Source organism: Microcoleus sp. N3A4 (genome assembly GCF_036701805.1).
Lineage (GTDB): Bacteria > Cyanobacteriota > Cyanobacteriia > Cyanobacteriales > Microcoleaceae > Microcoleus.
Genome location: NZ_JAUBRJ010000015.1, coordinates 1 through 89,482 on the forward strand (window position 1 = coordinate 1; position 89,482 = coordinate 89,482).

General features: G+C 46.1%; 94 protein-coding genes, 1 tRNA gene and 1 pseudogene. 41 read left to right on the forward strand and 55 right to left on the reverse strand.

Annotation, left to right across the window (positions count from 1 at the left end; genetic code table 11):
- The coding region (locus QUA56_RS11025) for a hypothetical protein (RefSeq protein ID WP_333357094.1) at nt 1–276 on the forward strand (276 nt) is incomplete at its 5' end.
- A gap of 268 nt (nt 277–544) precedes the next feature.
- Here QUA56_RS11025 and nblB read toward each other — a convergent pair.
- Entirely contained in the window at nt 545–1,219 is a 675-nt protein-coding gene (gene nblB, locus QUA56_RS11030) for a phycobilisome degradation protein NblB (RefSeq protein WP_333357096.1), read from the reverse strand.
- 144 nt (nt 1,220–1,363) lie between these two features.
- A complete protein-coding gene (locus QUA56_RS11035; RefSeq protein WP_333357099.1) occupies nt 1,364–1,825 on the reverse strand; it encodes a CBS domain-containing protein in 462 nt (153 codons plus the stop codon).
- Nucleotides 1,826–2,072: 247 nt separating this feature from the next.
- Between QUA56_RS11035 and QUA56_RS11040 the strand changes: the two genes are divergently transcribed.
- The 3 genes from QUA56_RS11040 to QUA56_RS11050 all read left to right on the forward strand — a co-directional run bounded on the left by QUA56_RS11040 (nt 2,073) and on the right by QUA56_RS11050 (nt 5,161).
- Complete coding sequence (locus tag QUA56_RS11040) at nt 2,073–2,399, forward strand: (2Fe-2S) ferredoxin domain-containing protein (protein WP_333357102.1); 327 nt, start codon at nt 2,073–2,075, stop codon at nt 2,397–2,399.
- 175 nt (nt 2,400–2,574) lie between these two features.
- The gene (gene dacB / locus QUA56_RS11045) at nt 2,575–4,047 is read left to right on the forward strand and encodes a D-alanyl-D-alanine carboxypeptidase/D-alanyl-D-alanine endopeptidase (RefSeq protein ID WP_445242899.1); all 1,473 of its coding nucleotides are present in this window, start codon (nt 2,575–2,577) and stop codon (nt 4,045–4,047) included.
- A 217-nt stretch (nt 4,048–4,264) separates the two neighbouring features.
- Complete coding sequence (locus QUA56_RS11050; RefSeq protein WP_333357107.1) at nt 4,265–5,161, forward strand: alpha/beta hydrolase; 897 nt, start codon at nt 4,265–4,267, stop codon at nt 5,159–5,161.
- Nucleotides 5,162–5,583: 422 nt separating this feature from the next.
- Here QUA56_RS11050 and QUA56_RS11055 read toward each other — a convergent pair whose 3' ends face one another.
- Both QUA56_RS11055 and QUA56_RS11060 read right to left on the reverse strand, forming a co-directional pair.
- Complete coding sequence (locus QUA56_RS11055; RefSeq protein ID WP_172191715.1) at nt 5,584–5,808, reverse strand: response regulator transcription factor; 225 nt, start codon at nt 5,806–5,808, stop codon at nt 5,584–5,586.
- A gap of 29 nt (nt 5,809–5,837) precedes the next feature.
- Nucleotides 5,838–6,311 (reverse strand): Coq4 family protein, encoded by a 474-nt coding sequence (locus QUA56_RS11060; protein WP_333357110.1) that lies wholly within the window; start codon nt 6,309–6,311, stop codon nt 5,838–5,840.
- A 178-nt stretch (nt 6,312–6,489) separates the two neighbouring features.
- Between QUA56_RS11060 and QUA56_RS11065 the strand changes: the two genes are divergently transcribed.
- Nucleotides 6,490–6,696, forward strand: a complete 207-nt coding sequence (locus tag QUA56_RS11065; RefSeq protein ID WP_333357113.1) for a hypothetical protein — start codon at nt 6,490–6,492, stop codon at nt 6,694–6,696.
- 447 nt (nt 6,697–7,143) lie between these two features.
- On the opposite strand, the gene QUA56_RS11070 is transcribed toward QUA56_RS11065, so the two are convergent.
- The 3 genes from QUA56_RS11070 to recA all read right to left on the reverse strand — a co-directional run bounded on the left by QUA56_RS11070 (nt 7,144) and on the right by recA (nt 9,108).
- A complete protein-coding gene (locus QUA56_RS11070) occupies nt 7,144–7,410 on the reverse strand; it encodes a Txe/YoeB family addiction module toxin (protein WP_333242316.1) in 267 nt (88 codons plus the stop codon).
- Nucleotides 7,403–7,657: a type II toxin-antitoxin system Phd/YefM family antitoxin gene (locus tag QUA56_RS11075; RefSeq protein WP_242720579.1), complete on the reverse strand. Its 255-nt coding sequence runs from the start codon at nt 7,655–7,657 to the stop codon at nt 7,403–7,405. The genes QUA56_RS11070 and QUA56_RS11075 overlap by 8 nt, the downstream gene beginning before the upstream one ends.
- A 323-nt stretch (nt 7,658–7,980) precedes the next feature.
- Entirely contained in the window at nt 7,981–9,108 is a 1,128-nt protein-coding gene (gene recA / locus QUA56_RS11080) for a recombinase RecA (RefSeq protein ID WP_333357116.1), read from the reverse strand.
- 325 nt (nt 9,109–9,433) lie between these two features.
- Between recA and QUA56_RS11085 the strand changes: the two genes are divergently transcribed.
- Together QUA56_RS11085 and QUA56_RS11090 are read left to right on the forward strand one after the other, a co-directional pair.
- Nucleotides 9,434–11,050, forward strand: coding sequence for a glycosyltransferase family 39 protein (locus QUA56_RS11085; RefSeq protein ID WP_333357119.1), 1,617 nt, complete (start codon nt 9,434–9,436; stop codon nt 11,048–11,050).
- Nucleotides 11,051–11,281: 231 nt separating this feature from the next.
- On the forward strand, nt 11,282–12,817 hold the full coding sequence (locus tag QUA56_RS11090) for a peptide ligase PGM1-related protein (RefSeq protein WP_333357122.1): 1,536 nt from the start codon (nt 11,282–11,284) through the stop codon (nt 12,815–12,817).
- Between the two features lie 388 nt (nt 12,818–13,205).
- Here QUA56_RS11090 and lepB read toward each other — a convergent pair whose 3' ends face one another.
- Nucleotides 13,206–13,814, reverse strand: a complete 609-nt coding sequence (gene lepB / locus QUA56_RS11095; protein WP_333357125.1) for a signal peptidase I — start codon at nt 13,812–13,814, stop codon at nt 13,206–13,208.
- Nucleotides 13,815–14,215: 401 nt separating this feature from the next.
- Between lepB and QUA56_RS11100 the strand changes: the two genes are divergently transcribed.
- The 6 genes from QUA56_RS11100 to QUA56_RS11125 all read left to right on the forward strand — a co-directional run bounded on the left by QUA56_RS11100 (nt 14,216) and on the right by QUA56_RS11125 (nt 17,726).
- Complete coding sequence (locus QUA56_RS11100) at nt 14,216–15,544, forward strand: dihydroorotase (protein WP_333357128.1); 1,329 nt, start codon at nt 14,216–14,218, stop codon at nt 15,542–15,544.
- Between the two features lie 40 nt (nt 15,545–15,584).
- Nucleotides 15,585–16,103, forward strand: coding sequence for a hypothetical protein (locus QUA56_RS11105; protein ID WP_333357130.1), 519 nt, complete (start codon nt 15,585–15,587; stop codon nt 16,101–16,103).
- 65 nt (nt 16,104–16,168) lie between these two features.
- Nucleotides 16,169–16,510: a DUF433 domain-containing protein gene (locus tag QUA56_RS11110; protein ID WP_015174644.1), complete on the forward strand. Its 342-nt coding sequence runs from the start codon at nt 16,169–16,171 to the stop codon at nt 16,508–16,510.
- Nucleotides 16,511–16,513: 3 nt separating this feature from the next.
- Nucleotides 16,514–16,846, forward strand: coding sequence for a DUF5615 family PIN-like protein (locus QUA56_RS11115; RefSeq protein WP_333289036.1), 333 nt, complete (start codon nt 16,514–16,516; stop codon nt 16,844–16,846).
- 211 nt (nt 16,847–17,057) lie between these two features.
- The gene (locus QUA56_RS11120; protein WP_333357396.1) at nt 17,058–17,384 is read left to right on the forward strand and encodes a DUF433 domain-containing protein; all 327 of its coding nucleotides are present in this window, start codon (nt 17,058–17,060) and stop codon (nt 17,382–17,384) included.
- 3 nt (nt 17,385–17,387) lie between these two features.
- A complete protein-coding gene (locus tag QUA56_RS11125; protein ID WP_333357133.1) occupies nt 17,388–17,726 on the forward strand; it encodes a DUF5615 family PIN-like protein in 339 nt (112 codons plus the stop codon).
- Nucleotides 17,727–17,742: 16 nt separating this feature from the next.
- Here the strand turns inward: QUA56_RS11125 and tsaE are convergent, their stop codons facing one another.
- Entirely contained in the window at nt 17,743–18,192 is a 450-nt protein-coding gene (gene tsaE / locus QUA56_RS11130; RefSeq protein WP_333357137.1) for a tRNA (adenosine(37)-N6)-threonylcarbamoyltransferase complex ATPase subunit type 1 TsaE, read from the reverse strand.
- Between the two features lie 129 nt (nt 18,193–18,321).
- Complete coding sequence (locus QUA56_RS11135) at nt 18,322–19,722, reverse strand: gluconeogenesis factor YvcK family protein (protein ID WP_333357139.1); 1,401 nt, start codon at nt 19,720–19,722, stop codon at nt 18,322–18,324.
- A gap of 164 nt (nt 19,723–19,886) precedes the next feature.
- Between QUA56_RS11135 and QUA56_RS11140 the strand changes: the two genes are divergently transcribed.
- The 6 genes from QUA56_RS11140 to QUA56_RS11165 all read left to right on the forward strand — a co-directional run bounded on the left by QUA56_RS11140 (nt 19,887) and on the right by QUA56_RS11165 (nt 24,496).
- Nucleotides 19,887–20,669 (forward strand): ATP-binding cassette domain-containing protein, encoded by a 783-nt coding sequence (locus tag QUA56_RS11140; RefSeq protein ID WP_333357142.1) that lies wholly within the window; start codon nt 19,887–19,889, stop codon nt 20,667–20,669.
- Nucleotides 20,670–20,748: 79 nt separating this feature from the next.
- Complete coding sequence (locus QUA56_RS11145) at nt 20,749–21,123, forward strand: four helix bundle protein (RefSeq protein ID WP_333107743.1); 375 nt, start codon at nt 20,749–20,751, stop codon at nt 21,121–21,123.
- A gap of 146 nt (nt 21,124–21,269) precedes the next feature.
- The gene (locus QUA56_RS11150) at nt 21,270–22,760 is read left to right on the forward strand and encodes an MlaD family protein (RefSeq protein ID WP_333357145.1); all 1,491 of its coding nucleotides are present in this window, start codon (nt 21,270–21,272) and stop codon (nt 22,758–22,760) included.
- Nucleotides 22,761–22,964: 204 nt separating this feature from the next.
- Entirely contained in the window at nt 22,965–23,741 is a 777-nt protein-coding gene (locus tag QUA56_RS11155) for a Uma2 family endonuclease (RefSeq protein WP_333357148.1), read from the forward strand.
- Nucleotides 23,742–23,872: 131 nt separating this feature from the next.
- Nucleotides 23,873–24,193, forward strand: a complete 321-nt coding sequence (locus tag QUA56_RS11160; RefSeq protein WP_333357151.1) for a Uma2 family endonuclease — start codon at nt 23,873–23,875, stop codon at nt 24,191–24,193.
- Between the two features lie 15 nt (nt 24,194–24,208).
- Nucleotides 24,209–24,496 (forward strand): hypothetical protein, encoded by a 288-nt coding sequence (locus tag QUA56_RS11165; protein WP_333357400.1) that lies wholly within the window; start codon nt 24,209–24,211, stop codon nt 24,494–24,496.
- Between the two features lie 419 nt (nt 24,497–24,915).
- Here the strand turns inward: QUA56_RS11165 and QUA56_RS11170 are convergent, their stop codons facing one another.
- Together QUA56_RS11170 and QUA56_RS11175 are read right to left on the reverse strand one after the other, a co-directional pair.
- Nucleotides 24,916–25,350 carry a hypothetical protein gene (locus tag QUA56_RS11170; RefSeq protein ID WP_333357154.1) on the reverse strand — a complete coding sequence of 145 codons (435 nt, stop codon included), beginning with the start codon at nt 25,348–25,350 and terminating at the stop codon, nt 24,916–24,918.
- Entirely contained in the window at nt 25,343–25,570 is a 228-nt protein-coding gene (locus tag QUA56_RS11175; protein ID WP_333357157.1) for a hypothetical protein, read from the reverse strand. Before QUA56_RS11175 ends, QUA56_RS11170 begins: the two co-directional genes overlap by 8 nt.
- Nucleotides 25,571–25,789: 219 nt before the next feature.
- Here QUA56_RS11175 and QUA56_RS11180 point away from each other — a divergent pair, with 219 nt between their 5' ends.
- The 4 genes from QUA56_RS11180 (at nt 25,790) to QUA56_RS11195 (ending at nt 34,272) form a co-directional block, all read left to right on the forward strand.
- Nucleotides 25,790–26,260, forward strand: coding sequence for a tetratricopeptide repeat protein (locus QUA56_RS11180; protein WP_333357160.1), 471 nt, complete (start codon nt 25,790–25,792; stop codon nt 26,258–26,260).
- A 78-nt stretch (nt 26,261–26,338) separates the two neighbouring features.
- Entirely contained in the window at nt 26,339–28,789 is a 2,451-nt protein-coding gene (locus tag QUA56_RS11185) for a glycosyltransferase (protein WP_333357163.1), read from the forward strand.
- Nucleotides 28,790–28,920: 131 nt separating this feature from the next.
- A complete protein-coding gene (locus QUA56_RS11190; RefSeq protein WP_333357166.1) occupies nt 28,921–30,537 on the forward strand; it encodes a glycosyltransferase family 2 protein in 1,617 nt (538 codons plus the stop codon).
- Between the two features lie 42 nt (nt 30,538–30,579).
- A complete protein-coding gene (locus tag QUA56_RS11195; RefSeq protein ID WP_333357168.1) occupies nt 30,580–34,272 on the forward strand; it encodes a tetratricopeptide repeat protein in 3,693 nt (1,230 codons plus the stop codon).
- Nucleotides 34,273–34,410: 138 nt separating this feature from the next.
- Here the strand turns inward: QUA56_RS11195 and QUA56_RS11200 are convergent, their stop codons facing one another.
- The 4 genes from QUA56_RS11200 to QUA56_RS11215 all read right to left on the reverse strand — a co-directional run bounded on the left by QUA56_RS11200 (nt 34,411) and on the right by QUA56_RS11215 (nt 39,489).
- Complete coding sequence (locus QUA56_RS11200) at nt 34,411–36,642, reverse strand: O-linked N-acetylglucosamine transferase family protein (RefSeq protein WP_333357170.1); 2,232 nt, start codon at nt 36,640–36,642, stop codon at nt 34,411–34,413.
- A gap of 103 nt (nt 36,643–36,745) precedes the next feature.
- Complete coding sequence (locus QUA56_RS11205; protein WP_333357173.1) at nt 36,746–37,261, reverse strand: type IV pilin-like G/H family protein; 516 nt, start codon at nt 37,259–37,261, stop codon at nt 36,746–36,748.
- A gap of 113 nt (nt 37,262–37,374) precedes the next feature.
- The gene (locus QUA56_RS11210) at nt 37,375–38,694 is read right to left on the reverse strand and encodes a methyltransferase domain-containing protein (protein ID WP_333357176.1); all 1,320 of its coding nucleotides are present in this window, start codon (nt 38,692–38,694) and stop codon (nt 37,375–37,377) included.
- A 207-nt stretch (nt 38,695–38,901) separates the two neighbouring features.
- Nucleotides 38,902–39,489: a Uma2 family endonuclease gene (locus QUA56_RS11215; RefSeq protein ID WP_333357179.1), complete on the reverse strand. Its 588-nt coding sequence runs from the start codon at nt 39,487–39,489 to the stop codon at nt 38,902–38,904.
- Between the two features lie 141 nt (nt 39,490–39,630).
- On the opposite strand from QUA56_RS11215, the gene QUA56_RS11220 reads away from it, so the two are divergent.
- From QUA56_RS11220 to QUA56_RS11230, 3 genes are all read left to right on the forward strand, one after another.
- The gene (locus QUA56_RS11220; protein WP_333357182.1) at nt 39,631–39,816 is read left to right on the forward strand and encodes a hypothetical protein; all 186 of its coding nucleotides are present in this window, start codon (nt 39,631–39,633) and stop codon (nt 39,814–39,816) included.
- 108 nt (nt 39,817–39,924) lie between these two features.
- A complete protein-coding gene (locus QUA56_RS11225; RefSeq protein ID WP_333357186.1) occupies nt 39,925–40,542 on the forward strand; it encodes a Uma2 family endonuclease in 618 nt (205 codons plus the stop codon).
- A 179-nt stretch (nt 40,543–40,721) separates the two neighbouring features.
- Nucleotides 40,722–41,894 (forward strand): AI-2E family transporter, encoded by a 1,173-nt coding sequence (locus tag QUA56_RS11230; protein ID WP_333357187.1) that lies wholly within the window; start codon nt 40,722–40,724, stop codon nt 41,892–41,894.
- Between the two features lie 97 nt (nt 41,895–41,991).
- Here QUA56_RS11230 and QUA56_RS11235 read toward each other — a convergent pair.
- Nucleotides 41,992–42,747: pseudogene (locus QUA56_RS11235) on the reverse strand (Uma2 family endonuclease).
- Nucleotides 42,748–42,946: 199 nt separating this feature from the next.
- Between QUA56_RS11235 and QUA56_RS11240 the strand changes: the two are divergent.
- Nucleotides 42,947–44,122: a homocysteine biosynthesis protein gene (locus QUA56_RS11240; protein WP_333357190.1), complete on the forward strand. Its 1,176-nt coding sequence runs from the start codon at nt 42,947–42,949 to the stop codon at nt 44,120–44,122.
- Nucleotides 44,123–44,374: 252 nt separating this feature from the next.
- Here the strand turns inward: QUA56_RS11240 and QUA56_RS11245 are convergent, their stop codons facing one another.
- Entirely contained in the window at nt 44,375–45,619 is a 1,245-nt protein-coding gene (locus QUA56_RS11245; RefSeq protein ID WP_333357193.1) for a hypothetical protein, read from the reverse strand.
- Between the two features lie 585 nt (nt 45,620–46,204).
- On the opposite strand from QUA56_RS11245, the gene QUA56_RS11250 reads away from it, so the two are divergent.
- Nucleotides 46,205–47,113, forward strand: coding sequence for a tetratricopeptide repeat protein (locus QUA56_RS11250; RefSeq protein WP_333357195.1), 909 nt, complete (start codon nt 46,205–46,207; stop codon nt 47,111–47,113).
- Between the two features lie 134 nt (nt 47,114–47,247).
- Nucleotides 47,248–48,117, forward strand: coding sequence for a Uma2 family endonuclease (locus QUA56_RS11255; RefSeq protein WP_333357198.1), 870 nt, complete (start codon nt 47,248–47,250; stop codon nt 48,115–48,117).
- A gap of 37 nt (nt 48,118–48,154) precedes the next feature.
- Here the strand turns inward: QUA56_RS11255 and QUA56_RS11260 are convergent, their stop codons facing one another.
- From QUA56_RS11260 to QUA56_RS11280, 5 genes are all read right to left on the reverse strand, one after another.
- Entirely contained in the window at nt 48,155–48,436 is a 282-nt protein-coding gene (locus QUA56_RS11260; RefSeq protein ID WP_333357201.1) for a type II toxin-antitoxin system mRNA interferase toxin, RelE/StbE family, read from the reverse strand.
- Nucleotides 48,433–48,660, reverse strand: a complete 228-nt coding sequence (locus tag QUA56_RS11265) for a hypothetical protein (RefSeq protein ID WP_333357204.1) — start codon at nt 48,658–48,660, stop codon at nt 48,433–48,435. Before QUA56_RS11265 ends, QUA56_RS11260 begins: the two co-directional genes overlap by 4 nt.
- A 220-nt stretch (nt 48,661–48,880) precedes the next feature.
- Nucleotides 48,881–49,069: a hypothetical protein gene (locus QUA56_RS11270; protein ID WP_333357206.1), complete on the reverse strand. Its 189-nt coding sequence runs from the start codon at nt 49,067–49,069 to the stop codon at nt 48,881–48,883.
- 62 nt (nt 49,070–49,131) lie between these two features.
- On the reverse strand, nt 49,132–50,859 hold the full coding sequence (locus QUA56_RS11275; RefSeq protein WP_333357209.1) for a succinate dehydrogenase/fumarate reductase flavoprotein subunit: 1,728 nt from the start codon (nt 50,857–50,859) through the stop codon (nt 49,132–49,134).
- Between the two features lie 129 nt (nt 50,860–50,988).
- A complete protein-coding gene (locus QUA56_RS11280; RefSeq protein WP_333357213.1) occupies nt 50,989–51,303 on the reverse strand; it encodes a hypothetical protein in 315 nt (104 codons plus the stop codon).
- A 417-nt stretch (nt 51,304–51,720) separates the two neighbouring features.
- Between QUA56_RS11280 and QUA56_RS11285 the strand changes: the two genes are divergently transcribed.
- Both QUA56_RS11285 and QUA56_RS11290 read left to right on the forward strand, forming a co-directional pair.
- Nucleotides 51,721–52,446 carry a lysophospholipid acyltransferase family protein gene (locus QUA56_RS11285; protein WP_333357216.1) on the forward strand — a complete coding sequence of 242 codons (726 nt, stop codon included), beginning with the start codon at nt 51,721–51,723 and terminating at the stop codon, nt 52,444–52,446.
- Between the two features lie 107 nt (nt 52,447–52,553).
- Entirely contained in the window at nt 52,554–53,375 is an 822-nt protein-coding gene (locus tag QUA56_RS11290; protein ID WP_333357402.1) for an alpha/beta fold hydrolase, read from the forward strand.
- 237 nt (nt 53,376–53,612) lie between these two features.
- Here QUA56_RS11290 and QUA56_RS11295 read toward each other — a convergent pair whose 3' ends face one another.
- From QUA56_RS11295 to nadA, 8 genes are all read right to left on the reverse strand, one after another.
- Entirely contained in the window at nt 53,613–54,473 is an 861-nt protein-coding gene (locus QUA56_RS11295) for a DUF2996 domain-containing protein (protein WP_333357219.1), read from the reverse strand.
- Nucleotides 54,474–54,652: 179 nt separating this feature from the next.
- Complete coding sequence (locus tag QUA56_RS11300) at nt 54,653–55,540, reverse strand: hypothetical protein (protein WP_333357222.1); 888 nt, start codon at nt 55,538–55,540, stop codon at nt 54,653–54,655.
- 138 nt (nt 55,541–55,678) lie between these two features.
- Nucleotides 55,679–56,233, reverse strand: a complete 555-nt coding sequence (locus QUA56_RS11305) for a hypothetical protein (protein ID WP_333357225.1) — start codon at nt 56,231–56,233, stop codon at nt 55,679–55,681.
- A 339-nt stretch (nt 56,234–56,572) separates the two neighbouring features.
- Nucleotides 56,573–56,689, reverse strand: a complete 117-nt coding sequence (locus tag QUA56_RS11310; protein WP_293148481.1) for a photosystem I reaction center subunit VIII — start codon at nt 56,687–56,689, stop codon at nt 56,573–56,575.
- A 57-nt stretch (nt 56,690–56,746) separates the two neighbouring features.
- On the reverse strand, nt 56,747–57,256 hold the full coding sequence (locus QUA56_RS11315) for a photosystem I reaction center protein subunit XI (RefSeq protein ID WP_333304032.1): 510 nt from the start codon (nt 57,254–57,256) through the stop codon (nt 56,747–56,749).
- 114 nt (nt 57,257–57,370) lie between these two features.
- The gene (locus tag QUA56_RS11320; protein ID WP_333357228.1) at nt 57,371–58,087 is read right to left on the reverse strand and encodes a TIGR04283 family arsenosugar biosynthesis glycosyltransferase; all 717 of its coding nucleotides are present in this window, start codon (nt 58,085–58,087) and stop codon (nt 57,371–57,373) included.
- A gap of 518 nt (nt 58,088–58,605) precedes the next feature.
- Complete coding sequence (locus QUA56_RS11325; protein WP_333357231.1) at nt 58,606–59,223, reverse strand: TIGR04282 family arsenosugar biosynthesis glycosyltransferase; 618 nt, start codon at nt 59,221–59,223, stop codon at nt 58,606–58,608.
- Nucleotides 59,224–59,401: 178 nt separating this feature from the next.
- Nucleotides 59,402–60,370 carry a quinolinate synthase NadA gene (gene nadA, locus QUA56_RS11330; RefSeq protein ID WP_333357234.1) on the reverse strand — a complete coding sequence of 323 codons (969 nt, stop codon included), beginning with the start codon at nt 60,368–60,370 and terminating at the stop codon, nt 59,402–59,404.
- 217 nt (nt 60,371–60,587) lie between these two features.
- On the opposite strand from nadA, the gene QUA56_RS11335 reads away from it, so the two are divergent.
- Nucleotides 60,588–61,505 (forward strand): TIGR04168 family protein, encoded by a 918-nt coding sequence (locus QUA56_RS11335; RefSeq protein WP_333357236.1) that lies wholly within the window; start codon nt 60,588–60,590, stop codon nt 61,503–61,505.
- A 34-nt stretch (nt 61,506–61,539) separates the two neighbouring features.
- A tRNA-Ser gene (locus QUA56_RS11340) sits at nt 61,540–61,624 on the forward strand.
- 20 nt (nt 61,625–61,644) lie between these two features.
- Here QUA56_RS11340 and QUA56_RS11345 read toward each other — a convergent pair.
- The 7 genes from QUA56_RS11345 to QUA56_RS11375 all read right to left on the reverse strand — a co-directional run bounded on the left by QUA56_RS11345 (nt 61,645) and on the right by QUA56_RS11375 (nt 66,407).
- Nucleotides 61,645–61,827, reverse strand: a complete 183-nt coding sequence (locus tag QUA56_RS11345; RefSeq protein WP_333357239.1) for a hypothetical protein — start codon at nt 61,825–61,827, stop codon at nt 61,645–61,647.
- A gap of 62 nt (nt 61,828–61,889) precedes the next feature.
- A complete protein-coding gene (locus tag QUA56_RS11350; protein WP_333357242.1) occupies nt 61,890–62,180 on the reverse strand; it encodes a hypothetical protein in 291 nt (96 codons plus the stop codon).
- Between the two features lie 210 nt (nt 62,181–62,390).
- Complete coding sequence (locus tag QUA56_RS11355; protein ID WP_333357245.1) at nt 62,391–62,795, reverse strand: ChuX/HutX family heme-like substrate-binding protein; 405 nt, start codon at nt 62,793–62,795, stop codon at nt 62,391–62,393.
- Nucleotides 62,796–62,959: 164 nt separating this feature from the next.
- Nucleotides 62,960–63,913: a PhoH family protein gene (locus QUA56_RS11360; protein WP_333357248.1), complete on the reverse strand. Its 954-nt coding sequence runs from the start codon at nt 63,911–63,913 to the stop codon at nt 62,960–62,962.
- A 345-nt stretch (nt 63,914–64,258) separates the two neighbouring features.
- Nucleotides 64,259–64,735, reverse strand: coding sequence for a KH domain-containing protein (locus QUA56_RS11365; RefSeq protein WP_333357251.1), 477 nt, complete (start codon nt 64,733–64,735; stop codon nt 64,259–64,261).
- Complete coding sequence (rpsP, locus tag QUA56_RS11370; RefSeq protein WP_333357253.1) at nt 64,707–64,991, reverse strand: 30S ribosomal protein S16; 285 nt, start codon at nt 64,989–64,991, stop codon at nt 64,707–64,709. Before rpsP ends, QUA56_RS11365 begins: the two co-directional genes overlap by 29 nt.
- Before the next feature lie 81 nt (nt 64,992–65,072).
- A complete protein-coding gene (locus QUA56_RS11375; RefSeq protein WP_333357256.1) occupies nt 65,073–66,407 on the reverse strand; it encodes a D-alanyl-D-alanine carboxypeptidase in 1,335 nt (444 codons plus the stop codon).
- 719 nt (nt 66,408–67,126) lie between these two features.
- On the opposite strand from QUA56_RS11375, the gene plsX reads away from it, so the two are divergent.
- The 6 genes from plsX (at nt 67,127) to QUA56_RS11405 (ending at nt 72,233) form a co-directional block, all read left to right on the forward strand.
- The gene (gene plsX, locus QUA56_RS11380) at nt 67,127–68,176 is read left to right on the forward strand and encodes a phosphate acyltransferase PlsX (protein WP_333240703.1); all 1,050 of its coding nucleotides are present in this window, start codon (nt 67,127–67,129) and stop codon (nt 68,174–68,176) included.
- Between the two features lie 163 nt (nt 68,177–68,339).
- Nucleotides 68,340–69,341, forward strand: a complete 1,002-nt coding sequence (locus QUA56_RS11385) for a beta-ketoacyl-ACP synthase III (protein WP_333357258.1) — start codon at nt 68,340–68,342, stop codon at nt 69,339–69,341.
- A 397-nt stretch (nt 69,342–69,738) separates the two neighbouring features.
- Complete coding sequence (gene fabD / locus QUA56_RS11390) at nt 69,739–70,620, forward strand: ACP S-malonyltransferase (RefSeq protein ID WP_333357261.1); 882 nt, start codon at nt 69,739–69,741, stop codon at nt 70,618–70,620.
- Nucleotides 70,621–70,887: 267 nt separating this feature from the next.
- Nucleotides 70,888–71,091 carry a hypothetical protein gene (locus QUA56_RS11395; RefSeq protein WP_333357264.1) on the forward strand — a complete coding sequence of 68 codons (204 nt, stop codon included), beginning with the start codon at nt 70,888–70,890 and terminating at the stop codon, nt 71,089–71,091.
- 230 nt (nt 71,092–71,321) lie between these two features.
- A complete protein-coding gene (locus tag QUA56_RS11400) occupies nt 71,322–71,960 on the forward strand; it encodes a lysophospholipid acyltransferase family protein (RefSeq protein ID WP_333357267.1) in 639 nt (212 codons plus the stop codon).
- 12 nt (nt 71,961–71,972) lie between these two features.
- On the forward strand, nt 71,973–72,233 hold the full coding sequence (locus QUA56_RS11405; protein ID WP_333357270.1) for a hypothetical protein: 261 nt from the start codon (nt 71,973–71,975) through the stop codon (nt 72,231–72,233).
- Here QUA56_RS11405 and QUA56_RS11410 read toward each other — a convergent pair.
- From QUA56_RS11410 to QUA56_RS11465, 12 genes are all read right to left on the reverse strand, one after another.
- Nucleotides 72,212–72,358 (reverse strand): hypothetical protein, encoded by a 147-nt coding sequence (locus QUA56_RS11410; RefSeq protein ID WP_333357273.1) that lies wholly within the window; start codon nt 72,356–72,358, stop codon nt 72,212–72,214. The two genes, QUA56_RS11405 and QUA56_RS11410, sit on opposite strands and share 22 nt — an antisense overlap.
- Before the next feature lie 84 nt (nt 72,359–72,442).
- On the reverse strand, nt 72,443–72,664 hold the full coding sequence (locus QUA56_RS11415) for a hypothetical protein (RefSeq protein WP_333357275.1): 222 nt from the start codon (nt 72,662–72,664) through the stop codon (nt 72,443–72,445).
- Nucleotides 72,665–72,765: 101 nt separating this feature from the next.
- Nucleotides 72,766–73,356 carry a YdcF family protein gene (locus QUA56_RS11420; RefSeq protein WP_333357278.1) on the reverse strand — a complete coding sequence of 197 codons (591 nt, stop codon included), beginning with the start codon at nt 73,354–73,356 and terminating at the stop codon, nt 72,766–72,768.
- 683 nt (nt 73,357–74,039) lie between these two features.
- Nucleotides 74,040–74,867 carry a GUN4 domain-containing protein gene (locus tag QUA56_RS11425; RefSeq protein WP_333357281.1) on the reverse strand — a complete coding sequence of 276 codons (828 nt, stop codon included), beginning with the start codon at nt 74,865–74,867 and terminating at the stop codon, nt 74,040–74,042.
- 321 nt (nt 74,868–75,188) lie between these two features.
- Nucleotides 75,189–76,331, reverse strand: a complete 1,143-nt coding sequence (locus QUA56_RS11430; RefSeq protein WP_333357284.1) for a hybrid sensor histidine kinase/response regulator — start codon at nt 76,329–76,331, stop codon at nt 75,189–75,191.
- Nucleotides 76,332–76,477: 146 nt separating this feature from the next.
- Entirely contained in the window at nt 76,478–79,144 is a 2,667-nt protein-coding gene (locus QUA56_RS11435) for a GAF domain-containing protein (RefSeq protein ID WP_333357287.1), read from the reverse strand.
- Between the two features lie 708 nt (nt 79,145–79,852).
- On the reverse strand, nt 79,853–80,986 hold the full coding sequence (locus QUA56_RS11440) for a glycosyltransferase (RefSeq protein WP_333357290.1): 1,134 nt from the start codon (nt 80,984–80,986) through the stop codon (nt 79,853–79,855).
- 10 nt (nt 80,987–80,996) lie between these two features.
- Nucleotides 80,997–81,635, reverse strand: coding sequence for a DUF4291 domain-containing protein (locus QUA56_RS11445; protein ID WP_333357293.1), 639 nt, complete (start codon nt 81,633–81,635; stop codon nt 80,997–80,999).
- A gap of 9 nt (nt 81,636–81,644) precedes the next feature.
- Nucleotides 81,645–81,821 (reverse strand): hypothetical protein, encoded by a 177-nt coding sequence (locus tag QUA56_RS11450; protein WP_333357296.1) that lies wholly within the window; start codon nt 81,819–81,821, stop codon nt 81,645–81,647.
- Nucleotides 81,811–81,948: a hypothetical protein gene (locus QUA56_RS11455; protein ID WP_333357299.1), complete on the reverse strand. Its 138-nt coding sequence runs from the start codon at nt 81,946–81,948 to the stop codon at nt 81,811–81,813. The genes QUA56_RS11450 and QUA56_RS11455 overlap by 11 nt, the downstream gene beginning before the upstream one ends.
- A gap of 241 nt (nt 81,949–82,189) precedes the next feature.
- The gene (locus QUA56_RS11460) at nt 82,190–83,338 is read right to left on the reverse strand and encodes an NAD-dependent epimerase/dehydratase family protein (RefSeq protein WP_333048204.1); all 1,149 of its coding nucleotides are present in this window, start codon (nt 83,336–83,338) and stop codon (nt 82,190–82,192) included.
- A gap of 111 nt (nt 83,339–83,449) precedes the next feature.
- A complete protein-coding gene (locus QUA56_RS11465; RefSeq protein WP_333357302.1) occupies nt 83,450–84,040 on the reverse strand; it encodes a chromophore lyase CpcT/CpeT in 591 nt (196 codons plus the stop codon).
- Between QUA56_RS11465 and QUA56_RS11470 the strand changes: the two genes are divergently transcribed.
- On the forward strand, nt 84,032–84,169 hold the full coding sequence (locus QUA56_RS11470; RefSeq protein WP_333357305.1) for a hypothetical protein: 138 nt from the start codon (nt 84,032–84,034) through the stop codon (nt 84,167–84,169). The two genes, QUA56_RS11465 and QUA56_RS11470, sit on opposite strands and share 9 nt — an antisense overlap.
- 26 nt (nt 84,170–84,195) lie before the next feature.
- A complete protein-coding gene (locus tag QUA56_RS11475; protein WP_333357404.1) occupies nt 84,196–84,351 on the forward strand; it encodes a KTSC domain-containing protein in 156 nt (51 codons plus the stop codon).
- Nucleotides 84,352–84,574: 223 nt separating this feature from the next.
- Here the strand turns inward: QUA56_RS11475 and QUA56_RS11480 are convergent, their stop codons facing one another.
- The 5 genes from QUA56_RS11480 to QUA56_RS11500 all read right to left on the reverse strand — a co-directional run.
- Nucleotides 84,575–85,156 (reverse strand): hypothetical protein, encoded by a 582-nt coding sequence (locus QUA56_RS11480; protein WP_333357307.1) that lies wholly within the window; start codon nt 85,154–85,156, stop codon nt 84,575–84,577.
- Nucleotides 85,157–85,316: 160 nt separating this feature from the next.
- On the reverse strand, nt 85,317–85,865 hold the full coding sequence (locus QUA56_RS11485; protein WP_333357309.1) for a hypothetical protein: 549 nt from the start codon (nt 85,863–85,865) through the stop codon (nt 85,317–85,319).
- Nucleotides 85,866–86,023: 158 nt separating this feature from the next.
- The gene (locus QUA56_RS11490; protein ID WP_333357312.1) at nt 86,024–86,851 is read right to left on the reverse strand and encodes an ABC transporter permease; all 828 of its coding nucleotides are present in this window, start codon (nt 86,849–86,851) and stop codon (nt 86,024–86,026) included.
- A 7-nt stretch (nt 86,852–86,858) separates the two neighbouring features.
- Complete coding sequence (locus QUA56_RS11495; protein WP_333357315.1) at nt 86,859–87,773, reverse strand: ABC transporter permease; 915 nt, start codon at nt 87,771–87,773, stop codon at nt 86,859–86,861.
- An 81-nt stretch (nt 87,774–87,854) separates the two neighbouring features.
- Nucleotides 87,855–89,482: iron uptake porin (locus QUA56_RS11500; protein ID WP_333357318.1), on the reverse strand; the 1,628-nt coding region annotated here is incomplete at its 5' end.

Below are 89,482 nucleotides of genomic sequence, written 5' to 3' on the forward strand. Positions count from 1 at the left end.
GACTCGCTAGAGAGTTACCCAAAAGTTCTATCAATGGGTAACTCTGTCCAAGAATTACGTTACAGCTTCCAGCCCCGATCGCTAGCTGGTTGGGTACAATTCAATAATTGTGTTAATCCCTGCCACTGCTTTATCTATTTTGATTATAGCTGTTGTCAAAGTGTGGATGTCAAGAGCCCGGCTCTGGTTGGGAAAGGGAAAAGTGCGATCGACTTTGAGGAGAGTTTACAGGGAATTCGCGTGAAGCGAAGCTATCCCGTAGGGAATCGCCCGTGACATCAATACAATTTTAGATTTTAGATTTTAGATTTTAGATTTTGCCTGATGAGTAAGGTTTACGTTTCTAGCCAGCCAGCCTGCTGGCTGGCTAGAAACCCGGTTTCTACGAGTTTTGCCGACTGTCACGAGAAATATAGGAAGAAACCGGGTTTCTGAATTTTGTGTGCGATCGCGAACGGAGTTGTTACTAGAATCCGCACAAAAAATTCTAAATGAATTCAAAATTCACAACCGCGCAGGCTTGTTCGCGATCGCCAAAGCAATCTCAAGATTTCAAACTATTTTCTTGTGCGACTTTAGCCTCCTGAGCAACTTGTTCAACCTCATCTTTGGCGAGAATTTCCAAAGCCGCCTCTGCTTCTGTACCGCCCAGCCGCCCGAGAGCTTGGGCGACTCGGTAACGGATCTGCCAATCTGCATTGGAAGCGTAGGGAAGCAGCAGCGACAGCGCCCGCCGATCTCCCAATTCACCTAATGCGCTGATGGCAATGGTTTGGATCAATTCGTTGTCAGAAGTCAGGGCATTTTCTAACATCGGAAAGGCTTTCGGATCTCCCATTTCTCCCAAAGCAGCAATGATGCTCAGTTGCACCAGCCATTCTGATGTACTGCTGTAAACTTGCTCCAAATCTTCTAAAGCATCGGTTAATTTCAAGGCGCCCAAAGCATCGGCTGCTGCTGCTTGCACGTCGGGTTCGGGGTCGTTGTGCAGGCTGTGGAGCAGTACCTCTAAAGCATTCGGCAGATTCTGCGTGCCGAGGGTTGATATCTGGCTGACTGCTGCGTAGCGAACGCGGACGTTTTTGTCGCCGATCGCACTTTGAATCAGTTTATAAGCGATCGCGGGTTCTAGTTGCCGCAGTTGGTTGATTGCTCGCAGCCGATCGCCAAAATCCTCGGAATTTAGCAATTGTTCGACAGACTCAGGGGTAATGCTCATCGGATTTTAGATTTTAGATTTTAGATTTTAGATTTGGTAATTGGTAATTGCCAAAAGTGAGCGAGATTGAAAGAGCGATTCCCTACGGGATAGCTTCGCTTCACGACTCATTTTCTGATACAGTCCTGGAACTGCAAAAGTTAATTAAGATTCCGCAGCCATCGATCGGATAATATCTCCCCTAGTGAGGATGCCGATTACTTTGCCCGCAGTATCGACCACCGGCAATCGGTGGATGCTGCGATCGTGCATCAGTTTTGCTGCTTCTTGGACAGATTTGTCGGGCTCGATGGTAACTGGCTCTGTACTCATCGCTTCTCCTACTGTTTGTCCTAAAGCCTTGTGGAGGTCTCGCTCGTAACGAGATGGATTTTCCAAATAAATCACGCTGTCGAGCACCATGATGTAAGCGGGCGGAGTTACGCCGGTTTCGCGCCACATCAAGTCGGTTTCGGAGATGACTCCTACCAACAAGTCATTCTCATCTACGACGGGAAGACCGCTAATGCGTCGATCGGCTAAAATTTTAATCGCTTCGTTCAAGGGCATTTCGGGTCGCGCCAAAATCGGCTCGCGGCTCATTACATCGGCTACTGTTTTTGGCATGATTGGCGGTTGATTGAGTTGTTGCTCCAACTCCGATCATATAGGGAAAGCGCGGCACAGACTGAAGAAAGGCAGCTCTGCTGAAGAGATTCGTTAGAAGGTAGAAGGAAGGAAAAATTTTGAGGGCCAGAATTTTTGCTGTTTTTTTCGATCGCCTGTGTGAAATTCTGCCGTTTGTCGGACTCCGGCGGGCGATCGGCCTGACAAGATTGTTAAGATATATTAAAGAGCCGATAAATCCTTACCAATGCCAGAATCTCCAACCTCAGAACCAGACTCCCAACCAGAAGCTCGCTGTGTATTGGTTTGCCAGTATCAATCTTGCCTGAAAAACGGTTCAGCAGCAGTGCTAGCGGCTTTTGAAGCTCAACAACTTGCAGGGGTAACAGTTGAGGCCAGTAGCTGTCAGGGACAGTGCAACACTGGCCCGACTGTGCGAGTTACCCCAGACGAAATTTGGTATTGTCGAGTTAAACCGAGTGATGTGCCGTTGATTGTGGAAGAACACCTCAAAGAGGGAAAACCTGTAGAGGCGCTGTTCAATCCGAGAATTCATATGCGTTATTATTATTAGTTTTGACTTGATGGAAGTGCCAATTCCCAGCTCTCGCGCATCTAATTTGAATAGTTATTACAGCAGATTGCAAGTTTATGAAGTACACCGAGCGATCCCCGTAGGGACACGGCATTGCCGTGTCCCTACAAGGGTTAATTTGAATAGTTATTGTTGTGGAAATTGCACTTTGAAAATCAAAGGAATTGCGCTTAGTTTGTTAGTCCTAATTCTGGGGCGTCCGTCGGCGGTTGCGGCTCAAACGCCTACTGTTGCTGGGGATATTTGTCCTGGGGAATTGGGGGCACAAGTAGATGCGATCGCCAACCGTCCCGAATTTAGCCGATCGCGCTGGGGCATTTTGATTCAACCTCTATCTTCTACTGCTACTCTCTACAGCCGCGACGCCCAAAAATATTTTATTCCAGCATCAAATGTCAAGCTGCTAACCACAGCCGCTGCTTTGCAGAAACTCGGTGCCGATTTTCGGATTAAGACATCGGTTTACAGCGGCGAAAATGGGAGTTTGTTCGTTGCCGGCAGGGGAGATCCGAGCATTGCTGAGCCTCAGTTGAAATCCTTGGCGCAGCAGTTGAAACAGCGGGGAATCAGTCAAATTAACCAGTTGATTGGCGATGACAGTTATTTTCAAGGCAGTGCAGTCAATCCGAATTGGGAATGGGAAGACGCGCAAGCTGGCTACGGTGCGCCGATTAACAGTTTAATTTTCAATCAAAACGCGATCGAACTTCTCTTGTCCCCGCAGGCGATCGGGCAACCTCTGAAAGTTACTTTTGCCGAACCAAAGCTGGCAAATCAGTGGCAAATTCAGAACAATTCAGTAACAGTCGCCCAAAACGAATCTGAGTTTATTGAAGTTGGCCGGGAGTTCGATCGACCTGCAATTCGAGTTAGCGGACAGTTGAAAGTTGGTGCAGAATCAGAACCAGCTTATGTCGCCGTTGTCAACCCCGCTAATAATTTTTTGCAGCATTTTCAGCAAGTTCTGGCGGCGGAGGGAATTCCTGTTAAACAGGCTTTCGTTGCATCTGCTTCTGGGAATTTTCATCAAGAATTAGCGACTGTTGAATCGCCGGCGATGGCGGAATTGGTGAAAGAAACTAATCGGGAAAGCAACAATCTTTATGCAGAAGTTTTATTGAGGTTGCTGGGAAAAGTTACAGACAAAATGCCCCTGCCGCAAACACTCACAGGCAAGATGCCTGTGCCACAAGAGGATACAGGTGAAATCGGTTTGAAGGAGTTAAAAACAGCTTTAACTCAATTAGGAGTAAATCCAAACAGCTACATCTTAGCCGACGGTTCGGGACTTTCCCGCCACAATTTAATTAGTCCAGAAGCCTTGGTGCAAACTTTGAGGTTTATGGCTAATTCACCTGCTGCATCTATTTACCGCCAGTCACTGCCGATCGCGGGCGAGAGCGGCACTTTGAAAAATCGCTTAAACATTACACCAAACCGCGTAATTTTGCAAGCAAAAACAGGAACTTTGAGCGGAGTTTCGGCGCTGTCGGGATATATCGAAGTTCCGAATTACGAGCCGCTGGTGTTTAGCATTATCGTCAATCAATCTGACCTATCGGCTGCAAAAATGCGTTCGGCAACTGACGAAATTGTGCTATTATTAAACCGCCTGCGCCGCTGTTAAAACAACAGATTTAAGGTGAAAAAGTTAAGATTAGTAATTACACCTAAAAAACAGGACACCGAAAAACCCTACAAGTTTTAAGTTTAATTAGATTGCAGCGGCGGGACTCGAAAAGCAGCTACAATAAAAGCAGAAACATTAAAACCATTGGGCCGTTTCAGCCTGCTACCAGTCGGCGGGTTCTGTACTTCCCCTAAATAAGTCTAACTTTCCAACTATGAATTCTTTCGATTCCGAACAGCAACACATCTTTGTCGAAACCAATGACATCCGGCTGCACTGCGTTTCTCAAGGAGAAGGGGAGCTCGTTCTGCTCCTGCACGGGTTTCCAGAGTTTTGGTACTCTTGGCGCCATCAAATCCCTGCCTTAGCGCGTCATTTCAAGGTTGTGGTGCCGGATTTGCGGGGCTACAACGATTCCGACAAGCCGGCCAGCGGCTACGATTTAGATACGCTGAGCGCCGATATTCGCGGTTTGATCGATCGGCTCGGCTATACAAAAGCTCACGTTGTCGGTCACGATTGCGGAGGTGCGATCGCGTGGAATTTAGCTCAAAAATTCCCCGAAAAGCTCAATCGTTTGGCAATTTTAAACGCTCCGCACCCGCAGCGATTCGTGCAGGAAATGGCGAGCAATTTAGATCAAATCCGCCGCAGTTGGTACGTTTTGGCTTTTCAGGTTCCCGGCATTCCCGAATGGTTGATCCGGCAAAACTTAAAAGATTTTGTGAAAAATGTTTTTCAAGGACAAGCTGTTCGCAAAGGAGCTTTTAGCGCTGAAGAAACTAAGATTTATCAGACCGCTTTAGAAAAGCCGGGAGTGTTAGCGGCGGCGATGAATTATTACCAGCAGATGTTTCACCCGCAGCGGCTTTGGAATTGGGGACAGAAATTAGAACCCGTGACAGTTCCTACTTTGGTGCTTTGGGGAGAAGAAGATGCGTTTTTGAGCCACAAACTTGTAGAAGGTTTAGACCGGTTAATTACGGCTCCGTTTAAGTTGAAATTAGTTCCTAACTGCGGTCACTGGATTCAGCAGGAAGCGCCGCAAACGGTGAATCGAGAATTGCTGAGTTTTCTGAGAACTTCTTCTCCTTCTTTGGCTTTGGCATAGAAAAAAATTAACGCTTGCAAATAAGAACGGGCAAGATTCCCGTTCCACAAGAACATTGAATTTTTGTGGAACGGGCATCTTGCCCGTTCTTAATATCTGACGCACCCTACTTATTTATTAGTTGTAGGGTGCGTCAGATTTGAGATTCTCAATTTGCACAGAAAGTATCTTTCTGACGCACCGATTTTTGCAAGGTGCGTCAGTTGCGAGATTGTTGGTTTGTAACGAAAATAATCCTAGCTGACGCACCCTACTTATACTAATTCTCAAAACTCATGCAACAGTATCTGTATGGTGCGTCGCCACCCTTAAATCTTAAATAATATCCACAATCTTTGAGCGACGCACCTTACACAATATTTCAGCAAACAAACCCACACTCATTATTGTTGCTTTCTGGAGGCGAGAATTGGTATTATTTATTAGTCCCAGAGCAAATTTTCTTGGATCAGCAGTGCAATCATGGCAGTTCTGGAACAAACACCGAGTTTGATAAAAATCCGCCTCACGTAAGTAGCAACCGTCCAGTGACTGATATTTAAATTTTTGGCAATACATTTGTTTGGCAGGCCTTGGGCTACTAATTGCGCGATCGCTCTTTCCCGTGGACTCAGGCTAATTTCCGGTTTGTCACTTGTGCTTTGCATACTTTTGCAATGAGGTAACGAGTTAAAATCTAATCAATTAAGGGTTGAATTCCGAGTTTTTGTCGAACTTCAGATAAAGGAGTTTCCCAATCAGATGCAACATCCCAGTCTATTAGCCGACTGGCTAGTTTTCCGTGTTTTAAGCCTTTGATAATTTGTCCGATCGCGCATTTGCCACCGATCAGTCCAACTAACACTAAAATCGCACAGGAAGGGCGAAATACTTGAGCGCGAGTAAACGCTTGAAGTACAAATTCATCTTCTGTTGAAGCTGAAAGACCGGTCAGCACGTGCCAAACGTCGTGGTTTCGCTGAATCCAGTCTCCCGATGCGATCGGCTCAAAGCCTTGTTCGTCTAGAAATCGCGCCACTTCGCACCCTAATGTTCCTGCTGGCAGTTGGCGCAATTTTGCCAAGTCTATTTCAAAATGTCGATCGCTCTCAATTTGAGGATTAATTGTTTGAGCCATCTTTAATATAACTTCTAATTGACCGTCTGCCATGATTTCTTCTCCCTCCAACAATGATTTAAGTTTCTAGCAAATTTAATTCGTGTTTTTCAAGTTCATTTTTCGCTGAATCAATACGATTTTTTTTACGGACTCAGCTTAGAAATCGTACTTTCTGTCACAGCAATTGGCTTTCAGGAGCTTTTACATTTCTTTACAAACAGCCTCAGAGGTGAAATCTGCCAGTTGCCAAAATCAAAAGAGTGTTAGTTACCGCAACTTGACCCACCGGGAAGTACCCGTAAAATCCACAATATTTAGCGGTGATTGGAACTCCTTTACTTACGTATGTAAATTTATTCTGCTGCTAATTATTAGCACCTGCAATGAGTTACAAGTTGCAGAGTGCAAAAGCGGCGAGGCGGGCGATCGCAACTGAAGAGAATTGAAGGGATCTGAAGTAGGGTGAAGTAAAAGCCGGGTAATACTAAATCCGGGTTAAGATTTGCCCAATAATGAACCTGTTTATAAGTATAAAAAAGACAATACAACTGAGGTTTCATGGGTGGACACTTATCCAGATTATGTGGTTGCGTAGAGTGCTTGATTGAAGAGTTATTGAAGCTAGGAAATCCCAAAGAAGTCCGCGTTATTTTGTGGTTTCACTACTAAACAATCCATCGCTGCATAACAATTGCCATGCAAAGGAGTACCCTCTCATCCCTGTTTATCCTGCAAAACTTACATAGCGTGACAAAAGTTACGCTCGCCCGTTAAATAGAAACTCGCTATCGTCATAAAATTAAAATTAAAGTGCTCAAAGAATCGCCGACTTTCCTGTTAAACAAAAACGTCGCACCATAGCTACAGCCTGCAAAGGAGGATGTCAATCAGAATAGTGGTATCGACAAGAGATAATCGTTAGATACTCGTCATCCACAGCATAAACTAATCGATTCGTATCATCAATTCGCCGCGACCAAAAACCAGCCAGATTCTCCCTCAGTGGTTCTGGCTTTCCGATCCCCTCAAACGGCAATCGGATTGTTGCCTCAATTAGCTTGTTAATTCGTTTTAACGTTTTCTTGTCTTGCCCTTGCCAATATAAATAATCGCCCCAAGCCTCATCCGTCCATGCTAACTTTCTAGTCATCCAACAAATTTCGCTCCACCACTTTCCCCTGCTTAAACTGAGCAATAGAACGCTCCAAATGGGCAGCATTGGCGGGAGATTTGAGTAAATGAACTGTTTCCAGCAAACTATTAAAGAACTCTAGCGACATCACCACGGCATCCTCCGCATCCCGTCTAGTGATGATGGTATAGTCCGTATCTTCCACTACTCTGTCTAAAACAGCCTTGAGGTTATTTCTCGCTTCGCTAAAAGAAACAATATTCATGTACTTCACACTTGTACTACTTACTGTACAAGTATAGCAATCCGCAATATATTCGGCAATCCCGATCTCATATCGTGTCCGGTCAATTTACTGGTTTTATGGCTGTGTTACTGGTTTATATCAATTCCGTTAGCATCGGAATGATATAAACAAACGGAGGACACGGCTTGGCCTTAGTCCCTACAATCGATCGTGGTAGGGACTAAGGCCAAGCCGTGTCCTCTATATCATTCCGGTGCAGCCGGAATTGATATTACTTTCGCAAAGAACGAAAGTAACGAGTAAACAACCAGTAAACGAGTAATAATTGAGGACTAAAAAACTTAGATTTCTTCGTCCAAATCTTCTACCTCATCTACCTCATCTACATCATCTACATCATCTACATCATCTACCTCAATAGGAGCGACAGAATTAGCAGAAACCAGAGCACCAGTCTCAAGTTTCTTTTTAACTAGCTCCTCAATTTCATTTTTGAAATCGATGTTTTTCTCCATGTGCTGGATCACTTTGTCTCGTCCTTGAGCTATGTTCTCTCCGTTGTAGCTATACCAAGAACCTTTTTTCAGAATTACTCCCATTTCGTCTGCCAAGTCAGTCAGACAGCCTAAAGTAGAAATGCCTTTGCCAAATACAATGTCAAATTCGGCAATGCGGAAAGGCGGAGCAACTTTATTTTTAGCAACTTTAACTTTCGTGCGGTTGCCGTATTCTTCTGTACCTTTTTTCAAGCTTTGAATGCGGCGAATATCGAGCCGCACGCTGGCGTAGAATTTGAGTGCGTTGCCGCCGGTTGTGGTTTCGGGGTTGCCGTAAGTTATGCCGATTTTCTGCCGCAGTTGGTTGAGGAAAATGACGGTACAGCCGGATTTGCCGATGTTGCCGGTGATTTTCCGCAAAGCTTGACTCATCAATCGGGCTTGCAAACCCATGTGAGAGTCGCCCATGTCGCCTTCAATTTCGGCGCGGGGGACGAGGGCGGCTACGGAGTCGATGACTACGATATCGACGGCGACGGAACGCACGAGTTGATCGACAATTTCCAGGGCCATTTCGCCGGTATCCGGCTGGGAAACTAAGAGATTTTCAATATCGACGCCTAAAGCTGAGGCGTAGGTGGGATCGAGGGCGTGTTCGGCATCGACGAAGGCTGCGATACCGCCGGATTTTTGGACTTCGGCGATCGCGTGGAGGGCTAGAGTGGTTTTACCGGAACTTTCCGGGCCGTAAATTTCAATAACTCGACCTTTTGGCAAACCGCCGCCCAAAGCAATGTCCAGTGTCAGGGCTCCGGTGGGAATGGTTTCTACCCTCATGCGAGTGGAGTCTCCCAATCGGACGATCGCCCCTTTGCCAAAGCTGCGCTCGATTTGGGAGAGTACGGAAGTTAGAGCTTTTTGCTTTTCTGAGTTTTCAGTGGAAGTTTTTATAGACGCTTCTTTTTTTGCCATTTGCGGTACGCGGGTAGACCCCTTGCGGAGCTTGTTGATTAACTGTACAACACGTATGTTAGCAGTTATTTTTGGGCTCTGGAGGTTCTGGGAGGATCTGGCTGAAGATTCTTGATTTTGGGGTGGTTCAGCCTGCTCCAGGCTTCAGAATGCCCAAGATGTAGAAGGGAGCATCCCAATTTTAACTGGTTCCCAGGCTCTGTCTGGGAACCGATGTCCAGAGGCTCTGCCTCGAAAAGCTTACATTAAAATTGGAGGCAGAGCCTCCGGATCTGTGTTACCAGGCAGAGCCTGGTAACAAGTAATCGCCACAATTAGGACAAGCATGGGATCTACAACACCTCAAGACACATCTGTTAATACCAAAAATTCCCGCTGGCTGATGAGCTTATTGGCGATCGGCATTTTACTAGGTATCGGATTTCGGTTTTTTGAGATCGATCGCAAACTTTACTGGCACGACGAAGCTTACACATCAATCCGCGCCGCTGGTTTCACCCGCCAAGAAATCGACGACGAACTATTCCAAAACCGGATTGTTCCCGCACCCGAATTGCAAAAATATCAGCGGATTAAACCGGGAAGTACAGAAGCAGACACAATTCGTTCTTTAGCACTGGAAGACCCGCAGCATCCGCCTTTATACTTTCTCATGGCTCGTTGGTGGATGCAGCAATTTGGCAGTTCTCTAACAGCATCCCGCACTTTGCCCGCACTATTGAGTTTGCTGTCGCTGCCTTTGATGTACGCTTTAGCTCAGGAACTTTTTGCCTCGAATTTGGCGGCGTTATTAGCAACAGCACTTTTGGCTTTATCTCCCTTTGATATCTTGTTTGCTCAGACAGCAAGGCAGTACAGTTTGCTGACAGCCGCAGTTATTGGCAGCAGTTGGCTGCTGCTGAGAGCTGTGCGGTTGCAGGGTTGGCAAAACTGGGCGTGTTACTCGCTGGCGATCGCCCTTGGTTTCTACACTCACCCTTTCTTCAGTTTAACTCTCATCGGACACGGAGTTTTTATAATTGCTTACTGGTTGTTTGTCAAAAAAAGAGAATTGGAAGGTCACGTCACTAATTCCCAATTTTTTCTAGCAGTAATAGCAGCTTTAATATTGTATTTCCCGTGGATTTACGTGCTGGCAACCAACCTGGAACGAGCATCAGCTACGACTGATTGGACGCGAGTATCTCCTGGTTGGCTGTATCTTGTCAAATTGTGGACGCTCAGCTTTACAGCCTTATTTTTTGACTTGGACTTCGGGTTTGATAATATTGGGAATTATCTGCTGAGATTGCCATTTTTGCTGTTAATTGCGGCAGCTATTTACAAAATCTGCCGCTGGACTAGCAGTTCAACTTGGCTGTTTATTGTAACATCAATTTTTGTACCTTTTTCGATCCTGGCTTTACCGGATCTAATCTTAGGCGGCAAACGTTCGGCCGTCAGCCGCTATCTGATTTCCTGCTTTCCGGGAGTGCAGCTAGCAGTTGCTTATTTGTTAGCAAGTAACGTGAAAACTCAACAGCGGTTTTGGCAAGTCATTTTAGCCTTGGTATTTACAGCAAGTATAGCATCCTGTACGGTCAGCGCTTTTTCTGATACTTGGTGGAGCAAAGACTTGAGCTATTTTAATGCTGAAGTTGCGAAAACTATTAACAAAGAGGCGATAGCTAACCGATCGATTAAAGATACAATTGTCATTAGCGATCGCGGGAACGATTTTACGAACATGGGAGATTTGCTTTCTCTGAGTTATTTGCTCGACAAAGACGTGCGGCTGATCCTGATGAGCCAGTCGCCAGAAATCGAGATGCTGAACAAATATTCGGCTCCCCTGGTGTTTCGCCCTTCGGAAAAATTGCGATCGGCACTCAAGCAAAATCAACGCCGGTTAGAGCCTATATTGGAATATGCCAAACTTTTTCGAGTGCGGCGAGCTTCTTAGAGCAGTTCAGAAAAGTGATACAGATAGATTGTACGCTGTAAGGACACGGCAATGCCGTGTCCGGCGCGGGGATTAGGACACGGCACTGCCGTGTCCCTACTATTTGGACATTTTTGTCAATATTCCCGTTAAGGTGCGTCAGAAAAAAACTGTGTCAGTTGTCTCAAGTATTGGGGCTGACACACCCGACATCATCAGCAATAATTATTTGAATACTTAGGATTAAACGCAATGCAAGAGTTAAATAATTCATCTTCCGAATCCGCACAGCAATTTCGCAATCTTCAGACAGAATTACGCGAACGTTGGGGAGCGATCGAAGAATTCGACAGCGGAGATTGTGACATTATCGTCATTCCTTCTCTCAGCTTAGATCAGCAAGAAATGCTGAAAATTGAGGGGGCTTACCACTATGAAGAGCGGCATTTATTTTCATTGATTCGCCTGCGAAATCCCCGCACGCGCTTAATTTACATTACCTCCGAGCCCTTGCACCCGATGATTGTGGATTATTACCTGCAATTGTTGCCGGGAATTCCGTTTTCTCACGCGCGCGATCGGCTTTTGCTGTTCTGTGCTTACGATGCTTCTGCCAAATCCCTCACCCAGAAAATTTTAGATCGTCCCCGCTTGATGGATCGCATTCGTCAAGCAGCGCGACCGACAAAATCTTATATGGTTTGTTACAACTCGACGCCCTTAGAACGCGAGTTATCTGTTAAATTGGGGATTCCTTTGTGGGCCAGCGATCCCGATCTGTTATACTGGGGAACAAAAAGCGGTAGCAGGCAAATTTTTAAAGAATGTGGCGTGCCTTGTCCTGACGGTTCCGAGTTGGTTTGGAATGCGGAAGATTTAGCAGAATCTGCGGCCGGGCTGTGGGAAAGGCAGCCGCATTTGCAGCGGATGGTAATTAAGTTAAATGAAGGTTTTTCGGGGGAAGGAAATGCAATTTTAGACTTGAAGCCGATCGCAGATAAAGCGCCTCAAGAAAGAGTCAAAGCAATTGGCGATCGCTTCCAGAATTTACGCTTTCAATCCAGAGGCGAAACCTGGGACAATTTTAGCAGCCGCATTCCCGAATTAGGGGCAATTGCCGAAGCATTTATCGAAGGAGAAAAAAAGTTCTCGCCCAGCGTTCAAGGCAGAATTGTCCCCAGCGGCGAAGTAGAAATTCTCTCAACCCACGACCAAATTTTAGGAGGCCCAGACGGTCAAATTTTCTTGGGCTGCCGATTTCCGGCGGACGAATCTTATCGAATAGCGTTGCAGGAATTGGGATGGAAAGTAGGGCAAAACTTAGCTAAAAAAGGTGCTTTAGAGAGATTTGGAGTAGATTTTCTCGCGGTAAAGCAACCCGATGGGAAATGGGATCTTCAAGCAATAGAAATTAACTTACGGAAAGGAGGCACAACTCATCCGTTTATGGCTTTGAAGCTGTTAACAAACGGTCGGTACGAGCGTACTACGGGATTGTTTTACAGTCAGCAGGGCCGTCCGAAATATTATGTTGCTTCCGACAATTTGAAAAAAGAGCGTTATCGGGGATTGTTGCCGAACGATTTGATGGATATTATTGCTGACAATCAACTGCACTTTGACACCGGTACTGAGACGGGGAGTGTGTTTCATTTAATGGGCTGTTTGTCGGAATTTGGCAAATTGGGATTGACGAGTATCGGCAACTCGCAGCAAGAGGCTGAGGAGATGTATAACAAAGTTGTGAAAGTGCTCGATCGCGAAACGTCAGGCGATTTTAGATTTTAGATTTTAGATTTTAGATTTGCTCCAGTCAGTCAGCTTAGATCCCTGGCTTCTTGAAGAAGTCGGGGATCTAATATCCCTCGCGTTTTGTATAGCAACCGGCAAGACGATTAGGATGTTCTTAATCACCCAAATCATTGCTATTATTGAATTGGCCTTCTTGGTTCTTCCTTCTTCCTTCCGTTAGAGCTAATTTTTAGCGGGATAAAGGGGCGTGGGGTCGATCCACAAACCCCGGCGGTTGAAACCGCGTCTACACAAACAAAACCCGCAAGGCAAGGGTTGAAGAATCGATCGCACATTGCTCTCAAATTCCATATTCCTTAGTCCGCTTGGAGTGGACATGGTTTGTGTAGATGCGGTTTCCAACCGCCGATGATTTGAATGGTAGCTAATTTTTAGCGGGATAGAGGGGCGTGGGGTCGATCGAACCTGTGCGGTTGAGCGGCCAAAAACGGACGATCGCCCTACCGATGATATTTTGCTTCGGCACAAAGCCCCAATAATGGCTGTCGCAGCTTGCGTTGCGGTTGTCGCCGAGCACCAAGTAAGAATTTTGAGATACCACTACAGGCCCGTAGGGATACTGCGGAATTTCTTCAATATATTTTTCCTGTAGCGGCTGCTTGTTAATAAAAACTTTTCCCTCTCTCACTTCCACGCTGTCCCCTGGAAGTCCGATCACTCGCTTGATATAGGCATCTTTGATCGGTGGCGGCTGTCCCGTGCACAAACTAGCCGGATCGGGAGGCATAAATACGATAATATCTCCTCGGTGGGGGTCTTGGAATCGATAGCTCACCTTATCTATAATTAATCGATCGTTAATTTGTAAGGTTGGAAGCATTGAGCCGGTGGGAATGTAACGAGCTTCGGCAACCAGGGTGCGGATGCCAAAGGCCAAGAATGCTGCTAAACCGATCGTCTTAATTCCTTCTATCCAAGGATTTTCGGTGTCTTGCGGGGGTTTTTCGTCGGCTGACTTGTCTAGACGAGTCATAAGTATTAGGTGACTGGGCTGGATACAAATTATAAACTTAATTCCGAGTTTTTTCAGGAAATCTGCAAAATCTTCGCCGGCAGGGTGGGTTTTTGCATTGGCCCTGCTAATTGACGAGTGCAAAACCTCGATTTGTGTGGGAACAATCTTTTGAGGAGTGGCTAGGAATGCCCACCCATAAAAAAATATTGGTTGCTTCACAGGCATCTGCCTGTTACCTCAAACGCGCGCCGTAAGAAACCCGGTTTCTTGCATAGATATATCGTCCTCAACCTCTTGTTTTTTGTATAAACCGGGTTGGTGAGCGCAAGTCCCATTCATATTTCTTACTATTAGCAGACCTATTTTGAGGATAAAATTTTTCCAGGCTCACACACACATTACTCATTTAATTATAGCTTATGCCGACCACATCAAGTTTGTTAATCCGCCGCGCTCGCATTTTGTTACCCGACGGGGAGTTTTTGGTAGGGGACGTGCAAATCTGCGATGGCAAAATTGTTCGGGTTGCTCCTGAAATTGCCGCATCGGGCGATCGAGAAATAGATGCGATCGGCTTAACTCTGTTACCCGGAGTCATTGACCCGCAAGTTCACTTCCGGGAACCGGGTTTAGAACACAAGGAAGACTTGTTTACCGCTAGCTGTGCTTGCGCTAAGGGTGGCGTGACTTCATTTTTGGAAATGCCGAATACGCGACCCCTGACAACAACCCAAGCTGCCTTAGATGATAAACTAAGCCGCGCTGCTGAGAAGTGTTTGGTGAATTACGGCTTTTTTATTGGGGCCACAGCCGAGAATTTGCCGGATTTGTTGAATGCGAATCCGACTCCGGGAATTAAGGTGTTTATGGGTTCGATGCACGGGCAGTTGTTGGTCGATGGAGAAGCAACTTTAGAGCAGATTTTTGCCAAGGGCGATCGACTAATTGCCGTGCACGCCGAAGACCAAGCTAGAATCAACCAGAGGCGTCAGGAATTTGCCGGGATTTCCGATGTTGCCGTTCACTCGCAAATTCAAGACAATCAAGCAGCTTTATTAGCAACTCAGCTAGCATTAAAACTTTCTAATAAATATCAGCGCCGACTGCACATTCTGCACCTTTCCACGGGAGATGAAGCTGAGTTGTTGCGGCAAGAAAAACCGAGTTGGGTAACGGCGGAAGTAACGCCGCAACATTTGTTACTCAATACCAGCGCTTATGAAACCATTGGCAGTTTAGCTCAGATGAATCCGCCTTTGCGCGAACCCCGCGATAACGAAATACTTTGGCAAGCTTTATTAGATGGCGTAATTGATTTTATCGCCACCGATCACGCGCCGCACACATTAGCAGAAAAAGCTCAAAATTATCCGAATACGCCGTCTGGAATGCCCGGAGTCGAAACTTCTTTGCCTTTGATGCTGACCCAAGCAGTAGAGGGAAGATGTACAGTGGCGCAAGTTGCTAATTGGATGTCAACGGCAGTTGCTAAGGCTTATAAAATTCCGAACAAAGGGTCGATTACTCCGGGTTTTGATGCGGATTTGGTATTAGTAGATTTGGATAATTATCGACCAGTCGTGCGAGAAGAAATGGTGAGCAAGTGCGGCTGGAGTCCCTTTGAAGGATGGAATTTAACTGGATGGCCAGTTGTGACTGTTGTGGGAGGAAAAGTTGTGTTTGAGAATGGTAAATTGGATACAAATATGAGGGGAGAAGCTTTGAGATTTGACGCGGAGCCAGCTTGAATACAGGTAAAGTGTTAAAATCCGATCGAGGATAACAGTAATGGCAAAGTTGTACCAATATGTAGGCTCGAATGAAATTCGGCTTTCTGTTGCTGACTTTCCTATTGGTACTAGGATTGATTCAGTCAGTCAGCTAGAGAAATGGATTGCTAAAACTAGCCGGAAGCCGAATATTTTTAGTTCGATCGCAGCCACTTTTGTAGTAGATTTAAAAGGCGATCTTTGCATCGCCGATCGCCACTCAGAACATATAGCTTGTGCGGGCGGATTTCCTGTACTCTCGGCGGGAGAAATATTTTTTGGAAGCGGCAATCGCGTCTGGGAAGTGCTAGAAATTACCAATCAATCAACAGGCTTTTGTCCCGAACCCGAGTCTTGGTTTCAAGTAGCGGAATCTCTCGATCGCATACCGATCTATCGCCCCGATAAATTTACAATAGAGTTTGTATTTCGCCGCTGTCCTGCGTGTCGCCAACTGAACATTATCAAAGAAAACCTATTTGTATGTTCGGTCTGCAATACCGACTTGCCCCATCTTTGGAATTGCGACAATTTTTGAGCCTAACTCAAAAATCTTTTGCTAAAATAACTGTATATTCTCCTATTGCAAAGGCGATATTACCCATGCTTCTCCAAGAACTAGAAACACAACTCCTGGCCTTAACTCCGACTGAGAAAGCTGAAGCCATCCGGCTTTTAACCCAAAGTTTAAACAATAGTTGGCCGGGAATTACCAAAACTCCTGACGTGTGTGGCGGCGATGCTTGCATTGCCAAAACTAGACTTCCAGTTTGGCTGTTCGTGAGTTTGCGCCGTCAAGGTTCAAGCGATGCTGAACTTCTACAATTTTATCCCCAGTTGAATGCTGCAAACTTAGTAAATGTCTGGACTTATGCTGAGGCTAACTCCGAAGAAATTGAAACAGCACTCCGAGAAGAAGCAGCAGCAATGATGCAGGAAGTATAATTTATGGCACGTCTCTATGCAGATGAACAGTTCCCGTTTCCTGTTGTGGCTTTGCTGCGAAATTTAGGTCACGATGCCCTGACTATTCAAGAGGCCGGAAATGCCGGAGATGATGACCCCGAAGTATTAGCCTTTGCTGTGAATAACGATCGCGCGGTTATGACGCAAAATCGCCGGCATTTCATTCGCTTGCACGCTCAACAACCCAACCATGCTGGTATTATCGTGTGTACAGACGATAAAAATCTAGAAAGGTTGGCAACACGCATCAATGATGCTATTGCTGGTGAAGAAACTTTGAGAGGCAAATTGATTCGTGTCAACCGTCCGCAGTAAGTTCGATCGCCCGATAAATTTACAATAGAGTTTGTATTTCGCCGCTGTCCTCGTGTCGCCAACTGAACATTATCAAAGAAAACCTATTTGTATGTTCGATCTGCAATACCGACTTGCCCCATCTTTGGAATTGCGACAATTTTTGAGCCTAACTCAAAAAATTTTTGCTAAAATAACTGTATATTCTCCTATTGCAAAGGCGATATTACCCATGCTTCTCAAAGAACTAGAAACACAACTACTGGCCTTAACTCCCAGCGAAAAAGCCGAAGTTCTACGGCTTTTAACTCAAAGTTTGAACAATAGCTGGCCGGGAATTACGAAAACTCCCGACGTGTGTGGCGGCGATGCTTGTATCGCTAAAACTCGCATCCCAGTTTGGCTGCTTGAAAGTTTTCGCCGTGAAGGTTCAAGCGATTCTGAACTTCTACAATTTTATCCCCATCTCAGCGCGGCCGATCTAGTCAATGTTTGGACTTATGCTGATGCACATCTGGAGGAAATCGAAGAAGCAATCTGCAAGAATGAGGAAGCCTGAGTCATGCTGAATTTGTATGCAGACGAACAATTTCCTTTGCCAGTTGTGCAATTGCTGCGCGCTTTTGGTCACAATATCCTGACTGTTCAGGAAGCAGGAAAAGCAGGACTTGGGATTCCAGATCCAGAGGTGCTAGCATTTGCTATAAGCAAAGATAGAGCTGTTTTGACATTAAATCGATTTGATTTCATCGGACTGCACAACCGACAGCCAGACCACGCTGGTATTATTGTTTGTACCAAAGATAGGAACGTAGAAGGGTTGGCAACACGCATCAATGATGCTATTGCTGGTGAGGAAACTTTGAGAGGCAAATTGATTCGTGTCAACCGTCCGCAGTAAGTTCTATCGCCTTTTCTCAAATTTCCAATTGCCAATCCAATAAGTCGCCATTACCAATTACTTCAATTTGCCGCCCGTTATCTAGATAACTCAAAGAAATTTGCAAATAATTCTCGGGTTTATATTGCAATCTTTCCGCCCATTCGATCGCCACAATTCCCAAATCCCTTTCTAATCCGTCCCAATAACTTTCTAAGTGCAAAGCCTCGGCTTCTGCGGGTTCCAGTCGATACAAATCTAGATGATACAGCGGAATTCGCCCTGTAAAATACTCGTTAATCAGGGTGAAAGTAGGACTCTCAATCGAGTCTGAGATTCCTAAACCTTCAGCGATGCCTTGAACCAAGGTAGTTTTGCCCGCACCTAAATCTCCTTGTAATAAGATTACAGTGCCTGGGGAGAGCGATCGACCTAATGACACGCCCAACTTGCGCGTAGCTTCAGAATCTGGAAGCAAAGTTTTCATTTCAATAATTAGTCATGAGTCCTTAGTCATTTGTTATTTGTTATTTGTTACTCGCTTGCGACTGCTAATAACCAATAACCAATAACATTAGTCTGCACCGTCAACAGTCAACAGTCATCAGTCAGCAGCTTAAATGTTCTGGGCGCGGCCGTACCAACGCAGCAACATCCCCGCCAATCTTTGAGAATTGTGGCGAATTAAACCCGTATTTTCATCTTCATCCATGACATTTGCGATGACAACTCGCCGCCCCAATTGCGTTACGGCTTCTCGATCGAGCACAACCGGATAAGAATTCTCCTGAGAATAGCGGATCAAAGCCTTTGCAGAAGGGACTTTTCCTTGAACTACTACAGCATCGAACAGCGGCCGGCCGCAAGCGCGGTCGATCGCCCGAATGTGGTCTGCAACACTGTATCCGTCTGTTTCCCCCGGCTGAGTCATAATATTGCACACATAAATGCGCGGAACTTCGCTGTTGGCGATCGCATCAGCAATTTCCGGCACCAACAAATTCGGAATGACACTCGTATAAAGACTCCCCGGTCCAATAATGATAAAATCCGCTTCCCGAAGTGCTTGGGCCACCTTGGGCAACGCCGGAGGATTAGCAGGAGTGCAGCCAATTTTGATGATTTTTCCGTTAGCTTTTGTAATGCTGGACTCCCCCTCAATCCTCCGGCCGTCAGCCAGTTCGGCCCACAAAGAAACGTCGCTCAGAGTAGCCGGCAGCACCTCTCCCCTCACTGCTAAAACTTTAGAACTCGCGGCGATCGCCTGTTCCAAATCTCCAGCAATATCGCTCATCGCCGTCAAAAACAAATTCCCAAAACTGTGACCCACCAAACCGTCACCGGCCTGAAAGCGATATTGAAATAACTCAGTCAATAACTTTTCCTCATCTGCCAAAGCCGCCAAACAATTGCGAATGTCTCCCGGCGGCAATACCCCAATTTCCCGCCGCAGCCGCCCGGAAGACCCCCCATCATCCGCCACCGTGACAATAGCAGTGATTTTGGCACTGTAATCCTTCAATCCCCTGAGCAAATTAGAAAGACCCGTACCGCCCCCAATTGCCACAATTTTCGGGCCGCGGTGCAAGCGGCGGTGGTTGAGGAGTCGATCGACCAATTCCTCGTTCCCTTCCGGCATCAGCACTTGAGTAATAGAGTTCAAACTGCGAGTTTGCCCCCACAGAATTAACAAAATCCCGCCAGCAATCACGATCGGGCCCGACACGTAATTGGGAACAACTTCTGCAATCCACGCCAAAAAATTTCTCAACAATTGCAATAAGAAGAAAATGGGAGTCATCCCAGTCCAAATCGCTAAACCCAAAGTGGCAAGTACCACGCCGCTGGCACTGATCAGCAGCCACCGTTTCACTAACAGCCCGGGGGCTAACCACTTAAACCACTGGTGAACTCGCCCGTTCCGCAAAGAAGGGGGGTAAGGATTTCTGGAACTGGCAAAAACCTGCTTGGCTTTAGCCAAGACGCGGAGGGCTTTAGGAAGTGAACTAATTGACATGGTTAATTAGTCTTAAGGGTATTGGAACAGCTCGAGCTGACAAATTTACAATACAAGAGAGTTTTGATTCTGGCAGTCAATTTAAGTCATTAGTTATTAGTCATGAGTCATTAGTCATTAGCTAGACTGATGACTGAGGACTGACAACTTATTGATAACATCTTATGGCTGAGCCGCTAATCGAACTCAAAGGGGTAAGTAAGTCCTTCGGCCAGAACCCGATCCTCGATCGAGTCGATCTGAGGATTTATCGGGGAGAAGCCCTGGCAATTATTGGCCCTTCCGGGACGGGGAAATCTACGATTTTGCGGATAATTGCGGGTTTGTTGGCCCCGGATGCCGGGGAGGTTTTCGTTCAGGGACAGCGCAGGGTCGGATGGGTGGACGACGTGGCAGATCCGATCGGGATTGGGATGGTGTTTCAGCAAGCGGCTTTGTTTGATTCGCTGACGGTGGAGGAGAATGTCGGTTTTTTACTGTACCAGCATTCTAAGCTGCCGCGCCGCCGCATTCGGGAATTGGTGGAGGAAAAGTTGGAGATGGTGGGTTTGCCGGCAATTGGCGAACGCTATCCGGCGCAGTTGTCTGGGGGAATGCGGAAGCGAGTAAGTTTTGCCCGCGCCATCATGGCGAATCCCGAAAATGACAGGGATAATCCAGAGGTTTTGCTGTACGACGAACCGACGGCGGGTTTAGATCCGATCGCTTCGACGGTAATTGAAGATTTAATCCGCGAGTTGCAGGCGGCCCAAGGTGTTTGCAGCACTTATGCGATCGTCACTCACCAAGACAGTACCATCCGCCGCACTGCCGATCGCATCGTGTTTCTCTATCAAGGCAAAGTGCAGTGGGAGGGAACTGTCAATGACATTGCATCGACAGATAATTTGTTAATTCAACAATTTTTTAGCGGCAGCGTTACTGGGCCAATTCAAGTGATTGGATAGTCAATTGTTATGAGTCAGTTGGCAGTTGGCAGTTGTCAGTTGGCAGTTGTCAGTTGTTTGTATTGTTGGGAGATAGCATATGTCACAAACAAACTTTCAGAAGTTAGATGTTTATAAATTAGCTGAAAAATTAGCTGATGAAATTTGGAATATTGTTATAAAATGGGACGCACTAGCAAAAGATACGGTCGGCAAGCAAATTATTCGATCTGCTGATAGTATTGGTGCTAATATTGCTGAAGGAGATGGTCGAGGTAGCTATCAGGATCATCGGCGATTTATCAAGATTGCCAGAGGTTCTTTATATGAAACAAAGCACTGGTTGAGACGGGCTTATACTAGGCAACTACTAACAAGTACGCAAGTAGAAACACTCAAGCCAATTATTGACGAACTGTCGCCCAGGCTAAACGCCTATCTAAAATCTATAGGCAACACATCAGACAAAAATTAACAACTATCAACTCCCAACTATCAACTGCCAACTGCCAACTGCCAACTGCCAACTATCAACTGCCAACTGCCAACTATCAACTATCAACTGCCAACTATCAACTGCCAACTATCAACTGCCAACTGCCAACTGCCAAAGGAGGTAATATGCGATCGCGAACTGTAAGAGAAGGTTCTGTCGGGTTCTTAATTTTAGTAGGAATCGGTTTATTTGGCGGCTTAGTGCTCTGGCTGCGGGGCGTGCAGCTAGGGAACCGCAGCTACAAATTCGCCGTAGAATTTGCCAGCGCCCAAGGAATGCAAATAGGCACGCCCATCAGGTATCGCGGGGTTGCAGTCGGTAAAATTACGGCCCTCAAACCGGGTTCCAACGGCGTAGACGTGACGCTGGAGATTGCCCCCGGTACTTTAGTGATTCCCAGGGATGTTACGATCGAAGCGAATAAATCGGGTTTAATTGGCGAATCGTCGATCGACATTACCCCCAACTCGATTTTGCCAGAATCGTTACTTACCGCCAATCCCGTTAGTGCCGACTGTCCCCCTGAAATTATCTGTAAAAATTCGCGCTTAAAAGGTCAAGCTGGAGTCAGTATCGACGAACTAATTCGATCCACAGTCCGCCTAGCTAATTTCTACACTGACCCAGCGCTGTTCAACAATATTAAATCCATTGCAGAGAATACAGCCAACACAGCTCAAGGTGCAGCTAAACTAACTCAAGATTTATCGAGTTTAACTCAAACTGCCAAAGCAGAAATAAAAAATTTAAATCAATCTGTAAGGGGAGACCTTGGCAGCTTAAGTCAATCAGTAAAAACAGACATAGCCAGTTTAAATCAATCGCTAAAGGGGGAAGCCAGCAGTTTGAATCAATCATTAAAAGGAGAAGCAACCAGTTTAAATCAATCGCTCAAAGCGGAAATATCAGGAGTCGCCACTGATGTTTCTAAAGTAGCAGCTACGGCGGACACTTCCACAAAAGCCGTATCGGCCGCTGCGATAAATTCTGCTAATTCAGTAACTCAAGCAGCCAATCAAGTTACATTAACAGCCAACCAACTCAATTCTTTAGTAGCAACCAACCGCGCCAGTTTAGTCTCAACTCTGAATAACATCAATCAAAGCAGTCAGGAACTGCAGGTAGCTGTCAGCAGTTTGAGTCCGACAATTAATCGAATCAACCAAGGACAATTGCTGAACAATTTAGAAGTTTTATCAGCGAATGCTGCCCAAGCTTCTGGTAATTTGCGAGATTTATCCAGCCAGGTAAACAATCCCGCCACTTTGCTATTATTGCAACAAACTCTAGATTCCGCACGAGCTACATTTCAGAACGTGCAGAAAATTACTTCCGACGTAGATGATTTGACGGGAGATCCGGCTTTCCGCAACAACATTCGCAGGTTGTTCAACGGATTGGGAGGCTTGTTGGGTTCGACAGAACAACTGCGACAGCAAGTTAAAGTGACTCAAACATTAGCTCCCCTTTCTGAGAAAGTAAATGCGAGTAAAACTGCCAGAAATCCATCAGTAGAGCCTGGATTTCTTCGCTTGCAAAAACAGCCTAAATTGCCTGTTATACCTTCTCAAACTGCAAGGTCAGCAGAACCAGTTGCTCCAGAAAATACCCCTTAAAACATGGTATCATTGAATAACCGCAATTATTGCAAGATTTGCGAGTTCCTATGTTTCTTAACTCTGCATTCTCTGCGTTAAACAGGGGTAAGGTGCCCAGTCCGCACCTACAGTTAGTAAGGTGCCCAGTCCGCACCCGCGCCTTAAAGTTATTGTCTAAATCCTATTAACAAAAAACTCTTTCAATCTCAACAAGGAAAACCAATGACGCAAACTTTATCGAAACTGACCGAAACCAAAACCCAGTATACTGTAACTTGGGAAAAATTGCCAGATGACTTTAAATTACCCGACGATCCTGTGGAAAATATCGACCAACCACTTTTAGCCGCCGCCCTGCGAGAAGCCTTGGATATCGCAGGATTTATCCTAGCTTCAATGCTAATAGCTTCCAATTTTGGACTGTGTGCCAAAGTCAACGACAAAACAGTAGTAAAAGCCCCTGATTGGGTGTACGTTCCCTCGGTATTGCCAGCAGAACCAGGAGAAGTTCGCCGCAGTTATACGCGCAATGCTGAGGGAGAAGTACCCGCAGTAGTGATGGAATTTTTATTGGATACAGACGGCAGTGAATATTCAAATAAACCGACATATCCTTACGGGAAATGGCGGTTTTACGAGCGAATTTTGCAAGTGCCGATTTATGTAATTTTTGAACCTAAATCGGGAGTATTGGAAGTCTACAGACTCTCGAATTCGGGAGAATACGAACTGCAAGAACCGGATGCTAATCAGCGATTCTGGATAGAATCAATGGGTTTATTTCTGGGGGTTTGGGAAGGTGAAAAATCTCAGAGAACGGGTTATTGGTTGCGCTGGTGGGATGAGAATGGGAATTTGCTGCTGTGGGGTGCCGAACGGGTGGAAGAGGAACGCCAGCGCGCCGAAGAGGAACGCCAGCGCGCCGAAGAGGAACGCCAGAGGGCCGATCGACTAATGGCATACTTGAGAAGCCAGGGCATCGATCCTGATGGCATTTGAGGGTGTGGGAGGTCGATCGATTTTAGATTTTAGATTTTAGATTTTAGATTGAATAATTGGGAATCAAGGAGCCAGAGCGAGCGATTTTAGAGTTGAGATTTTCGATTTTCGATTGGGAATTAAGGAGCGCCATGACTGCAATAACATTAGAAGAGAAATTAGATCGGCCGTTACTATTTCCAGGGTTAACGTGGGAACAATTCAAAACTTTAGAACCGATGCTGGATATTCCAGGAATTCGGCTGTCTTTTTTAGAGGGGATACTTGAGATTCAGAAAATGCCTGGAAGAAAACACGAAACAGCCAAGGGACGTATCGGTGCGTTGGTAGAAACTTACATGATGGCGGCAGGAATCGATTTCACCCCTACGGAGTCTCTGCCTTTAGAAAATGAATCGCGACTGGTGAAGTGTGAAGCAGACAAGTCTTACGAATTGGGTGCTGATAGATAACGTCCAGATTTAGCGATCGAAGTTGTCGTCACTAGCGGCGGAATTGATAAGCTAGAGGCTTACAAACGGCTGCAAATCCTTGAAGTCTGGTTTTGGGAAAACAGCCGACTGTCTCTGTATGCTCTCAGAGAGCAAGGATACGAAGAGATTGCAAGTTCCCAATTGCTCCCAGAACTCGATATTGGTTTACTCGTCAGGTGTGTTAATATGCCGAGTCATGTTGAGGCAATTAAGGAATTCAAAAGGGCGATCGATGGGGATTTGTTGTCAAAAATAGATAATACCAGAACCCCTAATTCTTGAATAAGTCGGGACTCTCAAGCACGAGATAGTTTTACATTTAATTAAATTAACCTACTTAGTTGCCGAAAACAAGTTTATAATAGATATACAACTCACAGGAAGCACGACCATGACAGGCGCGTTATCGAGAGCAGTTTGGAGAATTGTCATAGTAATAGACCTCTTGCAAAAAAAATCTATGTTACAATTAAAGGTTTTGAATTTTAGGCCTGAGAGCTAACTCATAATTGTAAAGTGCTGATATAACCTGCAATCTACTCCACTTAAGCCAAACCCTTAATTATAGCATAAAATTATTTTGCAAGAGGTCTAATATCAATTCCGGTTGCACCGGAATGATATAGAGGACACGGCAGTGCCGTGTCCCTACAATGAATCGGGGTAGGGACACGGCAGTGCCGTTTCCTCTACTGGAACTCCTAAACTTCAGTATATTCTTTGCCTTTTTGAGACTCTAACCAACGTTGATAAGCTTCCTTATCTCCTCTAAAGGAATCGACAGAAACTTGACGTTCTGGCATGGGTTTGAGGGGAGCGTCAATAGGGGAATATTGGCAATAGCAGATTACTACCATATCAAATTCACCGATCGGAATATCGGGAGTATAAGTCTCAACTCGCGCAACTTCCCAATCACCTGTGCGGTAATGAGTGCTGTAACCGTGCCTATCTGGATCGTGTTCTGCTTCTTGTCGAACAAACTCTGGAGGACGATAGCCAACTTCAGGAATTGGGCCGTCAGAAGAATCAAAGTGTTCTGCCAAAATGCGAGTCAATGATTGAGTGTGCTGTAGTTTTCTATCTTTCCACCCAGGAGTTCTCGGTTCGGCTCTGAAAATAATGTATTTATGCATCGTCGTCCTCCCTTTGTGTGTCGTAGAATGATTTAGGAAACTCTGTTTTGCCTCGGAAAACACAATCGACTTCTAGACCATTTATATCAGTCTCCTCAATGTCAATTAGTTTCCAACCATATTTTCTTTGCATCTCATAGCAACAAGCTTCGTCTGCCACTCCATGCCGAGACTTGTCTTCATCTGGATCGTAACGCAACCAGTTTGGATTATTTGGCATAATTGTATTGCTCCCTGTGTTGGGTTGACAACATTGGAGAAGTCGCCCGGACGAAGTATTTGCGGTACTGCGTCCGGGCGCGTCTTTGTAAAATTATAGGATAATTGTTACAAGCTCTGCCCGCTTGTGAACCAGACAATTGGTTGAATTTGCTTGACAAATATCGGTTGATGTGTAAGTAGTTTTAGCGAAAATTTTAAATTGGGAGGGGCGATCGTTTTGCGATCGAACTTGGGCAATCTAGAGATAGGTGCTTTGCGAGTACCGGGAAAACAGCGAGGCCAAGAGTTAGCAATGGAAAGTACACAAAAAAAATCTAGTGCTCGTCCGGTTCATCGGAGCGATCGAATTAAGCAGATTTTTGCGTTAGTATCAATGGTTTCGTTTGGTGGTTCTGCGATTTTTGGTATTTTCAGTCTGTTCAGCAGCGGTTTGAGCAGCCAGCACCAACAAAAGCCGGCGCCTGTGGCTGTTTCTCAGGAGTCTTTGCTGGCGGCGCAGGAACGGGGATATAAAACGGTTTTGCAGCGGGAACCTCAGAATCAGACGGCTCTGGAGGGGTTGGCAAATGTGCGGTTGCAGATGAATAATCAGGTGGGGGCGATCGAGCCTTTGGAGAAGTTGGTGAAGCTATATCCCGGGCGATCGGATTATAAGGAGCTTTTAGGACAAGCGAAGGGGAAGAAGTAGGAGGAGGGCGATCGATGAGGATGAGCGATCCAGTAAAGTTATTATCTAAATAGGCAAAACAAGAAAGGAGTTGAGATTGTGCCTGACAAAAGCCCATTAGTTAGCATTGGTATGCCATTGTACAATGAAGAACGCTACCTACGTCAGGCTTTAGATTCTTTGATATCACAAGATTATGCTAATTTTGAATTAATTATATCAGACAATGCGTCTGTAGATGGCACTTCCGATATCTGCCAAGAATATGTCGCCAAAGATCAGCGGGTTCATTACTACCGGAATGAAACTAATATTGGTGCGGCTGTCAATTTCAAAAGAGTCTTTGAATTAGCACATGGAGATTATTTTGTATGGGCTGCCGGTCACGATCTCTGGCATCCAACATTTTTGTCTCGCTGTTTAGAAATTTTGTCGCAAGATGAATCAATTTTACTGTGCTATCCACAAGCATTTTGGATCGACACAGACGGTCAACAATTAGGTTTAATTCCTGGCTCTATCGAAACTAGAGGTTTGGATAGGTTATCACGGTTTCAGGTGGTTTTATGGGGGATGGGATACTGTTATCCCGTGTATGGTGTTATCAAGTCGCAGGTATTAAAACAGGTTGATTTGGGGGTGGAAGTGATTGCCCCGGACAATCTTCTCCTAGCTGAATTATCTCTTTTTGGTTCCTTTGCTAACATCCATGAGCCGCTTCTCTATATGAGGAAAATGGATGATTATGGCAGTTGGCATAAGTATGTTGAAAAAATATTTACAAAGAGTTTATCAGATTTGTCAGGCTCTTCTTTGTACTGGCAGATGATTGGCGAATATTTAAAAGTTGTGAAAAAGCACATTAACTGTTCTTTCGAGAAAGATGCTGCCACTTTATCAACAGTTCTCTGCTTGCTGGAGAAGTATAGCTGGATTTTAAGGGGTCTGCAAAATTCAAAAGTTCAAGGGCTATCTTCTAACTCCGTTGCAGAGAAACTGATTAATCAGCTAGGATCAAAATTTCACAGCTTAGCAATGGATATAGAACAGCTATTTACAGATCAATATGACAAGATTGAAACCAGAAGTCCTAAAATTATAATTGATGCAATATTTTTCCAGATATATAAAACAGGCATTGCTCGTGTATGGAAATCTTTACTAGAAGAATGGATTAAAACAGATTTTGCCAAACATATTATTATCCTCGATCGCAGTGGCACAGCTCCGAAAATCTCAGGTTATCAGTATCGTCTAATTCCATCTTATCTATCTGGTTCTAGCAATGCTGCTGCCGATCGCGAAATGCTGGAGCAAATCTGCATCGAAGAAGAGGCAAGCTTATTCATTTCAACATATTATACAACTCCCATCTCAACTCCCTCTGTATTCATGGCTTATGACATGATCCCAGAAGTGATGAGATGGGATATCATGAATATCCCCGTTTGGCAAGATAAACATCATGCAATTAGACACGCTTGTAGTTATCTTGCAATTTCCGAGAACACAGCCAATGATTTAGTAAGATTTTTTCCGGAAATTTCTAGAGAGTCGATCGAGGTTGCTCATTGTGGATTTGAAACTATTTTCACTCAAGCCAATTCTCAAGAAACTGATGAATTTAAGAATAAGTACGGAATTGCCAAACCGTACTTTCTGGTGGTGGGTTTGAGAGACGGTTACAAAAACGTAATGTTATTTTTTAATGCTTTTTCTCAACTAGAAAATCAAGATAATTTTGTCATTGTCTGTGTAGGAGGCGAAGACAAATTAGAAGAGGGTTCGGCCGCTTATGTTTCGGAAACGAATGTCCACCTGTTACCGCGTATTGATGATGCAGAATTAAGACTGGCTTATTCTGGGGCTACGGCTTTAGTTTATCCGTCAAAATATGAGGGTTTTGGTTTGCCAATTGTGGAGGCAATGGCCTGCGGTTGTCCCATAATTACTTGTCCCAATGCTTCTATACCTGAAGTAGCGGGAGAGGCAGCTTTGTATGTTAAGGATGATGATGTTGAAGCAATGACGCTCGCACTTCGCGACATCCAAAATCCTGATGTGCGGGAATCGTTGATAGCTGCGGGTTTTGAGCAATCCACCAAATTTTCCTGGTCAGGAATGGCTAAAAAAGTTAGCTCAGTTTTGATTGAAGCGACGCTGCTACCTTTAAAGTTGAGGGAGACTAATTTCATTATTTTTCCAGATTGGAGTCAATCAGAAGCAGACATTGGCAGGGAATTAGAAAAGGTGATAACGACTATTCTGACTCATCCGGACAGCCAGCAGATAAGTTTACTAATAGATACCAGTAATCTTGATGAAAATTCCGAAATTGATGCTAATCTACTTGTATCTGGCGTTGTGATGAATCTTCTCATGCAAGAAGACTTAGAAATGACCGGCGAACCAGAAATTTCCCTAGTTGGCAAACTCGGCGAATTGCAGTGGCAAGCTTTGCTGCCTCGCATTCAAGATCGAATTTCCTTAGTCAAGGAGAATGAACAGGCGATCGGTCGTACACTTCTCTTGTCATCTAAATGTACTTGACTAATCTCATGTTTTATGTTGTGGGGTGGAAGTATTCTCAAATTTTCAATCGTGAAGGGTGATCGTTTTGCGCTCGAACTTGGGCAATCTAGAAAATGGGAAAGAATTATAGTATCTAGGAGATATAAGTAATGTATTCACAAAATTTATTTTCGGTAATTATCCCCACACGTCAGAGGCATGATACATTAAAACATTCCATTCAGAGTGTCATCAATCAAACTCATAAGGAGTTTGAACTTGTGGTTATGGACAACTTTAGCAGTCCGGAAACTGCTGAAGTTGTAGCTTCATTTAATGATGAGCGAATCAAGTATCATCGCGCACCTGAAAGACTCTCCATGTCTGACAATTGGGAACTAGGGTTATCTCACGCTACAGGAGAATACATTACTGTTCTCGGAGATGATGATGGTTTAATGCCAGATTGCCTGGAAATTTGTTTAAATCTTCTCAATACATATGACGTGCAGACAGTGGCTTGGTCTCGCGGTACTGTATATTGGTGGCCAAATGCAATTGTGCCCTGGCATAGAAATAAATTATACGTTCGGTTGCAGCAGGTAGCTTTCCAATTTCAAGCAAAACAAAAATTAAAGCAGTTCTATAACTTTGAAGTTTCTTATGATGAACTTCCAATGCTATACAATGCTTTTATTCATAGAAGCTTAATAGAAAAAATCAAATCGGTTTATGGTAAATATTTTATGTCATCTATTCCCGATGTGTATTCTGGTGTAATTAATGCTTATTATTTAGATAATTACTTATATTCTTTTCGGCCTCTTTCAGTGGCAGGTAATTCTGGACATAGTACGGGAACTTCATCGTGCTATCCCAGCCTGGGTGGAAAACCGTTTAAAGATTTTTTGACCGATGCCAAGAAAAATACTAAAAAACTGCTGCATGATAGTTTAGTACCATCAATCAACCCCTTAATGTGCGTGGCTGACGTGCAAGTTCGCACTAAAGAGTTATTTTTTCCGGTGGATGAAGAGATTAAATTTGATATTTTAAAGGTGGTCAGGAGTGCTGCTTCAAGTATCAATATGGATATTGGCCAGTACGAAACTTGTTTGCAAGAAATTGAAGAATTAGCCAAAAAGCATAAAATTCCTACTTCGGAGTTTAACATTTCCGAAAAACAGACGCATCGACCCCAACCATATCAAGGTCCCATCTCGGACGGAAATGGCTTAATAACTACTTGGTCGATTAATGGAGCTCAAGCAGGAATATCTAATGTGGCTCAAGCGGCGATGCTGGTATGGGGAATGTTACCGGATTTAAGTTTTTTTCAGGTTAATTATTTGTCTAAAGAGGAGGCAATTACTCTCTACCAAAACTTGAATTTAAAAGAAATTAATTTAATAGTATTTCCCGAATGGCATCAACCAGAACAATCCTTGAATGAGGAGTTTGCGCAGGCGATTAGAGCAATAGTCACTCACCCAGACAAAGATAAAATGACTCTACTGGTAGACAGCAGCCAGATTTCTGATGAGGATGCAAATCTCGCTTTGTCTAGTGTGGTGATGAACCTTTTAATGGAAGAGGACTTAGATGTCTCCGACGGGCCTAAAATTTCACTTTTTGGGCCGTTGAGCGAAATCGAGTGGCAAGCTCTGAGGCCTCGCCTACACGGTAGAATTGTGTTGGATCATGAAAATAAAGTGGCGCTCGCTCAGGCAAAAGCAGAAAACATTTCCGTATGTGAAATAAACAAGTTTAAGGATTTGGAACTTTAATCAAATTAGGCAAAAAGTCTCTACCTAACAAATTTTAAAAATATGGATTATCAAAGATTTTTCGAGCAACTCCCTAGCTTGTATGAAAACTGGGAACAAGGTGTAGCCTTTCCCAAGTCTGATCGGTTTCATAAAATCCAGAACCAAGTTACAGGTATGACAACAGCAAATGTGATGCAGTTGCTGAATTTTGCTGTGGAGTGCCTGGAACCTAATGAGGTTTACTGTGAGGTGGGATGCTTCCAAGGTGCAAGTTTAATTGCAGCCCTTCTGGATCATCCAGAAAAAATGGCTTATGCAGTAGATAACTTTTCTGAGTTTGATACTTTTGGAGATAGCTTTGAAAAATTGACTGAAAATTTATCAAGCTTCAATTTGTCAGAACAAGTTTTTATTTGTCCGCAAGAATTTGAAGAGTTTTTCTCCGAACTGGGTGGACTTGAGACTGAAGATAAAATTGGTTTTTATTTTTATGATGGAGCGCACGATTACCGATCGCATTTAATGGGATTACTTTTGGTAAGACCTTTCTTGGCTGAGCGAGCGATCATTCTGGTAAGCAATAGCAATTGGTCAGCTCCGCAACAAGCTAACTGGGATTTCCTAGCTGCTCATCCTCAATGCAAGTTGTTTTTAGATAAGACAGAGGGTAATGATAACTATAAACTTTGGAATGGCTTGCAGGTTTTTGCTTGGGATAAAACTAGCAAGGAGCCAAAACAATGGGAAACTGCTGAGGCACGGCGAAATAAATCATTTATTTTGTCTTTAAATAAACTGCAAGAAGAAGAGCGAAAAGAAACGATCGAGGCTCTTCATAATGAAGCAATCGAATTGCACTGTTCAGGAGCGATTATACCAACTAATAAAAGTAAAAATGAAAAAAAACAACATAATGAGGAATTTTTAGTGTGGGCAAATGACAATTTGATCGCCGCAGAAAAAAAGTATCAAGAAGTTTTGCGGTGGGAACCAGACAATGCAGATGCTTGGTTCCACTTGGGGACGCTTTGTTACATGAAAGAGCAATATCAAGATGCAATATTATTACTGCTAAAATCTATAGAGATTGATCCTTTGAAATCAATCAGGCATCACAATTTAGGTGTGGTGCTAGAGACAATTGGAGATCGTTCTCAAGCTATCAGAGCGTATCAAGAGGCGATCAAAATCGACCCTCAAAATGTCCAAGCTTATAATAATTGGGCTAATATACTTGCCGAAGCAGCCGAAATCGAGAAAGCTGAATCAGTTTATCGTCAGGCGATCGCAGCTAATTCAGGTCATTTCGGTGGGTATCTGAATTTGGGCAATCTTTTAATGTTACGCCAACGAACTGATGAGGCCATTACTGCCTACGAAACAGCCCTCAAGCTCAAACCCCGTGACCCTGATATCCTCAACAATCTAGGCTTAGCATTTCAAGCTAAAAATGATCTGGCTCAATCCTATTCTTACTTGGGGTATGCTTTTTATCGCCAAAGACAATATGACCAAGCCATTAGTTACTTTCAAAATTTTCTAGAAATTCAAACAGGCGATGTACCGTTTTATATGGCCTTGGCTGACTGCTATCAATTAACGAATCAAGAAGATGAAGCTCTGAAAGTCTACGAGGAGAGTACACGTTTATATCCAAAGGAAGGTAATCTTTATTTCTTTTGGATATTAGCCTTACAAAAAATTGGACGAATCCAGGAAGCGATCGCAGTTGCTAGCGAAGCCTCAAAACTTCTCCCCCATGCTTTATATTTGAAGCGAGAAGCAGAACTTCTCCTACCTGTTATTTATGAAAATTCAGAAGAAATTGAATTTTATCGGCAACGATTTGCTCAGGGTTTACAGAATTTAAGCCAGCAAATTTCCTTGGAAACACCTGAAGCGAAACAGAATGCCTTACACGGGATTAGTTACTCTCAAAACTTCTTCCTTCAATATCAAGGTAAGAACGACTTAGATATTCAAAAACAATATGGGCTGATAGTTCACCGAATCATGGCTGCTAACTATCCACAGTGGGTATTGCCTCGTTTCATGCCTCCCCTCAAACCTAAAGAGAAAATTCGCATTGGTTATGTCTCTGATGGGTTGCGCGGAAACGGGGTAGGAAAGCTTCTTGTGGGGTGGTTGCGTAACTGCGATCGCCAGCTATTTGAAATATATTGCTATCATATTAATTCTGAAGAGGATGCCTTAACACAAAAATTCATAGTTTATAGTGATTTTTTCCATCATATTGCAGACGATCTAGAAGCAGTTTGCAAACAAATTATATCCGATAACTTGCACATCCTCGTTTTTGTAGAAGTTGGGATGCGCCCGCAGATGATAAAAATGGCAGCCCTGCAGCTTGCATCAGTCCAATGTGCCACATGGTTACATCCAGTGACTTCTGGTCTGAAAACGATAGACTACTTTTTATCTAGCGAGGCAATGGAGCCAGAAAATGCTGAACAGCATTACTCTGAACAATTAATTCCCCTGCCTAACTTGGGAATTTACTACACTAAGCCAATCATTCCTGAACTCACCAAAAGAAGAGCTGATTTTCAACTTCGCGATGACACAATTGTGTATTTATCCTGTCAATCTCTCTCTAAATATTTACCCCAGCATGACTACATTTTCCCAGAAATTGCTCGAAGAATACCCCAGTCTCAGTTCGTCTTTGTCACCAACCAAAAACTCTCACTCTCAATAACTGACAAGTTTCAGCAACGACTTAAACAGGCTTTTTCTAAGTATGACTTGAAGAGCGAAGATTATTGCGTCATATTACCGTGGCAAAGTCTGATGAGTTACTGGCAACTCAATCTGCTTTCGGATATTTTTCTAGATACCTTCAGTTGGTCTGGAGGAGTTACCACCCTGGAAGCAATCGCCTGTAACTTGCCTATTGTCACCTGTCCAGGGGAATTGATGCGTAGTCGCCAATCTTATGGGATGCTCAAAATACTGGGTCTAATAGATACGATTGCCAAGAATGAGGCAGAGTACATAGACATAGCTGTAAAATTAGGATTAGATGCGGAATGGCGACGGACTCTCTCGCAGCAGATGAGCGATCGCCATGCTAATCTCTATGAAGATGTAACCTGTGTCAAAGCACTTGAGCAGTTTTACCTACAGGTTGTACAAGAAAAACTAGCGACTGATAAAACAATAACACTGATATCAGAAACATCGAGGAAAAAAGTTCTCCATGTAGGCTGTGGGCCTTATTCTTTCTCAGGCTTGCATGAGACTTTTAGAACCGATGAATGGCAAGAAGTACGACTGGATATTGACCCAAATGTAAAGCCGGATATTATTAGCTCAATTACAGATATGAGTTCTGTGCCAAGTCACTCCTTTGATGCAATCTGGTCATCCCATAATATTGAGCATATCTATCATCATGAAGTACCGATCGCTTTAGCTGAATTTTACCGGGTATTGAAGCCAGGTGGATTTGTCTTAATCACATTGCCCGATATTCAGAAAGTAGCAGAGTATGTAGCTCTGGGAAACTTAGAGCAGCCTCTCTACACTTCTCCCTCTGGTTCTATTTCCGCTATTGATATTCTCTACGGTTTCGGCGCAGACATTGCCAAAGGTAAATACTACATGGCGCACCGCACTGGTTTTACACAACAAAGCCTCGCTCTCAAAATACAGCAAGCTGGTTTCCATCCAGTTGAAGTCCGCAGAGAAGAACTCAATCTTTGGGCCACAGCCTATAAGCCAGTTGATTGAAAAAATCCTTCACTATTGAGCCAATAGTTCTAGATAAAACATTCTTCTCAATATCCATATATAGCCTTTCTCATAAATATGAGGTACGAACAGGAGTACCCAAAAGCTTGGTATTACGGCATCTTGGCATACCTCGTGTCATCGAGAAAGGCTATATATCTGCCACATTTGCTCGTAAGCTTTTTCCATCTCTCGCGTAAATTGTTTGCCATTCCACAGTGGCGCAGTTTGTCGTGACTGCCGCAATTTCCAAGATATTTGCTGCCGCAAAACGGCATCTTTTCCTAAACGAATTCCCCATTCTACATACTCTTCATCAGTCCAAGCAATCCCTTCCGAAATACCTGCATTCATCATCATCGTGTAGCTGTTGCGAGCGGCAAACTGCTCCCCCACACGGGTTACTATCGGAACACCCATCCACAGTGTTTCCATAGTTGTTGTAGCTCCGTTGTAGGGGTAAGTATCGAGTACCACATCTGCAATACCCAAATTAGCTCGATGTTCTTCCTCCGATCCTGCCAACGGTAAAAATCGTAGCCTTTCGCCCTCTACCCCCTCGGATTCTGCAATTTTGATAAAAAACTTTTTAATTGATTCTTGATCGGCCAAACCTTTAATTAAAAAGTAACTATTAGGTACAGCTTTAATAATTTGCATTTGCAGTCGTGCTGTATCAGGGTGATACTTATATCCCCTCTGAGCACTAAGATAAATCACAGCATCACTGGCGATATCCAAACTATCGCGCCGTAAAGTTGGCACACCAACCTCAAAACCATCGACTGCTATGTAAGTTTGAGGCAAACGCCAGATTTTTTCCGTATAGTAGTCCTGAGCTGATTCTGGTAAAACGTAAGGATCGGCAATATAGTAATCAATAGTTGGCACGCTCGACGCATCCCAACCCAGCCAAGTCACCTGAATTGGTGCTGGTTTAATAGCCATAGTTTCACAAGTATTAGTCAGCGTCATACTATCGAGATCGACTAAAATATCAATTTCATCTTCGGAAATTTTCTCAGCAACTTCGTGACTATCTAATCCTAATTTATAAGCTTTATCAACTTTGCTAATGTACCAATCTTCTAACTTGTCGCGGTTCATTTCAGACCCAAGCAGGTAAGCATTTACTTCAAAACGAGATGGATCGCGGTACTCAAACACCCACCGGGCTAACCAGCCCACAGAATGACTGCGCAGGCAATGAGAGATATATCCAATCTTCAAGCGTTTACTAGGAGGCTCGATCTTGAGAAGGGGCGATCGCCGCTGGCGACATTTCTCAACTTTCTCCTTTGCATAATTTTCAACATTTAATAGAGCAAGCTGAGCTACTTGACTGCGAAGTTTTATATTTTCCTGTGGGAGATCCCTAAAGTATGGGAAAAAAAACACAGAAATAAATAAACGAGAAGTAGCTGTCTGAATCAGGGATGTCGGTTGCTCTTCTATTAAAGATGCTAACAGGGATTTCTGTGTTTCTAAGACTAAACAAAATTCATCCCAATAACCGCCAGCACTCATCAAACTACGCATAATCAAGAAATTAGCATAAACTTTATTTGCTAAGCCTTCCGTAACTGAATAGCACAATTTAGCATTTTCTATTCCTTTAGAATGCTGGCTAATATCTTGATAAAAACAAGACAAACTACCCAGTAATTCAGAATTGAGAGGCTCCACACGCAAGGCTAATTCAGTAAATCTTGCTGCTAACTCAACTTGCTTTGCCAAGTAGGAAATCTTATAAACAAACGGGATCAAAAGTGCCAAAAAATGTTGGGGGTCTTTGACGTAGCTTGTACAGGCATCTGTCAACTCAAAGGATGATGGATCAAAAGGAGCGCGATCTAAAACATTCTTCAACACTTGCATCAATAGCTCAAAGTCTACCAAGTTCGCTTGTTCTGACTTTAGTAGCTCAATGACCCCTAGATCTGCCACTTCCTCTCCGGTATATGACTCAAACATGGTGGAAAGCCCGAGCAAGTGCAACAGGTTGTTGATGTCTGTAGGATTAATTTCCCTGATATGCTGCCGAATTGCCCAAGCCACCGCATAGTCACCCAGATCGCGCTGTCGATCCGCTTCTGTTTGCAGAACCTGTATGAGATCCTCAGTCCACCGATCTATTTCTTCAGGTTCTCCCTCCGCCACTCCCAACAGCCAAGTAGTCTGAGCTTCAACTTCTTGTCCCTGCAGCAGCAACATCAACCCTAACTGCCAGTAGTGGGACTTGATGCCAGGTTCGTCTTCAATTGCCTGTTCGTAAAGCTGTGCAGCCTGAACGTAGTCTCCTGTAAGCAGAAAATGATGAGTTTTTTCCTGCCAATCAGATCCTAGAGCCAATAAATCACTAGAAACCATAGACCAATATGTTCACAACAGTTGTTATATAAAAAATTAGAGCAGGTAGCACACAGAGTCCTACCCGCTCCCCTTAACAAGCCATACTTGTTACGTTCAACAATTACTTAACAACCTGTGTCATGCCGCCTGCACAACCGACTTCAGTCGCACCATAAGTAGCGGCAGTAGGAACACCAACACCAGTCGTCTCACAAAGTATGCTCTGCGTGGTTTTTGCCTCGCCTGCATCAACCAACCCGACTCCCCCTGCATATCCTTTGAGAGCCGCTGTATTAGTTGGGCCAGCCAAGGCGTCAGCCGTGGATGCGGTAGTTGCTACACTGTAGGTATAGTTAGTGGTTGCAGTTTTGAGACCGAGGCCCAAAACTGCAACGTTAGACCCAAACTTAGTATTCTCTGCGTAATAAGCCTGCTGACCCTTGTTCATTGAACTGATGTACTGCTTGCCTTCTGATTGCTTGGCCTTGTTTGCTTGGTTGAGGAAGGCGGGCAAAGCGATAGCAGAAAGAATACCGATGATGATGATAACAACCAGCAGTTCAATCAGCGTGAAACCTTGATCCTGTCTTCTTTTGTTGATGTGTTGCAGGAACTTGGCTTTAAATTCAGTCTTCATAATTTGTTTCTCCTTGAGGGGGTGGGATGCTCGTTTCTAACTCTTATATGTAACTTACCCAGTTTCCCCCGCTTTGCTATCATCCCGTCCAATTTTTTTTTGAGGTCTAGTGGCTAACACTCCAAAAGCAAGTACAGAAAGAGTTCCAGCCTAGTCAACAATTCCTTGACTTCATCAAAGGCTGTCTCCTGGACTGCGGGTTCTAGATTAACAGCCTGCTCGGATCTAATCTGTAGCCACTTCTCGACTAGCGACACCGCAGACTGTGGCCCATCCCACAGTGGCAGCAAGCAAGCTGCAATTGTACTATCGATCGCCACTGGCCCTAGAGTTGGCACAATAATATAACGGCTAATCTCAAACGGCGTCTGGCTGTCAATGCAATTACTCAAGTCTTCCCTCACCTGAGAAGTTCTCAGTTGCGGGTGCAGGTGTACCCGTGCTTCCCGCCATTGAGCTTGCGTCCATTCCGCAACGGGCACAAAAGCCTGAGTTCGATTTGGATTGCCGCACCAGAAATCAAACAAACGGTGCAGGGGATGCAACAAGTCAAATAAATGCAGTCGCTCTTCCACAGAAGCTTCTGGCAGACTCATCGCCAAAAACGGAGGCAAATCATCTGGATCTTTGAACAAATCCATCAACTCCCACCTGCGCCAAGCCACCATACTAATAAACTCTAAATCAGCACCTCTCAACATAGCAAACACTTCAGGAATGCTACAACCTTTATCACCCACCAATAAATAGTTAGACATAATCCATCCCTCATCCTGCGCGCGATCGGCATTCCACCCTGCCGCCTTGAGTCCTATTTCATCTCTCAAGGCTTCCATTGTTTCCCGGACTATTTCTATCTCCAATTCTCCCGGACTTCCATTCATTAATCCCATTGCTTTGAAAACAGCTTGAGCGCGAAATACTCCGGCTCTACCATTTGAACTGTGTAGGTTTGTGCGGATGATGCCATTGGTAGCCAGAACTGACTTCATCGCTTGCAACCCAGCAATAGCATCGGGCAAGAGATACAGAACTTCGTCAGCATTGATATAGTCAAACTGTAACCCTAAACTTGGTAACTCTTCTATCTTCAAAGCATAAAACTCTGCATTAGCAACCCCATGATACTGTAAACGTTGCTCAGCTAGTTTCACAGATTCTTCTGATAAATCGATGCCTACTATTTTTGCTCCGGGATTGGCTAAAGCTAAAACCAAGGATTTATAACCGGTGCCGCATCCCGCATCTAGGATAACTTTACCTTCTGTATTAATAACTCTTCTATTTCTGAAGTAGTAAGCAGTTACAAGATTATGAAGGTAGAGCAATTCACTGTTGTCTTTGGGAGATTGTTCCAGCGGGATTCTCGGAAAAGGAGTATTGTCAAATTGCTGGCGAATATTTTCTATTAACTCTAAATTTTGGTGATCCATTTTCAATTACGCTCAACGCTGGCAAATTATCCTAGTAAGCTGTTCCGCATCTAAATTGTATTTTTAGGGCGGGCGAGACGCCCACCCCACAAGACTTTTATTAAATTTGACTATACAATTTAAATGCACTTCAGCTTATCTCAAAAAATAGCCGATCGCCCGCCCGGCCGCAACACATACTTGCCATAATAGTCTGAAACGCCCGCCCTAAGCAGAAATCCCCCTCCTAAACTCCCTCATCGCTTCCACACTCGAAGCCATCAGCAAGCAGCGACACAGTAAATTAATATCTAAATCTGGCAAAACAACACTTGAAGAAATTTTTTCATAACCCTCAGAACCCAAGCGATACATGGCCAATACACCATCTTCCCAGAACCAGACTTCAGCAACTTCCAATACTCGATAGCGCTGCAATTTTTTGACAGTACCGCTAGTGAAGATAACTTCGATACATAAATCTGGGGGATAATTTGGGGTTATGCGTCGGCCAATAAAATAAGATTCATCAGCTTGTGCAGATACTACCCCTTCCTTTTCTTGGGTAAAGCTTCCCGTAGGGGCAAACTCAATTTCATTTTCGGCGCAGTAGATAGCCAGCAGCGTACAAATTGTCCGACTAAAAAATTCGTGTTCAGGGGAAACTGCCAAGATTTCTACCTCTCCTTTGTAATAAAACAACCTGATACCAGGGGAGTCAGAAAACCCCTGTTCAATTAGCTTGAACTGTTGCCAGCTAATCCCGGAGTGAATGAACCGTTGGTCTAGTGGCTGTAAAAGTGTCTGTGTCATCATGCGAACCTCAATCAAGTTCTGGGTTTAAAACAACATTCATCGCCTCTTTCCTGTTAAAAACTCTAAGGCGCGATCGCAGCCGCAACACAATACTTGCGATAATATTCTCAATGCCTAATTATACAACCCACTACCACGTCCATGAACACCAACATCAGCCCCATCCTCAAAGTATTCACCCTCTCCGCCGCCCTTTCCCTAGCCATCAAGTACGCAGGGCCTAGCTTATCGATCCCCTCTACCGACCTCAACGCCCTAATCGCCGTCTTTACCCCCAGTATCATCCTAGCTGCTATCCTCGGCTGGCGGGCATTGCAGCAGCAGTAGAGACGCAATCAAGAGTGCGATCGATCTACACTAGGTCTAAAGACTGTGTTTTTTGCAAAATCTTAATTCCCCGTACAGCTTATCAAAACCACACTTGAGGCACTCACCATGATTCAAATCATACCTGAATTAGTAACTTTCGATGAATTCATTGACTGGTATCCTGAAAATTCAGAACACCACTACGAATTGCACAATGGAGAAATTGTTGAGATGCCAAAAGCAACAGGCAAACATTCTAAACTGACAGGTTTTATTCTAGCAGATATCTACTTTGAAATCCGAAGGCTACAACTGCAGTATTTCATCCCCAAAGAATGCGTCATCAAACCCATGCGCGAGGAATCGGGATATGAACCAGATATTATTGTACTTAACGAACAAACCATTGCAAACGAGCCGCGATGGGAGAAATCATCAATTATCACAATGGGTTCATCAGTCCCTCTAATCGTCGAGGTAACTAGCACTAATTGGGGGGATGATTATGCCCTAAAGCTTGAGGCATATGAGTCAATGGGTATTCAAGAATATTGGATTATAGACTATCTAGGATTGGGCGGCAGACGGTTCATCGGCAACCCCAAGCAACCAACCTTTTCGGTTTACCAACTAATTGACGGGGAATACCAAGTCAAACTGTTCCGAGGGGACGAGTGTATTGAGTCCCCAAATTTCCCAGAATTGAAGCTGACAGCGCAGCAGGTGTTCGCAAAAGGGAATTGAGGTGGCTGCTTATGCTAATGTCCGAGTAGGGGTATCCGATTAAAGATGCGATCGCCCGCATCTAAGGTATCTTGTAGAGATGCGATTCATCGCTTCAGGGCTGCAGAGCAATTACCAAGCAGCAATTCCCAATACCCTATTCCTCAATCTAAAATCTAAAATCTAAAATCTAAAATCTAATGAAGCTAGGACAGTGGATGGGCTTATTAGCCCTCATCGCATCTTGTTACATCCTGTGGCAAATCAGGCAAGCCCTACTGCTGCTGTTTGCCGCCGTCGTCTTAGCCACAGCCTTAAACAGACTAGCACGCTACTTGCAGAAATTCGGACTCAAAAGATCGATCGCCGTATTGCTCTCAGTTAGTTTCCTAGTCCTCATCTTCGTAGGATTATTCCTAATCATTGTACCGCCCTTTGCCCAACAGTTTCAACAACTTACCCAAAGAGCCCCTCAAGTAATAGCAAAATTAAATGATTGGATCGATCAGATCGAAACGCGCTTTTCGGGACAAATAGATCAGCGACTGCCGAATCTTGATATTAACGATATTATCCAACAGCTACGACCCATATTCAACCAACTCGTCGGCGGTGCAGGAGCTTTTGTCGGCAACACTTTAGGTGTTATTCTAAGCTTTTTGCTAGTCATAGTTTTGACCTTGATGACATTAGCAGAACCTCTCTCTTACCGCAAAGCATTTATACAACTTTTTCCCTCTTTTTATCGGCGGCGAATCGATGGCATCTTAGATGAATGCGAAATAGCCCTCGGTCGATGGGTAATCGGTGCTTTAATTAGCATGAGCGTCATCACTTTTCTGAGTTTAATTGGTTTGTCAGTATTGCAGGTTCCCCTAGCTCTAGCTCACGCTGTTTTAGCCGGCTTGCTGAACCTAATACCCAATATCGGGCCTGGTTTGAGCGTCATTCCCCCAATGACGATCGCACTTTTAGACTCTCCGTTAAAATCCGGTTTTGTGCTGCTCCTCTACTTTCTAATTCAACAATTTGAAAGCAACCTCCTCACCCCCTACGTCATGGCGCAACAAGTATCGCTGCTGCCAGCAGTAACATTAATAGCTCAAGTATTCTTCGCCACCTTCTTTGGATTTTTAGGCTTATTGCTAGCCCTCCCCCTCACCGTTGTAGCTCAAGTTTGGATTAGGGAAGCCCTAATTAAAGATATTCTAAACCAGTGGAGTGCCAGTCCTAAAACCTTAGCAGCAATCGATTCTGCTATCCATAAAGAATATGAAGCTATAGAAGTCACCGAAAGCCCGCCAGAAAAGTTGCCAGAACACAAATCCGACATCCCACATAATGTAGAAAATGACGCTCCTGAAAATCAATAGTTAAGGTTTGTAAGGACTGAAGTCCTTGTTTATTCCCAGTTAGAGGACAGAAGTATTCACTACAAACCTAGGAAAATTGTGGTACGAATGCCCTCAACTAACTATCTTCAAGCCTCGCATTTTCTACTGTGTCTCTGCCGGCGCTAAAAATTTGTTGAACAGTCAAATTTAACTGCCCAAATGTGGGTGACAAAACCCGATCGCTCCCTCGAAACTGACTGACTTGATACTCGCCGTCAACCAAATGGTAAACGGAAAAAGTAGGCTGTTTCGGATTGCCAATATAGCGTCGGCCGCCAAGTCCCAAATAGTCTGCAATCCAGTATTCAGAAATGCCCAAAGCTTCGCAATCAACCAATTTGTAGCCGTAATCATCCCGCCAATTGGTACTGACAACTTCGACAATTAGCCGGACAGAACTACCCATTGTAATAATAGATTGCTTTTTCCATCTCGGTTCGCTGTCCGTCCCTTGCCTGTCCAAAACGATCGCATCCGGTTCGTAACCAGATAGCTCATACCATTTTAGATTTTAGATTTTAGATTTTAGATTAGCCATGAGTTACTGGATATGGGTTTGGAGCTTGCCTACAGTGACATTATTTTTTTGTGAAACTGGTATCAATCGGTGGCGACAACGCATTCCTTGGGAAGGAAGTAGCGAAGTTCTAGTCGTCTGATTTAAAAGTTGAGATCGGACGATTAGGAAGCCGGCTAGTTCTGAATGTTCTCCGGTGGCTTTCGGCATCTCAACAATAGTTCCATTGTGCAGTTCGTAACGGTTTTCAGAATTTTCAGGATACCAGTCAATAAATTCATCGAAGGTGAGTGGTTTTAATATCGCTTGAGTCATGGCGATCGCTCCTTATTTTATTTATAATATAATCCCGCTCTCTGTTATAACATTGTGCTGTGTTCTCAAACCCAGGTCGATCGCCAAAACTGCATTCGCTCGATCGACATTCCATCAATCCAAAATCAATCCAAAATCAAAATCAATCCAAAATCAATCAATTCTAAATCTAAAATCCAAAATCTAAAATCTAAAATATATGAGATCGATCGACGAAATCAACGATAAAATCAGCCAGGGCAAAGCCACAGTCTGGACAATCGAAGAACTCAAAACTAGAGTTCAAGAAACCAGCATTACCCAAGCCGCCAAAGAAGTCGATGTGATTACCACCGGCACCTTCGAGCCGATGGAATCCTCCGGCGCAATCATCAACCTCGGCCATACCGACCCGCCGATAAAAATCCGCCAGTGCTGGCTAGATGGGGTTTTAGCCTACTCCGGGTTTGGGGCAGTAGACCTGTACCTGGGAGCCACCCAAGTAGCCGAAGACGGCGAAGAATCCCGCGATCGGGGCGGCGGACACGTCATCGAAGACTTGATTGCCGGGAAACCCGTGCAGTTGCGAGCTTTGGGGCAAGTAACAGACTGCTACCCCCGCGCCTCCTTTGAAACCACGATTACCCGCGATACCATCAACCAGTTTTATTTATTCAATCCCCGCAACGCATATCAAAACTTTATTGTGGGAGTCAACGGGGGCGATCGCCCGCTGTTCACCTACCTCGGCCCCTTGCAACCAAACCTCGGCAACGCCGTCTACTCGAACCTTGGAGCCATGTCTCCCCTGCTCAACGACCCCGACCTCCAAATCATCGGCATCGGCACCCGCATCTTCCTAGGAGGCGCTCAAGGCTACATCACCTGGGAAGGAACCCAGCACTTCCCGCTGCAAAAACGCCAGCCCAACCGCACCCCCATCGGCCCGGCCGCCACCCTCGCACTAATCGGCGACGCCAAACAGATGAACTCGAAATGGGTGCGCGGCTGCTACTTCAAAAACTACGGCCCATCCCTGATGCTGGGAGTCGGCATCCCCTTTCCCGTCTTAAACGAAACAGTCGTCGCCCACTGTGCAGTATCCGACAAAAAAATAGTAGCGCCGGTGGTAGATTTCTCTATCCCCCGGCGCGTTCGTCCCACCTTCGGTTTAGTCAGCTATGCTCAATTAAAGACTGGCCGCATCCTGATAGAGGGCAAACCAGTACGGGCGGCCCCCCTTGCGAGTATGTTTCTCTCCCGGCAAGTAGCATTGGAATTGAAGCAGCAAATTGAAGCGGGTCAATTTACCCTCACGGCCCCAGTTGCTCCCCTACCCACCGACAGAGTATTTCTCCCGCAAGATTTGTGGGGCGCCCAAGTGAGGCTCGAATAAAGGATTTTAGATTGACCATTGGGCGGTTTTAGATTATTTGTGGACGCACAAGCTCTGAGAAACCGGGTTTCTTGTCGCTAGCGCGGGCCTGAAAGCTTAGGTTGTTGGTCAAGAAACCCGGTTTCTGCTTTTCGCGAGTGCGTCCAAGATTCTAGATTTTTGATTGAAGAATTCTGGTAAAAAACTGCACACATTGGAAACTCATGCACTCACCTAAAATCTCAAATCTCAAATCTAAAACCTAAAATTGGTTCATTCTTGGGTCGGCTTAGGCTTCTTAACCGGCTTAGGAAGAGGTTCCTTGGGGACAGGCGGTGCTGCTGCTGCGGACTTGATGGTAGGACGCCCTACAGGAGTACCATCACCGCTGGGCTTAGGAGTAAAGGGACGCTTCCCTCCTTTGAAGCCGCCGGGCTTCTTGCTGCCTGGGGGGAATTTCCGCTTTTTGATCGGCAGCGCGCCAATATTATTGGCCTGCTCAATCATCAGACTTTCAGCTTGCAATTTGACGTGGAAATCCCAAAAAAACCCGATCGCCTTTGTTGCTAAATCCCCCTTGAGTTTCAACTTAAAAAACTTCATCTTGTCGTCATTCTTGCGGGGAGCTTGCTTGATTTTGACGATGACATACTTTTCTTCGTCTTGCGATTGATAAATCACCTCGCCTCGAATCGAAAAATACCCATCTTCAACATCAGGTTCCGAGGGCGGCAAAGATGCGGTAGATGCTTCGTCGCCCTGCTCAATCTCCGCTGCTTCCTGATTTTCCTCATCAGAGGACGGTTCGGGAGGTTTCTTGAGCGTTTCCGGCTCCCAAACTCCCATAATCTGGGCGTGCAAGTTGCCGTCTTCTTGCCTGGTGCGGGGATAGACCACCCACAGGTGTTCTTGTTCCAGATCCAGGTGATTTTTGACTAAACTCATGACTCTACCCAGCAAAACTGCATCGATGGCAGTTCCGTCGGCAGCTATCAGCATACCCCGGGTGAATTGCTCTTCTGATTGGGTGTAGCGGCCCCGCACCAAACCAACAGCTCGGTACTGTCTGGGTTCGCTGGGGGGGGGAATCGGATGTTGGCGCATGACGGAGGGTATGTCCTCAGCGGCCTGACTTTCGCTAGCAGCAGTCTCGTCGGCGGTTCCGGGCGGTGCGACTGCGAGCGCTGGAGTAGCGCTGGCAGATTCCGAAGGCGCGGATGGCGCGGATGGTGCAGGAGGATTGCTGGGCGGGTCTTTTGGCTTTGTTTTGTCCTTGTCGAGGGCAGAACTGTAGCGGGGTCGTTGCAGCGTATCCTTGGACGCTGGGGCGTCTGTTGGAGTTGGCGATTGATTTTGATCGACAGGTGCAGCCAACGCCGAAGGCACCGGACTTTCGTCTGGTGTCTCAGGAATAGAATCTGTATCTTTAGGCGGATTGACGGCCAGTTCGCTTGGCTGAGCCTTGCGAGTTGAAGTAGATTTGGGCGATTTGGAAGACCGGTTGGGAGAGGGGTTCATAAAAACTCCTTGCAGCGGAGACACATCCCTTAAGGGAAATTAGGAATAAACTGAAGAAACTGCTTTAAAAACTACTAGCACCTGACTTGGGGCTGGCGCCCGGAGGTCTGGTTGTGACCCGGTAACGCCAACTTTTAAGGCTACGAGTGCCGACCGTCGGTTCGCTGGCTGCTAAAATCCTTGCGAGCAAGGACTTTGGGAGTTGCTGACCGATCGGTCCAGCGATCGCGCCCAGTTGGAGTTGCTGGCTAATAGCATTTAGGATATTCAGCTTGCCTATTTTACTTAATCCAATTACCTAACGGGCTGATCCGCCATATTTTCGGTAATTTTTAGCTTGACCAGACTAAATTGGACAGACACCGCAGTCCTTGGGGCTGCGGGTCTGAGTGTCCAAAATTGTTTAGCTAGCATGGAGTTGTGGGTCTGTTACCATATTAGCTGCAAGTAAAAGGCTGCTTTGTCAGTTGGGACTTTGAAGTTAAGAACTTTTACGGTTGCACGGATCTAGTTAAATGGCAGACGCCCCCGGGCGATGCCTTAATTCTTAGAAAATAGTAGATTTTAAGCTGGGATAGTTGAATTATGGAAAAAGCAAACAAGCGTCGTGGGTTGATTACTGTGGTGGTGGTGCTGTCGCTCATCGCTTTTTTGGGATTTTCTCTGGTTCCCATTTTGGACAGTATTCTCAAGGCCAGCCAAGCGCAAAGTCGATCGACTCCAACGCCTGTTCAGACGGCGCAGTCTGGGGATAAGCAATCAGAGTTGCTGCAAGCTCAGGCTAAGGGGTACGAATTGGTTTTGCAGCGGGAACCTGATAATGTAACGGCTCTGCGGGGACTTTTGCAGGTGCGGCTGGAGTTGATCGGACAAGGAGTGGGGAGCATTAAGGATGTGGTGTCTCCTTTGGAAAAGTTGGCTTCGCTGAATCCTGAAACTGCTGAATACGGGATTTTGCTGGCTCAGGCGAAGGAACGCACGGGCGATCGCGAAGGGGCTGCTCAAGCTTACAGGTCAATTTTAGCGTCTAAGCCTGGGGAAATTAAGGCTTTGCAGGGGTTGGTGAATTTGTTGCTAGTGCAGCAGCGGCCCGAAGCTGCGATCGGACTGCTGCAAGATACGCTGAAGGCGGCTCCGGCTGCAAATCAGGCGAAACCGGGAAGTGTTGATACAACTTCGGTGCAGTTGATTTTGGGGCAGGTTTATGCTGTGCAGAAGCGGTTTGAGGAGGCGATCGCGATTTACGACGAATCGGCTAAGAATAATCCAAAAGATTTTCGCCCGACTTTAGCAAAGGCGATCGTGCTGAAAGAACAGGGCAAAACAGATGAAGCAAAAACGCTGTTCGATCGAGCTACTGAGTTAGCTCCTCCTAACTATAAAGACCAAATTAATCAGTTAGCTAGCGGCACTCCTTCGCCTTCTCCTGCGGCTGCGACGACTCCCGAACCGGCTGCTTCTCCTAGTCCTGAAGGTGCGCTACCAAAACCTTAAGGAGTGTTTTAAGTACCTTCTAACTGTAAGGACACAGCAGTGCTGTGTCCCTACCCATCCACGTTCTTTAACCTAGATTTGAGATTACCAAACCAATTACTAATTACCAATTAGGTAAGACCTCGGAGGGAATTATGACTGCTAGCGTTAACCGCGTTGTTGTACCTCCTGCTTTTCCAGACCACACTCAATTACCAGAGTCAGATGGTACTTTTGTTAAAAATTTTCAGGAACATCCGCAGAGTTTAATTTTAACTGATTCGATCGGGCAAATTTTGCAGGAGCGGCATCCTGACGGACAATATGCGATCGGTCAAGACTGCGGCATTTACTGGCGAGAAACCGAGCCTCCGGAAAAAGGTGCAGAAGCTCCAGATTGGTTTTATGTTCCCAATGTACCTCCTAATTTAGACGGTCAAATTCGCCGTTCCTACGTGCTGTGGCGAGAACACATAGCACCATTAATTGCTTTGGAATTTGCGAGCGGGAACGGTGATGAAGAGCGCGATCGTACTCCTTTATCTCGCACTGATGAAGGGGTAATAACGAAACCGGGCAAGTTTTGGGTGTACGAACAGGTGATGCGAATTCCCTATTACGGCATCTACCAAGTTAATAATGGCAGATTAGAAGTTTATCGGTTGATTGACGGATATTATCAACTGTTAGAACTGAATCAGCGCGGTCATTTTCCAATTGCACCTTTAGGCGTAGAATTGGGACTTTGGCAAGGCAGTTATCAAAATCAAACCATGCTTTGGCTGCGCTGGTGGGACGAGGAAGGTAATTTGCTGTTGATTGGCGATGAAAGAGCAGAATTAGAGAGATTGCGAGGGGAGCAACAGCGGGAAAGAGCCGAGAGTGCAGAACAGTCACGACAAGCTGAATTTCACGCAAGAAGGGATGCAATTCCCCGGTTGTTGGGAATGGGTTTGAGTATCGAACAAGTGGCGCAGGCGTTAAGTTTATCTGTGGAGGAAGTGACGGAGAATACTGGAGAGTGAGATAGTGAGAGAGAATTGGGGAAAAGGGCGATCGCTCTTAATAGACTTCATCATGAGAACCCATTTTGAGCAATAAAATAGCTTCCTCCTCATCTTCTGGATCGGTCACAAACTCAAACAAAATCCGATAATAATAATCTATTGAACACGACCAGATACCCGATAAATCTCCTGTCAGTTTGTGAGTTCGCAAGCTGGGGTTAAAGCAGTCTTCAGACAAAAGTTCAAGCGTAGCTTCAATTAAAAGGCGAAGCTGAGGATTTTTACGAACTAACTTTTTGAAAGTACGAATAGATTTGGGAGTCCAACCAATTTTCATCCATCATCCAACACCGCCATAACATCGGCTACCGACCCAAATTTAACATTGCCCTCAGCATACTCTTGACGAACTTCTACCACTTCCTTGAGTAATTCATTTCGTCGCTGTTGTCGCAGACGATTCTGAAGAATATCTAGAAGCATGGCTTGATCTTCTAATGATAAAACTTCTACAGCTTCAAGAGCTTGCTGGAATTGAGATGTCTGTGTCGTTTTAATCATATTTTTTCTGCTACTTACGATCGCGATATTTTGTATTTATTTTAGCAAGACTTATCCTAATCTAGCATTTTTTAGTTGTGATGTGGAGAATTCCTGAGACGACTTTCAAAATGAACAAATTAGGTGTGAACGGCCCGCCCTACAAATTAATACCACATTTGCATCTTCTACAATCGCTTCTCACCCGTGCATCCTAAAGCCATCTACAAGGCGAGCTCACTCAGTAGTCACCTAGAGCTTTACGAACCTCGATTTCTTCAGCAGCGATTTCGATGGCTTCTGGAACCCTTTTTTTATCGATAATGCCTGCATCAATGAGTGCATCAACGATCAAAGCCGCTAGCTGCTCGCTTGTTAAAGTTGATTTGGCTTCTTCGTTCTTAAATTCCTTTTCGGGAAGTTCGCGCATTGTTTTCTCGATCCCTTTTTTTGCCGTTTAATTAGTAAGGTGGGCATCGCCCACCCTACAAATCAATACTTCCTCTCCTGCGGCTCAAACATCGTAATCGCCACCGGCATATAAGCCAAATCAATTCCTGCAGGCGAATAATACGCCATTGTATGCTTCAAGAAATTCCCATCATCGCGCTCAGTAAAATCTTCCCGCGAATGAGCTCCCCGACTTTCCTGACGGTTCAAAGCAGAAGTTAAAATCATTTTCCCGACAATTATCAAACTCCGCAACTCCAAAGCTTCCACAATTTCCGTATTCCACAACTTGCCTTTATCGTCTAAGTAAACCTCCTCATATTGTCGCTCTAAATCCTCCAATTTCTTTAAACCTTCCTGCATCAATTCTGCGCTACGGAATACTCCGCAATACTCAGTCATAGTATCTTGATACTGCTGCCGCACTTGATTGATTCGGTATTTTCCGGGACGTTCTACAAGTGCCTGAATTTGCTCTTTTGCTTCCGTAATATAACGCTGTTCGTCTACGGCAGGCAACTTGCGATTTTGTACGAATTGTGCTATGGTTGCGCCAGTAACTTTGCCGTAAACGACGCATTCCAACAGCGAATTGCTGCCCAAACGGTTAGCGCCGTGAACTGAGACGCAAGCTGCTTCGCCGGCTGCAAAGAAACCCTCTACCAAACTGTCAGGACTGCTGCGAACTTGCCCGCTAACATTAGTAGGAATTCCTCCCATTGAATAGTGAACGGTAGGGCGCACGGGCATCGGCTGATTTACCGCATCAATTCCTAACAAACGGTGGGCTTCTTCCCAAGCAAAAGGAATTTTGCTCATGATTTTTTCGCGCCCCATGTGCCGCAAATCGAGGTAGATAAAGGGGCCGCCGGCACTACCATCAACATTAATCCCTCGGCCGGCGCGAATTTCTATAGAAATTGACCGCGAAGTGATATCCCTGGGCGCTAATTCCATGCGCGACGGGGCGTAATTGGCCATAAATCGATCGCCCTCTGAATTAATCAAATAAGCGCCTTCGCCCCGCACAGCCTCCGAAATCAACACTCCCACTGGATACAAACCAGTCGGGTGAAACTGTACAAATTCCATATCTTCCAGCGGCAATCCAGCTAAAGCCGTCATCGCCAAACCGTCTCCCGTCGAGGCGTAATCGTTCGACGTGGTATTGTAAACTCGGCCGTAACCGCCCGTGGCAAACATCACCGCCTTAGCACGGACAACCTCAATTTCACCGTCTAGCAGGCGGTACATAACTACCCCCTTGGCTTGGCCTTCTTCCAAAATCAGGCGGGTAACGTACCACTCCTGATAGATGTGAACCCCGTAACGGCGAAGATTATTGACCAATTCGTGGAGGATGGCGTGACCGGTTTTGTCGGCGGCGTAGCAGGTGCGGCGGTGGGAATGTCCGCCAAAAGCGCGCTGGGCAATTCTGCCGTCTGGGAGACGGGAGAAGAGGACTCCCATGTGTTCTAAATCTATGACTACACCGGGTGCTTCGCGGGTGAGGATTTCTACGGCGTCTTGGTCGGCTAAATAGTCTGAACCTTTTACTGTGTCGAAGGCGTGGGCTTTCCAACTGTCTTCGGAATCGACATTTTGCAAGCTGGAGGCCATCCCGCCTTGGGCTGCGACGGAGTGCGATCGAATTGGGTGAGTTTTGGCAACAACAGCTACCTTTAAACTGGGGTCAGTCCGGGCAATTTCTACTGCGGCACGGCAACCTGCTAAACCGCCGCCTACAATGATTACGTCGTGTTCTAGCATTTCTTTTAATTATTTTGAGTGTTCTGCTCAGCTTATCGTGACGCAAAAAAAAACTTCCTACCAAAAGATCGGGAAGTTTTTTAACTTTTGATTTGAATCGAACATCAAAAGTTAAAATGTCAAATTGGACTAGCCAGCGGTTTCGACAGGCTGCTGATTTGATTGATTTCCCGTTGCAGAAGGTTGATCTTCGGTAGCGGGGTCTACGGAAAGCACTTGAATGTTATTTAGCAAAGTTGTAACGAAAGCAAACAGCAAGAAGGGCAGAGACAGCACTAAAATCAAGCCGACGGTAGCCAAGGCGTAGATTTGGCGGGCGCTGCTCCACAGAGCGAGTGCCGACGCTAGACTTAGGAAGATGACTATCAGCCAAACAATGATTTGACCGTAAATATCGCCAAAGGTGAGGGTACATTTAAGGCGATAGTTGTGGATGTTATTCATTTGATGCCTCGCGAGATTGCTATTACGACTTGTCCAAAAATACTTTGACAGTGCGTCAATGTTTCACTGTAAATTCCTAAGTTTAGCTGCAGAAACCTGGTTTTAGGGCTGTTTTAAACATTTTTATAGAAGTTTGCAACAACACTTTATGAATTTTTGTTTCTGACTGGGAAATTTTGCCGAAACAAGACTTACGCACTCCGAGGCCTAGAAACCGGGTTTTTTACTGTTTTGGCGGGCTGACTAGAAGTAAACGCGCAAAAAAATCAAGGTGATGACCGCCCGTGCGTCCAGGATTGCGAAACAAAGGCTGAAGGGGAAAGTATACTTTTTGGCTGAGCCCCGACTTGGTAAAGTAATGTTAAGCTGCATGGGGATGGAATCAACCTTTATAGCGTCGCACCTGTCTTTTCGCCCATGTCTTCAGATCGCACATTGCTAATTTCGCGCTGTTTCCTGGCTGGTTTGGGAACGCAGATGTTTGTGCACCGCGAAGACCGGATTCCCCAGGAGAGTCCGGTGCTGGTGGTCAGCAATCACCGCAGTTTCTTAGATCCTGTGCTGTTGACGGCGGCTTTGGGTCGATCGATCCGCTTTGCTTGTCATCATTACATGGGTCAAGTCCCGGTGATTCGGGAAGTTGTCACAACTTTCGGCGCTTTCCCCTTAGAAGCACCGGAGCACCGACAGCAGCATTTTTTCTCTCAAGCGACAGCGCTACTCCAAGGTGGGGAGATGGTGGGGGTGTTTCCAGAGGGTGCAGAACCGATGGTGAATTTTACTAAACCTAATACTGTGGGGAAGTTTCAGCGGGGATTTGCTCATTTGGCTTTGCGGGCGCCGGTGCGGGATTTGGCGGTTTTGCCGGTGGCGATTGGTTCGATGGAGGAAGAGTCGGTACGATCGGGTGTACCGCTCAAGTTGTTGAGTTTGTTCGATCCTTCCGAACCGCTGTTCGATCGATCGGGCTGGCATCCTGTGATAATTTATCAGCGAGTTAATGTTTTAATCGGCCGCCCTTACTGGATTACTGTCGATCGACAGCAGCAATATCGAGGCAAAAAAGCCAAAGCAGTTGTTGCTGAACTCACAGAGCACTGTCAGGGAGAAATTGAACAATTACTGCAACGAGGGTGTTTGTAAGTTTGTTGGCTGTTGACTGTTGACTGTTGGCTGTTGGCTGTTGGCTGGTCTCAGATTTCCAATTCTTTAATCTAAAATCTAAAATCTAAAATCGATTGACTTTAATCATGGCAAATGCTAACAACAAGGTTCGTTTCCTAACCCCGAAATCGGCGAAAGCCGATCGCCCTTTATTTGTATTTCTGCCCGGTATGGATGGCAGCGGTTTGCTGCTGCGGCCGCAAATTTCTAAATTAGCCAATCATTTCGATATTCGCTGCTTAACTTTACCGGCTGACGACATGGCCAGTTGGGATGTATTGGTTACAGAAACAATTGCCTTAATTGAAGCAGAAAAGCAAACCGGAAAGCAGCAGCGGCCGGTTTATCTGTGCGGCGAGTCATTTGGGGGTTGTTTAGCGATGAAAATTGTTTTAGAAGCTCCTCAATTGTGCGATCGATTAATTTTAGTCAATCCAGCTTCTTCATTCCGACAGCAGCCTTGGGTGCAGTGGGGTTCCCATCTGACTCAGTGGCTGCCGGCCAACCTTTATCCGCTGTCGGTAATCGGTCTCTTGCCGATATTAGCATCATTAGGAAAGATTGCGCGCGACGACCGGCGAGCTTTGCTAGAAGCGATGCAAGCAGTACCGCAAAACACGTCTGTGTGGAGATTGGCGTTAGTGCGATCGTTTAATGTTGACGAAAATCAGTTGCGCGGCATCAAACAGCCGACGCTAGTAATTGCTAGCGGTGCCGATCGGCTGCTGCCTTCAATAGCAGAAGCTAAGCTTTTAGTCAAGGTAATTCCCCATGCTGAAATGGTGATGCTGGCTAACAGCGGTCATGCTTGTTTGTTAGAAACAGATGTTAACCTTTATGGGATTATGCAAGCTCGCAACTTTTTGACAAAATCTGAAGAAAATCTGTCATTAGTCAGCAGTCATTAGTTATTGGTAATGGGTAATTGGGGATGGGGCATAGGGCATTGGGCATCTCCGAAAAACAATCTTATCGGCATCAGCAATTACCAATTATATTATGTCCGGTCAATCCATTACAGTGCGAGCTTCTAGCTCGCGAGCTAGAAGCTCGCACTGCACAATAATTATCAGGATTACCCGGACATGATGTTATCAATTACTAATGCCCTATGCCCTATGCCCTATGCCCAATTAACTAATTAACTAATTAAGATTTAGCCATTTTTGAGCGTTGAGTCGCTGGACGACGCCAAACACCATGAGGTCTAGAGTAACCTTACGCTCATCTATCAAAAAAGGCTCTAAAGTGCTGGTTTTGGTATTATTTTCAGCGCAGGAAAAAGCCCTTTGACTTTGAATATTTTCTTGAGGAAAATACAGGTTAAATTGGCGCTGACCTTCTTGAAATTTACCAATTACCTGCCAGCAATCCCCGGCGGAACTCATGCCCGCAACGGGGAGTTTTTTCTTTACCAAACTCACCTCTAAATCCTTAACGCCCTGCTTAGTCAAAGCAGTTTGCAAAGCGGGCAAATAATCTTGTTGAATAAATTCCCCAAAGGGCTTGTCTTCAACTGCTGGTGCTTTTTCCTTTTTAGCTTTAGCTGGGGGCTTGTCGCCTTCAGCCTTGGCTGCGGGTTTTTTAGCAGCCGCCGCAGGTTTGTCAGGGCTGGGCAAGTCGCTTGGATCGGGTGCGTCGGAACTCGGGGCGTTCTCGATCGCAGCAGTGGGAGTTTCCGATTCTCCAGCGGTAGGATTTTTCGGTTCTTTCTTGGCTGCGGGTTTTTTAGCTGCCGGCTGAGCCTTGTCAGGGCTGGGAATATCAGTTGTCTCGGGTGCGTCGGAACTTGGAGCGTCCTCGATCGCAGCAGTGGGAGTTTCCGATTCGCCAGCAGTAGGATTTTGCGGTTCTTTTTTGGCTGCGGGTTTTTTAGCTGCCGGCTCAGGCTTGTCAGGGCTGGGAAAGTAGCTGGTCTCGGGTGCGTCGGAACTTGGGGCGTTCTCGATCGCAGCAGTGGGAGTTTCCGATTCTCCAGCAGTAGGATTTTGCGGTTCTTCTGGCATTAACGCTTCCTTTTAAAAGTGATCGGTAAGGAGTTGTGAGTGCAGGTGCGGGCGATCGACTTTCTCGATCGCACACACTTTTTATCGAAAACCAACCTGAGAGAATTGCGATTCAAAAAAATTTGAACTCAACACACTCAGGGCGATCGCCCGCAAAGATCGCAACTCCTTTGGTTATTCTAAATCTCAGCGACAGCTCGTTCAATCAAACGGCGGGCGAGAGTTTGAACACCGGTGTGTTCGTAGTAGTTGGTACTTATGTCGAGGAATGCGCCCACGTAGTCCACCTTGTCAGCAGAAATGTCTACAAAATTCTGCAAGTGGCCGAGTACGTTTTGGGGAGTCAAACCCCGATCGCTTACAAAAGAGCTCATCCAGCCAGAAACCGAGTCAAAGCTTTCGCCAATAAAGCCGAGTTTGCCTGCGGGAGAACCTCCTGGAATCTGGTCGCCGATCGACTCAAAGGCCTTATTCTCTTGCAAATCGCTGGGAGAGAGCTTTTGAATCCAAGACTGAGTGGCGAGGATAAAGTCTGGGCCCAAAGGAATCAAACCGTCAAAACAAACCAAAGCAGCCATCCGAATCAGGGATTCGCCGCCGTAGTCGCCCAAAGCCCCGGCAAAATCGCCGATGCTGTCGCCCGGAAGGCCGTTAATTTGGCAAAAAGCGAGCAACTCAGTGACTAACTTCAAAGAAAGGTCGATCGTTTGAGCTTTTTCCGGCTTGGGAGTGAGATTTCCCAGCAGGGACAAAAACGGCACATTTTGGGAGACTTTGTTAGCGAGGGCGGCAGTGCCCAAAGCCTTGTCCGCACTGTCAATAGTTTGGTAGAGCCAGAGAGCGCGCTGGTAGCCCTGAGATTTATCGTTGTAGAGGTAGATGGCGCGATCGCCAATTTGCTGGATCAGTTCTTCGTCAGTTTCGCCAGTAACGGTGCGAATGGTATTTTCAAAGCCAACTAAATTGTTCCACTCCCCGGGAACCACAAAGTCAAGCGCTCGCAGGGCTTTGACAGTCATGTTGTCTTTAGGCAGTGTATCGACTAATTCAAAGACTGTTTTGCTCACAAAAAACTCCTTATGCTGGAATGGGAATCAAAGGTATTACTTTAGGCAGATGGCAAAAACTTCACAGTTTTATTTTTGCAGACTCAGTTGTCATAGCGCCAGACAGGAGTCGGGTGCGGAGTTTGACAAGAGACATTGCTACTTGACGCTGGCGAGCCCGCCGAGGTTAAATTTTGACAGCCAAGCTTCGCGATCGCTAGCGGTAAAAGAAGCATCGCGGGATTGAACTTTCACCTGATAGCGATTTGCCACGAGAACAGCGGTGATATTAGCACCTTGGGAGACAGCCGGATAGCCGCCGATTTGCTTGGTACTTTGCTGAAATTTTGCGCCTGCCGATGGGTTGCCGGCGATGTCGTTAATCGAGAGCATCGCGACATTTTTACCGCCTTTGTTGAGCTTAGCTTCAGCAAAACCGGATTTTTCTTGAGCGAAGACGCGATCGAATCCGCCACCAGATGACGGGAAGTATTTATTTAATTTGCTGCCTGCAACTGCCTTTTTGGGTAGGTTTTGATTTTGAGCAGTTGATTTGTCAGCAGTTGTCTGCTGGGCGTTACCAGGTTTTTGGGTGCTTTCCTGCTGGGCTTTGTCCCAGCGAGAGGGCGCCTGAGTTTGACCGCAAGCGGTGACTAACAAGAGTACCGAGATCAGGAATGGAGCTAAGATTTTGCGCGCGGAGGGAAATGGCATCGCTGTCTCCTCATAAGATAGTTTCCATAACAATTGTGGCTCAGGAATTCGCAATTTGTCTTGTACGAGCCGATGATTTGTGCCTGCGGGAAAAAAAACTTTGTAAAAAAATCCTCTGCCCACACGGCAGAGGATTTTTCGCGATCGCGAGTTTAGATCGAAGAAGACAGAAAGATTGCTCCACACAGTCAAGTCTGGGGGGTTGGGGTAAAGAAATTAATTTTTCTAATTACCAGCAATCTCAAAACAAATTTTTCTGATTTTCCCTAGATTTATTTAGAGATTTCAGAGCATTTGTCTGTCAGTCTTCCAACTTAGGTCTTGCTCTGCGCGTAAAGCTCAGGCGTCGCTTTCAATGTGAATAAACAACAAACCCATTACCACAACTGGCATCAGCCAGCAAACTACCGGAATCAAGATCCAAGGCAAAAAAGAAGCGGCGTATGAACCTGTCATATCAAATTCTCCCAGCTAAAGTTAGTGTGTTCCAACAGAGATATTTCCGAGTGGAGTCTAATTATTGACTAAACCCCGGAAAATGGCGTCAACGCCGTTAAAGTTTTCGAGTAAGAAATAGGCAGCAAAGACGCCGCTCATCCCGCCAATGAAGAAACCAGCGGTAAACTGGCTCCACCCTTCAGCATTTCTGAGGGAATCGGGAGTCATGGGATTAGCACTAGGGTAGCTGGTGTTGTCTTGCTTGAAAGACACCAAACCGTAGGCAGACATACCTGCTGTGCCCAGCAGAACTAAAACGAGGGCTGTAATTAATCCGCCGAGATTAGCTGCTTCGGGATAATCCCGCAGGGGTCCGAAGACGATTTCGGGGCCGACGAGGAAATAACCGTGGGCCAAACCGATTTCCAGACCTCGAACTAGGGGCGAGAGTCCTTTGCGGTAGGCGGGCAAGTTCCCAATGAATGCTTTTGTGAAATCAGAAGCACTGATAGGAGTTGCTAGATGACCCGTGAAGGGGTCACCGTTAAAGGGTTTAATAAGCTCTGCATCTCTGGGATCGGCCATATTCTCTTTTTCCTCGCTGTGCGTAAAAGTTGAGGCGTTCAAGTCATATTTTACGCAGGGAGGTGTTTCCTATTTGCATAATTGGCAGCGAGCTTTAGAAAAGTTCACTATTCTTTAGTTTTCAGAAGAATTTTTCTTTTGTCCCTTATACCAGAAAGCGAGTCGATCGGGCGACACTCCGAAGAAATAACCGATGATTACTATTTGATTGATGGCGGTGGTTTTGATGACCCCAAGCTGCTGCCAGCGGCGGGCGGATGTCAGCACTGGATGGGGTACTATTTCGATACGGCCTTGTTTTTTCAACCGGCGCACGAATTCAAAGTCTTCCATGAGGGGTAAGTCGGGAAAACCGCCGATTTTGTCAAAGGTAGCTGAAGAGAGGAAAATGGCTTGGTCGCCGTAGGGCATTTGCAGAAAGTTCGATCGCCAGTTTACCCCTGTTTCTACCAGCCGGAGGCTGAGTCTGCGGGCGTCAATCTTGAGTTCAAAGGCCCCCGCTACTGCAGACGGGTTAGCTAGTACCAGGCGCGCGAAATAGTCGTACTCGCGAGGCAAAAGAGTGTCTGCGTGGAGAAATAGCAATATATCTCCAGTAGCGACAGCGGCACCTGCATTCATTTGGGCTGCGCGGCCTGGGGCGGTGGAGATAACTCGGACGCCCAAAGATTTTGCTATATCTGCTGTACCGTCGCTGCTGCCACCGTCGGCGACAATGATTTCAACATTTTGGGCATTTCCGGCGCTGGAGATGACTGGGGCAATTGTAGGTGCTTCGTTTAAGACTGGAATGATAATGGAAATTTTGAGATTGGGATTTTCTGGCAACATACAGAATTAAGCACCCCGTGAGAGAGGGCGGGTTTTGTACAAAGCTGATTTTGCCAATTTCTAGCCCCGGGCTCGCCCCTACATTGGGCCTTAACGTGGAAGGGGGAGTTGTGTAAAAAGCAAAGCTGTTAAGCTGTTGCGGCATTTAAATTGTATGTCAAAAAACAATCCAACTCTTGTGGGGTGGGCGTCCCGCCCGCCCTGAATATGCAATTTAACTGCGCGACAGCTTAGTTGCTCATTTTTTACGTCGGGCCCGCGCCTGCATTGAGCTTTCATCTGGGAGGGCGGGTTTCCTACAAAGCTGAGCTGTTAGTTGCTAATTTATTTGCTAATTTTTGGCTTTTTATCGCGCCTGGGACTATTGTCCCAAGCGCTGTCTAACTGCTACTGAGATTCAGCATTTGGTTAGACAAATACAATTACTATATTATGACGTTCTGGTTTTACAATCAAGCATTTATTTCAAAAAATATATGACAATTCCTAATAAGTTAGAAACCTTAAATAGAGTTTAGTTATTTCAATATATTAATATCTAAACCGAGGAGGTCTTCTGGTCGATCGATATCTGCAAGAGTGGGAAGATAAGCAATATTGAGGTCTAGCTTTTGGGCGATCGCTCTCGTACAAGCAAATACTTCACTGGTTCCCCAGTGAATGCCACCGAACAATTCCGGTATGGATCGCCGCATCCCGATCAGATAATAACCTCCGTCTTTTGCCGGGCCCAAAACTAAATCGTGCTGGCTCAGTTCCTCAAAAGCTTGTGCCATGATTTCTGCTTTCAAATCAGGACAATCAGTGCCAATAATTGCACTTTTGTCAACCCCTGAATTAAAAGAGTTTTGAAACGCTGCTGTCATTTTTGCTCCCAAATCGCCGTCTATTTGATTTTGATAAATAATATCAGTTCCCAACCACTCTTGCATCAGTTGTTGGCTGCCGCCGGCTCCGTGAATTTCTACCGATAACCGGCGGGATTTTTGGATAGAGAGAGCGCAGGCGATCGTCCGTTGGGCCATCAAGCGGTGAAGGTTGGCAGCGCCTGTTTTTCCCAGCACCGGAATAAGTCGAGTTTTGGTTGTTCCCGGTTCGGGATAGCGGGTGAAAACAATCAGTTTTTCGGGCATCATTTATCCTGAGTTTTAAAGGAAGGAACCTCAGAGGCGCCGAGGCGCAGAGGAAGAGAAGAGAAAGAGTTGACAACTGATTCACGGATTGCCGATCGATGTTGGTGGGTTAGGCGATCGCTTAATTTAATCGCCGTGCCCAACCCTACCTCCAATAAATTTACTTAAAAATAGCCGGCGGTTAGCTCATTTCTAGCATTCGTTGGATGGGCTGCAAGGCTGCTAGTTGAATATTTTGAGGCATGGTAATTTCGGGGGTTAGATTTTTCATAGCTAGATACAATTTTTCCAAGGTATTTAATCTCATATGCGGGCATTCGTTGCAAGCACAACTATTATTGTTGCCAGGAGCGGGAATGAATCGTTTTTGCGGAGCTTGCTTTGCCATTTGGTGAATGATTCCCGGTTCAGTCGCGACAATAAAGGCTTGGCTGGAACTAGCTTGAGAATATTTGAGCAAAGCGGTGGTGGAGCCGATGTAATTGGCGTGGCGCAGCACGGGAGGTTCGCATTCTGGGTGGGCAATTATTTCGGCTTCGGGATTTTCGATTTTGAGTTGAACTATCTTTTTTTCTGAGAAGTTTTCGTGGACGATGCAAGCTCCTTGCCAAAGTTCCATGTGTCTACCGCTTTGTTCCATAACGTAGCGGCCGAGATTGCGATCTGGTGCAAAAATTATCGGCTGATTTGCGGGAATTTGGTTGACAATTTTAACCGCGTTAGAACTGGTGCAAATTATATCGCTCATTGCCTTAATGGCGGCGGTACAATTAATGTAGGAAATTACCAAATGTCCTGGTCGATCGGCTTTGAAAGCTGCAAAGGCATCGGGAGGACAACTGTCGGCGAGGGAACACCCAGCATTTAAGTCTGGCAACAACACTAATTTGTCGGGATTCAGAATTTTTGCGGTTTCCGCCATGAAATGAACTCCGGCAAAAACTATGACATCGGCGCTGGTGTTGGCGGCTTTGCGGGCAAGTTCTAGGGAGTCGCCAATGAAGTCTGCGATGTCTTGAATCTCGGAGTCTTGGTAATAGTGGGCGAGAATGACGGCGTTTAACTCTTGTTTGAGGGCGTTAATGGCTGCAAACAAGTCGTCGGGCAGTCGGGTTTGAGTAAAGTTCGGAGCAGGTGCGGTGGTAAACACAGTTAGAATATTCCGGGGAAGGTGGCGAAGACAGCTAAAGTGTATTTTGAATTATAGTTGAATTCACCAAAAAGTGCTGGCAGTTGAGTGGAGCCAATCTAAAATCTAAAATCTAAAATCTAAAATCTAAAATTGGCTGGGGGAGAGCGCAAAAATTGGTCGCTGTTTCTTATGCTGATAAGAAGGGGCTAGGGATCGATCGCACATGACAAATCTTATGAATAAAGCTAAATCTATCAAAATTGCGGTGGTGGGGGATGTTCACGATCAGTGGGAACCTGAAGACGGCGAGGCGCTGAAGCATCTGGGCGTTGACTTGGTGCTGTTTGTGGGGGATTTTGGCAATGAGTCGGTGGAGGTGGTGCGGGCGATCGCCCAATTGAACATTCCGAAAGCAGCGGTTTTTGGCAACCACGACGCTTGGTACACGGCGACGGAGTGGGGCCGCAGTCAGTGCCCTTACGATCGAACTCAAGAAAATTGGGTAAAACAGCAGTTAGATTTGATGGGAGAAGCTCATGTCGGTTACGGGAAGCGTGATTTTCCCGAATTGGGCGTAACTGTGGTAGGAAGCCGCCCGTTTACTTGGGGGGGCTCGGAGTGGAAGTACGGGGATTTTTACTCGGAGTGGTTTGGGGTAGAAAGTTTTGAGGAGTCGGCGGGGCGGATAGCAGGGGCTGCGGCGGATGCGGACTGCGAAAATGTGATTTTTTTGGGTCACACTGGCCCGACGGGCTTGGGAGAGGCTCCTGAAGACCCCTGCGGGCGAGATTGGAAGCCGCTGGGAGGGGATTGGGGCGACCCGGATTTTGCGGAGGCGATCGATCGAACTCGGAGTTCTGGGAAGCACGTACCTCTGGTAACTTTTGGTCATATGCACCACAAACTGCGGCACACGAAGCACGAATTGCGGAAGTCGCTGGAGGTGAGTGCGGAGGGTACGGTGTATTTGAATGCGGCCAGCGTACCGCGAATTGTGGAGAGAGAGTGCTCGAAACTGCGGAATTTCTCGATCGTTCTGCTGGAAAATGGAGCAGTGTCGGAAGTGTCTCTGGTTTGGCTGGGGGAGGATTTCGCGGTGGTTTTAGAAAAAATTCTTTACCGACGCACTGAATCTGCGGCTATTTGTAGTTAGAGACAATTGCTGGTATGATAAAATTTATGCGCCAGGAGAGGTGGCAGAGTGGTCGAATGCGCCTGACTTGAAATCAGGTGAACCGCAAGGTTCCGTGGGTTCAAATCCCACCCTCTCCGTTGAAAACTTTTCTTGTCTGCTAAGGGTTTTCTAGTATTTCCAACACCGCCTCTATATCTGCCAAGTTCGCCCCGGATTTTTTGCGCTTGGTCTTCAACTGATTGAGCAAGTCGGCCGGCTCTGGAAATTCCACGACTGCCGGAGCTGAATTTTTATTTTTATCCCGTGAGCGCGGCGCTTCCTTGAATTCTTGCTCCAACATCTGAACCCCAATCCGACCACAACAGACTGGTCAGATTGATGCCTGGAACAACGCGCTTGTGCTTACCCGACCATTGCCGACTTACGCTTGCCCATCTTTTTTGCATACCACTTGTCGAGTATCCTATCGTCCACCACCAAAATCCCTTGCTCCAACTCAACCGAGGCTTCTGCGTCCTGCCAAAGCTCGTTCGGATCGGGTTCCAGTCGATGCAGCAACCGATTGATGGCATCATCTGCTGCCGTACTCTCCGTTATTTGTTGAACTCGTTCCGCTGCCTTGCAACTGTATGCCTTTTGCGTCGCAATCAGAAAGTTGATGTATTCAATAGCGGTGTATTTGGGTGGATTCATGCCTTCCTTCTACCCTATTTTTAGTTCAACTGCGTAACTCCTGTCAATATTAAACTGTACGATATTTTGCGTTAAAGTTAAGATGCGTTTACCCTGCTATTTAAATGCACAACAGCTTATTAAAGTTTACATTTAGGAGTAGAGTAATCCTGTCGTTGAATGTCCTGATGTTTTGATAATTTTGCTACAATCTTCTGAAAAAAAATAGCTTCAAATCTCAGCAACAGGTTGCGGTTCCCAAACCTCCCCGTATTTTTCCTTCAATTCGTGCCAGTTTTCCACCTGTCCCGGTTCGTATTCCCCCGGCTTTCCCCACTGCAAAAACGCGCTCAAAGCAGCCTCATTTTGTTCGTCCAGAAAACGAATTGCATAAGTAGTAAAATTGCCTCTTTTCGCTTCGCCAGTCTCGAACTTCACCTGTTTGATTTTGTCCATATTCAGGTGGAACTCAAATATTTCGGCGTGCATATTTGCATATTTACCCTTCGGTAATTCCGCATAAAACAGCTTGTGAATTGAACCGCGCACTTCCAGCACAGCCGCGCTGCTAGTCACGATTAAACGCAGTGTCCCCAAATTTTCGCAAGCTTCTAAGAATTCTTTCAGGTTAGTCATAATTTGGTAATTGGTAATTGGGAATTGGGAATTGGGAATTGGGAATTGGGAATTGGGAATTGGGAATTGGGAATTGTTGACTGTTGACTGTTGACTGTTGACTGTTGACTGTTCACTGTTGCCAACTGACTGCTGACTACTGACTACTGACTAATGACTGCTGACTATTTTTCGTGCAGTTCGTAAGCAGCGACAATCCGCTGCACTAGCGGGTGTCTCACCACATCCGCCTGAGTGAATTCGCAGAAAGCAATGCCCTCAACGTGGCGCAGAATATTTTGGGCAACTGCCAATCCCGACTGTTGGTTTGGTGGCAAATCTGTTTGAGTAATATCGCCCGTTACTACCATTCTCGATCGAAAGCCGAGACGAGTCAACACCATTTTCATTTGAGCCGGCGTCGTATTTTGAGCTTCGTCCAAAATTACGAAAGCATTGCTGAGAGTGCGCCCTCGCATATAAGCTAAAGGAGCTACTTCGATCAGGCCTCTTTCCATTAAGTCGGCCATTTTTTCGGGGTCGATCATTTCTTGCAGGGCGTCGTAAAGCGGGCGCAAATACGGATCGACTTTTTGCTGCAAATCTCCCGGCAGAAATCCTAATTTTTCGCCTGCTTCTACAGCCGGCCTGGTTAAGATTAGCCGTTCGTACTGTTTGCTTAACAAAGCTTGGATGGCGAAAATAGCTGCTAAAAATGTCTTGCCTGTACCGGCGGGGCCGATGCAAAATGTCAGGTCATGGGTGCGTACTGCTTGGACGTACTGCCGCTGCTTGAAGGTTTTGGCTCTAATTTCTTCGCCGCGGCGTGTTTTGGCGAGTACGTCTCGCTGCAAGTCTTGCAAATCGTCTTGGCGGTTGGTATCCAAAGCGTGGCGCGCCGTCTGGATTTCAACTCCGGTAATAGTTTTGCCGGATTTCCAATAGTCGGAGAGCGATCGCACTAATTTATGACACAATTCTACTTGATTTTTCGTGCCGGAAATCAGCAGTTCTTGCCCTCGCATTACCAGGTTAGCGCCAGTTTGCTTAGAGATAATTTTCAGGTTTTCTTCTTGATTCCCTGCCAGCGACATGGCGCTTTGAGTGTTGGGTAACTCTATTGTTAGTTTTTCAGTCATGCCAGCATGAGCTCCTCCAAATAAGCAACTAAAAGTTAACAATTAACAGTTCCATCAGTCGAGTTGTGGAACAAAAAGACGCCCGGTACTAGCTTTTACCTAGTATCTAAGCGTCTTTTTTGTTTAACTCGCAAATGAGTTTGGTGCTTGAGGCACAAATCAAATCTCCCTTCTATTAAGTCAGGCAATTTTAGATTTTAGATTTACCTGAACCCGCTGACCTTTGGAATTTTACATTTGTGTCCGATCGCAAAACCGGCAATCTCAAATCTAACGGGGCTTGTAATACTAAAGTCTACCACAGGCAATCTAAAATCTAAAATTCTTTCTCAGCTTTGCAGTTAGTTAATAACCGGGAGTATTTCTGCTTGTTCTAAACGTAGGTGTGTTAGTACGGCGAGGTTGTTCTCTCGGAGTTCTGCTAGCTAAGGGACTCGGCGACGGAGGCGGAGTTCGGGGCCGGAAGTCTCCTCGATCGCGCGTACCGCGATCCGGGCGGTCTCGGTCGCGATCGCCCCTGGGCGGCCCGGAGCCTCGATCGCCCGCTTCGCCATCGTATATATCTAAGTAGAGCGACTGACCCGCCGTCTGCGCCACCGCTTCGAGGGTAGTTCTAATTGCCTGAATATTACGTCCGCCCCTACCGTAAACCCGCCCTTTGTCCGGATCTTCAAAAGCGAGCCGAACCCAGACCCGCGATTGGCGCGGGTGCAGTTCGCAATCAACCCGCAAAGATCCGGGCGACTCTAAAAAAGGCCCAATTAAAAATTTAACCAGTCCAGCGTAGTTGGGACTAGCTGACTGCTGCTGTGCTGGATTCAACGTTGGCTCCGGCTCCGACTTGTTCAAATACATGGGCTTTTCTCAGGATGTCACGCACGGTGTCAGTTGGCTGAGCGCCTTCTTGCAGGCGCTTGACAATCGCTGGAACATCCAGCCTGGTTTCGTTATTTCTGGGGTTGTAAAAGCCGAGCTCTTCTAGAGGACGGCCGTCGCGGCGGGTAGAACTGTTCATCGCTACAATCCGGTAGCTTGTCTCGCGTTTTTTCCCGTATCTCTTCAATCGCAGTTTGATCATCTTCTTGCACAATAGTCCTGTTCCAATTCTAAGCTATTTTGTCAGCGCTCCTTCCCCGAAGCTCAACTCAACCGCTATTTCTTAACCTCCCACCAAAATATCGCTGCGATTTGCAGCCCCTAATGCCGGTCTGGCACCGTCAATGTGCGGTGTAATCGCTAGCGGCAAAATCGATGCAGTTCCCCACTGCTGCACCAATTTTTGCAAAAATATATCTTGCTGCGCTCTCAGAGAGTCCCAATCGGTGCCGCGATTAATAATTGCAAACCAAACTAAACCCCGATCGCGCGTGGGTATCGCTCCAGCCAAAGCAATCACGGTGTCCAAAGTACCAGTTTTCACCACAGCCGATCGCGGAATATGCCGGTGTTCCACAGTTCCTTTATCGCGCCCGGACACCGGAAACAAGTCAGCAATCGTCAGCGGGGTAGTCTGAAGGTTGCGGGCGATCGCCTGCATCATCGCACAAGCCGCCCTCGGAGACATCTGATTTTCCACTCCCAATCCCGAACCGTTAACCAATTGAAGTTCCGCCGCCGGCACCCCCGCCGCCCAAGTCGCTTGCTGCTGCACTATTTGTGCCCCGCCCAAATCGTCGGCCAGCATCTGAGCTATTTCATTGTCGCTGTGGACGTTCATCTGCTTGAGAATTTCGGCTAAAGGGAGCGATCGGCGCTTCAGCAGCAAATGCCCCGAAGTCACAAATTTCTCAGCAATGACGCTACCGGCCACCGTGACTTGCGGCTTTCTAGTTCCCGGAGCCATCTTAGAATACATTGCCACCAAGTCCGCAGGCCAACCGATCCCGTCGAGGGCTTGCCGAAGTATCTCCCCCGCAGCCAAAGGATCGGACTGGTAATTCATGCGAAAATTGCCAGTCACCACCAAATTGCCCGCCACCCGATCGATACCCATTTGATTGAGAGCATTGCCGACGGCGATCGCCTCCTCCCACACAAACAGCGGATCGCCCCCGCCGCTGACCACCAAATCCCCCTGCAACACCCCATTCCTAATCGGCCCGGTTCCCCGGAACCGCGTTTCAAACTGATAATCCGGGCCCCAAGTTTCCAGCGACGCCAGAGAAGTCGCAATCTTAGTCAGCGAAGCCCCAGGCATCAGCATCTTCCCCTGCTGACTTACCAGCGGCACTATTCCTGCTTGCACCCAAATTCCCTGATTCCCGTCAATCAGGTTCTTGTCCTTCAAATCTTTTAAATATTCCCGCACCGTGGCTGCTGCGGGCAAGTCTGGATTTGCCGCATCTATTCCCCCAAAAGCCAAATCTTCGGCCACCACTAACCCGGGTATCCCTCCCCGCCAAGCCAGCACTGACGCAGCATTAGGCGCGGCACTGCCTACCCCAGCCATGTCCAGCCACAAAGACATGATTCCCGAGCTAAATAAATCCAGCATTTTTTACTCCTAAAGTCAATCGATTTTAGATTTTAGATTTTAGATTGAAGAAAGCGCTCCCACTGATAAATCCGGGGGCTTGCGATGAGGATGGGGATCTGTTTTCTCGCTCCACGGATGAATCCGGGGTTCCCGGACTAAAGTGCTTGCGGTCATGTAAACTATTTCATTGATTTTTTCAATTTGCAGTCAAAAATAGTAAAGTAGGGACAAAACAAGTTCTATCAGAGTAGTCGGAAGTCAGTAACTCAGGGCTAAAGCCACTGAGCTTGTTAGAGCGATCGAGCAAGCTGTACTGACCAGCCTAAGTCTTAGCTGACTACGTTATTCAGGTCATAACACCGGAGAATGCGACGCTAGTTTTCCGCTCTGTTGTTTACAGTTAAACAGTCTTAAAGTCACTGAGACAGTGCTGTAAGCGTGACAAGCCTTTATAACCTTGGCGAAGCGAACATTACCCCGAAAGGGAGACGGGGCAACCATACCCCGAATCGGAGAGGCAATCATACCTCTCCAACCCCGCAAGGGGATTCAAGGCGATTGAAATCGCCGAGTCGTTTTCCACGAGCGGGCTAAAGCCACTGAGTTTCCCACTTACCGAGTATTTTTATGACAATTGTCCGATCGGGCGATCGCCAATTGTAATTCTTTATTCAGACTTCTGGATTCACGCTCCTGACTTCCTGGTAGAATTTTTAGTGTTTCTCAAACATTGGTCAATGGGATCGACACGCGCAAGAATTGCAATCGACGCTATGGGTGGGGATCATGCCCCCGCCGAAGTTGTAGCTGGAGCGCTTAAGGCACAAGAAGAATTAGGCGTAGAGATTTTGCTCGTGGGCGACCCGCAGCAAATAGAAGACTCGCTCCGGCAACAAGACGCGATCGGCCGCGTCTCTACAGGTCAGCTAGAAATCGTTCCTTCTGAAGGAGCGGTGGAAATGCACGAAGAACCTTTAAGTGCCCTCAAACGCAAGCCCAACGCTTCGATTAACGTAGCGATGAACTTGGTAAAGCAGCAGCAAGCTGATGCTGTGGTGTCCGCCGGTCACTCCGGCGCGGCAATGGCTGCTGCCCTGCTGAGGTTGGGGCGGCTCCCCGGAATCGATCGCCCTGCGATCGGTGCGGTTTTGCCGACAATGGTACCGGGCAGCTCTGTACTCATTCTCGATGTCGGCGCTAATGTGGACTGCCGCCCCAAATTTTTGGAGCAGTTCGCTCTTATGGGAACTATTTACAGCCAGTGCGTGCTGGGCGTCGCCGAACCTAAAATCGGCTTGCTCAACATTGGCGAAGAACCTTCTAAAGGCAACGACGCAGCGGTACGCACCCACCAGTTATTGGTGGACAACCCGAACATTCCTTTTGTGGGCAATGCCGAAGGCCGCGACGTGCTGTCGGGGAACTTCGACGTGATTGTCTGCGACGGATTTGTCGGTAACGTGTTGTTGAAGTTTGCCGAAGCGGTGGGCGAAGTCGTGGTGCAAGTGCTTAAGGAAGAATTGGCGGCCGGACTCAAAAATCAAATTAGCGCTCCCCTCCTGCAAGAAAGCCTCAAAGGGTTCAAGCAGCGGGTAGACCACGTTGAACACGGCGGCGGTTTGCTGTTGGGCGTTGCTGGAGTTTGCATTATCAGCCACGGTTCGTCTCAAGCTGCCTCGATTTTTAATGCCATTCGTTTGGCGAAGGAGGCTATTGACAACCAAGTGCTGGAGCGAATTCGATCGTCCAATCGCCAAAGCGCTCTGGAACAAGAAGCTGTGAATTAGAAGCAGTAAGTAGGAATTAAAGATTAAAAATGTCAAATTAAAAATGTCAGCTTAAATAAGCTGTTTTGCTTAAAAAAAGTAATTTCAGCAGTTTAAAAAATAATTTTAATTGGTAGTTTTTAATTTTTAATTTCTCGGTCGAACAGCGAGTAAATGGAGAGGAATGTTGCAGCAATCAGGGTTCGGCATTGCCGTCACGGGTAGCGGTTCTTGTACACCGCAGGTTTCGCTGGATAATAACGGTTTGAGTCAGATAGTAGAAACTTCTGACGAGTGGATTGGGGCGCGGACGGGCATTCGCTCCCGCAGGCTGGCGGACGATCGCACTTCTTTGTGCGATTTAGCGTCAGAGGCATCGCTTCAGGCGATCGCAATGGCAGAAATTTCGCCTGCAGATATTGATTTGATTATTTTGGCGACCTCAAGTCCTGACGATTTGTTTGGCACTGCCAGTAAAATTCAATATCAGTTGGGCGCGACACAAGCTGTGGCTTTTGATTTGACAGCAGCTTGTTCGGGCTTTGTTTTTGGTTTAGTGACAGCCTCGCAGTTCATTCGGACAGGGGTTTATCAAAATGTTTTGCTGATCGGAGCAGATATTTTATCTCGCTGGGTGAATTGGTCGGATCGGGGTACTTGCATTCTATTTGGAGACGGTGCAGGTGCGGTGGTATTGCAGGCTTCAGAAGTCGATCGCTTTTTGGGATTTGAAATTCGCAGCGACGGCACGCAAAATGCGTCTCTCAATTTGGCTTACAAAGCCGAGTCAAAAGAATTAATTGAGGGCGTCAGCGTCGGAGTTGGCGGATTTCATCCCATCACAATGAACGGTCAAGAAATCTATCGCTTTGCCGTGAGAAAAGTGCCTGAAGTCATAGAAAAAGCTATGTTTCGGGCAAATATCAGCGCCGCAGAAATTGACTGGCTGCTGTTGCACCAAGCCAATCAGCGGATTCTCGATGCAGTTGCCCAAAGGCTAAAGATTCCCCCTGAAAAAGTAATCAGCAATTTGGCAAATTACGGCAATACCTCAGCGGCTTCAATTCCCCTTGCCTTAGACGAAGCTGTGCGTCTGGGTAAAGTAAAAGTTGGCGATACTATTGCTGCGGCTGGTTTCGGTGCAGGTTTGACTTGGGGGGCGGCGATTTTTCAATGGGGAAGGTGATATTTCCCGACTGTCAACTTGCCCTGGTGATTGTCGGGAGTGCGACCCTCAAACAATAAAAATCCTTTTACACGCCATACATAGGGTAAGGTGCACGGCTGCACGCGGAGGACAGGAGTTCTTGACTATCACATCCTGAGATTAAAAACCCTCTATTTTTCGATCGACTTTCCCCAGCTTGAAGGTTAAAAATTTTGCTAGGGCTATTAATCTGATTAAAGTAGCCCCAAAAAATATAAACCTCGTAAAAAGCAGTTATATGTTATGATTGTTAGTCGCGAGTAGATAGTTCGTTAACCGAAAGATAGCGGATACCAGCGAGCGAACTTAGAAGCGGGAAAGAAAGAATTTTTGCAATCACCAATTAGCAACCACCAATTAGCAGATTACCGGAAAAATGACTAAAACAGCATGGGTATTTCCCGGACAAGGTTCCCAGGCGATCGGAATGGGTGCAGACTTATTAAACTTGCCTACAGCCAAAGCCAAATTTGAGCTAGCTAAAGAAATTTTAGGTTGGTCTGTCCCGGAAGTTTGCCAAAAAGAAGAAGCAAAACTATCTAGGACTCTCTACACTCAGCCTTGCTTGTTCGTAGTAGAAAGTATTTTGACAGATTTAGTGCGAGAAAAAAGCGATCGACCAGCAGTGGTTGCCGGTCACAGTTTAGGAGAATACGTTGCCCTCTACGCAGCAGGCGTCTTTGACTTTGAAACGGGATTGCGCTTAGTCAAACGCCGCGCCGAACTCATGGACACTGCCTGCGGCGGGCAAATGGTGGCTTTGCTGGGCTTCGACAGGCAGGAACTAGAACTGCAAATTCAATACAGCCGAGACGTGGTGCTGGCAAACGACAACAGCGAAGCACAAGTCGTGATTTCTGGAACGCCTGCTGCAGTAGAAGATTTGCTTGCCAAAATCAAAGTCAAACGCGCCGTTAAATTGAATGTTTCCGGTGCGTTTCACTCTCCGCTGATGGCATCAGTGGCGGCCGAGTTTCAACTAGCCCTAAAGTCTGCAAGATTTTCCGATGCTAAAATGCTGGTGCTCTCGAACGCAGAACCGTCAGCCACTACCAGCGCAGCCACTTTAAAGCAGCGGTTGACTCAGCAGATGACCAAAGGGGTGCGGTGGCGAGAAATTTCCCTGCAATTGCCGCAACAAGGAATCGATCGCGTAGTGGAAATTGGCCCCGGTAAAGTTCTCACAGGTTTGATCAAACGGACTTGTCCAGATTTAGCGCTGGTAAATGTTAGTAGTTTGGCAGATTTGCCCGCTTAATCTATTTTTAGCCTGTTATTAAACGGCAGGCTCTAAAATTCAGAGTTAATTGGCCCGAAGATTGCCCAAAAACGAATCGCACAACAGGCAAATCCGAATATTGGCTGTTGTACAACTCGGGGATAGACGATCGAGACAGCTAGAATATCTCGATCGAAAATGTAGATATCGATCGACCTGACGGGGCGATCGGCAAATCTTGATGTAGACTGAGCGTAAAAATCAAGCTGAGCTGGTAATTGTATTAAAAAAGACCTTTACTGGCTGATGAGCCAAAAAACCTGGCAGAAGCATAGTAGGCGCGCGGAACAGGCTGTGGGACTGCCCGTAGACGGCCCGCACTGGAAGCCCCTAATTATCCTGACAAGCGACAGTTTTACTACACAACAATCCCCCAGCCAAGCGGTTAAGAGTTTTTTGGGTTACGCGACTTCCCCTGAAGGACAAAAAGCAATGCTACCCATAAATTGATAGAGGTTAGTGTACGAATCAGCACCCGAATAAATTCTGACCAGCACCTAAAAGCAGACAAGCGAAGTCCGCCTTCGCGATACTGAGTTTTTTCGCAAGGGTAAGGTTCGCATTTTGCACCCTCAATTTATGGAACTTGCGTAATTGCAAACCTACAAAATATTGTTAATTTTCAATAGCTGAACTGATAGGCTAATATTCGGTGTCATTTAAAATTCAAGGTTTTTTCCGTGAGCAAAAGTCGCGAACCAGTCGAGAGTTTACTTCTCTACTATTTATTTAAGTGGTCAATTGTCAGCCCGATGCTGCACCTGTACTTTCGGGGCCGCATCTACGGTGCAGAAAATGTTCCGACAGAAGGGCCGCTGGTGGTAGTCAGCAATCACGCCAGCGATTTTGACCCGCCGATTTTATCTAATTGCATGAGGCGGCCGGTCGCATTTATGGCGAAGGAAGAGTTATTTAAAGTTCCTATTTTGAAGCAAGCAATTACGCTTTACGGTGCTTATCCAGTGAAGCGGGAAAGTGCAGATCGCAGTGCAATTCGCTCGGCTATCAACTCTTTGGAGAATGGATGGGCGACGGGTGTATTTTTGCAGGGAACTCGGACTCCCGACGGTCGAATTACTGAACCGAAATTAGGTGCTGCGCTGATAGCTGCTAAGGCAAAAGCACCGCTGTTACCTGTTAGTTTGTGGGGAACTCACGCGATTTCGTCGAAAGGTTCGGCAGTGCCGCGTCCGGTGCCGCTGACGGTGCGAATTGGCAAGCTAATTGAGGCGCCCGGTTCGTCGAATCGCGAGGAGTTGGAAGCGCTGACTCAAAGATGTGCGATCGAGATTAATGCTATGCACGATTTGGGGCGCTGATTACCTTGAAGGATGTTTGTAGAATTTACTCAGAAACCGGGTTTGAGGAAGGAAAAAACATCGTTGTGGGTTGGTAGTGAGGACTCTTCGTACTCACTACCAACCTATTTTATTGCGGTTGTGCGATCGCATCTGACAAAAGCGACAGCTAAGGGCGAAATTTTTTCTGTAACTGCTGCGATAACTTGGCAGTCAAAGTCAGTCCAAACTCTGGGGCGATCGAAAATACAAGGCTGCAAAATTCCCCACAATCAGCCGTCAGCACAAAGGTGAGCGTGAATTAAAGCTCGATGTCCGAACTCTTTTGCCTCAAAATCTTTGTTGACAAATTCAGGATTTACTGTTTCAACATCCTCAACAAAAATCGAAGGTTCACTCCGCAAAGCTGCTGCAAACAAAGGGTCTTCTTGCCCTAAAGATTCCGGTTCTTTTTTCCATTCCGCGTCCCTAATCTCTGGACAGTTCGAGTTGCGACGCCAGCATTAAGATACTCTGCCCGTTTGGGTTTCAGGATTGCGGAGGTAGAGAAAGACGCGATCGCAATTTAACACCTCGCCTAAAGCCGGCACCAAAGCCGAAAAAACATCCGCAGTCTTGCTGTTACTCAAAATTTTCTCCAGAACTTGCGGCAGAATTTGGTCGATCGCTAACTTTGGCTCTTGAAGTTCATCTACTGATTTTAAACTACTTCTTCTGTTACGCATTTATCATCAGCGTTTTCGCAGTTCGTTCACAATAGGAGACAAGTTTTAAAACCTTGGAGAAGGGAAAAGGATGTTAGCTTTTCCTCAATACTTCCCTTTGTTTATTCAATTCTGGCTTGAGTGAAGTTAGCACCTGTATAACCGGTTGTCAGCCAAAGAATAGCTCTAGCACCGTCGCGAAGAGCTTTTTGCATCGGTTCGGGGGTTCGTCCAGACGGAACTGCCACAGGCTTGAAGCTAATGCCTCGACTGCCGAGCACGATTTCGCCGATAATCTGAGCTCGCCGCATATGATCGTCAGAAGTGATCAGATACACGCTGTCAATTCCTCGAGCTTTTAATTCATCTACCAGCGTGGTAAAATTTGTTACCGTATCCACGGCTCTGTAGTCTAAGTGTACGCGATCGGACTTAATTCCCGCTTCTGAAAACACCCATTCTGCGAACTCTGGATTGCTCCCAGACGACACCCAAATCGGCAATTCAGGATGAGTCCGAGCAAATTTGGCGGCAAACACCTCTCGCTCCGTAGCCCCACCTAGAACTAACAAAGCTTGGGGTCTCTGAAATTCGCTCTTAAGCTGCTGATAGCCGAACCAAGACGCCATCAAAAGCCCTACTAGGAACCAAAAACTGCGTGAAGTCTTCAAACGCTTGTAACGCTGCTTGTTTAAATTGACTCTTAACCACATCTAAACCTATAAAAATTTTATGTAGCTGACAAAGGAACAATAACAAAAAATACCGCACGTACAGCCCACTAACAGGAATTAAAAATTAAAAATTAAAAAAGGGTCAGGGGATTTTAGATTTTAGATTTTAGATTTTAGATTTTAGATTGAGTCTAAAGCTGGTGCTGGGGGCTTAAACTCTGGTCATGGGATTTGAGATTTGAGATTAACTCCATCTTTGGGTGAATTCGTTAGCGGATATGCAAAAGAGAGGGGCAAAACTTAGGCTTTCCCCTCCTGGTTTTAATTTTTCTTAATTTTTAACGGGACTGGCCGGAGTCGAACCGGCGACCTAGCGCTTCAGATTTGTGTGAGTTTCCCCACTCTCTGGACTATACCTTCACCGTGGACTTTTGCAGCCTTTAGGTGGTGGCCGTCTAGTCTCTAGACCTTCCTGATTCAAGTGTAGGCGATCGCATAATCGCCGCGAACTCAGGCTTGGCTTGGTATTGCCTTAGAGTCATAGGAACCCACGAACTCTTTAGGTTTCACCGAGTTTGACCACATTCACTCCCAGAGTTTCCTCGCAGGGTGCCCGATTCTTCAGGAGGCGCTTGCTCTATCCATCTGAGCCACAGCCCCAGTTGCTGAACCGTTTTGATTATAGCAGCTAATGTCAATTTTGAATTTTTTATTTTGGACGATTACCGATCGCCAGTTGCAAGTTTCGCAGCGATGCGGGCAAAGTTTTCTGCTGCGGTGAGTTTACCGGCACCGTAACAGGCGCGCTGTCTCCATGCGGTGACGGGGAGATGTCCGGGGGGAGCTTTTTCGCTGAAGGAGAGCTCGCTGTAATATTTCCAATTTTCCTTGACTCGCCAGCCGACTCGATCGCAAAATTCAGTATAATTTGCCCCGGTACTTTCCCAAATCTGCTGCTGCACCGTCAATCCGAACCTCCCGCTGCTGTATTGTTGCCAAAGTTGGTCGATCGTGCGAAGGTCTGTAGGAGGAAAGCCGTCAATATCGGCTGCACTCAGCCAGCCTTCGTCTTCCCTGACAGCGATTTGCAGCAAGATTTCCCAAGTGTGTTCGTCAGCTTTGCGCCATTTTCCCGTTTCTAATAGCTTTGTCAGTTGTCGGTAGTCCATCCCCACTTCCGAGATAGCCGGAGTTTTGTCAGGTATGGCGCTGATTTTCTCTTCCAGCCGCACTAGAGTGCTGACAATGAATTCGGGGTTTAGTTGTTCGAGGCGGTACAAAACCCATTCTAACTGAGATTGCAGGTACGTGCGGGCGATCGCACCTTGCTGCAATTCCTGTTGCAACTCATCAAATCTGGCTGACCAATTTTGTTGATTGCGGGCCAATTCCCACATTTGTTTTGCCCACTGCAATCTAACTTGTTCTTTTTTTAAATAAGTTTTGGAAGGCTTAGCACGCTGCGGGTAGGGAGTCAAATCCCAGCCGCAAATCGAGCAAAACTCGGCTTTTTCTATGTATTCAGCACCGCACACTGGACAGTTAGACATATTGCCATAAATTCGGTTGCCAAGTAATTATATGACATCCGGTAAATTAACCAGGGAGCATCCCATTTTTGCTTTCAGACCGTGGACGGTTGTATCAGAATAATATATTTGGATGATCTAGCGCGCTCACGTCGTCCATAGCGAACGGCTAAATCGTTCGCTATGGACGACGTGAGCGCTCCTAAAAAACGCTTTTTACCAAATTGGGATGCTCCCATTAACCATAATTCGATTAGGTACGCAATTTGCAACCTACAATTACAGTTTATCTGTAGTAATGTGCGCTTTTCGCACCCCAAAGTTAGAGTTAATTATACCGCTCTAACAAGGCAAGCGAATAGTAAACAAACTGCCTTTGCCCAACTCAGAGTTTACCTCGATCGTGCCGCGGTGAGCTTCGACTATTTGGCGGCAGAGGTGCAGTCCCAAACCTGTACCGGATTTTTTGTGAGTTCCCGGGCCAAACCTTTCAAATAACTTTGCTTGTTCGGTGGGAGAAATTCCCGCGCCGGTGTCTTGGACTTGAATGATTACCCAGGCCAGCGGTTGGTTTTTGAAGCTAGTATAAGCAGGTGAATTAGCAGCTTTTAAGCCGACATCTATTGAGCCGCTATCGGTGAATTTAATCGCATTTCCGATTAAATTTGTCAGCAAGCGGTGCAGTTCCAGACGATCGCCCGGATACTTCGCAATCGGAGCACTTTCTGCACTTTCTGTCAAGTCTAAATTCACCGACAAACTTTTAGCCTCGGCTAGGGGAGCGAGTTCTTCAGCTACTTCATTAATGAGCTGGCGCAAGTCCACGGGAGCGAAACTTAGGGATTTGCGGCCTGCTTCGTAGCGGTAGACTTCCAGCAGCATATTTACCATCGCGATCAGGTTTTGGTTGCTGCGAACCATCGTCCCGAAAGCGTCGCGCATCTGAGGCGAAATTTCTCCCAAAGCTCCCTGCTGCATTAAATCTAGCATTCGATCGGCTGCTACGAGGGGCGTCCGCAAGTCGTGAGCGAGTCGGGAGACAAAATCTTCGCGCTGGATGGCGATCGAATTGCGCTCGTCTACGCTGTGTTTGAGCCGCAGGAGCGATCGCACCCGAGCCAGCAGTTCGTCCATTTCCACCGGTTTGCGGATGAAATCGTCTGCTCCCATGTCCAGTCCTTGGACTACGCTAGCACTGTCGTGAGCTGTGATCAGCAAAATCGGGATAAAGGGCAATTCCTTATTTTGTCTGATTCGCTTGGTGACTTCGTAACCGTCCATGCCCGGCATCATTACATCTAGCAGTAGCAAATCGGGGGGTGACTTGTCTATTTGGCTCAAGGCAGAAAATCCGTTATCCGCCGTGCTAATTTCGTAACCTTCTTCTTCCAGAATTGTCTGTACCAACAAAACATTATCTGGTGCGTCATCTACCACCAGAATCCGATCGGCTTTTGTGGCATTCGGAACTGATAAATAATTCATTTAAGTGTCTGGAAATAAATACTAACTTTAATCTTGCACCCGATTTATCTTTTCACTTTTTTACAGGTTTTAACTCTGTCATAAGGAAGATATCAAAAGTTTATCCAATCTTTTTACTTTCGATCGCTCGGATGTGATATAACCTACTACTTGGTTGTTATTGTATGCACGCCGTCCCAATCATCGGGTGGGGGCACTTCCAAATAGCTGAGCGATCGCTCGATGTGAACTTCCACAGGTCGATCGCTGGGTCTCATTGCTAAAGCCGCCTCAAAAAAACTAATAGCTTTCTGATAATTTCTAGCAATATAAGCATCCCGACCTTTGCTGTAAAGTTCCAAAAACCGAACGGTTTCCCCGTCGATCATATCGGCACTATTTTGCAGCAACTCGTAAATACCCACCGACTGATTTTGGCCCTTAACCCGCACCTTGTCCAACTCTCGCACCCAAATTCGTTCCCGACACAAACTGTAGGTAAATTCGCTCAAAATTATATCGCAGCCGTACTCTTTTGTAAGCTGTTCCAATCGCGAGCTCAAATTCACCGCATCCCCAATTACCGTGTAATCCATCCGCTTTTCCGAACCAATATTTCCCGAAACCACTTCTCCAGAACTAATCCCAATTCCGAAACGAAATGGAGCTTCGCCGGGGCGAGAATCATTAAACTCTTTCAAACGCCTCCGCATATCTAAAGCCGACTGAACCGCCATCCAACCGTGACTTTCGGGAGGATTCAGCGGCAGCGGCGCGCCGAACACGGCCATTAAAGCATCGCCGATAAACTTATCTAAAGTACCTTCGTGATGGAAAACGGCCTCCACCATCGTCTCAAAATACTCGTTCAGCAGGGATACCACCTCCGACGCTCCCAGATTTTCGGTGAGTGTGGTGTAGCCGCGAATGTCGGAAAATAAAATAGTAACTTCTTTGCGTTCGCCTACCATCAGAGCGCCTTCGCCCAAGGCCATCACTTTATCTACGACTCCAGGAGTCAGGTAGCGGTACATGGTATTTTTCATCCGCTTTTCGCGACTGATGTCTTCGAGTACCACTAAACCGCCGCGCACGCCGCCTTCTGGATTGATCAGCGGGTTGACAGTTAAATTCAAACTGCGTTCAATTACTTTAATTCGAGATTTGGGAATTGGGAGCGGACAATAAGGGTGATATAGGGAAGAATTCCTCAGCGAAAATAGAGATTGGGCATTCGCTAATTCTGCCAGCGCTACTTCCTCAGTCCAGGCGCGGTTTTCGCCCCAAGCGTAATATAAATTGGGGTCAGTGCGATCGGGCACTGCCAAAATGTAACTTTCTTCTTCAGTTTCTCCTGCTTCAGTTTCTGCCGCTGCGGAACCAAACGCTTTTTCCACCAACAGTCCCACAGTTAAACTTTGTTCGGGAACGTAATGTCGGGCAGCATTTTTGAGACTGTCTTCTAGTCGAAATTGCAAATTGTCGATCGGCACAACTTCCCAAACATACCTATCGATCAGTTTTTCTTCCCAAATTTCGGGATTGTGTTTGCTTTTAGCTTGATTTACCGGACAGCCCAACAATTCCAGCGCCGCTTCGTTAATCGTGACAACTCGCCCGTGCAAATCGGTGGAAATCACTGCATCTGAAAGGCTTTGCAGCATATCTTTTTGATACTGCTTTTCCACCATCACGTTCTGAAACAGTTGAGAATTTTGCAGCGCCATTCCCGCTTGGGAATTAAACGCTCGCAAAAACTCTTCGTCGGAAGTAGTGAAAGTGCCTTGGTTCTTATTAATTAGCTGAGTCACCCCGATCAGCTCACCTTTAGCGTTATGCACCGGCATACACAAAACAGTCCGAGTGCGGTATCCCGTTTGCTGGTCTGTAGAGGGGTCAAAGCGGGGATCGTCGTAAGCATCTGTAATATTTAGAGGTTGACCGGTCGAAGCCACGTAGCCTGCAATTCCCTTATTCGCAGGAATGCGGAGATCTACCATCGTTTTGCCGTCTGCCTTGGCGACTTTTGTCCAGAGTTCGTTGGTTTCCCTATTTAACAAAAATAGCGTGCTGCGATCGGCCTGCATCAAGTCGCGAGCTTGATCCATGACAGAGCGCAAAGTTGTTTCCAAGTCAAGGCTTTGACCCAAAGTTGTGGTGGCTCTCAAAAGCGCGGCAACCCCTCGCTGGTTGCGGGCCACGACGTAGAAAGACTGACAGCTTTCGAGAATAATCCCGATCGAATCTGCAAAAGCCTGGAACTGCTGTTCGTCTTCCTCGTTAAAAGGGACATTGCCAGCTTTATTTAACAGTCTGACCACCGCTACGGGTTCGTGTTGGCTCTTGCTGCTAAAAATCGGCATACAGAGGATAGTCTCGATCCGGTAGCCCGGCGGTTCGTCTACTTCGGAATTAAAATGCTCGTGCGATCGAGCCTCCGCGACATTTATCGATTTTCCGGTAGTTGCTACGTAGCCTAAAATGCCTGCATCCATCGGCAAGCGAACTTCTAAATCTTCGCCAAGTGCATCGACTGTTTTGTGCCACAGTTGATTTTTGTTGGAGTCAACCAAAAAAATTGTTGTCCGGTCTGCTTGCAGAATTTGACCAATTTTGACAGTGAAGGCATCTAACAGTTGCTCTAAGAGAGTTTCGAGTGCTTCATTGTTAATCAGGTCCATCGCCCGGATAAATTGCTGAAATTCAGCCGTGATAAAGTCCAGCAGGCAGACTAATTCAGGAACTGGCAGGCTCTTAACACGGGAGGTCAATGCCCCCATAAAATTGACTTGAGTCAGTGTAGCCAGAACGCTACCAGCATTGGAGAATGTCATGATTAACTGCTTTCTCAGAGGGGTAGACTAACCCGCAGGTCGATCTGCGCTAGATTCTGCGGCGGTGCAAACTATTGAAGTTGTTTGCTTTTCAAGCCTGCACTCGCTTGTGGCTTTGATGAATCGTGAGTTCAAAAGTGGCGCACGCAACTTCAGTTTGGTTGTTATGTATGCTCGATCGATCTTTTTTATAACCTCAATACTGATGAGGGTTCGTCAATTAAAGCTGAACTTGAGTTCGGAACACTGCCAGCCTGAAAATTAGCTCCCAAGCTTTCGTCCGATCGAGCGCCGGGAATGTGAATGTGACGCTCTGTGTGACGCTCTGTGTGACGCTCTTTGTTCGGCGGCAGCGCGGTGTGACGACTGTTTTAGCATTCGGCGACCGTATCCGGTCTGGTGAATGGCGCTTTAGAACCGCGCGAGAGATTCCTACAAAGCTACTCATAGTTTAATGGTAAACGCAACAGCAGGATAGCTACGGTGATCTAAGTAGCTAAAAATTTCGATCGGTCTTTGAAGACATCCGTCCTCGCTACAAACTGACTATCGAACTGCAAAGCTAATACCCGTTTCAAAAAAAATGCAACTGTAAACAAGCTCCAAACCCTTAGTTCATCAGTCATTAGCAATTTTTGAATCTCAAATCTCAAATCTCAAATGGCATAAGCTGTCAATGCTGTTTAAAGGCGCGACAGCTCATAGCATTTAGGCCGCAGAGGGTATGGACTGGGCAAATATCACCGATTGATAGTAGCGCCGCAGTTGTGCGGCTGCGGCGGCCCAACCCCAGCGTTCGGCTTCTCGGCGAGCGTTTTGGCGCAGGGTTTCCCGTTCTTGGGGATTCGCAAACAGACGCTTGGTGGCCGCGAGACATCCTCCTTCGTCGGCGGGGTCAAATAAATATCCGTTAACGCCGTCGGTGACGATATCGGGAATTCCGCCGCTGCGCGCCGCCACTACGGGCGTCCCCGCAGCCATTGCTTCTAGGAGCACCAAGCCTAGGGTTTCGGTGCGGGAGGGAAAAATGAAGGCGTCGGCCGATGCGTAAGCAGAGGCGAGTTCTTGCCCCTTGAGGTAGCCGACAAAATTGGTAGGGGTGCCGGCAAAATATTGTTCGAGGGTTTGGCGGTGCGGGCCGTCTCCCACTAGGGCGAGGCGGGCGTCGGGAATCGCTGCGAGGACTGGTTTGATGCGTTCGATTTCTTTTTCTGCACCGAGGCGGCCGACGTACAGCAGCAGGGGACTGTCTGGGTTATTTTCAGAAAGGCGCGATCGCATTTCTCGACTTGCCAATTCGGGGACAAACATTTCAGTATCTACGCCCCGCTGCCACAAATCTACTCGCTCAATGCCGTGGGTTCTCAATTCCTCCACCATTGCTGTGGAAGTGCAGAGATTCAATTCTGCTTGATTGTGCGCTCCTTTGAGCAGTTCCCACAATAAAGGTTCGAGGACTCCGAAACCGTAGTGCTGCAAGTATTTGGGCAAATGCGTGTGGTAAGAAGCCAAAATCGGAATATTGAACTTTTTGCCGTAATATATACCCCCCAATCCCAAAATTGCGGGATTGACAACGTGAATAATATCCGGTTTAAACTGCTCTAATTGGCGACCGACAGCCGGAGAAGGAAGTGCCATTTTCAGTTCCGGGTACATCGGCAAAGGCAAACCCTCCACACCGTAAATTCGGGCACCTTTGTATTCTTTAATCCCGTAATCTGGAGAAAAAATCAGAACTTGTTCGCCCGCGCGCTGCAAGTGATCTACAGTGTGAATCAGGCGCGTCACAATGCCGTCTATTTTCGGCAGAAAAGTTTCAGTGAACAGAGCAATTTTCATAGTAAATTTTTTAGAAAACCGATAATCGTAGTTTCTGGGAGATGTCGGGATCGGTAACAGGATACAATGTCTCGCAGGGGGTAAGTAATTGCGAGCGATCGGCTCCTTTATATTGATGCTGTTGCTCCACGAATTCTGAAATATCCTCGATGTTAACAATCCATTCTCGCGCGTAACTGGCTAAAACACTGCCGCGCAAACCCAGTTGAATTGCCCGCCGTTCCAGTTTTGCTCCACTTGGGTGATGATCCGGGTCCCATTGCAGCCGTACAGCAGAACTTTTAACAGATTGTTGCCATGATTTTTCGCTTCCATACACTCCTGGAACAAAATTGGAATGGACAGCAGATGCTAAAATTTCGTCAAAAGCCGATCGCTTCAGCCAAACAGCCAGAATTACTTCTTGTCCGGGTTTTGTTCCCCATGCCGATCGGTACATCATCCATAGAAAATTGGGCTTAATCCAACTCATGCGATTCAGACTAAATTCCCCACCGAAATAACCTTGTTCCGCTGCAAAAAGACCGATCGCCGGACGGTAAGCTTGGTACACTACAACGGTATTTTCGTCAAATTGTGCCAGAATGTGACGACCTGTTTTCGGCCATTTACTTGCCTGGTTTAAGTATGGTTCTGTTCGCAGCTTCATTGCCACTAATTACGATCGAGATTTTTCTGGAGGCAACATACAAATTCCGGGAATTCCGATCGATCCAATTATCCCACCTAAAAGCAACCCCACACCTTTGGCAAAGCAATTAATTCTGTGAATTTCCTGTGCAGTTTTGGCAATTAAGATTTCCCTTTCCCCAGCAGGCGATTCGCTAACGGGCACGGTAATTTTGATAACTCGCCGTCAGTGCAGCCCATTCCGGTATTAAATAATAAGCACAAACTGCACTCGCTGAAAATCCCGGCAGAACCACCACCAAAAGCAACAGAATGAGAATTCGACTTTTCACGGCTTTATTCCCAAAAAGCCAGCAGTAAAAACCTTAAGGAATTTTTCAATTTACCGCAGAGGACGCAGAGAACACAGAGCAAAAGATAAAAAAGATAGATATGAAAAAAGTAATCTACAGCGAAATCCATTCAGAACTTGCAAACATTTCCCCTCTCTTCCCTTCTTTTCTCTTACTTCCCGCCCTTCGCGCCTTCGCGGTTCGTTAAAAAATCTCTTACCCCGCAGGTAGATACCAAAACTTACTTCCAAGAAACCTTCGGCAAAATCTGGTTTTTATCGACACGGTGCTGATATTTTGTAGCAAAATTTAGCAGAGAATCGAGCAGGGAATCTGAGAGATAGTGGGGTTGCAAACCGAGGTCTAGCAAATTGGTGTTTTTGGCATTGAAATAATGTTCTTCTTTCTCGACTCTGGGATTTTCGATGTTGTTGATTTCTACTTTTAATCCCATTGCCATGCCTGCTTTTTGCACCAAGGAGGCTAAGTCGCCGACGCTGAATAGTTCGGTGAATTGGTTGAAGACGCGGAATTGTCCGGCTTCGGCGGGGTTGGCGATCGCCAATTCAACACACCGCACAGTATCCCGAATGTCTAAGAAGCTGCGGGTTTGTCCGCCAGTTCCGTAAACTGTCAAAGGATGACCGATCGCAGCTTGAATGCAAAATCGGTTCAATGCTGTCCCGAATACTCCGTCGTAGTCCAAACGGTTGATTAGCAGTTCGTCCATGCCGGTTTCATCTGTGAGTACGCCGTAAACGACGCCCTGATTTAAGTCGGTGGCTCTTAAACCCCAGATTTTGCAAGCAAAATGGATATTGTGGGAATCGTGGACTTTACTTAAATGATAAAAACTTCCAGGCTGTTTGGGATAGGGTAGTGTATCCTTGCGCCCGTTGTGTTCGATCGTAATGTAGCCTTCTTCGATGTCAATATTCGGCGTGCCGTATTCGCCCATTGTCCCCAATTTCACCAAGTGACAGTCGGGGAAATCTTCGCGGATGGCATAAAGCAGGTTCAGTGTCCCAACTACGTTATTGACTTGGGTGAGGACTGCGTGTTCGCGATCGATCATCGAGAAGGGGGCCGAACGCTGTTCGCCGAAATGGACGATCGCCTCTGGTGCAAATTTTCTCATGCTTTTGCTGAGAAAATCGTAGTTGGTGATGTCACCGACGAACAAGTCGATCGACTTGCCCGTTAAATCTTGCCATCGCTGGAGTCGTTGCTGAATCGGTGCAATGGGAGTGAGGGTGTCGCTGCACAGTTCCAGATCCCAGTGCCGCCGGACGAAACTGTCGAGGATGCCAACTTCGTAACCTTTGTTGGAAAGGTAGAGTGCGGTTGCCCAACCGCAATAGCCATCGCCACCAATAACCAGGACTTTCATAAAACAACGGTGAATCTTGCTTGCCAATACTGGGTTAATGTACCAGGTATTGGTGCATTCTGAACCTTTAATCAAGCGTGTTCGCCCAGGAGGGAATCAGTTTTTTTTAGATTAAACCTGAATTTCGTCGGCGAAGCTGGCCCGGCGGGTGAATTCAAAGGGGCCGGCCTGGGCTCCCCAGACATGGGCGTCGGTTTCCGGGTCGCGCCCGCGATCGTGGCTGATAAATTTGTCTTGGTCAATCTCGAATTCGCTGTCTAGATAGGTTTTTTTGCCATTTCTGACCACCGCGCAGCCTTTTCCGGGTTCAACGCGCCCTAAAAAGCTGTTGCCCGTCCAGTGCGTCATAAAAGTGCAGCCCGGGAGCAGTGTCAGTTGTGCTTTTTGGATTTCTTGCAGCCGCTGCGGTTCGCGGGAAGCGCCGTAGAATTGCTCTTCGTTTTCTATGGCATAATTTTCGATATCGATGCGATCGCCCACCGGGACTAATTTTAACACTCGAACTCGGTACGGAGAGTTGAGTTCGATATCATAGGCTTGTTCTAGGTACAAGCTGATCCCATCGAGAACTTCGACTGGCAAAGGTCTCATGCAGACGCGAATGTGGGCGAAGAAGGGCGGGTTTTCAAAGGCTTGGGCTTGGTTGCTGAAGTCGGCGGCCATCCAGCGGGCGAGGGTGACAATATCGGTGGAATGAGTCATTTCGATTTTGGATTTTGGATTTTGGATTTTAGATTGGGGGGAGTAGAAGTTATTTTAGGGGAAAGGGTGGCCTATGAGCGGGCGATCGGCTATAAATATTTAGAGAAATGGATTGCAGAATTACCATGAAACTAGAATTAGTTTAATTTAGCGCGATCCAAGCTGTGGCTTATGACGAAACAACTTCCAAAGTGGAAGTTCTTTTGAATAGCGGCAAGATATGTCGATACTTGGAAGTTCCAAAAACGGTATACTTAGAACTGATGGCATCTGACTCAAAAGGTAGTTATATGCCAATACGCTTGGGTTAAGGAAAATTGTAGCGAAAATGTTGCGCGGAGTGAAACGGAGGGTTCGTTCCAAGGGCCCAACCTACGCACTTAGCTAATGTCTCACGATTAACAATATATGGATGCGAGCTTTTATACGAATAACAACTGCTCTATGGAAGATACAGACTTGTAAAAGGAAGTTAAATTGTTATTATGTAAACCATATTGATTTATACTTAATCTTCCTTTCTGTAGAAAAGGGCTACTCATGAAAATTTCTTAAAAGTAACTGGTAAACTTGAGATTCAGGAAGAAAATTCGATAGATATGCCTTAAAAACTTTTAACATTTGTATGAGTTTATTTGCGATGATTTTATCCACATGAAATAACTGTTTCTTATTTAAATAAGCAAGAGAAACTGCTTCAATTCCTAAAGCTATTGTCTCTCGATCCCATTTTAAATCATCAGGATTAGCAATTATATATGCAATGTCTTCTGCGATTTTCACTACGATCTCAACATCAGGTTCTGCACTACCAAAATACCCTGATAAATAATTAAAGTATACTTGTTTTTCAACAAGGGTACAAGTATTTAACAAGGGAAATAGTTGTGTGTCAACAGAGTATTTATTTGAAATACCACCAAAAATTTCTCCTAATAGCCATGAAGGTTCACCGCTATATCTTTCAGTAGATAAAGACTTTAACTTATCAAATAAGCATTGAATTACTTTACGATCCGAATAATTATTAAAGAAAGTATCGATTGCATTCTCGTCATCTATATCAAATATTGTATCTTCAAAAAAGGCTTTTAATTCTCGATCTGAAGTTACCATTTAATTATATTTTACTCCTACGTTAAGGCCTGCATCATTAAATAATTTCTGAACGTTATCTAAAATTTCAGCACCTGAGATTTTTTGAATATTTGACTGGGATTGGTACTAACTATATCGTCCTTCCATCATGATGATAATGCCATGTATATCTTGCCTATTATTTAAAGTTTTTTAACTCTATTTCTATATATTGTTTTAGATCGTATTCAGTATATTTAAATTCACTAATTACTCCAGTAGATATGAGGTTAGTTTTTACATTTTTTAGTTGCTCATTATGAACAAAATAATCACCATCTAAATCTTCTAAATCTAACTCATCTATAAACCAGAAACATGATACTTTATTTGAATACTGAAGTAACTTCTTTTTATCTGCATCGCTGAAATGTTTTTGTTGTAAAAACATTTCAATGGCATTTACTCTAATGTATTTGCAGAGAAAATGAATATCAACATAACCCGTATCATGAATTTCCCGAGTGAAAGGTTTTGGTCTTGGATTTAACAAAGACATAACTTTAATCCAGTCTAGATATGACATTTTAGTCCAAAGTATTGGGGTTGATAGAATAAAGTCAAGTACATAGCGAAAAGGAAACTTAGCTTGGTAAGCTAATATCTCCGCAAAATCATACTTTTTTAGCTCATTAAAAAACTGACCAAAGTAATCAATTCCGTAACAATCACCCTCACGATCGTACATTTGATTTAGGAAATTCATCATGTCTTCTCGTCTATTATTTATCATGGCAAACAAAAGTAGGGTGCGTCGCCATCGACAATTCTGGTCCTGATGTAAAAAATCGGTAGCGACGCACTTTTGCGGCATCATCAAGGGGGTGCGTCACTACGATTTGGTGTCTATTCGCGCTTGGGCTTGCTCTGACGATTTGACAGGTAAGCGATCGCAAATAAAGCAAATCCAATCAATGCAAAGGAGAAAATAGTTGTCAGAGTACCCAAAGCGTATAGGGCAGGAGACGTGACGTTGGTAGTCATTCCAAAGATTTCTAGGGGCAGGGTATTAGTGTCTCCCGACGCCAGAGAAGTGCGCGTGAATTCATCGTAGGACAAGGTAAAACTCAGGAACGCCACCCCAATCACACTAGAGGCAATCAGAGGAAAAACAATTTGCCAAAATGTGGTGGTATCGTTTGCACCCAAGTCGCGGGAAGCTTCTTCATAAGCTGGATTAAACCGCCCAAAAATCCCCAGCATAATTAAGAACGCAAACGGTATAGTCCAGGTGAGATGCGCTCCTAACGCTGAGGTATACCAGGCATTTCCTAAACCCGCTAAGTTGAACACAACCGCAATCCCTAGCGAAATCAAAATACTGGGAACAATCAGGCTAGAAATGGTGAGGTAAAAAATCCAATTCGCTCCTTTGAAACGGCTGCGAAACGCCATCCCTGACATGACGCTGGTGATGACGGTCAACACCATAACAATCAATCCCAACCAGAGCGATCGCCAGAAGGCATCGGTAAAGTTGCCTACCCGTTGTTCTTCAAATACCGATTGCATCCACATCAAGCTAAACCCTTTCATGGGAAAGGTTAAATTGCCTTCAGGGCCTTGCAGTGACAGGATAAAAACGGCTGACATCGGGCCGTAAAGAAACAAAACAAACAGTCCAAAGAAACCAGCCAGAAAGTAATAGGATAGCGGGCGTTTTTTCCCTTCCATAATTCCTCTACAGTTCTTTACGAATATCGACAACGCGCAAAATAGCAGACACCAAAATTAAGGTAACAATCAGCAGAATCACTGCATTCGCGGCCGCGAGGGGATATTGCAAACTACCGATCTGGTTTTTAATCAAGTTTCCTACCGAGGCAACCTGTCCGCCGCCCATCAGCCGCACCGTGGCAAATTCTCCCATCACCAACGTGACGATAAAAATAGTGCCGATCGCAATTCCCGATGCCGACAGCGGCAAAATAATTTCTTGCTGAATTTGAAAGGGCGAAGCGCCTGCATCTTCAGCCGCAGAAACCAGCGCTCGATCGATTCGCATCATGCTGTTGAAAATCGGTGCCACCATAAACAGGGCATAGAGATGCACCATCGCTAATATCACCGAAAAGTCGGAGAACAGAAACATTTCAATCGGCTTATCGGTGAGGTGCAATCCCATCAATGCCTGGTTGAGCAGCCCTTCCCGTCCTAAAAATGGAATCCAGGAAATCATCCGAATAATATTCGATGTCAGAAATGGAACAGTGCAGATCAAAAACAGAATCGTTTGCCATTTTGAATTCTGAACGTGAAACGATAGAAAGTAGGCAACCGGATAACTAATCAGCAAACAAATCAACCAAACAATTGCCGCAAATTTAAACGTATTGAGATAAGTTGCGACTGTGACTTTGGAGGTAAAGACCGTGATGTAATTCGCCAGCGTAAAGCCGGGAACCATCGAATAACCGTTGAAGTTCCAGAAGCTGACGGTGATGATTGCCGCGATCGGCAATACCAAAAACAGCAGCAGCACCAGCGTTTGCGGTGATACCAGCAGGTAGGGTTGAAGTGCTTTCCAGTTGAACGGCTTGGCTCGACTGGGACGGACTGGCGGTGAAGATGTTGGGAGATTTTGAGTGGCTGTCATAAGCTTTCTCCAGGTTAGGTAAAGTGGGTAAACACAAAGAGTGCACGTTTACCCGCAGGCGATCGTTAGAAATTGAAAGTGCTAGAAACTGAAGCTGGTTCTAATTACACCGATAAACACCGTATCGTTTCCACTATTGTGGTCGGGATTTGTAATCATTACCAGACCGGGTGTAACCGCAATAAAGTCATTGATTTGATACCTATAGAACGCATCCACCATGAAGGAGGTGCTTCTATCCTCAAACAAACTAACATCGTTGCTGGTGACTTTAGAAGGCATACCCAACGTAATGCCGCCTAAGTTGCCTTCTTTCAATAAATCGGGAAAAGCCAGCGCGACAGCCCAGGATTGAACGGTAGCATCAGCACCTTTCGTCACCCCCGACTGAGACTTCGTGTTGGCCAAATAGTACCAGCCACTCAGGATAAATTTAGGACTGAAGGCATACTGTGCTTCTACTCCGTAGCCGTGCGTCAGGGCGTTATCTGTTCCAAAGGGTTGAGCAGAATTTTTGCTGCCAAAGTATCCCCCTGCGGGTGCATTGATGTTGCCATCATCGTAGGCGTTCAGGTAAGTGAAGGCAATGGCTGCCTGAGACGTGGGTCGAAATGTGACCTGAGCCAACGCACCGTAGGGGCCGTTGAACAATCCTTGTCCCTGACTGGGATTGTTGGCTGTGGGGGTTCCTGCCAAATAACCGCCGCCAATGTTGATTTTGTCGGTGAGGTTGTAGTTAAAGCCCGCCCCTGAAAGCCCGCTGGGAAAGTAAATGGGACTGCGTAGGGCAAATCCAGTCAGCACCGTATCGTAATCGCCGTCTAACGGGTGCAATGTCGGGACGAATAAATCCAGGAAGCCTATGGCTTCTAAGAAAAAGGTGCCGCGATCGCCCAACGGAAAGCGATACTCGAGCTGGTTAACTTTCAGCGAATTACCGCCGCCATCCTGAAACGCCAGATTCGCCATTCTTGTGCCAGTCGCATCCGCAAAACTCGGCGTATTGCCGGCTTGCAGTCGGATAATCAGCTTATCTTTGCCGGTGAAGCTGCTGGTCAGAATCAGACGCACCCGATCGGAGAAAATAGTGCCATCGTCCACATCTCGCCGCGAACCATCGGCCTTTTTGTCCGCGCCAAAGGCATTTACCAAGTTGAACAAAACATACCCATTCAGTTTGGTTGTAGTCGAGAACTGATTGCTTTCTAGATTTGCGGTGCGGGCTTCCAACACATCGACTCGCCCCCGCAGGGTTGCTAGTTCAGCGGCAAATTCTTCTTGCAGCTTTTGCAGAATTGCTAGGTCTTCTTTGTTCGCCAAGTTGGCGGTGCCAGCGGCAATCAGTTCATTCACCCGGTTCAGACAGGCGTTTAAGCCAGCGGCGAACTCGAAGCGCGTCATGGCGCGGTTGCCTCGATAGGTTCCATCGGGATAACCAGCGATGCAACCGTAGCGCTCGACCAGGGATTGCAATGCCTGAAAGGCCCAATCTGTCGGCTTGACATCTGAAAGCTGGGAAACCGATGTTACCTGACCTTGAAGGCTGTTTTCCAGCGCATAGTCTTGAATCTGTGGCAGGGAATCAACCGTATTGCTACCCGTTGTTGATGGCGCGGGTGCAGTAACCTCAGCGGTTTGGACATCGCTCTTTTGAGGCAGCAGCCCTGGTTGGGGGACGATCGGCGACTCGGCAGACAGGGGGTTGTTGT

Excerpts from the sequence above, each read along its gene's own strand:
- QUA56_RS11285 (WP_333357216.1), top strand. The coding sequence starts at position 51,721 with ATGTCTTCAGATCGCACATTGCTAATTTCGCGCTGTTTCCTGGCTGGT.
- QUA56_RS11175 (WP_333357157.1), bottom strand. The coding sequence starts at position 25,570 with ATGCCAAATAATCCAAACTGGTTGCGTTACGATCCAGATGAAGACAAG.
- QUA56_RS11445 (WP_333357293.1), bottom strand. The coding sequence starts at position 81,635 with ATGAAGCTGCGAACAGAACCATACTTAAACCAGGCAAGTAAATGGCCG.
- QUA56_RS11270 (WP_333357206.1), bottom strand. The coding sequence starts at position 49,069 with ATGCGCGAACTTCCCGAAAAGGAATTTAAGAACGAAGAAGCCAAATCA.
- QUA56_RS11245 (WP_333357193.1), bottom strand. The coding sequence starts at position 45,619 with ATGAACCCCTCTCCCAACCGGTCTTCCAAATCGCCCAAATCTACTTCA.
- QUA56_RS11325 (WP_333357231.1), bottom strand. The coding sequence starts at position 59,223 with ATGATGCCCGAAAAACTGATTGTTTTCACCCGCTATCCCGAACCGGGA.
- plsX (WP_333240703.1), top strand. The coding sequence starts at position 67,127 with ATGGGATCGACACGCGCAAGAATTGCAATCGACGCTATGGGTGGGGAT.
- QUA56_RS11465 (WP_333357302.1), bottom strand. The coding sequence starts at position 84,040 with ATGACTCATTCCACCGATATTGTCACCCTCGCCCGCTGGATGGCCGCC.
- QUA56_RS11315 (WP_333304032.1), bottom strand. The coding sequence starts at position 57,256 with ATGGCCGATCCCAGAGATGCAGAGCTTATTAAACCCTTTAACGGTGAC.
- QUA56_RS11210 (WP_333357176.1), bottom strand. The coding sequence starts at position 38,694 with ATGGATCACCAAAATTTAGAGTTAATAGAAAATATTCGCCAGCAATTT.
- QUA56_RS11050 (WP_333357107.1), top strand. The coding sequence starts at position 4,265 with ATGAATTCTTTCGATTCCGAACAGCAACACATCTTTGTCGAAACCAAT.
- QUA56_RS11350 (WP_333357242.1), bottom strand. The coding sequence starts at position 62,180 with ATGAATCCACCCAAATACACCGCTATTGAATACATCAACTTTCTGATT.
- nblB (WP_333357096.1), bottom strand. The coding sequence starts at position 1,219 with ATGAGCATTACCCCTGAGTCTGTCGAACAATTGCTAAATTCCGAGGAT.
- QUA56_RS11375 (WP_333357256.1), bottom strand. The coding sequence starts at position 66,407 with ATGCTGGATTTATTTAGCTCGGGAATCATGTCTTTGTGGCTGGACATG.
- QUA56_RS11170 (WP_333357154.1), bottom strand. The coding sequence starts at position 25,350 with ATGCATAAATACATTATTTTCAGAGCCGAACCGAGAACTCCTGGGTGG.
- QUA56_RS11205 (WP_333357173.1), bottom strand. The coding sequence starts at position 37,261 with ATGAAGACTGAATTTAAAGCCAAGTTCCTGCAACACATCAACAAAAGA.
- QUA56_RS11075 (WP_242720579.1), bottom strand. The coding sequence starts at position 7,657 with ATGAATATTGTTTCTTTTAGCGAAGCGAGAAATAACCTCAAGGCTGTT.
- QUA56_RS11085 (WP_333357119.1), top strand. The coding sequence starts at position 9,434 with ATGGGATCTACAACACCTCAAGACACATCTGTTAATACCAAAAATTCC.
- QUA56_RS11425 (WP_333357281.1), bottom strand. The coding sequence starts at position 74,867 with ATGTCTAACTGTCCAGTGTGCGGTGCTGAATACATAGAAAAAGCCGAG.
- QUA56_RS11435 (WP_333357287.1), bottom strand. The coding sequence starts at position 79,144 with ATGACATTCTCCAATGCTGGTAGCGTTCTGGCTACACTGACTCAAGTC.
- QUA56_RS11070 (WP_333242316.1), bottom strand. The coding sequence starts at position 7,410 with ATGACTAGAAAGTTAGCATGGACGGATGAGGCTTGGGGCGATTATTTA.
- fabD (WP_333357261.1), top strand. The coding sequence starts at position 69,739 with ATGACTAAAACAGCATGGGTATTTCCCGGACAAGGTTCCCAGGCGATC.
- QUA56_RS11415 (WP_333357275.1), bottom strand. The coding sequence starts at position 72,664 with ATGCGTAACAGAAGAAGTAGTTTAAAATCAGTAGATGAACTTCAAGAG.
- QUA56_RS11310 (WP_293148481.1), bottom strand. The coding sequence starts at position 56,689 with ATGACAGGTTCATACGCCGCTTCTTTTTTGCCTTGGATCTTGATTCCG.
- QUA56_RS11280 (WP_333357213.1), bottom strand. The coding sequence starts at position 51,303 with ATGAATAACATCCACAACTATCGCCTTAAATGTACCCTCACCTTTGGC.
- QUA56_RS11470 (WP_333357305.1), top strand. The coding sequence starts at position 84,032 with ATGAGTCATTTCGATTTTGGATTTTGGATTTTGGATTTTAGATTGGGG.
- QUA56_RS11035 (WP_333357099.1), bottom strand. The coding sequence starts at position 1,825 with ATGCCAAAAACAGTAGCCGATGTAATGAGCCGCGAGCCGATTTTGGCG.
- QUA56_RS11360 (WP_333357248.1), bottom strand. The coding sequence starts at position 63,913 with ATGACTGAAAAACTAACAATAGAGTTACCCAACACTCAAAGCGCCATG.
- QUA56_RS11355 (WP_333357245.1), bottom strand. The coding sequence starts at position 62,795 with ATGACTAACCTGAAAGAATTCTTAGAAGCTTGCGAAAATTTGGGGACA.
- QUA56_RS11055 (WP_172191715.1), bottom strand. The coding sequence starts at position 5,808 with ATGCAAAGCACAAGTGACAAACCGGAAATTAGCCTGAGTCCACGGGAA.
- QUA56_RS11160 (WP_333357151.1), top strand. The coding sequence starts at position 23,873 with ATGACTGCAATAACATTAGAAGAGAAATTAGATCGGCCGTTACTATTT.
- QUA56_RS11395 (WP_333357264.1), top strand. The coding sequence starts at position 70,888 with ATGAGCCAAAAAACCTGGCAGAAGCATAGTAGGCGCGCGGAACAGGCT.
- QUA56_RS11440 (WP_333357290.1), bottom strand. The coding sequence starts at position 80,986 with ATGAAAATTGCTCTGTTCACTGAAACTTTTCTGCCGAAAATAGACGGC.
- QUA56_RS11320 (WP_333357228.1), bottom strand. The coding sequence starts at position 58,087 with ATGTTGCCAGAAAATCCCAATCTCAAAATTTCCATTATCATTCCAGTC.
- QUA56_RS11305 (WP_333357225.1), bottom strand. The coding sequence starts at position 56,233 with ATGCCATTTCCCTCCGCGCGCAAAATCTTAGCTCCATTCCTGATCTCG.
- QUA56_RS11100 (WP_333357128.1), top strand. The coding sequence starts at position 14,216 with ATGCCGACCACATCAAGTTTGTTAATCCGCCGCGCTCGCATTTTGTTA.
- QUA56_RS11090 (WP_333357122.1), top strand. The coding sequence starts at position 11,282 with ATGCAAGAGTTAAATAATTCATCTTCCGAATCCGCACAGCAATTTCGC.
- QUA56_RS11230 (WP_333357187.1), top strand. The coding sequence starts at position 40,722 with ATGAAGCTAGGACAGTGGATGGGCTTATTAGCCCTCATCGCATCTTGT.
- tsaE (WP_333357137.1), bottom strand. The coding sequence starts at position 18,192 with ATGAAAACTTTGCTTCCAGATTCTGAAGCTACGCGCAAGTTGGGCGTG.
- QUA56_RS11295 (WP_333357219.1), bottom strand. The coding sequence starts at position 54,473 with ATGCCAGAAGAACCGCAAAATCCTACTGCTGGAGAATCGGAAACTCCC.
- QUA56_RS11265 (WP_333357204.1), bottom strand. The coding sequence starts at position 48,660 with ATGATTAAAACGACACAGACATCTCAATTCCAGCAAGCTCTTGAAGCT.
- QUA56_RS11335 (WP_333357236.1), top strand. The coding sequence starts at position 60,588 with ATGAATAAAGCTAAATCTATCAAAATTGCGGTGGTGGGGGATGTTCAC.
- QUA56_RS11115 (WP_333289036.1), top strand. The coding sequence starts at position 16,514 with ATGGCACGTCTCTATGCAGATGAACAGTTCCCGTTTCCTGTTGTGGCT.
- QUA56_RS11255 (WP_333357198.1), top strand. The coding sequence starts at position 47,248 with ATGACTGCTAGCGTTAACCGCGTTGTTGTACCTCCTGCTTTTCCAGAC.
- QUA56_RS11145 (WP_333107743.1), top strand. The coding sequence starts at position 20,749 with ATGTCACAAACAAACTTTCAGAAGTTAGATGTTTATAAATTAGCTGAA.
- QUA56_RS11125 (WP_333357133.1), top strand. The coding sequence starts at position 17,388 with ATGCTGAATTTGTATGCAGACGAACAATTTCCTTTGCCAGTTGTGCAA.
- QUA56_RS11040 (WP_333357102.1), top strand. The coding sequence starts at position 2,073 with ATGCCAGAATCTCCAACCTCAGAACCAGACTCCCAACCAGAAGCTCGC.
- QUA56_RS11240 (WP_333357190.1), top strand. The coding sequence starts at position 42,947 with ATGAGATCGATCGACGAAATCAACGATAAAATCAGCCAGGGCAAAGCC.
- QUA56_RS11495 (WP_333357315.1), bottom strand. The coding sequence starts at position 87,773 with ATGACAGCCACTCAAAATCTCCCAACATCTTCACCGCCAGTCCGTCCC.
- QUA56_RS11430 (WP_333357284.1), bottom strand. The coding sequence starts at position 76,331 with ATGAATTATTTATCAGTTCCGAATGCCACAAAAGCCGATCGGATTCTG.
- QUA56_RS11215 (WP_333357179.1), bottom strand. The coding sequence starts at position 39,489 with ATGATGACACAGACACTTTTACAGCCACTAGACCAACGGTTCATTCAC.
- QUA56_RS11190 (WP_333357166.1), top strand. The coding sequence starts at position 28,921 with ATGTATTCACAAAATTTATTTTCGGTAATTATCCCCACACGTCAGAGG.
- rpsP (WP_333357253.1), bottom strand. The coding sequence starts at position 64,991 with ATGATCAAACTGCGATTGAAGAGATACGGGAAAAAACGCGAGACAAGC.
- QUA56_RS11485 (WP_333357309.1), bottom strand. The coding sequence starts at position 85,865 with ATGTACGATCGTGAGGGTGATTGTTACGGAATTGATTACTTTGGTCAG.
- QUA56_RS11385 (WP_333357258.1), top strand. The coding sequence starts at position 68,340 with ATGTTGCAGCAATCAGGGTTCGGCATTGCCGTCACGGGTAGCGGTTCT.
- QUA56_RS11135 (WP_333357139.1), bottom strand. The coding sequence starts at position 19,722 with ATGTCAATTAGTTCACTTCCTAAAGCCCTCCGCGTCTTGGCTAAAGCC.
- QUA56_RS11225 (WP_333357186.1), top strand. The coding sequence starts at position 39,925 with ATGATTCAAATCATACCTGAATTAGTAACTTTCGATGAATTCATTGAC.
- QUA56_RS11250 (WP_333357195.1), top strand. The coding sequence starts at position 46,205 with ATGGAAAAAGCAAACAAGCGTCGTGGGTTGATTACTGTGGTGGTGGTG.
- QUA56_RS11220 (WP_333357182.1), top strand. The coding sequence starts at position 39,631 with ATGAACACCAACATCAGCCCCATCCTCAAAGTATTCACCCTCTCCGCC.
- QUA56_RS11110 (WP_015174644.1), top strand. The coding sequence starts at position 16,169 with ATGCTTCTCCAAGAACTAGAAACACAACTCCTGGCCTTAACTCCGACT.
- QUA56_RS11275 (WP_333357209.1), bottom strand. The coding sequence starts at position 50,859 with ATGCTAGAACACGACGTAATCATTGTAGGCGGCGGTTTAGCAGGTTGC.
- QUA56_RS11490 (WP_333357312.1), bottom strand. The coding sequence starts at position 86,851 with ATGGAAGGGAAAAAACGCCCGCTATCCTATTACTTTCTGGCTGGTTTC.
- QUA56_RS11140 (WP_333357142.1), top strand. The coding sequence starts at position 19,887 with ATGGCTGAGCCGCTAATCGAACTCAAAGGGGTAAGTAAGTCCTTCGGC.
- QUA56_RS11260 (WP_333357201.1), bottom strand. The coding sequence starts at position 48,436 with ATGAAAATTGGTTGGACTCCCAAATCTATTCGTACTTTCAAAAAGTTA.
- QUA56_RS11405 (WP_333357270.1), top strand. The coding sequence starts at position 71,973 with ATGTTTGTAGAATTTACTCAGAAACCGGGTTTGAGGAAGGAAAAAACA.
- QUA56_RS11480 (WP_333357307.1), bottom strand. The coding sequence starts at position 85,156 with ATGGTAACTTCAGATCGAGAATTAAAAGCCTTTTTTGAAGATACAATA.
- QUA56_RS11460 (WP_333048204.1), bottom strand. The coding sequence starts at position 83,338 with ATGAAAGTCCTGGTTATTGGTGGCGATGGCTATTGCGGTTGGGCAACC.
- QUA56_RS11420 (WP_333357278.1), bottom strand. The coding sequence starts at position 73,356 with ATGTGGTTAAGAGTCAATTTAAACAAGCAGCGTTACAAGCGTTTGAAG.
- QUA56_RS11105 (WP_333357130.1), top strand. The coding sequence starts at position 15,585 with ATGGCAAAGTTGTACCAATATGTAGGCTCGAATGAAATTCGGCTTTCT.
- recA (WP_333357116.1), bottom strand. The coding sequence starts at position 9,108 with ATGGCAAAAAAAGAAGCGTCTATAAAAACTTCCACTGAAAACTCAGAA.
- QUA56_RS11200 (WP_333357170.1), bottom strand. The coding sequence starts at position 36,642 with ATGGTTTCTAGTGATTTATTGGCTCTAGGATCTGATTGGCAGGAAAAA.
- QUA56_RS11150 (WP_333357145.1), top strand. The coding sequence starts at position 21,270 with ATGCGATCGCGAACTGTAAGAGAAGGTTCTGTCGGGTTCTTAATTTTA.
- QUA56_RS11155 (WP_333357148.1), top strand. The coding sequence starts at position 22,965 with ATGACGCAAACTTTATCGAAACTGACCGAAACCAAAACCCAGTATACT.
- QUA56_RS11060 (WP_333357110.1), bottom strand. The coding sequence starts at position 6,311 with ATGGCAGACGGTCAATTAGAAGTTATATTAAAGATGGCTCAAACAATT.
- lepB (WP_333357125.1), bottom strand. The coding sequence starts at position 13,814 with ATGACTCGTCTAGACAAGTCAGCCGACGAAAAACCCCCGCAAGACACC.
- QUA56_RS11120 (WP_333357396.1), top strand. The coding sequence starts at position 17,058 with ATGCTTCTCAAAGAACTAGAAACACAACTACTGGCCTTAACTCCCAGC.
- QUA56_RS11195 (WP_333357168.1), top strand. The coding sequence starts at position 30,580 with ATGGATTATCAAAGATTTTTCGAGCAACTCCCTAGCTTGTATGAAAAC.
- QUA56_RS11345 (WP_333357239.1), bottom strand. The coding sequence starts at position 61,827 with ATGTTGGAGCAAGAATTCAAGGAAGCGCCGCGCTCACGGGATAAAAAT.
- QUA56_RS11290 (WP_333357402.1), top strand. The coding sequence starts at position 52,554 with ATGGCAAATGCTAACAACAAGGTTCGTTTCCTAACCCCGAAATCGGCG.